Genomic DNA, 114,074 nt, shown 5'->3' with positions numbered 1-114,074 from the left:
AGCGTATCGTCTAGATCCGTCAGAAGGATCAGTCGACCCCGGGTCATGCCACTTGCTCCTGCTTGTCGTTAGCCTGCAAACGGTGGGCGGTTTCCAGCGCTTGGCTTAAATGAGGCAGACCGATGCCATCAAAGGCCAGCGGTACACGCTCTAGCGGTGCGTTGTAAAGGAAATGGGTTTTATTGCTATCGCCGGGCGCTGGGTGCTCAAGCCGATTGGCCACTTCATCGCCCAAGGCAATGGGTGAGCGTGTAGAGCTTTGAAACAACACATCCATTCCAGACCTTTCTAACGCCAGGGCAACACGGAAGGGGGTATCTAAGAACTCACCCATGCCATATACCACATGGGGTTTATTGACTTGCAGGTTTCGCGAGAGAAATTCGTCTTCCAGTAATGCCTCGTAGCTACCCAACAGCAGGCCATAAAGCCCTTGCCGCTCCAGTGGCAGCGGCGCTGACTGTGCCGATAGCGCGTCACAGAAATCGACATCGACATTATCGGGGAGGGTAGCCTGATACGCTGGGTCGGCAGCAAAGGAGAAGGTACCCGCCATCAGTTGCACGAAGTTAATCTCGAGATTTGACGGTAGCAGTGACAACAATTCCGCTCGTGCTGCTTCGTCTAGCCAGCTTACGATCGACACAATGTGCAGGCGCTTGACCCGTGAGAGTTCGGGCTGCCCCATTAGCGCATGGGCCAGCTGTGCCAAGGTGCGGCCCGTAGATATCTCATCATCAACGAGCACAAGATCCTCAGTCGTTTTGACGGCTTGTAGCGCATCGCCTTCCAGGCGCGCCATGTGCATCGTGTCAGCGTGTGAGTGTGCCTCGCGGATGCGCAACCAGGGATCAAGCACCAGGAAGCGGGTGGTGTGATGAAAAACGCTATGTTCATGCAGCTTGCCAAGATGGCGGGCAACGCCGGCGCCTAAACCGACCGCCGTTTCTGCCATGCCGACCACATAAGCGGTATTACCTCGTAACTGGATGGCATGCGCTAACTCGGCATGAATAGCGTCCATCTTAGAAGGCCGCACCGGTATATGCTTGCCTAGCACGCGGGAAACGAACAGGTAGCCGCGACGCGGGTTTAGCCGTGACGCAAAGGCGATTAATTCGTCAAGGCGGTGGCCATTTTCGGTCAATGTAAGCGTCAGCCGTCCGGCCTGGATGTCTTTAATCAATCTTGGCGTGCTCATAGAACAGTATTCCAATCAGTATATAGGCTCTGAAAAACCGATTAATCGCGCCAGAAACAGCTTTTCAGAACAAACATCGCCCAACATCAAAAGCCATTGCTATTAAAAAATCGCGTTAGAGTAAGTTGCTTATATGAGTGGGAGCCGTCGCCCCCACTCTTACGCTCAATTAAGAGGCGCTTAAACCATACTTAGAGGCGAGATCGCCCAGGCCACCGCTAAAGCCTTGACCGATGGCGCGGAACTTCCATTCGCCGTTGTTACGGTAAAGCTCACAGAAGATCATGGCATCTTCAATCGAGTAATCTTCTGACAGGTCGTAACGAACGACTTCTTGATTATTGTCTTCGTTGATAACGCGTGCAAAGGCGTTCTCAACTTGGCCGAAGTTCTGGCCGCGGGCTGCAGAGTCATGGATAGTTACGGTTACAGCAATTTTGTCGACATCGGCAGGAACCTTGGATAGATCAACCTTGATGACTTCATCATCGCCGTCGCCTTCACCGGTTTGGTTATCGCCTGTGTGCTCAACTGAACCATCGGCAGACTTCAAGTTGTTGTAGAAAATGAAGTCTTTATCACTGCGGCACTTGCCATCGCTATTGACCAGGAAGACGCTGGCATCAAGATCAAAGTCCTGACCGGTGGTCACACGAGCATCCCAGCCCAAACCGATACGAATCTGTTTGATACCCGGTGATTCTTTGCTCAGCGAAATGTTGCCGCCTTTGGAGAGAGAAATAGACATGCGTTCACACCTCATCGTTAGTTGATAGATATAAAAAGGCCAAGCCATTGCTTGGCCATAGGAAGACCTTATTGCAGGCCGTAACCGGTCAGGAATGCCGCCAAACCACCCGCAAAGCCATCGCCTTTGGCCGCAAAGCGCCATTCGCCATCTTTCTGGTAAAGCTCACCAAAGATCACAGCCGTTTCGGTAGAGTAGTCCTCAGTGAGGTCGTAGCGTGCAACTGGATCGGTGCTGCCGTCTTTCAAGACACGGACGAAGGCGTTGTTGACCATACCGAAGTTCTGGCCGCGCGTCTCAGCCTCGTGAATGGTGACGACAAGAACGATTTTGGCAATATCGGCACTCAGTTTCTCGAGGTCAACGGTGATGGTTTCGTCGTCGCCTTCGCCTTCCCCGGTAAGATTGTCACCAGATGACACGACACCACCACACGGTGAAGAAAGCTGGCTATAGAACACCAAGGCGCTGGTACCACCGACTGGCTTGTCATTAGCATCCAGCAACAGAGCAGACGCGTCTAGATCGAAGTTTGCACCATCGGTAATACGGGTATCCCAGCCCATACCTAGGGTGAATTTCGTGGCGCCTGGGGCTTCCTTAGATAGGTTAATGCGGCTGCCTTTGCTCAGGTCGATCATGCAACACTCCTTATTACGTCATATGGGGTAGTACCCGATAGTAGGCACTGGCAAACGTCCCTGAGGCGCTTGCCAGTATCTCCTCAGTGGGAAACACCAGACGACTCGACTTTGTTCCTGGATTCATAGAATACCCCCAGTACTCAGGGCCATCCGGTAGAATCATTAGGGCCTGTGCCGGAACCTCTCTGTTTTAAGACCAACATGAAGCAGAGTATGGGATGCCGACAACTGATCCAAACCCAACGATACCAGATTCACGCTTGTATTGGGGTAGGTTTGAGCCAGCGGTAAGCCGCCAAGCGCCTTGATTTCATGACAGCAAAATACGTCGTGAGTTGCGTTGTAATGCGACGAATGATGGTTGTGGTCTTAAGCTGGATTAGCGTCGTGGCAATGGCCAGCGGCGTAAAGCCAGGAAACACACAGATAAATAAATTGTCTGAATTTGAGGGTTATTGTTGGCTAAAGCGAAAGTTGATGAGATCGGGCAACTAATCAGAACTTTCCTGCTACGTTCAACCTTACGTTAAGTTGAATTTTGAAACACCTGAGGCATCGTAAGGTGTAAGGTATTTTTAGTACGCCCTTATCTAATAGAATAAAGGGTGGGTCGATTAGGCTTGTAAGTGGCTTAGGTGGTGCAGTAACTCAACGGAAATTAAAAATTAAATCAATCACCCGATAACACTTAATTAGACGGTTATCGACGCTGTAAGGGAAGAATAATTGATGGCTACCAAATTGATTGCAGGGCAGAACGCCAAACTTAATGACTCACAGCTGACATTTAGTCTCGCTGTGGGCAACGACCATGGTGCTGGCTTAGACGCCTCAGCCATTCTGCTGGCTAACACAGGTAAGGTGTCGAGCGATGATGACTTCATCTTCTTCAACCAACCCAAGCACCCCTCAGGCGCCGTAGAACAAACAGATGGATCAACATTTTCGGTCGATCTTAGCAAAGTGCCTGAGCACCTTGAGCGAATAGCGTTTGTCCTCACTGTTGAGCCTGGACTGTCAGCGTTGTCGAGCGGCTACCGTTTTGACCTTAAGGGAGCCGGTGAACAGTTTGAGTTCAGTGGGCAAGGCGCTGGCCGCCAGGAGAAGTCGCTCATTGTGTGCGAGTTGTATCGTCGCAATGGTGATTGGAAAGTGAAAGTCGTTGACCAGGGCTTTGCCGGTGGCATGGCGCCGCTTGCCGAGCATTTTGGCGTCGATGTCGACAATGATTCCAAGCCAGCCCCTACGCCAACACCGGCTCCAGCCTCTCCTAAGCCCCAAGAGAAACCATCGATTAATCTCAGCAAGATCACCCTTGATAAAAAGGGCGACACTATTTCGCTTGAGAAAAAATCAGCCACCTTCGGCAAAATTCATGTGAACCTCAACTGGGATCAAACTGCGGGAGCGGGCGCCAGCAAAAAAGGCTTATTCGGATCGTTACTGGGCGGCAAGCAGGGGGGAGTCGATCTGGATCTTGGCTGTATGTTCGAGTTTAAAGACGGCACCAAAGGGATTGTTCAAGCCCTTGGCAATCACTTCGGCAGCCTTGAAAAAGCGCCCTACATCTTCCTTGATGGCGACGATCGCACGGGGTCAGTGAATCAAGGCGAGAACTTATACCTGAATGGCAAGCATTGGGGTGACATCAAGCGTGTGATGATCTTTGCCTTCATTTATGAAGGCGTTGCGAACTGGGCGCAGACCAACGGACGCGTTTCGATCAAAGCGCCTGATCAGCCTGAAATCGAAATCCGCATGGATGCCAGCGGTAAAAACGAGAATTTCTGTGTGATTGCGATGCTGGAGAATCAAAACGGCACCCTGAATATCTCTAAAGAGGTGAACTATTTCGGCAGTCACAAGCCAGCGGATAACCATTATGGTTTTGGCTTCCAGTGGAAAGCTGGCTCTAAGTAACGGCATAGCGTTGCGCCAGCCCTTTTTGGTAGTGTCGACCTACTACGGCACTGCTTCTCAAGACGTTTGATAATGCATTGAGGAAACCATGCGCCGACTCCCCGTATACCTAGTGCTTGATAAATCCTACTCCATGACCGGAGAGCCGATTAATGCGGTGAACCAAGGCTTGCAGGCCTTAGTCGACATGCTGCGCCAAGATCCTTTCGCGCTTGAGACTGTTTACCTGTCAGTGATCGAATTTAGTTCAGAAGCTCGCCACACTGTGCCCTTGTGCGACCTGATGACCTTTCAGCCTCCCACGCTGAAGCCTGATGGTATGACGGCACTGGGAGCGGCACTCAAACTTACCGCTGAACGTATCCGTGAGGAAGTGCAGTCCTCCTCCAGCAGTGCTAAGGGCGACTGGCGTCCCTTGGTGTTTGTCTTCACCGATGGTGTAGCCAACGACGATCTAGACGTAGGCATCCAAGCTATGAAGGGTGTCAGTGTGGCTAAGTTGGTCGGCTGTGCCGCTGGCGCCGACGCGGATACGGCCGACCTGCAGCGCTTTGCCACCGACGTTGTGCGGTTGAACAGTAATGACGCCGAGTCTATCCGTGCCTTCTTTGCCTGGGTCTCTGCCAGTGTATCAATGACCAGCCAGTCGGTTGAATCCGGCGGCAGCGATGGCAGTGCCGATTTGCCACCTCCGCCCAATGAAATCAGTGTCATCAATCTGAGCAAAAACTGAGCAAGGAGCTACCATGGATCGTCGTTTACCTATCTATCTTCTCATCGACTCGTCGGGTTCAATGCGCGGCGAGCCCATACAGTCAGTGAACGTCGGCTTGGCGGCCATGCTATCGGCGCTGCGCCAAGACCCTTATGCTCTCGAAACGGTTTACCTATCAATCATCACCTTTGATCACGAAGTGAAAGAGCTGCTTCCCCTGCAAGCCTTGGAAAGCGCCCAGGTCAACGACATCGAACTACCACGCTCCGGTGCAACGCATATGGGCGAAGGCCTCAATAAGGTCTGTGACTGCGTAGAGCGGGATATCCTAACGTCCACCTCCGACCAGAAGGGTGACTTTCGGCCGATGCTATTCGTGATGACCGATGGCTCGCCCTCGGATTTGATGGAGTTTGACGCGGCGGTAGCGCGCATCAAAAATATGAAATTTTCCGAGATCATTGCCTGCGCGGCAGGCCCCAAGGCGAAACAAGAGCATCTGAAAAAGTTCGCGACCAAAACGGTCAGTCTGGAAAACATGGACAGCGCGGGCTTTGCGAATTACTTCCAATGGGTCTCGGCGTCTATTGCGGCTAACGCCAGCGGCCAACAAAACGGGGCGGGTGACGATATCACGCTGCCACCACCACCCGATGAAGTGCAGGTCGTCCTGTAGCCGAGGTATTAATGAGACGCTTACCCATTTTCTTCGTGCTCGATGTATCGGAATCCATGGCCGGTGAGCCCCATGCACAACTGCAGCGGGCGATGGAATCTATCGTTGAGCAGCTTCGCCAGGATCCAAGCGCCTTGGAGACCGTGCATATTTCGGTGATCGCCTTTGCCGGGCAGGTGGGTACCGTCGTGCCTATGGTGGATCTGATGAGTTTTTATCCACCGCGCTTACCCCTTGGCGGCGGGACGGCTCTGGGGGAAGCCCTGGATGAGCTGATGACCCGCATTGAGGTAGACGTTAAAAAAACCACGCCCAATCAGCGAGGAGACTGGGAGCCGGTCATTTACCTATTAACCGATGGTCGCCCGACTGATCGCACCGATGCTGCTATCAAACGCTGGCGCCAGCACTACGCCAGCCGCGCGCATTTGATTGCCGTTACCCTCGGGGGGGCTGCGGATACTCAAGTGCTCAAGCAGTTGACCGATGACGTGGTGTCGCTGGATAACGGTACCGGCGAAGATTTGAGCCGCTTTGCCCGCTGGGTTTCCGCGTCGGTCGCCGCCCAGAGCCAGGCACTGGATGTGGGCAAAAACGCGCCAGGAATATCACTTTCCAAAGCGAGCGATGTAGGAATTAGCTTGGTAAAGGACAGTGACGCGGCACCTATCGACGACCAGGTTGTGGTATTCACCGGCCGCTGCCATCGCCACAAAAAGCCGTACTTGCTCAAATACAACGCCGTTCCAATGCCGGGCAATTTTGGAGCGTCAGCCGCCCAGGGTATTTATGGGCTTGAAGGTGTCTATCCACTTGGCGAGGAGTATTTCGAGTGGTCTTCGGAGAGCAGCTCAAAGGCATCGGTTAGCAGTGACCAATTGGAAGGGGTGCCGCCTTGTCCTCACTGTGGCGCGGTCACCACATTTGCATTATGCAGCTGCGGCAAACTGATGTGCTGTAACGGGCCCGGCCAGCAAACGTGCCCTTGGTGTGACGCTAACGTCGCGTTCGGTCAAGGTAGCGGAGGCGCCGGTTTTGATGTGGGCAGGGGGCAAGGGTGAAGCATTCACAAGACTACTACCATCGTGTCATTAGCAGTTTGTTTGAAAAGCCTGGGCAACGGCTTCCCGATCAGCTTATCGAGCGAGTTATACAGGAGACAAACGGCCCCACTTTAATTGATGAATTTCGCGAGCAGTTTAAAACCACCATGTCTGAGCATTACAAACAGTCAAAAGAGAACGGTACGAAAGCAGAGGAAGCGGGCTCCGCCTTTACCCCAGGCCTCCCCATCAGCGACAGCGAGGAAAGCGCAGTGTCCGAACATCACAATGCCAACACTGGTAATGCTCCCCAAGATCGGTCAGCGGACGTGCCTCTCCAGCCGGGCGATATCCCCTCTGAGGCGCCTGCAGAAGCGTCGGTGCCGGTCGTCGCGACTCGTACCGAGAGCCTCCCCAACGGCCGTTCGGGACAACCCTATGACGTTTGCCTTGATGAGTTGCTGGATGAGTTGCCCGCGAAGCTGCAGCTTGAAGATGACGGTGGCAGTAACCTGTCATTGTCCGATGACCACAGACTGCAGGGCACACCGACTGCCCAGGGGTCTCTCCAATTGAAAGTGCAGGGTCTTGATGAGCAGGGCGAGACGGTACTAGAGCTCACGCTCAAGCTGGCGCTGATCCCCAGCTCTCGTGACCTATGGCAGAATCTGCCGTCAGATCCTGATGCCCCCTATGCCAAGCCCGATGAAGAGGTTGATCGTCTAAGTGGTGGCGATGGTTGGCAAATGGCCATGGGCTCCCAGCGCGGTCGGTCTCATGCCCACCGAGGAGGGCAACGTGATGATCATGGCACTATCGCCCGGGCAACGTCAGGCTGGAATGTGTTGATCGTGGGGGATGGCGCGGGATCGTGTGAATACGCTCGCCAGGGAAGCCTGTTAGCAACGACCGTGGCCCGCGATGAGCTGCTGAACTCATTGGCGGCAAACGAGGGGGCCGCTTTGGAAGCCGCTGCGCTTGCGTGGTGGAAAGGGGGAGACCGTTCTCGCATGTCGCAGGCGTTACTGGTACCCCTGCAGCAGACGATGATTACCGCGGTGCATGCGGGTCATCGAGCGATTACCGAGGAAGCCAAAGCCTCGGGGCACCCGGCGAAAGCTTTTTCGACGACCTTGCTGCTCGCGCTGCATAAAGAAACGCCTGATGGTCACATCGTCGTGACTTTTGGGATTGGCGACGGTGCGGTGGCGGCGCTTTACGAGGGCCGACAAGCCCAGATGTTAACTACAGCCGATTCAGGCCAACATGCCGGGCAAACCCGTTTTCTTGACGCGCCTCTTTTCCAAGAGGCTGAGGGGCTTTATCAACGGGTGAAGATTAACGTTTTCTCTTCGCTGGAGGCTCTCATTGTCGCCACCGATGGCTTGACCGATCCAAAATTCACGTCTGATAACGATATGCACGACGGTGAAAGCTGGTGGGCGCTCTATGATGAGCTGGCGCCAGCCCTGGCAGCCCCCAACGATGATTCTGAGCGCGACCCGCTACAAGACTATCTGAGCTTTTTTGTTGAGCGCCATCACGACGATCGGACGTTGGCAGTGCTTTATCGTGACAGCGTTATGCCAGCCGATATGGGCGACTCGGAGGCCTTGGTATGAGCGTACCCATTATTACGCTAACAGCCTCCAACGGTGAGCAAGTTCAGTTTCGAGACAAAATCATCGCCACGGGCGGTATGAAAGACGTCTACGCCAGCCCAGACAAGCGCTATGTGGTTGCCTTCTACCGTGCCCAGCTTGATGATGCTGCCCGTCAGCGCCTGGAGATGATTACCGGAGCCTACCGTGAGCGCATCTTCGACAATGAGCAGGGCGCCTACTGGGATCAACTGTATTGTTGGCCCACGGCAACGGTAGAGCACAATGGCCGTACCGGCGTCGTGGCACCGTTCTATCGTGACCATTTCTTCTTTGAGCATGGTTCATTTAACAACGACATGCTCAAAATTCAGGGTAAGGATAAGGAAGGCAAGTGGTTTGCATCGCCCAACAACCAATTCAAGTTCTTAGACGAAAGAGAGCGCGGCAACTGGCTTAATTATCTGCAGCTCTGCTTACGGCTGTCTCGCGCCGTCCGCCGGCTACACGCGGCAGGTCTCGCCCACAGTGATTTGAGCTACAAGAATGTATTGTTAGCACCGACGACCGGCAACGTCTGTATCATCGATATGGATGGCCTGGTTGTGCCCGACCGGTTCCCCCCGGAAGTAGTGGGCACCCCTGACTTTATTGCGCCTGAATGCGTGGCAACGAGCCACCTGCCGAAAACGGATCCGCAGCGGGTTTTACCCAGTATTTTCACCGATCGGCACGCGCTGGCCGTTATGGTCTATTCACTGCTGCTGTTACGCCATCCCCTGCGCGGACAAAAAGTGCATGCTGTTGATCCCAGTGAGGATGAGCGACTCACGATGGGTGAGCAGGCGCTGTTCGTAGAGCATCCCAGCGACAACAGCAATCGGCTGAGCCCAACAGACGCAACGAAGCCGACCGAGTTGCCCTGGAAAGATCCTCAAAAACTTCCCTACACCGTCACCGGGCCCTATCTAGCCGCGTTGTTTGATCGTGCCTTTATCGATGGGCTGCATGATCCCCGCAGTCGTCCCAGTGCGGATGAGTGGGAGGTTGCCCTGGTGAAGACGGTAGACCTGATTCAGCCCTGCCAGAATAGCGCCTGCCCACAAGCCTGGTTTGTGTTTGATAACACCACGGCGCCGCGCTGCCCCTTCTGCCAAACCCGGTACCAGGGAAAGCTGCCGGTGATTAACCTCTATTCATCGCGGGGAGACCGTTATCGGCCGGATAACCATCGCTTGATGGTGTATTCAAACCAGAGCGTTTTCCCCTGGCATGTAGATCGCACGATTATGCCGAACGAGCGGCTTGGCGATGAACATAAATCGCGGGTGGGCTACTTCGTGCTGCACCAGCAGCGGTGGTTCTTGGTCAACGAAAATATGCCTGATTTGAAGAATGCCCAGACCGGTGAGGCCGTACCAATCGGTGGCAAGATTGAACTGGAGGACGGGCTACAGCTGCTCACCGGCAAGTCACCCGCTAGCCGGTTGTTCTATCTGCAGATGGTGTAGAGGTGCCTTGCAAAATTATCGGTATTTGTGGGCTTTCATGCTTATTTAGATAAAACTGCTTTTCAGCATTTAGGGTTTGTCTTGAGAAGAACTAAACATACAGGGGTAGATATGGGGTATGTAATCGCCATAGTGCTTGTAATGAACGCTTACTCACAGAAACTGGTCAGCTATTAATAGTAAAGCGATTATAATCATGGCAGCACCAGAAAATAGACTAACCCGGCGTGCTACGTGAGGCCGCGTGCCTATAAAGCTCCTCGCAGCAATACCAACGAGAAAATAAACGACAGCACAGTTAACTATCTGAACAAAGCCCATCGCAGTTATCTGCATTGAAATTGACCATTCGCTTTCACGGTTTGTAAACTGCGGTAATAAAATTAAAAACAGCACCAATGCATCGGGGTTCATACCACTGATGATGAATCCACGAACGCCCCATCCTAACCCTGTATTTGATGTATGTTTTTTATCTGCTGTGGGTTGAGAGAGGGGAGTAATAATATTAATGCCAAGCCACAGTAAATAACCTGCCCCCAGTACCGTCAGAACGGAAAGCACTGTAGGGATGCTGGCGATTAGCGCACCCACTCCAGCGGCAAATACAAAGGTTATCACCAAATAGCCACATAGCATGCCGACAACTGCAGGTACCAATGCCCGCTCCCGCAGGCCCGCTGTAATCGCATAGGCCCAGTCTGCTCCTGGTGCCATAATTAGCGAAATTGAAAGCGCCCAGAATGCCATTAAGTTGCTGATTGACATAGGCTTTCCTTGATGTCTGTTGATTTTTACAAGGTATATTAGCGGTTAACTTATGGCAGGTCTTCTCAAATTAGTTAATATAAATATTACTCGAGGCTAGAACTTCGGTGGCTCTATCTGCAGATTGTTTAGAGGTGTCTCGCAGGACTATTGGTATTGGCGGGCTTTTACCCAGATGGCACTGCCCTTGGCAAGCGACAGTGCATCTGATTGGCTCATTTCAAAATCTAACGATACGGTAAATTAGAAAGTAACGGCCAGGACGCTGTCTGCCACCGTGTACTGCGCGATGATAAAGGCGATATAGCACGCTGCCATAATCCCGCCTGCTATGCGGCCGATCTTGCCTACGAAGAGCAGGAAGGCCGCAAAGACGAGGGTTACAAGCACGACTACGTAGATGTCGAAAGATGCAAAACGTGGATCAATCAACAAAGGCTTGGCGACGGCAGAAAGTGCCAATACTGAGAGAATATTGAAGATGTTACTGCCAATGATTCCTCCTACGATCATATCGTTCTGGCCCTTGCGAGCGGCAGCTATACAGGCGGTCAATTCAGGCAGCGAGGTGCCGAAGGCAATAAGGGTCATGCCGATCACGGCTTCAGGCACGCCGAGTGCAATCCCTCCAGCAACCGCTCCCTGAACCAGAATCTCAGACCCTACCAGTAGGGTTAAGATGCCGACAAGCAGCATAAGTCCTGGAAAACGGCTGCCGGTATCGTGCTCTTCCACTTCGTCTACGTCGAGCTTGCTAGCCTTGTACTGGTAGAACACGTAGCCAGCAAGCGCGATGACCATCACCAGGCCTCCCCAGGCTGGCAGGGTGCCAGCGACTACCGCCACCGTCATGCCTGCCGTGGCGACCAGCATTACGATAGTGTCTAGACCTACATCTGCACGTCTAAAGACGACAGGTGCGATCAGGGCTGATACCGCAATTACCATTAATATGTTGGCAATATTTGAGCCAATAACGTTGCCGACCGAAATGCCGGGAAAACCAGATAGGTTGGCGTTGACAGAGGTGAAAAGTTCCGGCGCAGAGGTGCCGAACGCTAGAACGGTGGCGGCAATGAAAAGCTTTGATAATCCTGACCGTCCGGCGACTGTCACGGCGTTATCGACCGTCCAGTCCCCTCCCTTGATCAGCAGCCAAACGCCAAACGCGATTGCGCCAAATGCAATCAGGGAAAGTTGGTAGGTGCTGAGTTCGTGCATGTTTGTTCCAGAAAAAAAACGGCGAAAAGAGAGGATAGTTTGTGTGGTTGAAAGTGTTACAGATCGAATTCTTCAGGCTTGAGGCCAAGCTCCTTCGCGATATCTCGCACCACGGCTTTTTCGTCTGCATCGAAATCCCCATCGGCCGCACCGATGGCGCACACGACACGAACAATGACCCGGGCTTGATCTTCCTTGCCGCGTACCTTTCCGACGGTCTGCAGTGCATTGGCCTTACCGATTTCATGGTCAAATTCGAAATCGCCAACGGCTTTATTGAACACCTCAATCACCTGTCGGATGTCGAAATGCTTCAGCTCGTCCGAGCGCTCTAAAAACGCTGCCATTTTTTGTTTTTCTGAGGCATCGACTGAACCGTCAGCAGCGGCTACCAGAGCGCAGCCAGAGACTATTGCTTCCATAAAGGTACGGTTTTTGAACTTCGCTACCTCAGCCGTCAGGTTTTCACGTGCCTTAGTAACGTTTTCTTTTAGCCAATTAAGAGCCATCTTGCTTCTCCAGTCTGATAATGAATCATTGAAATTTAGGGGGCTAAATCAGATAGCCTATCCAATGCCTTAAGTAAGGTTCGCGAGGTGTATGCTTCGAACGGCTTGTGGTGGCCATTGATGCTATAACACGACCCCGAGTGAAGGCATCGATCAGTCAGAATATAATGACACAATTCATCATCTTTCGTCTTGTCGACCAAATGACAGATGACGTTGGCTAGGTCTATTTTTGGGTTGGTATTGCTGCCAATAAGTACTTCCCTGCATCTGACGACTGCAGCCACTCCTTGTCAGACATCACATAATAGGAACAGCAGCGACCTTGTATGGTTGACTCAAGAAGAGAAAAAATTTGCAGTCCCGGCGCTACGCAATCTGAAAAAACTCACCGGGAGCCCAGAGGCGCTTAACGTTGATTTCCAATATTAAGTGCCTGCACTCAGGTGATGCTGCATTACGATCGTTCGTTGTCGTCCTGATGCCCGGAGCTGCCATTGTCCGACAGGAATTTATCGCGCGCGCGTTGGCTGTCATCGTTGTTGCGGCTGGCGAGGCGTGCTTGCTCTGCTTGAGCTTCACGTTCGGCGCGCGCTGCCTCGCGACGGGCATGCAGTTGCCGGGCAGCACGACGAACCCGCCAGGCGACATAAGTGCCCCCCAACGCCAGCAAGGTCAGGACAACGATATTGAACAGCGGAAAGTGTCGGTAGCCTGGTTCGACCTGCCAGACCTTCACGGCGTTCGGAAACATTGAGAAGATCGGAATACGCCAACCGTAATGCCGAACGGCCACCAAGTTACTTTCGTTCTGAGAAATCGAGCGGGCACGAGTGTTCAAGTTGGAGCTATCGAATTTTCCGTACAAAACGGCATCTTCATTGCGATAATTGCGCGGATTACCTTCCGCGCTTTCTGCAAGGATGAAGTACACGTCCATGGTGCTTACGGCGCTTTTGGACTCACTGTCCTGATTATTATGCTGGGTATCTACCCGCTTAACATCGGTACCGATCAGTCGCACGACATCAACCTGCGGTAGGGTGTAGTGCAAAGCGGCTCCGGATGCGATTAGAGTGATGCCAACCAGGGCGTATCCTAGGCGTTTCATTGATTATTTCCCTGAAGGTCATTTTTTAGCAATATGTGCTGATACTGGCACCCACCTAGCGCGATGCCTATCGGGCTGGATGCCAAGCCGTTGGCAAGTTGCACCTGAACGTCACAAAGATAGGCGTTTATTTGTTAATGATAAGCGACATCACGCTTCATCAACATTGATGATGCCATTCGTGAGTATCATCGGCAACTCTGACCTAACCCATTCTCACAGCATAGAGAGCTGTTTCTTGATTGATGCTTTTTTGAAGGCTGCCTGATGTGAGCGCCTAGCCAAATACAGTGAATGCGAGATGTTAGAGTGAAATTATATGGACATGTCAGAAAGTTCCTTTTGCCACTAGGCGGCATTCCCTGCATATTAATCGGCTAGGTAATGTAGAACGATCTCATTGAATGCATGACTTAACCCGATAGCGAGGAACCTAATGTCGCAGCAAGTTATCCTTACTACCTCGTCGCACCTTGAAGGCTACCGAGTAATCGAACATATCGACATTGTTTCGTCTGAGTGTGTGTTTGGCATGAACGTGTTTAAGGATATATTCGCAAACTTTCGCGATTTTTTTGGTGGGCGCAATAAATCATCCCAGAACGCATTGCGTGATGCGCGTGTTGCTTGCCTTGATGAGTTGCGTGCAGAAGCGGCGCAAATGGGCGCTAACGCTGTGATTGGCATTGATCTTGATTACAGCGAGATTTCAGGAGGCGGCAAGTCGATGCTGTTCTTGGTTGCTACAGGTACAGCGGTGAAGGTGGCGAGAGCGTAATACAGCTCAGTTTTTCTGAGTGCTCTCACCGAGCTCCAGGCAATAAAAAAAGGCAGACCAGTATGTAACTGATCTGCCTTTCAAAATATTGGTAGCGGGGACCGGATTTGAACCGATGACCTTCGGGTTATGAGCCCGACGAGCTACCAGACTGCTCCACCCCGCATCAACGTGTGGCGTATTCTACAGAAGTTTTATGTGAAGTCAATAGGGGGATTAACACGTTCGGCTTATAGCGGTTGAGCGCAACCTGCTGCAACATGGAGAGAGTACAGCTATGCTTTAAGTAGCCATAACAAAAATCTTACGCTGGTGCATTCCTTAAGCAAATCATGCACTAGGGTAATACAGGCGCAGTCGCGCTTTTTCACAATGGCTTGTGGCGCAACTTACATGTTTTAGGCTCAAGTCATTTGTCATTTCAGGGAGGTAGTCAATGGCCAATCAAGCCCCCGTCGCCTGGGTAACTGGTGGAACTGGTGGTATCGGTACGGCAATTTGTCGTTCGTTGGCAGATGCGGGATATTTAGTCGTGGCGGGTTATCGCAACCCCGACAAGGCCAAATCCTGGTTAGAAACGCAGCACGCCGACGGCTATAAAAATATCGAGTTGTCGGGTGTCGATCTTGCTGACCACAACGCCTGCCTGGAAGGCGCTCGCGAAATCCACGATAAGTATGGCTCTATTAGTGTACTGGTGAACTGTGCGGGGATTACCCGTGATGGCACCATGAAAAAAATGTCTTACGAGCAGTGGTACGAAGTGCTCGACACCAACCTCAATAGCGTTTTTAACACCTGCCGTAGCGTCATTGAGATGATGCTTGAGAGTGGCTATGGCCGGATTATCAATATTTCATCCATCAATGGCCGTAAAGGCCAGTTTGGCCAAGTTAACTACGCGGCGGCGAAAGCCGGTATGCATGGTTTGACCATGTCGTTGGCACAGGAAACAGCGACCAAGGGAATTACCGTCAATACCGTATCGCCTGGCTATATCGCCACCGATATGATTATGAATATTCCAGAAAAAGTGCGCGAAGCGATACGGGAAACAATCCCAGTGAAGCGCTATGGCACGCCAGAGGAGATCGGCCGATTGGTCACCTTCTTAGCCGATAAGGAGTCAGGATTTATCACCGGTGCCAACATTGATATCAACGGTGGTCAGTTCATGGGCTAGTCGTTAGCTCAATAGGAGAACGCAAACGGGAGGCTATAAGCCTCCCGTTTTCTTGCTAACGCTACGGCAACGGAACTCGAGCCAGTCGGCTAAGCAGGTTATCCAACTCTTCCACTTCAGCGCCCCATAACGTGGCGGGCATCGGCCCTAGCGCCAATAGCGCAACCAAAATATCGGTAACGTCTTGATCACGGCTGCGCGCTTGATTGAAGCCTTCATTTAAACGCTCTACCTGAATCGCCAAGCGCAGTGGCTCATCGCTTTGCCGCACGCTACCCACGGCCATCATCGAAAGATGCACTCTTAGCCTAGCGAGGGATTCGGCTATGCGGGCGTGATCCGCGTCTGATAACGGCGCTGCCACGTTATGGCGCTGTTGATTGCGCGCAGCATGCGCCTCATTAAAGGCGGGGGGGAGCGAAGCGCTAAGCACCGTTTGGGTATCCACATCGCTGGGAGTTCCTTCACTGAGATAGCGCTGGTCGGCAGCCAAGTGAGCATTCACTAACGGCATGAGCGCGTGCCATTGCTGAACCGTATCGGCAACCGCCAGACGGTTTAAGCGTTCGCGGCGCGCCCGCACAATCCCGCTCATCCTTCGCTGCATGCCTTCACTGCGCCGATTGCGTGGCAGCGGCTCAAGCTGGCTGGCCTGTTCGATAAAGCGATCCAGTGTGGCCGCCTCGCTGGCCTCAACAGGCTGCCAGCTATCCATTTCGTCGATCAGGGTCTGCATTTCATCCAGCTGCTGTTGCTGGCGCGCCGCCTGCTCATTTTTATGCGCATCGCGCAGGGCAAAGAGTTGGTCGCACTCTTGGCGAAAGGTTTTCCACAGCGTTTGCTCTTCGCCTTTGGGGGCTCGGCCTAATGCTCGCCACTGCTGCTGTAGCTGTTTGGTCAACTGAATACGCTGGGCTAACGCTTGGCTGTCGTCGTTGCGCAGCGCGCTCACTTGGCTAATCAGTTCGCGTTTTTGTGAGGCGATAGTCTCAGCGCGTTGATCAATTAAGGTCTGCAAACGGTGACGAATAGTGCCGAAACGACGCCCAACGGTTTCAGAGCGCTCGCGTGGCACGGGGCTATAGTGCCGCCATTGGTGGCGTGCTTTGTCGCGAATTTGCCGCAGCACATCAGGGTCTGCGTCTTCAGCGGGCTGGGCCAGTAGGCTTTCAAGCTGGTCGCACAGCGCCTCGCGGGCTTGAAGGTTGCTCTCACGCTCTTGGCTGAGCTGATCCCGCCAAGGGGCGAGGCGCTCATGGATACGATCCGAAGCGCTGCGAAAACGCGCGGACTGTTCGCGGTTGGCCGCGGCATCGCCCAGTGATTTCCACTCTTTGACCAGTTGGCGATGGTGGCGGTCAAGCGCTTCTTCCGCCATATGGATATCGTTCGCCAGTGCTTCGATGCTGGCACATAGCTGCTCGCGCTTTGGCCCGGCGACAAACCCCCGCCAGTCACGTAGTTCTGCCAACCGGGCGGCTAAGTGCTTTAAGCGCGTTTTGAGCGGTTGAGCAGCGGGGCTTTCCAGCGCTTCGATGCGTGGTTTTAGCCGCTGATGCAGGCGGCTGGCGCTTTTAAAGGCGCCGCGCTCTAGCAAATGCTCAAAGGTGTCGAGTTCCGCGTCATGGGCCTCCAGTGTGGTGTTGTCTTCTGCAGGCTGCGAGGGCGCGGTGTTTTCAATGTGGAGAGCCGCTTGGGCACGGCCGAGCAGCGCGGGGGGCGTCAAGGCGTCCGGCCATTGGCATTCGCTAATCAGCGTGGCCAGAGTCGCGTGGTCGCCGCTGGCTAGGGCTGTTTCGATGGAGGCGCTTACCGCGCACCAGCGCTGCCATGCCTCTAAACACTGATCGTAGTGCTGAATCGCCAGCGTGTAGCGCTGGCGTAGTGTCTCGCTGGGTGGGTGGATGTCGGAAAGCGCCTGCCAGCGTTGGCCGAGCAACTGGCGCTGGGCGCGCAGGCTATCGATATCTTGAACGGTCATAACGGAAGCGTGGCGCAAGCCGTCGAGGGTTTCTTCGATGCCTTCAAGCAGCTGTTCGCGGGTGTTTTCGGCCTCTTCACGGCGCTCATCGCTCTGCTGGCGCGCCTGCTCTTGGGTTTCATGGTCGTGTAGTGTTTTGCGGCAAGTGAGCAGGGCTTGATGAAAGCGCTGCTCCTGCTCCACGCTCGGCGGCTGTGTCAACTGCTCCCATTGGCGTTCAAGGTGGCGAAAGCGTCCGCCATAGAGCGGCTCCCAAGGCGCGCGGGCGTGCTGCTCTAGTTGGCTTAGAAGCGTTTCGCGCTGCTGCACCTCGGCTTCCAGCCACTGGGCGTCGCTGCGCAAGCGGTTGAGGCGTTCCCGCCCCAGGCGCACCACCTGACGATCGCGGCGTGCCTCTTTCACTAACCGCTTAAGCCCTTCTTCGTCCTCGATGCGCTCGGCCGCTTGATGGCGAACGGCGGCCACACCGTTATGGCAGGCTTGGCGAATCAAATCATCTTCAGCGTTAAGCTTGCCCAGTGCGACCAGGCGCAGATTGAGATTGTCACCTTGCATGGCTACCGCACTAAGCACCCGAGGATCTTCGATCTGTTCGACCAGTGATTGGCGTTGGTGTAGGTCGCTATGGCCCTCACTCCCGCTTAGCCGTTGGCAAATGGCATTGAACCAGGCTTCCTCCTGCTGATAATGGGGATAAGCGTTGACCAGTCCCTCACAGTCATCCAGGGTCAGCAGCGCGGCAAGGCGAATCTGGCTGTCGCTATCTTGAGTGAGTGACTGCAGCGCTTGGCGCTGTTCTGCTTGTTCGGGGTTGAGTCGTTGGAGGGCCTGACGGCGCACCTCGGGGTCAGGGTGCTGCCACCGAGGTGCGAACAGGCGTCTTAACAGTCCGTGCATGGATCATCCTGCTAATTATGAAATGCGTAGCATGAAAAAAACGGCTCGGTGGTTGCAGTCACCGACGCTGTCGCTTAGCTTGGCCTTACTATCTTGTAATAAGCATGGTGTGACAAACAGCTATTTTCTAGGCCACACTGCTTCTAGACCACACTGTTTTTAGACTACAGTGTTTCTAGACGACGAAATGCGTGATAGTACGCTACCTTAATCTTATATGAACATGACGGGGAGTTCGGCCATGAGCCTTAACGTGGATAGTGCCGCAGTGGCCTTTACCTTCAAAGGCGGCATGCTGCCGATGACCGTCATGGAGTTAAGTAGTGCTGATCCGGAGCAAATCCGGCAGCAGTTGGCTGGAAAATTCTCCCAGTCGCCCGCTTTCTTTCAGCATACACCGGTTGTGCTCAGCGTGGAAAAACTCGATGAACCCCACTTAGCTCTTGAACGCATCTGTGCCGTATGCCGTGACCATAAACTGCTGCCGGTGGCCGTGCGCGGTGGCACCGAGCCGGTACGCCAGTCGGCCTGGGCGCTGGGATTGGGTTGGTTTCCACCGGTGGCAGAAGGCCGTGCCCGAGTGCTTGAAAGCGTCAGTAACTCGCCAGTGCAAGAAGTCGCCCGTGAGGAAGAGCTGAGCGAGGCGGAAGCGCCATCGCTTGCCACCCGGCTTTATCGCGGTACCGTTCGTTCTGGGCAGCAAGTCAGCGCCGCTGATGGCGATTTGGTCGTGATCGGGGCGGTGAATGCCGGGGCAGAAGTGTTGGCAGCCGGCAGTATTCATGTTTATGGCGCGCTACGTGGCCGTGCGCTGGCAGGCATTCATGGTAATACCCAAGCGGGCATTTACTGCCGTGAATTGGAGGCTGAATTGCTCTCAGTGGCAGGCAATTACAAACGTTCGGAAGATATCGATGCACAGCTTCTGGGGACGCCCGCAGAAGTTCACTTTACAAAAGAACAGCTTGAAATTAAGCCACTGAGCTAAGGTATTTGTATGAGGCTGCGTTGGTGCTTCATGCCTAGCGACGCCGAAGACGCTATCCGTTACAGTATGGCATGTTGATGACATTGACGTTCCCGTTATGCGCAGAGCGCCAACGACTCGCGCTCGCGTCGAACGACTTCAAGAAGGAAGTGACTTTTGGCCAAGATAATTGTAGTGACCTCTGGTAAAGGAGGGGTCGGTAAAACCACCAGTGCGGCGGCAATTTCCACTGGACTTGCGCTGCGCGGTAAAAAAACCGTTGTAATCGATTTTGATGTGGGCTTGCGTAACCTCGACCTGATCATGGGCTGCGAACGCCGCGTGGTGTATGACTTAGTCAATGTGATTCAAGGTGAAGCGGGGCTCAACCAGGCGCTGATTCGTGATAAACGCGTCGAGAATTTATTTATTTTGCCAGCTTCCCAGACCCGCGATAAAGATGCTCTGACCCAAGAGGGTGTCGCGGAGATTTTGGAGAAGTTGAAAGAAGATTTCGATTTCATTCTATGTGATTCACCCGCCGGTATTGAGCGTGGTGCCCAGTTGGCCATGTACTTTGCTGACGAAGCGATTGTAGTCACCAACCCTGAAGTATCGTCAGTACGAGACTCCGACCGTATTTTGGGGCTGCTGGCCTCGAAAACCCGGCGTGCAGAGCAGGGCGATGACCCTATCAAGGAGCATTTGCTGGTGACTCGCTATAACCCCGAGCGAGTGACCTCCGGCGATATGCTGACGCTGGACGATATACGTGAAATTTTGGCAATTAACTTGCTGGGCTTAATTCCTGAGTCGGAAGCCGTGCTGCGTGCTTCTAACCAGGGTGTGCCGGTAACCCACGATATCTCCAGCGATGCGGGGCAAGCGTATAGCGATACGGTATCGCGTTTGCTCGGTGAAGACATGCCGCTGCGTTTTCACGAAGTGCAGCGTAAGGGCCTGCTGAGCCGTATGTTTGGGGGGGCGCGCCGATGAAATTACTGGAGTTCTTGAAGCGTGAGCGCAGGAAATCTGCCTCTGTAGCCAAAGAACGTTTGCAAATTATTGTAGCGCATCAGCGTAGCCAGCGCGGCCAGCCTGATTATATGCCGATGCTTGAGCGCGAACTGCTTGAGGTGATCCGTCGTTACGTTCACGTGGACGATGACGCTATTCAAATTTCCCTGGACAGCGAAGACAACTGCTCTGTGCTAGAGCTTAACGTTACGCTTCCAAAGAGCTAAGCCCCTTACCAACGTCACAGAGCTGAAGACGGGGCGAAAGGGGTGGCGGGTGTGCTAGGCTTGGGCTTTTCATTGCCCAGCGGAGTGTTTATTCATGGCATCACCCAATGCTGCCCCTGCCAGTTTTCTCTGGCATGACTATGAAACCTTCGGGGCGGATCCGCGCCGTGATCGGCCGGCACAGTTCGCAGCCCTGCGCACTGATGCCGATTTGAACGAGATCGGCGAGCCGATTGAGCTCTACTGCAAACCCGCCGATGACTATCTGCCTCATCCTGCCGCCTGTTTGATTACCGGTATTACCCCTCAAAAAGCCCAACGTCATGGTCTCCCTGAAGCAGTGTTTGCGGGTGAGATTCAGCGCCAGATGAGCGAGCCGGGTACCTGCGTAGTAGGCTACAACAGCCTGCGCTTTGATGACGAAGTCTCCCGTCACCTGTTTTACCGCAATTTGCTCGACCCTTATTCCCGCGAGTGGCAAAACGGCAATTCGCGCTGGGATTTGATCGATATTGTGCGCGCCTTTTATGCGCTGCGTCCTGATGGCATTGAGTGGCCGCTGCGCGAAGACGGTGCGCCCAGCTTTAAGCTTGAGCACTTAACTGCAGCCAACGGTATTGCCCATGAGGGGGCCCACGATGCGGTAGCGGATGTACGCGCCACTATCGCTTTGGCGCGTTTGCTCAAAGCGCGCAATGCCAAGCTGTTCGACTATCTACTCGGTCTGCGCGGAAAGCGCGCGGTGGCTAAGCAGCTCGACTTGCCCAACGCCAAACCGCTGCTGCATATTTCCCGCCGTTATCCCGCCAGCCGGGGCTGTAGTGCCCTGGTGATGCCATTGGCCGAACACCCGACTAACCCTAACGGGGTGATCGTTTACGATTTGAGCGTTGATCCCAACGATATGCTGAGCATGTCGGCGGAGCAGATTCGTGAGCGGGTGTTTGTCAGTCAGCAGGATCTTGCCGAAGGTGAGGCGCGTATTCCGTTGAAAGTGATTCATATCAACCGTTGCCCGGTGGTGTTCCCCGCCAGTGCTTTGAAAGACGTTGAGGGGCCTCATCAGGGCGAGTACGGCACCATCGTCGAGCGCTTAGGCTTGGATGTGACGGCCTGTCGGCAGCACTGGAAAACCCTGCGCGATGCCAGCGGTGTCGCTGCGAAGGTCGCGGAGGTGTTTAGTGCAGGTTACGACGATGCGCCCCAAGACCCTGATCTGATGCTCTATTCCGGCAGTTTTTTCTCCGCTGCCGACCGTCAGCAGATGGAACGGGTGCGCGAGATGGAGCCGTGGGATTTGGTAGGGCAGCGCTTTGCGTTTCAGGATCCGCGTTTGGAAGAGATGCTATTTCGCTTTCGTGCGCGCAGTTACCCCGATACCTTGGAGGGCGAAGAACGCGAGCAGTGGGAAGCGTTTCGCTGGATGCGCATCAATGACCCAGCTTTGGCGGGCTTTACGCTCAAGGCGTTTGCGCGGGAAATCGCTCAGTACAATCAGCAAACGCTCACTGATCGTGAGCGGCAGATTCTGGAAGAGCTAGTGATGTTCGTGGAAGCCATGATGCCGGCCCAGGCGTTTGACGCCTGAGCCGGTGCCGATGGTCTAACGGCGCTGTTTATTCGCGCACTTTAGGCAGCGCTGAGCGTGCTTCGCGGTAATCGCTTACATCGCTAGGTTCGTCGCCTGGATTAAAGCGTATATCCAGAGTGTGCTCGCGCAGCGATGGCCAGAGAGCCTTAATATCCTCAAGGCTAACGTTAAGCACTAGTTCGGCCAACTGATCACGGCGGTCGAAGCGAACGTCTTCAAGCGCCGTGGCTTGCCAATAGCGATTGGCCATGCCTGCAAGGCTGGTATCGCGCTGGCGCAACTGGTCGTGAACCGCTTGACGATAAGGCACTAAGTCCTCGTCGCTAAGTTGTTCAAGACGCTGGTTAGCCTCGTCAAGAAACGCCTCCATGCGTTCGGCAATGGTGCCGCTGTCTACGTCAGGGGATTGCACTATGAGCGCAATGCCCGGTGCTTCGAGCAGCGGTGAATAGCCTGCGTTGACGATGTAGCCGAGCTGCTGCTCGGTGCGTAGCTGTTGGTAGAACGGCGTTTCCAGCCACTGCGCGATCACAGCGGTGGTGGCTTGTTCCTCTGGCGTCTGGTCGCGGCCTTGTAAGTAGCGCAGTACCAAGGACTCATCCCGCGTGCTATGAGGGTGCAACACGCTGTGCTCCTCACTCGCCGCAAGCGGCGTTAAGTTAGCAATGGCGTCGCGGTTTAGTCGTGGCTTGAGCTTGGCGCGCATCAGCTGTGTCTGTTCACGGGCCAGGTCCGCATCCAGGTTACCCACCGCCATGGCGTCGACGTACAGGTCGTTTAAGAAGCGTTTCCGGAAATCTTCCAGGTGACCACGCTCAAAGCGCTCGCTGGCGGCGAGAAGCTCGGCGGTAGACCACTGTGGTGTGAGCAAGGCTTCGCCAAGCGTGCGGCTGGCTTGACCGGTGAGCGAGGCCTGCGGCGCGTTGCGCCACTCCCGCTGCAGCTGATAACGCACGCGCTCAAAGGCGCTGCCGGTGATTTCTGCGTGTGCTAATTGCTCAAGGGCTTGTTCAATCAGCGGGGTTTGGCCATCCCGCCAGCCCGAGAACGACAGCGTCATCCCCCGGGCGTGAGGGTAGGCGCTAAACGACTGCCCCGCTAGCCACGCTGGGTAGAGAGATTCATTCAAGCTGTCGTTGAGCCAGCTGGCGAGCAGCCGGGTGAGTACGGCTTCTTCTGCAGAGTAGCTGGCGGAGGGATTTTGCAGGCTAACGCGCCACTCAACTGTCGGGGTGTCAAAGCGTGCGTCCTGCATATGCCAAGCAGTAAACGAGGGCGTGTCGACTAACAGGCTGGGGTGTTCATCCTGGCCCTCTAGTAACGTTAAATCACTGGCAATAAAGGGGTTGGGGCCAGGGAGCTCCAAGCCACTCAGTACCTGACCTGGCTGGTCGGGCACTTGTTCTTTCCACTGAGTATTAAACCACGGTGAGACGGTTTCGCTTTCGACATCCGGCGCCGAGTAAAAGCGCAGCATGTTATCCGGCGTTAGGGCATCCAGGTAAGTCTGCTGGCGCTGAGCGTCTGGGCCATCCATGCGGTAGGCCGCATACTGCACGTCTTCTACCGGGTAGCGCGATAGGCTCATGGAGAGGCGCGTGGCTTCTTGCTGCGGGGCACCATGTTGCTGGAAGCGGAAGGCTTGCTCGCTGAGCTTGGCCTGCTCGTCATAGCGCCATTCGGACAGGCCGTCGTTGCGCAGTTGCTCAATGGCCGCAAACAGGGTGGCTTCAATATCGTCCAAGCGCTCGGCGCCAGCGGGTGTCAGGCTGATGGAGATAGTGAAGAGTGCTTCGTTACCATCACCGCGGCCAACGCCGGCGGAAAGCCCGTCGGCCAGTCCAGCATCGCGCAGTACGGCGAGCAGGCTGCCTTCACCCTCATCACCAAGCAGGTGAGCGATTACCTGGGTGGGTTTTGTGCGGTAGTCGTCGGTGGGGTCGGGTACCGGGAAGTAGAAGCGTAATTGACGGCGATCCTGCAGCGACTGACGCTCGATATAGTGGGGGAGCGTGTCTGAATCAACCAGTGGCGCGTCAATCGTCGGCACGCTTAAGTCGTTGTCGGGAATATCGGCAAAACGTTCGGCGACCAGCTCTTCCAACTGATCCAGCGGCTGCGGCGCCACAATCGCCAAGTTCATCACATTGGCGTCGTAATGTTGGTGATAAAAATCGATCACCCGCTCACGCAGCGTGGCTTCGCCTTCAGGCGGGCTGGCGAGTGTTTCCCGGCTACCCACAGCAAAGCCGGTGGTGGGGTTGTCAGGGTTGAGTAACTGATTGAGCACATCGTTTTCACGTCGGGATTCGTCGCGAATCCGCGCCATGTACTCCGAATGAACGATATTGCGCTCGCTTTCCAGGTGGTCGGCGTTAAACAGCGGTGAGAGAAAAAATTCGCTGAAACGGTCAAGCGCTCCCGGTAGCGCTGACGGCTCAATATCAAAGAAGTAATTGGTGTCCTGCTGCGCCGTAAAGGCGTTGTGGGAACCCGCATTATTGGAAATGTAGCGCTGGTAACCGTCGGATTCTGGGTAGGGTTCGGTACCTAAAAACAGCATGTGCTCAAGAAAGTGCGCTAATCCCTGAAGGTCATCGGGGTCTTGGGCGCTGCCGACCCGGACATTCATCGACGCTGCCGCTTTGTCAGCCTCCGGGTCGCTGACCAATAACACATTGAGGCCATTTTCAAGCGTCAAAACTCGGTAGTCGCGGCTGTCATAAGGGCTAATGATTGGGGTGACCGTATCCGCAATGGCGTCGGCAACAGCGTCATCATTCGCGGCGAAGGCGAGTGGCATCATTGCGATGCTGGCAATAACGCCAAGCAGTGCGCGCTGGGGAAAAAGCCGCCGGCGGGTTAAGCAAGTGGATTGCAACATTACAGCTCCTGTGACACAGCCCAGCGCAGCATCGACCCGGTGGGATGGGCACAAGCCGGTGACTGGTAGGCGGGATTATTGACATGTTTAGATACCGGAAAAGCGCCCAACAGTTCCAATGGCGCGGGGGTTAATAGCGAATTAAGCGTCGCTAAATCCGTATCCGGGTTGAGCCAAGCGGATAGCGCGTGGCTGGGAATAGTGACCGGTAAACGGTCGGTTAGCGGCGATAGAAGCAAATTAGCTGGCACGGTGATCAGTGCAGTGGAGTCAGTGAACGCCGTTAACGTGGTGTGATAGCGGCACCAAAGTGCGCCCAATAGCAGCGGTGCCCGGGATACTTGGGTGACTAAATAGGGCTGTTTGCTACGCGGCTGGGTTTTCCAGACATAGAAACCACTCACCGGAATTACGCAGCGTCGGGCGCTAAAGGCATCGCGAAACATAGCGCGTGACTCAAGGGTTTCGGCCCGGGCGCAGTGGGGGGCGTGATCCAGTACCTCCAGCCAGGGGGGGGTTAGCCCCCAGAAAATTGACGAGAGTTGATACTGCCCCTGCTCAAGGCGAATCGCCGAGATGGGCCTTCTAGGCGCTAAGTTGGGCGATTCAACCAGCGGTTCAGGAGTGGCTAGCGTCGGTATTAAACGGGTCAGCGGTAAATGTTGCACATGCAGTCGCCCCGTCATAGCTATCTCCTACTCATTAAGATCTTCCCGGGAATTAAGCAAAATCGTCGAGGAAGTGTACCTGCATAGCGGGGGACTTCGCGCAATAAAGCACGAAATGGTGTGTTTTAGTGTCGAAAACAGTGTTCGATGTAAGGTATCCTATCGTATCCCTTGCTCCCGCTAAAGCGCAGTGAGGCTTCCTTCTTGTTTGCCGTTGACCTTAAGAGATCGCCATGGCCCGTCCTAGACAGCATGCGCCCGATGCCCTCCACGCGCAGGTCATGCACGCTTGTGATGAGTGGTTGGCTGAGCAGCCAGTCCATGGTCTCTCACTGCGTGCTTTGGCCAGAGAGGTCGGCTGCGCCCCCAGCACCCTACTGAAGCTCTATGGCAGCTTCAATAACTTATTGCAGCACGTCAACGTGGAAACCCTGGCGCGCCTGCAGCACACCATTACCAGCCTGGCCGATGATGATCCCGAGCCATGGTTGCGCTCTCTGGCGCGTGCTTACTGGCGGTTCGCCGAGCAGGACTGTTACCGCTGGCAACTGCTGTTCGATTACCCGCTGGCCCAAGAGGGTGAACTCGATCAGCGCCAAAGCGATTTGATCGAAGCGCTATTTACCCAAGTGGAGACCTCGATCAAAGCTTACCAGCCAGCGCTGGATGATCTCGAAGCCCGCCGTTTGGGGCGCACGCTGTGGGGTAGCGTTCATGGGCTAGTCCAGCTTGGGCTTAATGAGCGATTGGGCTACTGGCAGGGGCAGCAGTTGAAGGTGGATGAGTTGCTGGATCAGTTGATGAGTACTATTTTGGCCGGCTTGCGCCATCGTGAGGCGTCGACGTGACGGGGTGGGTCAATGCGGCCCGCCAGGCACTGCGCTGGCTGATTTTTGTCTCAATGCGGCTCTGCTACCGGCTACAGGTGCATGGGCGTGAGCATATCCCCAAGCAGGGGGGCGCGCTGGTGGTGTGTAACCACGTTAGTTTTATGGATGCCTTGGTGCTCGGTGGTGCTAGCCCCCGGCCGCTGCGCTTTGTCATGGATCAACCGATTTTTGATTCTCCCTGGCTTAAGTGGTGGTTTCAGTTGGTCGGTGCTATTCCCATTGAGTCTGAACGGCGTAGCCCTGGCGCCCTCAGGCGCGCGCTGGATGACGTCAGCGCAGCGCTACGCGAGGGGCAGGTCGTGATGGTCTTCCCTGAAGGGCGACTGACCCCGGATGGCGAGATTCACGCCTTCCGGCGCGGCTTAGAGGCGATTCTAGCCCGGGACGATGTGCCGGTGATTCCGGCAGGGCTGGCAGGCTTGTGGGGGTCGTGGACATCCCATCATAACGGCAAAGCGCTAAAGAAATGCCCTAAGCGCTTTCGGGCGCCAGTGAGTTTGCACTTTGGGCCGCCGCTCAACCGCCTGGACGCCGATGATATAGCGCTGCGACGGTTTCTTGAAGCACGGGTTAGGGCGTTGAAGGCGGCGGCGGATCAAGATCTTGCCAACCGCCGTTAGCTTGCTTATCCCTCACTAGCGGCGTGGCGCCCGCAGCTTTTGCCAGCAGCGTGCCGAGGTGATGAGATTATCGCGAATCTCCAAAATCTCCATGCGCATATTGCCAATCTGCAGGCACGCTGGGCCTTCTGGAAAGGCTTCGAGGTGCTCAAGAATGAGCCCGTTGAGCGTTTTGGGTCCGTCGGTAGGTAGCTGCCAGCCAAGCATCTTATTAATTTCACGGATATTGGCGGTGCCTTCAATCACATGGCTACCGTCGTCCTGCTGATGGATCTCTTCATCCTCAGAGACATCGGTGGTGAACTCGCCCACAATCTCTTCCAGAATATCTTCCAGTGTGACTAAGCCTTCCACGTCGCCGTACTCATCCACCACAATGCCGATACGCCGCTTCTGCTTTTGAAAGTTGAGCAACTGTGTATGAAGCGGCGTGGATTCAGGAATAAAGTAGGGCTCGCGAGCCTCCTGCACAATCGATGCTTTGGTGACTTCGTCACGGGACAGAAAGCGGGCTGCGTTGCGCAGATGCAGCATGCCGATAATATTATTGATATCGCCTTTATAGACCGGTAGCCGGGTGTGCTGACTGGTACGGATCTGGGTCAAAATATCTTCTAGCGAATCATCCAGGTCGATGCCCAGTACCTCATGTCGCGGCACCATAATGTCATTCACGGTGACGTTCTCAAGGTCGAGAATCGATAGCAGCATCGCCCGGTGACGATAGGGGATCAGCGTGCCTGCCTCGTGAACCACCGTGCGCAGCTCGTCGCGGGTTAGGCTATCGCCACCGTTATCAACGCTTTTCACACCCACCAGCCGGAGCAAGCCGTTAGACATGACGTTGACCAGCCAGACCAGCGGGTAAAGCAGCTTTAACAGCGGCTCAAGCGCGTAGGAGGTGGGATAGGCGATACGCTCAGGCTTAATCGCGGCGTAGGTCTTCGGCGTTACTTCGGCAAAAATCAGAATCGTGATGGTCAGCAGGGCAGTAGAGATGGCAGGCCCTGATACGTCACCAAAAAAGTGAATGGCGATGATGGTGGCAATTGATGCCGCTAGGTTATTGACGAAGTTGTTGCCGATCAGGATAACGCCAATCAGGCGGTCAGGTCGGGTGAGCAGGCGCATAACCCGTTTGGCTCTGCGGTCACCGCTGTTAGCTTGATGGCTCAAGCGGTAGCGGTTAATCGACATCATGCCGGTTTCAGAGCTGGAGAAAAACGCAGAAAGCAGTATCAGTAAGGCTAGCAGGCCGAACAGTAACCCCAGGGGGAAGTCGTCGCTCAAGTCGAAAAGTCCTTTGTGGCGAATTAGGCTCGATTTGTAGAAGGTAGCGAGTGGTGTGTCAAGACAACCAAAGACGTGGTGGTGCCCCCGTCAGCAGTTGAGTGGCTATCGATTGAGTACAATCTCAAGTACGAACTTACTGCCAAAGTAGGCTAATACCAGCAGGCCACAGCCGCCCAATGTCCAACGCACTGCCCGCATGCCCCGCCAGCCAAAGCGGTAGCGGCCGATCAAAAGCGTGGTGAAGATTATCCAGGCGAGCAGTGACAACACCGTTTTATGCGCCAAATGTTGGGCAAAGAAGTTGTCCAGAAAAATAAGCCCGCTGGCGATGGAGAGCGTCAATAGAATAATGCCCGCCCAGACCAGTTCGAACAGCACCCGTTCCATGGTGGTTAGCGGAGGCAGCGACTGCACAATGCCGCGAATATGGTGGTGGCGCAGCGCCTGGTTCTGCAGGCCGACCAGCACGGCTTGAACGGCGGCAATCGCCAATACGGCAAAGGCCAGCGCTGAGCTTATCGCGTGCAATAAAATGCCTGGCGTCAGGCCGGTGTGGCCGCCTTGATTAGGCAGCCAAGTGGCGGCGAGTAGCGCAATGCCCGCTAGCGGAAACAGCGCAATGCCAGCGTTAAGCACTGGTTTAAACAGGCTGGCTACCAGCACCACGTTAACCGCCACCGCCATCAACAGCGTAGCGCTGGTGGTAAAGCCTGGCAGCAGGCCTGGTGATTGCCCCATTAGCTTGATCACGACAGGAATGTGTAGCAGTAAACCCAGTACGGCAAGCAGACGCACCATGCCCTGGCGGGGCGGTACACGCCGGAACAGCGTCATGCCCTGCCAGATGGCAGCGGCAACATAAATAATAAAAGCCATCGTGGCGAAAGGGAGCGCCTGCATGATGCTATCCGTGCGCCTTGCAGCGCGTTGCGGTGAATAAATAAACAAATTAAGTGTGGTTACGACGAAAATCTATTCAACTACTATAACTAATCCAAGCGGCGTCGCCCAGCGGGGCAATCGTATGAAAATGGGTAAGCACTCAGAGTAAGTATTTAGGAGTGCCAAGGTCTGTAAGCAAGGCTCTTTTGTCATGGTCGGAAAAATGTTCCCGACAACTCCAGCATTTCCGCCATCCTTGGTGATCAGATGACGGCTTGCCTTGGTTGTTTGAAGCAGGGTTGTTTGAAGCAGAGTTGTTTGAAGCAGGGTTGCTTGAAGTAGGGTCGCGAGTACTCTCCCATGGAGACTCACCGCATGAGCGCGTATAATCTTTTCACTAATTAGTCCAGGGCGTGCGCGCCGACGGCAGTGACGGAGGCAGAGAGGCCCCATGTTCCAGAATCTAAGCGAGCGTCTTTCCCAGACGTTAAAGTCGATTAAGGGTCAGGCCCGCCTGACCGACGACAATATTAAAGATACCCTGCGCGAAGTACGCCGCGCGCTGCTTGAGGCCGACGTAGCGCTGCCGGTCATCAAGGAATTTATTGAGCGCGTGCGCGAGCGGGCGGTCGGGCAGGAAGTCTCTAAAAGCCTGTCGCCAGGCCAGCAATTCGTCAAAATCGTCCAGCAAGAGCTGGAAGCGATTATGGGCGAAGCCAACGACGGCTTTGTGCTTAAGGGCTCCCCCGCCGTTGTATTGATGGCCGGTCTACAGGGCGCGGGTAAGACCACCTCTGTGGCCAAGCTGGCCCGCTACCTGCGCGAGCGTGAGAAGAAGAAAGTATTGGTCGTATCTGCCGACGTTTACCGTCCGGCGGCCATCGACCAGCTTGAAACCCTGGCCAAAGAGGTCGAGGTTGATTTCTTCCCCTCGCGCTCTGACCAGCAGCCGGTAGCGATAGCCGAAGCGGCCATTAAGCACGCCAAGATTCAGTTCCACGATGTGGTGTTGATCGATACCGCCGGTCGCCTGGCGATCGATGAAGCCATGATGGCGGAAATCCAGGCGCTGCATAAAGCGGTCTCGCCCCAGGAAACGCTGTTTGTCGTCGACGCCATGACCGGCCAGGATGCCGCCAATACCGCCAAGGCATTTAGCGAAGCGCTACCGCTAACCGGGGTGATCCTGACTAAAGCCGACGGTGATGCCCGCGGTGGTGCGGCGCTGTCGGTACGCCACATTACCGGCAAACCGATCAAGTTCATGGGCATGGGCGAAAAAGTCGACGCTCTGGAGCCGTTCCACCCCGACCGGGTCGCCTCGCGCATCTTGGGTATGGGCGACATGTTGTCGCTGATTGAGGAAGCCGAACGTACTGTCGATAAATCCAAAGCCGACAAACTGGCCAAGAAGGTCAAAAAAGGCGATGGCTTTGATCTGGAAGATTTCCGTGACCAGCTTCAGCAACTCAAGAAAATGGGTGGTATGGGCGGTCTGATAGGTAAATTACCCGGCATGGGGCAGATGGCCGAAATGGCTCAAGGCCCTGGCCCCGAGAAAGAGCTGGGCAAGCTGGAAGCGCTGATTAACTCAATGACGCCTAAGGAGCGCCGCAAGCCTGACATTATCAATGGCTCGCGCAAGCGCCGCATCGCTGCTGGCGCAGGCCTGCAAGTGCCCGACTTGAATCGTCTGCTCAAGCAGCATAAGCAAATGCAGAAAATGATGAAGAAAGCAGGTCAGAAAGGCGGTATGCAGAAAATGATGCGTGGTATGTCAGGCATGATGGGCGGCGGTGGCCCAGGTGGGCCTGGCGGAATGGGTGGCCCCGGCGGTATGGGCGGTATGGGTGGCCCAGGCGGATTGCCGCGGCGTTAAGCTACTGTGAACTCAGGGAGTCTGAGCTCAAGTCACATGACGCAAGTGTACAATCACGCTGCCATCTGGCTTGCAGTCGTGCAATGGATAGCAATATGGCACCTCACAGGGGGTCGGCACAGTAACGCTGCCGGGTGCTAAATTGTATTGGAACGCCGGGCTCCCGGCGATTCCACCGTAATGACCGCCCCAGTAGGTATGAAAGGGTTGGTGGATGTGCCCGCATAAAATGCGTTTTGGTGAGCCGCTAATGATTTTCATAAAGCGCTCCCCACCGTCTATCAGGCTGTAAGGATCCCAATGCGGATTCCCTGTCATAAAGGGCGGATGATGCAGTACCAGAAAAGTGACTGGTTGGGTGTGCTGAAGCTGCTTTTCTAGCCACGCCAATCGCGTATTGCACAGCGCCCCCCGCGCTTCCCCCTCTACTACCGAATCCAGGCCCAGCAGGGTGATGCCATGGGTGTCGATTCTGGATTGCATAAACTCGCCTACTTCAAGTCCCGCCAGCTGATTGCCCAGCACTCGCCGCATTGCCTCGCGCCTATCGTGATTGCCAGGCACTGCCAGAATGGGCATGGGGAGTGGCGCAAGCAGGTGGCGTATCAACTGATAGTCTTCCTCACTGCCGCCGTCGGCCAAATCGCCACTGATAGCCACAATATCCGGTAAGGGGTTCAGTGTGAGCAGGTCCGCGATGATGCTTTCGACAACCTGAGCGATGTCGGCGCGGGCTTCACCCGTTTCGGAGCGCTCAGTGAAAAGATGTAAATCAGATAAGTGGGCAATCAACATTTAGGTGAAACCTAGCAAAAAGTTTGTTCAGAAAAGTTCGTTAACAGATCGTCAACGGCTAGCGGCCAATGCGGGCCAATACATCGGCTTTCAAAAAACGCTCGATAACCAGCATGAAGCCGACAGAGGGAATTAGCAGTATTAGCGCGGTAATGGCGGCCACCTGATAGTTGCCGCCCATAGAGGCGTTGAACATGAGTAGCGGTAGTGTGGTGATCTCCGGTGCACCGACAAAAAACGTACCGGTGAATTCATCGATACTGTCGAGAAATACAAAGATTGAGGCTGCTAGCAACCCAGGTAGGGCTTGGGGCAAAGTGATGTCGTTGAAACAGCGCAGCGGTGAGGCGCCGAGGTTGCGTGCGGCCTCCTCCAGCGAACGATCCACGGTGGCAAAGGAAGCGGTCGCAATCCAAACGGCATAAACCAGTCCAGGCAGTGAGTGCACCAGCACCACGCCGACCAGCGTGCCGTTAAGCCCCCACTGGTAGAAAATGGCAGCGATGTTGACGAAGATTGGTAAGTTGGGAAACGCCTGAGGTAAAAGGAAAAGCAGCATGATGAGGTTGCGCATAGGTAGTGCCTGACGTGCCAACGCATAACCCGCAGGTATCGCCAACGACATCGAAACTAATACCGCCAGCAGTGCCACAATCACTGTATTAAATAGCGATTCCCAGGCCCCTGCGCGAGGTCGGAATACGCGCTCCCAGAAAGCGAAGCCCCAATCGGTAGGAAAACGATTAGGGTAAAACCATTGCTCGGCAAATGCCCACATGGCAAGGTTCAGTAGGGGGCCAAAGACAATAAAAGCCACCAAGCCCAGCATCAAACCAAGCCCGATCTGCGAAAGTCGTTTAGATAATGTCATGCAGTTGCCTCCCGGCGTAGCGTCAGGCGCAAATATACCCAGGCGGTAAAGGCGGTCAGTGCATAGGAGAATAGCCCTAGGGCGTTGGCAATGCCGTAATCACCGTAGTAAGTAATCCGGTGGGCCATCATCGAAGTCATCATGGTGGGGTTGCCTGCGATCAGCATTAGCGGCACGGATAGCACCGAGAGCATTGCCACCAGCGAGAGAATCAACCCTACCCAGAGTGTGGGTGCTGCTTGGGGCAGTAGAATATTGAAAAGGCAGCGTAGTCTGCCCGCGCCCATATTACGGGCGGCTTCGATATGGCTGCGGTCGATAGCCGCCATGGCGCCTGCGAGTAGTAGCGTGACGAACGGTATCTGCTTCCAGGCAAATGTCAGCACCAGTCCTCGCCAGTCCAAAAAGCTCTGGGCGTTGGCTGCCGTCAACAACCCCGTTTCGACCAGTACGCCGTTCATCATGCCGTTAGTGGACAGAAAAGATCGCGCTAACTGACCTGACACCACGAAAGGAATAAAGAGTGGCCAGCGATAGAGCCAACGCAGCATACGTACTGCCCAGGGCGTAGTACCTAGTACTAGGTAGCCCGCAATGGCGATGGATATCACCGTGATCAACGCAAGGGAGGCCGACACAACGCCAATGGAGAACAGAATGTCACGGCCATAGAGCGAAAATGCTCGGGCAATATGCTCCGTTGTCCAGGCGCCGTTACTGTCACGAAATGCTGTGACGAGCGAACGGGCCAAAGGCAGCGCATAAAGCAACGCTATTGCCGTCAGTGCGGGCAAAACGAGCAGCGTGCCCAGCGCTGATTGTATAAAAGGTTTTCGCGCGGCAATGGGTGGATATGTCCTAGAGGATAAAGTGGTCATATAGCGTTCTACGAAGAAGGGGGCAAACGCCCCCTATGGTGGCAAGTAAAACGTTAGCGGCTAACGTGGCTTTCGTAGGCTTCCAGAATGGCGCGAAAGTAGTCAGCCTGGGGCATCGAGAAGCCTCGGGTGGCAAGGGTCTCAGGTGACACGTCTGCATAGAGCTGTTCCCATTGAGCGTCGCTGAGCTCGCTGCGAACATGCTTAGCGTCAATGCCCGGGAACCAGTTGAACTGGCCAACAATGCCTTCGGCCTGTATCTCCGGGCTGGTCGCTAGGGCAATGAATTCGGCGGCTAGGTCAGGTTCAGCGGCGCGTTCGGGGATGGTGTAGTACATCGGTTGGCCGGGCATTCCGGGTTCGAGCAGCAGCAAGCGAAAGTTGGGGTTGAGACGACCATCAGCTTTCCATGTGTAGTACATATCCATCCACACCGGCCCCATGGCGATTTCGCCGCGGTTCATGGCGTCCAGGGTGCCCGCATTACCTGGTGTCATGGTGACGTGCTGATTGAACGTGCTCAGCTGGTTAAGCGCTGACTCCCAACGAGCTGGTGCATCCTCTTCCCAAGGACCGTTTTGCAGGGTGCCAGCCATGTCGGTAAAGGCGTACATCCAGCCGAACACAAAGCCGACCCCCGCCATGCCACCGGTGATGCCGTTATAGCCGAATTCGCCTGGGTGCTCCTCAACCCAGTCAGCAAGCGCGGCGTAGCTTTCCGGCGGCTGTGCTAGAAGATCAGGATTATAGGCGATGGCGATCTGGCTCTGGAACATCGGCATCACGTAGCCTTCTACATCGACGCCCAGCGCATTGCTTGCGCTTTGGGCGCTGACTAAAGCGCCAGTGGAAATGCTGTCAACGTAATCGGCGAGCAGATATTCTTTAACCATTTGCCCCGCCATACGCTGGTGCACGACTGCAACGTCGACGCCCCAGGTTGCTTGGTTGCGCTGGGCGCTGAGGGTTTCATAAATAGCTTGGCTGCCTGCATCGCCAGGGCCGGTGCCTAGGGCGCGCACCGTAACGTCAGGGTGCGTGGCTTCGAATCGCGGGGAGAGATACTCGTTGATGTACTCAACCATATTGTCGTCACCCGCGGTAAACACATTAAGCGTTGTAGCCGCCATGGCGGGGGCAGCAAGGGTAGCGGTTAAAAAGCCGAGCGTAAGCGTCAAGGGTTTCATGCGATGTCCTCATGTCGATCAAGTGGCGGCATATGCCGGTCATCCGGCCCGAAAGAAATCAGAGCCGACTCAGGCACCTGAAGCGTCGCGAAAGTGCCTAAAGCAATAGGGGAAGCGGTCGTGGCGCAGAGCTCTTCGCCATCGGTAGACAGTGAGACCTGATAGCCATTGCCGGTGTATAGACAGTCGGTCACGCGGCCTTTACGGGTCAGGGCCGCCGCGTTAAGCGGCATATTGATCACCGCATCCTGGGTTCGGAAGCCGAACTTGGTGGCGCCTCTGGCGCTGGGCGGATCATGCTCTTCGCAGCTAACCGTATTGTCCACGCCAAGAAAACGTGCGGCGGCGATGTCGGCGGGGTGATGGTAGAGATGTTGCGGCGAGGCAACCTGGACAATCTCACCTGCTCGCATTAGCACGATCTGGTCAGCCATCTGTAGGGCTTCCTCCTGATCGTGAGTCACCATGATGGTGGTGATACCTAGCGACTTTTGCAGGCGACGTAACTCGCCGCGTAAGTTGCGACGGATGGCGGCATCCAGATTGGATAGCGGCTCGTCAAGAAGCAGCAGCGGTGGATCGATGATCAGCGCTCTACCAAGGGCGACACGTTGCCGCTGCCCGCCGGAAAGCTGTGTTACCGCACGGTTTTCGAAGCCGCTTAATTCTAGCCTCGCTAATATCTTTGCCACTCGCTGCTGGCGCTCCGCGCGGGATATTCCGCGCAGCTTTAGTGGGTAACCCAGGTTGTCGCCGACGCTCATGTGGGGCCATAGCGCATAGGATTGAAATACCATCGCGGTCTGGCGTTTTTCGGGCGGCAAATGGGCAATCGACTTTGAACCGAGACGGATATCGCCGCGACTCAGGGGCGTAAAACCAGCAATAGCACGCAATAGCGTTGTCTTGCCGCAGCCGGAGGGGCCTAGCAAGCAGGTGAAGCTGCCTGGTTCCACATCCAGATGGATGCTTTCCAGAATACGCTGTTGTCTGAGGTCAATCGTTACGTCATTGAGTGCAAGTGCTTCGGTGCGCATTGGTCGGCCTCCAGTGTTAACAAGTGATTTTGAAAAGCAACGTTGGGGATTTTTGAACGCGCGTGCAAAATTTCAATAAAGCAAAATTACCGCGCGTCTGTGACGTTTTGATGTAGCTTTTAAAACACTCCAGAGACGGCTCAAAAATGTTAAAATGGCCCGTGTTATCTAATGGATAGAGCGGTAAAAGCGTGCTTGAAATTGTTAAATACGGTCGGTTATCTCGGTGCGTGTAACCGCAGATGATGTCGCCAAAGCGGCCGGTGTATCCCGGGCAATGGTGTCGCGGGCGTTTACCCCAGGAGCGTCGGTAGCCGTCCGGAAGCGCGAGCACGTACTGCGCGTTGCCAAGGCTCTGGGCTATCGTCCTAATTTGATTGCCCGCGGGCTAACAGGCCAGCGTACTGGCCTAGTGGCCGTAGTGGCGGGTGAAATATCGCGACCCTACGAGGCTTGGTTGCTGGAACATCTCGTTCGAGTGCTGAGTACTAATGGTTATCAACCGTTGCTTTTGCCAGCGTTTCGAGACGCCAACATGACCGAGATGATTGATCATGCGCTGGCCTACCAGGTGGATGGAGCAATTGTCGCCGCGGGATCGGTCAGCCGTGATATCGCTGATCGCTGCCAGGCATCGGGGGCCCCACTGGTGCTGATCGGTCGAGTGCTGGAAAAAAACGGCGCTGATGCGGTATGTTGCGACAATATAAAGGGCATGTGGCAGCTGGTGGAGCGCCTTGTCAAACAGGGGCGGCAACGCATTGCTTGGTTGGGGGGCACGGCAGATACCTTCTCAGATCAAGAGCGCAGTCAGGGCGTTGAGGAGGCATTAGCACATTACGGCCTGTCACTACAGGCGCAGCGCCGGGGAAATTTCTCACTATCGAGCGGGGTAAGTGAAGGGCTGGCGCTACTGGATTCCCGTTTGTCGCTTGATGCCATTATATGTGCTAACGACGCCATGGCTCTGGGGGTTGTTGAAGCCGCAGCGCAACGCGGTATCCGGGTGCCGGACGATGTGGCTATCACTGGGTTCGACGATGTACCTGGCGCCGCCTGGGGGCGCTGTCCATTGACCACAGTGCGTAATCCGGTAAATGAGACGGCGCTGGAGGCACTGCGCCTGCTCGAAACGAGGGTTCAGGATCCAACCTGCGACAACCAGGTCATCAGGGTTGGCGTCACCCTTGTCCCGCGCAGCAGTGGCTAATGCAGTGGTTGACGCGTTGTGAGTTTTCTGGCTGTCAGGCTTTCCAAGTCGTGCGCATTTGCGTAGAATGCGGCCTCTTCATGCGTGGGTGTTGCCCAAATACGTCAAAACGTAGCGGTAGCAGCGCTCAGTGAAGGCCTTAATGGCACTAAGCGAGTTTCTTTATGGGGCATGCTTAGCACCAAGAAAACAGCACGACGAGTGTTCCGATAGCGATTTTCGCTATAACCACACTCTCGTAACCTCAACCGAAGGATAGTTATCGTATGGTTACCATTCGTTTGGCCCGTGGTGGCGCCAAGAAGCGTCCCTTTTACCACCTGACCGTTACCGACTCGCGTAACGCTCGCGACGGTCGCTTCATCGAGCGTATTGGCTTCTTCAACCCGGTTGCCCGTGGTCAGGAAGAGCGTCTGCGTGTTGATTTAGACCGTGTTACTCATTGGCAGAGCCAAGGCGCCCAGCTGTCTGGTCGCGTTGCTGAGCTGGTCAAAGAAGCACGCAAACAGGCCTAAGCCTGTTTAAAGTAGAGTCTGATGTTGTAAGTAGAGGTCGTCGATGACGCGTTTTGAAACAAGCCATACTGACGACACGCATGTGGTGTTAGGCAAACTGACTAGCCCTCACGGGATAAAAGGTTGGCTCAAGGTGTACTCATACACCAGCCCCATGGACAACATTCTGGACTACCCCGAATGGTGGGTGCGCAAGGGGAAAACCCTGATGCCTGTGACCATTGTTCAGGGACATCGGCAGGGCAAAGGGCTTGTGGTGCAGCTTAAAGGCGTGGATGACCGGGATGCGGCAGAAGCATTAGCCCAAACGGACATCGTACTGCCCAAGGACGCACTGCCTGAGCTACCGGCCGATGAGTATTATTGGCATGAGCTTGAAGGCATGGCGGTCTTCACTCAGGCCGGCGAACGGCTAGGGCGGGTGAGCTACCTGTTTGAAACCGGCGCTAACGATGTCATGGTGGTTCGCGGCGATTCTGAGTCAATCGACAAACGCGAGCGACTGCTGCCATTTTTGCCAGACGATGTCATTATCGAAATCAGTTCCCAAGAGGGCCGTATGGTCGTTGATTGGGATCCGGAATTTTGACCAAACTCATGGGCAGTTTGAGTAGTGATGTACCTACTGACTCAACTGAGTTTGAAAGTGACAGCGCGCCGGAAACGGAGAGCAAAGCAGCAGCGCCTGCAATGTGGATTGGTGTCGTGTCGTTGTTTCCCGAGATGTTCGACGCGCTAACGCAACAAGGCGTGGTCGGCAGAGCGGTGGAGAAACAGCGCATTGCACTGGAATTTTGGAATCCGCGGGATTACGCCACTGATCGCCACCGCAGCGTCGATGACCGCCCTTATGGTGGTGGTCCAGGCATGTTGATGAAAGTCGACACCCTGCGCGCAGCGATCTTTGATGCCCGGGAACGGGCGCAGCAAGCCACCGGTCTAGTGCCGACGGTGATCTACCTCTCGCCCCAGGGGCGTAAGTTGGATCAGCAGGGCGTTCAAGCACTGGCTTCCGCCGGGCCCTTAGTGGTCGTGGCAGGGCGCTATGAAGGCATTGATGAACGCGTGGTGGAGAGTGACATTGATGAAGAGTGGTCGATTGGTGACTATGTGCTGAGCGGCGGTGAGTTGCCAGCAATGGTGCTGATTGACGCAGCGGCAAGGCTGATTCCCGGCGTGCTGGGCCATCAGGACTCCGCTGTCGAAGACTCGTTTAATGACGGTCTGTTAGACTGCCCGCACTATACCCGTCCAGAAGTCATTGACGGGCGCCAAGTGCCGGATGTGCTGCTAAGCGGAAATCATGCAGCCATCAAGCGCTGGCGGTTAAAGCAGTCACTGGGCCGTACATGGCAACGTCGACCCGATCTTTTGCAAGGGCGAACATTAGACGCCGAACAGCGCAAGCTGTTGAACGAGTTTATCGAGGAACACGCTCTGTCCACTGAGTAGTTGGTTTTAAGCTACGCTGTTTTTAACGACGTTGCTTTTCAACTACTTGGCACAGAGCGGCGGTGCAGGGCGAAAAAGCGCACCTGTGTCACCCATAACGACTCCCGCGTAGCTCGTTTCGAGCGCCGGGATCACGGCTTCCGCCACCCATGATTGAGCGGTCAAGCCAACACGTTATTCAGGAGTATGATGATGAGCAGCAAAAGCAAAGTGATCCAGGCGATCGAATCTGAGCAAATGGGCAAGGAAATTCCTGCCTTTTCTCCCGGCGACACTATTGTCGTTCAGGTAAAAGTAAAAGAAGGTACTCGCGAGCGTCTGCAGGCGTTTGAAGGTGTGGTCATCGGTAAGCGTAACCGTGGCCTGAACTCCGCTTTCACCGTGCGTAAAATTTCTCACGGCGTTGGCGTAGAGCGTACTTTCCAGACCTACAGCCCGCTGGTTGACTCGATCGAAGTCAAGCGTCGCGGTGACGTGCGTCAAGCCAAGCTTTACTACCTGCGCGAGCGCAGCGGTCGTTCTGCACGTATCAAGGAAAAGCTGGCTTAAACGCCGCTGCTCCGCGGGCGCACGCTGCTCTTTTGCACGCGTTGCGCCCGGATACCAAAACCCCGTCACCGCTTTGCGGGGCGGGGTTTTGTTTTATATAGCGGCTTGATAACAAACAGCTGGAGACTGCTGACGTATGAGCGTTATCGATGCATTTTTAGATGCCCTGTGGTTAGAGCAGGGTGCCAGCGATCATACGTTAGCCGCCTATCGACGCGATTTAACCGCCTGGCAAGCCCACTTGGAGAGCCACGGCGATGCGCTCTTGGCGCCGCCGCCGGAGCGTCTTAGTGAGTGGCTGGTCAGTCGCCGGGAGGAAGGCTATCAACTGCGTAGCAATGCCCGGCTGCTGTCGACGCTGCGCAGCTTCTACCGCTGGGGGCGTTTAAATAACCAGGTGGAAACCGACCCACTCACCGATATCAAGCTACCCCGCGTGATCCCCGGTTTGCCGAATGCCTTGGAAGAGGACGAGGTGGAGCGCCTGCTATTAGCGCCCGATACTGATACGCCGTTGGGCGTTCGTGACCGCGCCATGCTGGAATTGCTTTACGCCTGTGGCTTGCGGGTCTCTGAACTGGTAGGGCTCACCGGCGACGCGGTCAACCTGCGTCAAAACGTGGTGCGGGTGCGCGGTAAGGGCGATAAAGACCGTCTGGTACCCATGGGTGAAGAGGCGGCGGATTGGCTGGCCCACTATATGCAGACCGCACGGCTTTCGCTGATGAGCGACCCAACACGCCCCGCGCTATTTCCCGGCCGGGGCGATAAAGCCATGACCCGGCAAACTTTTTGGCACCGGATTAAGGTGCATGCGATAACGGCAGGCATCACCCGGCCACTGTCACCGCATACGCTTCGCCATGCTTTTGCGACCCATTTATTGAATCATGGGGCCAATTTGCGGGTCGTACAGCTGCTGCTGGGTCATAGCGATCTGTCGACGACCCAAATTTATACTCATGTGGCCCAGGCGCGCTTGGAAAACCTGCATGCAGAACATCACCCACGAGGTTGAATTGATAATGCGTCAACGCCGTTTTGTAGCACACCCTTTACTGACACCTTTCTCAATGCTGGCGTGTTTGTTAACCGTCAGCCTGTTACCTGCCGCTGCCCAGGCCGATAACGTGGCAGATCAACTGGCTGGATCGCTGAGCGTCAATGGCCAGTCGATGCCCGTGGAAGCGGTCACCGAAACGCCTATGAAGGGCGTTTATCATGTGCGGCTGGAGAGCGGTGAATCTTTTTACTCTAACGCTGACGGTAGCCACTTCCTGGTCGGCGACCTGTATGAAAATGGCGATCAAGGGCTGGTCAATTTGACCGAACAAGAGCAAAACCGGGCGCGTGCCGATGCGCTGGCAGCCGTGCCTGACGGTGAGTTGGTGATCTTTCGTGGCGCCGATGAGCCCAAAGCCACTATAACGGTGTTTACTGACCCTACTTGCCCCTATTGTGCGCGGTTACACGACACTATTCCGGAGTTGAATGAACGCGGTATCGCCGTTCACTATATGGCGTTTCCCCGTGCGGGCATGAGTAGCCAGGCTGCCACAACGCTGCAGCAAGTGTGGTGCTCGGATAACCGCAGCGAAGCGATGACCCAAGCCAAGGAAGGCCAGACTATTTCCAGCGCTGCGAACTGCGACAATCCCGTAGCAGGGCAGTATGATCTGGGCAAAGCATTGGGCGTAAAGGGCACACCAGCAATTATTTTACCCAATGGGCAGCTAGTGCCGGGATTTGTGCCCCCCGAGCGGCTCTCTGCCATGTTAGGCTTGGATGATCAATAACCTCACATTGCAAGTGAATATAAAACGTTGAGACACGGTCTTTAAGATCGACATCAAAACCGTAATTAAGGCCAGCACCACCAGGTGCACAACACGAAAGGGGAAGTATTTTGAAACCGGTAAGAGTAGGTATCTGTGGTTTAGGCACTGTCGGTGGCGGCACCTTTAACGTATTGACCCGCAACGCCGACGATATTGCGCGTCGCGCTGGCCGCCCTATTGTGATTGAACAGGTGGCTCACCGCAGTATTCATCCTGACTGCGATATTACCGGCATCAATGCCACCTCTGATGTATTTGAAGTGGCGACCAACCCCAACGTAGACGTCCTGGTGGAGCTGATTGGCGGTTACGATATCGCCCGTGAGCTGGTGCTCACCGCGATTGAAAATGGCAAGCACGTGGTCACCGCCAACAAAGCGTTGATCGCGGTGCACGGTAACGAAATCTTTAAGGCCGCGCATGAGAAGGGCGTGATCGTGGCGTTTGAAGCCGCGGTGGCCGGTGGTATCCCGGTGATTAAATCGCTACGCGAAGGCCTGGGTGCCAACCGTATCGAGTGGGTGGCGGGCATTATCAACGGCACCGGCAACTACATTCTTACCCATATGCGCGACGAAGGCCGTGCCTTTGAAGACGTGCTCGCGGAAGCCCAGGCGCTGGGTTACGCCGAATCCGACCCGACCTTTGATGTGGAAGGTATCGACGCGGCGCACAAACTCACTATCCTCGCTTCGATTGCCTACGGCGTACCGCTGCAGTTCGAGAAAGCCTTCACCGAAGGCATCTCGCGGATCACCGCCGAAGACGTCGAACAGGCAGACAATCTGGGCTACGTGATCAAGCACTTGGGTATCTCCAAGCGCACCGATCAAGGGTTGGAGCTGCGTGTTCACCCCACGCTGATTCCTAAAGAGCGCCTGCTGGCCAATGTGCACGGCGTCAAAAATGCCATTGCGGTCATGGGCGACGCCGTTGGGCCGACGCTCTACTACGGAGCCGGAGCGGGCGCCGAGCCGACTGCTTCAGCGGTGGTTGCCGATTTGCTAGACGTGGCGCGCGATATCTCTACTGATCACCACTACCGGGTTCCCTACTTGGCGTTTAGCGGTATCGACGAAGACGTCAGCCAACTGCCCATCATGCCGATGGAAGAGATCATTACCGCCTACTACCTGCGTCTATTGGCGGTGGATCGTCCCGGTGTGCTGGCGCGGGTGGCCACTATCTTGGCCGAACAGGGCATTTCTATCGAAGCGCTGATTCAGAAAGAGGCCACCGAAGGTGAATTAGTGCCGATCATTCTGCTTACTCACCGCACCAAAGAGAAGCAGATGAACGCAGCGATCCGTGAAATCGAATCCATGGCGGATATCGCCGGGCCTGTTACACGCATCCGCGTGGAAGGCCTGGACGAAGGGGAGTAGATCAAGATGCGCTATATCAGCACGCGCGGGCAGGCGCCCGCGCTCTCCTTTGAGGAAGTGGTGCTCACCGGTATGGCCAGCGACGGCGGGCTATATGTGCCGGAAGTCCTACCTGAGTTCTCTAAGGAAGAGCTGGCTAATATGGCCGGACTCTCCTACGCGGAGATTGCTTTCCGAGTGATGAAGCCGTTTGTGAACGGTGAGATCGACGACGAGACTTTCCGCAGTATCGTTACCGAGGCCTACGCGACCTTTAATCACGATGCAGTCGTGCCCCTCAAACAGCTAGATGCTAACCATTTTCTGCTTGAGCAGTTCCACGGCCCGACCCTGGCATTTAAGGATGTGGCGCTACAGCTGCTCGGCCGCCTGTTGGATCACTTTTTGAAAAAGCGCGGCGAACGTGCGGTGATCATGGGGGCGACTTCCGGAGATACCGGTTCGGCAGCGATTGAAGGCTGCCGCCACTGCGACAATCTGGACATCTTTATCCTGCACCCACACAACCGGGTCTCGGAAGTTCAACGTCGTCAAATGACCTCGGTATTGGCAAATAACGTCTTCAATGTTGCCATTGAAGGCAATTTCGACGATGCCCAGGCAATGGTTAAAGCGAGCTTTGCTGACCAGACGTTCCTTAAAGGTACGCGTTTGGTGGCGGTGAACTCGATCAACTGGGCGCGCATTATGGCGCAGATCGTATACTACATCGCCTCAGGCGTTGCTCTGGGAGCGCCGCACCGTGAAGTGAGCTTCTGCGTGCCGTCGGCTAACTTTGGCAATGTGTTTGCAGGCTATATGGCCTACAAAATGGGCCTGCCGGTGAAGCAGTTCATCATTGCCACTAACGCCAACGACATTCTGCACCGCACGCTGGCCGCTAATGATTTTTCCAAAAAAGAATTGGCGGCAACGCTGGCTCCTTCCATGGATATCGTGGTGTCGTCAAACTTTGAGCGTCTGCTGTTTGACGCTTACGACCGCGACGGTTTAGCTGTATCCGAGCTGCTTGATCGCTTCCAGAATGAGCCCACGGCCCTGGCCGATGCGCCGCTAGCGAAACTGCGTGAGAAGTTCACCAGCTACAGCGTGGACGATGCGACCATCCTTGAGGTGATTCGCGAGGCGCATAAGCGCACGGGTGAAATGCTCGATCCGCATACCGCCACAGGCTACCGTGCCGCCGAGCGTGCCCGGGCAGATCAGTCAACGCCGATGATAACGCTGGCCACCGCGCACCCGGCCAAGTTTGCCGAGGCGGTAGTAAAAGCGGGGTTCCTGGGCGTACCCCTGCCGCCGCATATGGAAGACCTGATTGAGCGCGAAGAGCGTTACACGGTACTTCCCAACGAGCTTGCCGCCGTGCAGCAGTTCGTCGTGGAAAATCGGCGTTGAGACCTACCCTTTGAGACATCGATGACCGCAGTGACAGATTTACCCCAAAGCACGCTCTCTTCTAGCACAACCAGACCACGCTTAGAGCCTCGTCCCGTGGACGAGGCGCTCTATGCCCGTGCCCAGGCGGAAGGCTTAAGCGAGCTGCAGGCGCGCCTACTAGCTTCGCGGTTGCCGGGCTACAGCGGTGAGCTTGCGCCGTTAATTGCGCCCAGCCTGCGCTATCTGGCCCACCCGGAGAAACTTGCCGACGGCCGTCGTGCCGCCGAGCGTATTGCCCAGGCGGTAGCGGAAGGCGAAGCGATTGGTATCCTCACCGACTACGATGTGGATGGCATCACCTCTCACGTGGTGATCCGGCGCACGCTGGTGGAATTGTTTGGGGTGCCGGAAGGCAAGCTGCACAGTTTGATTGGCCATCGTATTCACGACGGCTACGGGATTAGCCTGCCGCTGGTAGAGCGCACCCTGGCGCAAAAGCCGTTTCCCACCCTGGTGATTACCGCCGATTGTGGCAGCTCCGATGAGCCGCGTATCGCGCGCCTAAAAGCGGCAGGTATCGATGTGGTGGTGAGTGACCACCATGCGCTGCCTATCGAGGGGCCGCCAAGCTCAGCATTTGCATGTGTTAATCCTACCCGTGATGACTGCGAGTATCCCGACAAAACCATCGCTGGCTGTATGGTGGCGTGGCTATTGATGTCACTGGCTCGCGGTGTGCTGATCGAGTGGGGGGCGCTGTCTGAATCCACGCCCAAGCTGTCGCCCTGGCTCTCTTACGTGGCCTTGGGTACGGTTGCCGATTGTGTTTCATTGGGCGGCAGCCCGGCAAACCGCGCGGTGGTCAATCAAGGCTTAAAGCTTATCAATCGCATGGATGCGGCCTGCTGGCGGGCGATGGCCACACGTTTAGGCGCCGACAGCGTGCCGTTTAACGCCGAGACACTAGCGTTTCAGATGGGGCCGCGTATCAACGCCCGCTCGAGGCTGGACGACCCCTACGCAGCGCTGCACTTTATGCTCGCCGAAAACGATGGCGTCGCCAATCGTCAGCTCGACGTGCTGGATCAGGATAATCAGTCCCGTAAAGCCATTGAGGCCGATATGGCCGCCGAGGCGCGTACGCTCGCCACAGTGGCTCTGAACGCCGATGAGCCCGCCGTGGTGGTGCTGCTGGAAGATGGCCACCCAGGCGTGCAGGGCATTGTTGCCTCACGTTTGGTGCAGGCCTACGGGCGTCCAGCGCTGGTGCTTACCCAAGCGTCTGCACCGGGCATGCTTACCGGTTCCGGCCGCTCGATTGACGGGCTGCATATGCGCGATGCCCTACAGCGCACCTTTGAGCTCGCTCCCCAGGCGCTACCACGCTTTGGCGGCCACAGTGGCGCGGCAGGGGTGGGTGTGCCACGGGATCAGCTTGAGGCTTTTAAGACGGCCTTCCTGCAGGCAGTAGGCGAGCAGTTGCAGGGGCGAACGCTCTACCCGCGACTTTGGACGGATGGTGAACTCTCCACGGCGCAGCTTTCGCTGACCACCTTGCAAGAGATCGAAACCCTTGGCCCCTATGGGCGGGAGTTTGACCCGCCATTGTTTGAGGGTCGCTTTATTGTCGAGGCGCTGCGCCCGGTGGGCGCTGAAGGCTCGCACCTGATGCTGGAGCTCTCCACCGGCCCGGTAACTTGCAAAGCGATCTGGTTTCGCGCCCTAACGCCGGGGGAGCTGCCTGGGTTCAGCGTTGGCGATACGCTGCACTGCGCTTATAAGCTCAACCGCAATCGCTGGCGCGGCCGTGAAACCCTCCAACTGATGGTCGAGCACGCCAGCGCCATTTAATTAATTACGTTATAACCTCAATAAGCCAAGTAAGGACGCCCCATGCGCGTGGAAGATTTACCAACGGATCAGCATCGCCCCTATGAAGATGTCATGGCGATGCTGCTGGGGACGTTCTTCGTCGCGCTGGGGGTGACCTTTTATACCCATGCAGTGCTACTGACCGGCAGTACGGCAGGCTTGGCGCTGCTGTTGAGCTATATGACCAGCAGCGTTACCGGTTGGGGCTTTGGGGTGTACTTTTTTGCCATTAACCTACCGTTCTACTACTTGGCAGTAAAGCGGATGGGCTGGAGTTTTACCCTGCGCACCTTCGCCGCCATCGGCTTGGTATCGCTATTTTCGGAGCTGACCCAGGGCTGGGTGCAGTTTGCCAACGTGCCATCGCTCTATGCTGCTTTGATGGGCGGCGCGCTGATGGGCATTGGCATGTTAATGCTATTTCGCCACCGTACTAGCCTGGGCGGCATCAATATCCTCGCGCTCTATTTGCAGGATAAACACGGCCTGCGCGCAGGCTACGTTCAACTGGCCATCGATGGCGTTATTCTGTTGATTGCGCTAACGCAGCTACCGCTTGATCGCGTGGGCTATTCAGTGCTGGGCGCGTTGACCCTCAATCTGATTATCGCCCTGAACCATAAGCCAGGGCGCTATATTGGCGATAGTTAGAAAGGCTACGATAGTTAGAAAGGCTACGCGAGCCAGAACCACCATACGATAGCGGCGATAAGCCCTAGCCCCGCCAAGTTGATCAATAAGCTCATGCGGCGTTCTCCTGGCTGGGCGATTTCCAGAGTCGTAATCGATTGGCGTTACTCACCACGGTGATGGAAGAGAGCGACATGGCAGCGCCCGCGATCATCGGTGAGAGCAGCGTGCCGGTGAGCGGGTAGAGCACCCCCGCGGCGATGGGAATGCACAGCAGGTTATAACCAAACGCGCCCACCAGGTTTTGCTTGATATTGCGCAGCGTGGCGCGGCTGATCTCGATCGCAGACGCCACACCGTGCAGCGAGCCGCGCATTAGCGTGATACCGGCGCTCTCAATCGCCACATCGGTGCCTTGGCCAATCGCAAAGCCGACATTCGCCCTGGCTAGCGCGGGGGCGTCGTTGATACCGTCGCCGACCATGCCAACGATTTCACCTGCTTGCTGACGGCGCTCAATTTCAGCGTGTTTATCCTCAGGCAGCAAACCTGCCCGGAACTCGTCAATACCCACTTCCTGGGCAATAGCTTTGGCGGTGTGCTCGTTATCCCCGGTTAACATCACGATGGTTAAACCATCTTTTTGCAGGCGTTTGATCGCGGCCACGGTGTCGTGGCGAAGCGGGTCGCTGATGCCAAACAGGGCGGCCAGCTTGCCGTCCACCGCCAGGTACACTAGCGTGCGCGCCTGCTCCTCAAGCGACCGTGCCTGCTCTTCGCCTGCTGCAAGATCCACCCCCGCTTCTTTAAGCAGTCGCGCATTGCCCAGTAGTAGTGTTTTGCCGCCGGGCATTTGGGCTTTGACCCCGCCTCCGGTGACGCTGTCAAAAGCGTGAATCTCAGCAGGTTTAGCATTTTGTTCATCCGCGTAGCTCATGAGCGCCGCCGCCAGCGGGTGCTCGGAGCCGCGCTCCAGCGCGTGCACCCACCCCAACGCAGTGGATTGCTCGACGCCAAACAGCTGCGCATCGGTCACGCTAGGCTTGCCCTGGGTAAGCGTGCCGGTCTTATCGACTACCAGCGTGGTCAGCTTGCTGGCGGTTTGCAGTGCCTCGCCGCTGCGTACCAGTACCCCTTGCTCTGCCGCTTTACCGACGCCGATCATGGTAGAGATCGGCGTCGCCAAGCCCAATGCGCAGGGGCAAGCAATGATCAGCACGGTGGTCGCTGTGACCAGCATATGAATCACTTGGGGCGCTGGGCCCAGGTTGAACCATATCAGCGCCGTCAGTACGGCAATGATCATGACTGAGGGTACAAATACACTGGAGACCTGGTCGGCCAGCTCGCCAATCGGTGGGCGCGAGTTTTGGGCACTCGCTACCTGTTCGGTAATTTGCCCCAAGCGGGTATCCGCGCCCACCCGTGTGGCGCGATAGATCAAGCTGCCTTTGCCATTCACCGTGCCCGCGCTGACCTCATCTCCCACGCGCTTGGCGATCGGCAGCGGCTCGCCGGTGAGCATCGACTCGTCGATATTGCTTTGGCCTTCAACGACGTCGCCATCTACTGGCAAGCGCTCGCCGGGGCGCACCCGTATCTGGTCGCCTGCACGCACCGCGTCAATCTCAATCTCCTGCTCGTGGCCGTCGCGAATCACCCGCGCCGTTCGGCTCTGCAGGTCAAGCAATCGTTTTAGCGCGTCGCTAGTGCGTCCCCGGGCGCGCAGCTCCATGGCATTGCCGAGAAGTATTAGTCCGATCACCATCGCTGAGGCTTCAAAGTAGATGCCCTGGGCAACCTCGGGCAACCATGGCGCAAATAGCACAACGGCCATGGAATACAGCCAGGCGGCACCAGTGCCCATGGCGACCAAGGTATCCATATTGGCCTGATGATGCTTAAACTGCTTCCAGGCGTTGACGAAAAAGTGGCGTCCTGGGAAGGCCAAAATACCCAAGGTTAACAAGCCGATTACCAGCCAGTAGAGGCGCCCCATGCCCATCGGGTGGGGGTGGAAAAACAACATGCTCATCATTAGCGGAATCGCCAATGCCAACGAGATCGCACTGCCGCGCAGTCGCCGTTGGTAGGTCTTGGCGTCCTGTTCAGCACGCGTGCGCTCGGCCTCACGCATATCCACGATGGGCTCTGCTCCATAGCCCACCGCCTCCACGGCAGCGATCAGTGTCTGGGTTTCAGCACTGCCGAATACCTGAGCAGAGTGGCTGCCGAAATTGACGCTGGCGGTGTCGACCCCTTCCGTGCGCTCAAGCGCTTTCTGCACGCTCTTAACGCAGCTGGCGCAGGTCATCCCACTAATCGCCAGTCGCTGCTTTTTGCCTTGTCCTTGGACATGGGCATTTGCGGCTTTTGTAGCTTCAGCATCAGAAGCTGCTGCGGTATCTGACTGCGTATCAGCTGTGTCTTGGGCTGTTGCGTCCAGAGCTGCGGTTGGTGGATAACCCGCCTCGGTTAAGTACTGATCCAGCTCAGCGTCAGTTAAGGATGAAACCACCTCAAGGCGTTTTTCGCTGGGCGTGCCGGTTACGTCGGCGCTAGGGTCACCGTTTTGCACTGCCTCGCGCATACGCTTTACGCAGCCTTGGCAGTTCATGCCGGGGATGGTGCGAATAGTGACGACATTACTAGAGTCACTCATGGTGTTTCCTTAGCAGGTGCTGTCTCGGGGAAGTTCTCAATTAAACGGCAAACGCTGTGTCCATTGGGCGAGCCGTCGGGCATATGCTGCCAACTGTCCATAGCCTGTTCCATTCGCTCTGCCAGCGCTTCAAGCTCAGCAATACGTGCGCGGATTTGTGGCAGGCGGCTGGCGAGTAAGTCGCGTACTAAGGGGCAGGGGGAGTCGCCTTGGTCGGCGTGGGTCAGGATGTCGCGGATCTCCGCCACGCTAAAACCGAGCTTGCGGGCGCGCTGAATAAAGCGCAGCCGCTCTAAGTCGGTATCTGAAAATAGCTGATAGCCATTATCCGGATGGCGCTGCGGGGCAAGTAGCCGCTCACGCGCGTAGTGGCGTACGGTCTCGGCGGTAACACCGCCCCGTTTGGCAAGCTCATTAACTTTCATGGCCTGTTCTCCCGACCGGTTAAATAGTGTCTGTTAAGTGTAGAACCTATGGGTTACCCATAGGTCAAGGCGACCTTTGTGGAAGACGTTAAAATGACTAAAACACTGATTTAAAACGACCGTGCGACTAATGTATAAGTCAAAAATAAAATAAAACGAACGTTTGCCCTTGAACCTTTGGCCCAGTTGCGAGAAAACAGTCATGTAAAGAATAACGAGAGTGGATTGTCGGTATCCACTGGATCATCGGGAAGAGAGGCCCACTATGAATAATAAATTTAATAAGCTCACCCTGGCCGCTGCTATTACAGCAACTGCCTTCGCCAGCCAAGCCCACGCGGGCGGATATCAGGTCAACGAGCAGAGCGTGAGTGGGCAGGGCTACGGCCATGCCGGGCGCAGCTCTAATATTCATGATGCAACCATTGTGTACGGTAACCCGGCGGGCATGTCGTTTTTAGACCGAGCCCAGGTTACCGTTGGTGCTACGTATCTAAATGTGAATACTGACATCTCTAATGTCGAGGCTTCTCGCTATATTGACTCTGGGGTCGCGCTTGGTGGTGCGCCAAATGGTAATCAGATTCCCGTCGGTAGCATTCCAGGGGGGAACGCCGGCGATATGGTGCCAGGAACGCCTGTACCCTTTGCTTTCTATGCGCAGCCAGTGACTGATCGGCTAGCGTTCGGGTTTGGGGTGTATGCACCCTTTGGCTCAAAAACCGATTACGAAGATGACTTCCAGGGTCGTTATTTTGGCGACTACACCGAAGTCAAGGTGGTTAGTGCGCAGCCGACAGTTTCTTACCGCTTTAATGACCAGTTGTCAGTAGGTGCGGGCGTTACTTACAACCGAGTAGAAGGTGAGCTACGTCGCCAGCTTCCCTCTGAGCCAACCTTTAATGCTGAGAACGACATCGACTCGCGCGTTGACGGTGAAGACGAAGCGTGGGGCTACAACCTAGGCGTAATCTATCGCCCGGTACCCGAAACCACCTTGGGGCTAACCTACCGTTCAAAAGTGGACTACACATTAGAAGGGGATTTTAGCGCTACCGACCCTCTGGGTAATGTCCTTCGCTCAGATACCGCGAGCCTGGATTTAACCACCCCAGAGACGGTTAACTTCTCAGTAACTCAACAGATGAGCGATCGTCTCAAGCTGATGTTTGGGGCATCCTGGGTGCGTTGGAGCCACTTTGATCAAATTCTGGTTACCGGTAGCCAAGGCAATACGATTACTCAAGAACTTCAAAACTACTCAAACGCATGGGCATTTGCCACTGGCGGCGAATATCAGTTAACGAAGACACTAGCGCTTCGTGCTGGGGTGACGCTGGACTTTACACCCACCAATGATGAAGACCGCAGCGTTCGTATTCCTTCCGATGATCGGCGGATTTTCTCGCTGGGGGCAGGGTGGAGCCCAACGCCTGATATGACTATTGACGTGGCGTACTCCTACCTCACCGAACGCGGGACTTTTGTTGATCAGGAGCGTAGCGACCTGCTGGCCAGCCAGGCCACGGGTGGCCAGCCGGTAGGCGGCGCCTCCTACTCAGCCGACTACAAAAACGAAGCCCACGGTTTTGGTGCGCAGTTGACCTATCGCTTTTAAGCTTTAGAGAGCCAAACCCCAATGAAACCCGGCGCACGCCGGGTTTTTTATTGCTGGGTGGCTGCCATTGGATGCGGGGTGTGCCGGCTTTCGTTACACTATGCGCTTTTCTGATCGATACACCTCTTTCGATCCGAGTAGACCAAGCTAGGGCGATCCCATGTTGGAAACCAATCCGATTCACAACCAGCTCAAGGACCTGTCTGAGCGGACAGCTGTTCTTAGGGGGTATCTTTGACTATGCCGAGAAGAAAGATCGGCTAGAAGAGGTTACCCGCGAACTGGAAGACCCCAATGTCTGGAACGATCCAGACTATGCGCAGAAGCTAGGCAAAGAGCGCGCCTCCCTCGAAGCCATTGTGGCAACCATTGACGAGCTTGAGCAGGGCCTGGGCGATAGCCGGGATCTACTTGAGCTTGCCGAAATGGAAGAGGACGAAGGCACCGTCGAAGAAGTATGCAAAGAGCTGGATAGCATGCAGGCAGCGCTTGAGAAGCTTGAGTTTCGGCGCATGTTCTCCGGCGATATGGATCAGAATAACGCCTACCTGGATATTCAGTCCGGCTCCGGCGGCACTGAAGCCCAGGATTGGGCCAATATTTTGCTGCGCATGTACCTGCGCTGGGCAGAAAGCCACGGCTTTAAAGCCGATATCACCGAAATCTCCGCGGGCGAAGTGGCAGGCATTAAGTCGGCCACGGTGCATATCCAGGGTGACTACGCTTTCGGCTGGCTGCGCACCGAAACGGGCGTACACCGCCTGGTACGTAAGAGCCCGTTTGACTCGGGCGGCCGCCGGCATACCTCTTTTGCTTCCGTGTTTTTGTCGCCGGAAATCGATGACAGTTTCGAGGTGGAAATTAATCCCTCGGACTTGCGCGTTGATACCTACCGCTCTAGCGGCGCGGGCGGTCAGCACGTTAACACCACCGATTCGGCGGTACGGATTACCCACGAGCCCAGCGGTATTGTGGTCGCCTGCCAGGGGCAGCGCAGCCAGCACGCCAACCGCGACTTCGCCATGAAACAGTTGAAAGCGCGGCTGTGGGAACACGAGATGCAAAAGCGCAATGCCGCCAAGCAGGAGGCCGAAGACTCAAAATCCGATATCGGCTGGGGCAGTCAGATCCGCTCTTACGTGCTTGACGACCAGCGTATTAAGGATTTGCGCACCAGCGTGCAGTCCAGCAACTGCGATAAAGTGCTCGACGGGGATATTGATCAATTTATCGTCGCTAGCTTGAAGCAAGGTTTGTAATCTTTTTAGCGTTTGAACATAAATAGGGTGCCCCATGGCTAACCAAGACGCGTCTCCTGCAGACAACGAAAACCACCTGATCGCCGAGCGACGAGCCAAGCTGACCGCTCGCCGCGAACGCGCCGCTGAGCAGGGAAAGAGTGCGTTTCCCAATGATTTTCGTCGCGATAGCTTAACCGTTGAGCTGCAAAACGCCTTCGGCGATAAAGACAAGGCCGAGCTTGAAGCGTTGGATCACCATGCTTCGGTGGCCGGCCGTGTGATGCGTCAACGTGGCCCCTTCATCGTCATTCAGGATGTGGCTGGGCAAATTCAGCTTTACGTGGATAAAAAAGGCCTGCCCGCCGACGTGCTTGAAGACGTTAAAAGTTGGGATATTGGCGACATCGTCGCCGCCCACGGGCCGGTGCATAAATCCGGCAAGGGCGATCTGTACGTGATGATGAAAGAGGCGCAGTTGCTCACCAAGAGCCTGCGCCCGCTGCCGGATAAGTTTCACGGCCTCACCGATATGGAAGCCCGCTATCGCCAGCGCTATGTGGATCTGATCATGAACCCGCAGTCGCGCAAGGTGTTTGAAACCCGTGCCGCGGTGATCAGCTCCATGCGTCGTTTCTTTGAAGCGCGCGGCTTTATGGAAGTGGAAACGCCCATGCTGCAGCCGATTCCTGGCGGTGCGGCGGCGCGCCCCTTCATTACTCACCACAATGCGCTGGATATCGATATGTATCTGCGTATCGCGCCGGAGCTTTACCTCAAGCGCTTGGTGGTGGGCGGCTTCGAAAAAGTCTTCGAGATTAACCGCAACTTCCGCAATGAAGGCTTATCCACGCGCCACAATCCAGAGTTCACCATGGTGGAGTTCTACTGGGCCTACGCGGATTACCGTGATCTGCTCGATATGACCGAAGCCATGCTGCGCACGGCGGCCGAAGAGGTGCTGGGTAGCACCATTATTGAGTACCAGGGTGCCAGCTACGATTTCGGCAAGCCGTTCGCCCGCTTAACCTTGCGACAGGCGATTCTCGACCACGGTGACGGCATTGCCGACAGTGATCTGGATTCGCTGGAAGCGGCGCGGGCCACTGCTGAAAAGCTCGGCATCAAGGTCAAAGAGAGCTGGGGCCTGGGCAAGGTGCAAACGGAGATCTTTGAAGAAGTGGCCGAGCATAAGCTCGATCAACCGACCTTTATCACCGAATACCCGGCAGAAGTTAGCCCGTTGGCACGGCGTAACGATGCCAACCCCTTCGTCACTGACCGCTTTGAGTTCTTTGTTGGTGGTCGCGAAATCGCCAACGGTTTCTCGGAGCTCAATGACGCCGAAGACCAGGCGGAGCGCTTCCGCGCTCAGTCAGCGGAAAAAGATGCTGGCGACCTGGAGGCGATGTATTACGACGCGGATTACGTGCGTGCCTTGGAGTACGGCATGCCGCCCACCGCCGGTGAAGGCATCGGTATTGACCGGCTAGTGATGCTGTTCACCGATAGCGCCTCGATTCGGGATGTACTGCTGTTCCCGGCGATGCGCCCTGAAGTGGACTAACACGCTAAGATAACGGATGAAAAGTTGGTAAGGGCGCGTTATAGCGCCCATAATGATCAACGTTTCGACGGCGAGGAGAATCCCATGAAACTGCTTAACCGCTCCGCACTGAGCGTCAGGCCGACCCAGCCCTTTGTGGACTGGATCAACGCGCTCGAACCCACCATGGGAGACGATGACCTGACCCTGGACGACGTCGAGCGCGAAAGTACCATTTACCTAATTCCCGAGATGGATACCCCGGAAGCACTGGAAACCTTTGTACGCGACCGCTACGTGGAAATTCTCGAAACTGAGCTGCGCGCTTGGGAAGAGGACGAACGGCAGTGGCCGGGCAAACTTGACTGGGCTCTGTTTCAAGAGTTTGTGCGCGTTGAGCACAGCTACCTCGCGATTGACTTGGACGACGAAACGCCGCTGGAAATCTCAGAAGTGGATGACGCGCTGTTGCTCGACAGTGAGCAGGACTAGCGATTAGCGTGCTAATATTGGGTTCTGCCTGGCGCTTGCTAGCTGACTATCCAAGTAACACCTAGCGCAAGTGTATCGAAAAACCGGCTTAGGCCGGTTTTCTGCTTTTAGCTGTTTCGCTTAGGAACGCCACTCATGCGACTATTTGAAACCCGCCCGGGAGATGATGGTTTACCCGGTCCTGAACGCGCCCTTGCTGTACTGGCGTTGGTAACCGGTACCTTGATGGCGGTGGTCGACACCACCATGATCAATCTGGCGCTGCCTACCATTGCTGCCGATTTGGATGTGTCGGCATCCCGAGCCGTATGGATTACCAACCTCTTCCAGGTTGTTTGCGCGGCTTTCTTGCTCGTGTTTGCGGGTATTAGCGAGTTGATTACGCGTCGCAGACTCTACTTATTTGGGCTCGCAACGTTTGTTGTTGCCGCGCTAGGGGCCGCGCTGTCGCGCAATCTGGAAACGCTGCTGGTGTTTCGAGCCTTCCAGGGGCTAGGCGCTGCGGCCACGCTGTCGATCGGTCCCTCGCTTTATCGGGCCATTTTTCCCTCACGGCTTTTGGGCAGTGCCCTTGGCTTGAGTGCATTGGTGGTGGCCGGAGGCTATGCAGCAGGGCCCACGCTAAGCGGTGTGATCCTGTCGTTTGCAGACTGGCCCTGGCTATTTGCGTTAAATGCGCCGCTGGGTCTCTGCTCGCTGTGGTTGGCCAAACGGGCCTTGCCCAGGGAAGAGCCACGCAAAGGCAGCTTTGATGTGGCGGGTGCGCTGCTCTCCATCGTAATGCTGGCCAGTTTCTTTATCGCCATGGACGCCGTGAGCCACGCCGCCCCGCTTTGGCAAAGCGGAGGCTGGGCGCTGTTGGCCGTGCTTGCCTTTAGCGGATTTGTTCATCGCCAACGGCGTGCACCTTACCCGCTGTTGCCGCTGAGTGTGTTTGCTGAGAAACGCTTTACCTTGGCCGTCTCTGCCTCGGGGCTTGCCTTTATCGGCCAGGGGCTTACTTTTGTAGCACTGTCGTTTTTCTACCAGGAGCAGATGGGCTTTTCGCCACTGGAAACCGCCTGGCTGTTCACTCCCTGGCCACTGGCGATTATGCTAGTGGGGCCAGTCGCGGGACGCTTAGCTGATCGTATCAACCCCAGCGTGTTTTCAAGTACCGGTCTTGGTCTGCTCATCATAGGTTTGATTGCGCTGGCGCTTGTCGATGAGTCGACCGGGGTCGTAGGCAGCCTATGGCGTACCGCACTATGCGGCATTGGTTTCGGGCTGTTCCAGCCACCCAATAATCGCGAAATGATGGGCAGCCTGCCAGCGGAGCGCAGCTCGAATGTTTCTGGGGTAATGAGTACCACACGCACGGTGGGGCAGTCGTTTGGCGTGGCTCTGGTAGGGGCTGCGTTGGCCCTGGGTTGGCCGGTGCAAGTGACGCTTTGGCTGGGCGCCGCGACCACGCTGCTGGCATTGTTGGCCAGTTTGGCACGCATGCCGCTGGCAAGACGCGCGTTACACGCCCGTAGGGCATCGTCTGCGAAGCAGTAAGCGCGTACAATAAAGTGGTTTCTGATCCTTAAGGAGAACTCCATGACGCTGCAGACACAGATTGAGCAGAAGTTAGCGGCGCTCGCGCCCGACGTGCTGCAGGTTGAAAATGAAAGCCATATGCACAATGTGCCCGCGAACTCGGAAACCCATTTCAAGGTGACCCTGGTGAGCGAAGCCTTCGACGGTATGATGCCGGTTAAGCGTCATCAACAAATCTATGCGCTGTTGGCCGACGAGCTCTCGGGCCCGGTGCATGCGTTGGCACTGCATCTTTATACGCCTAATGAGTGGCAGGCGCGGGGCGGGGAACGGCCGAATTCTCCCAACTGTCGCGGCGGCGGTCAGTGAACCAGGAAGTCACTCGGCGTCACTATTTAGACGCCATGGGTATTACCGCCTGGGCCGCTAAATACCAGTTACCTAACGCACTACCTACTGAGTCCTGTGAGTGGGAGGACGCGACGCCTGCCCCGACGCCGCCGCGGGAGCGGCTGCAGGCGTTGCTAGACGACGCCCCCGCGCCCAGACGTCAAACGTCCAAACCGCAAGCGCCCGAACCCCAGACCCCAAGCGAAGCCATTACTTCTCCCACTGCGGTGCGAGCACTGCTGGGTCAAGACAAGCCAGCACAAAAGAAACCGGCGATTGCCAGCCCAGAAGCGGCGACGCCTAGCGTCGAAGTGGCGCCTGCCACGCCAGCCAAACCCCTTAAGTTTGAACTCTCCTGTGTGTGTCTTGAGGGCCGCTGGCTGGTGCTGCAGGCGGGTGAAATGAGTGTGCTTGAACAGCAGCTGCTGGCTAATCTGTTACAGGCAGTGGGCATTCAGCGGGGCACAATGCCTGAAGCGACGCGCTTCACCTGGCCACAAATGGCCAATGCCTTTGTAGTTGAAGATCCATTGGATGAAGCCCGCGAAGGTCTGGCGGCTTTCATCGCTGGCGGTGTGAGTCGCCAGGGGTGGCAGTTGGAGAGACTGCTCTGGTGGGGTGAGCTGGAAGCCGAGCCCGATACCGAATCAAGGGCTGAGCAAGCGCCGCTGGATCGCATACTGAACGTGGCGGATGGTCAGAGCCAAACGCTCTCGCTGCCCCTATGGCAGGGGCCCACGCTTGCGTCGCTGCTCGACGGTAGCCAAAGCAAGCGCGATCTTTGGCCCGCGCTTCAAGCACTAGGCCAGCTATGGGCGGCTGATGCTAAGCAGGCAACGGATGATCACTGAACTCAACGTTGAGCACCTGGCCCTGCTAATTGCGCTTGAACGTCACGCGCAGAGCGGGACTTCCGACGCGCAAATGCTCGCCGCATTGGGCAGCCAGGACAGCTGTGTGTTGGGCTGGTGGCAGGATGAACTGCTGTTAGGGTACGCCATCGTAGCGCGACTACCGTTTGAAGCGGAGCTGCAAGCGATCGGCGTGCATCCCGAGCAGCGCCGGAGCGGAGCCGGTCGTGCACTGATGGACGCTGTACTGGCCACCGCACGCGGCTGGTTGAGTGAGCGGCTGCTGCTAGAGGTGCGCGTGGGTAACCTTAGCGCTATCCGGCTTTATCAGCGCTGTGGGTTTAGCGAAGATGGGCGGCGCAAAGGGTACTATCCACCTCAAGGTTCTTTATCGGCAACGCCGCAAGGCGCCGTCGGGCGTGAGGACGCGCTGCTGATGTCCCAATTACTTTAGGGTAGCAGCGCCTCAAGCCATTGGTTAGGACGTGCTGGAAGTGTCGAGACTGTCAAATTTGCTGAGTAGACTGTTGAGGCGACGCTCCCACTCTTCACGCTCCTCTTTCAGTTTGGCGTTTTCGCCGCTTAGCTCTTCATTTTCCAGCTTCATCATCTCCAGTGCGTCAACGGTATCGGTGACTTTCTGTTCAAGCTGATTAAATAGCTCCAGACTCATGTATCTCTCCCTAGCGTAAAAACGAAAACCCAAAATTAGGTCATAAAAAGTCACCCAAAAGAACAAGCGCACAGCTTGTCAGTAGGGACGAATGAGGCGAGCGTAACGCCACCGCCGCGTGGCGGCAAGCGCTGTTTACGGCACTTGGCGTAGATAGAGTCGCGCGGTGCTTTCGCCAGCCTTGGTTTCGCGGTGCAATAGCCAGTTGGCGGGCACGTTGGGGGCCAGCGATGTCTCGGTTTCCAGATAAATCATCGCCTCCTCCGATAACCAGCCGCCGATTTCTAGCGCCGCACAGCAGGGCGCGGCTAGCTGCTGATGGAAAGGCGGGTCGAGAAAGACCAGCGCATAGGGCTTGGCAGGGCGCGTCAGGTAGCTCTGAACATCGTTAACATGCACCGCGCTTGCGGTAATATTGAGCGTTGCCAGATTGGTCGACAGCTGCGCCGCTACCCGCGGGTCGCGCTCGATAAAATCGACCCACGCCGCGCCGCGGGAAAAGGCTTCAATACCCAGCGCGCCGCTACCCGCGAATAGATCGAGCACCTGCTGGCCGTAAAGTTGCTGTCCCAGCCAGTTGAACAGCGTTTCGCGCACGCGGTCGGGGGTTGGTCGTAGGCCGGGGCTATCCAGCACCGGCAACTGGCGGCGGCGGAATTCGCCGCCGATAATGCGAAGCTTCCCAACTGGCTTACCGAGGGGCTTACCAGATGATTTGCCCGCCCGCTGAGCAGGCGTGCGGCGAGACGTAGAGGATCGAGGGGGGCGTTGTCGTGTCATAAGGCGGATTGTAGCGGGCGGTTTATCCAAAGTCTTGGGTTACGGTGTTAGCATAACCTTAATGTTCACTATTTATGTCGGGTAACACTCATGTTTGGTTTTTTTAAGCGTAAGAATAAGCAAGATCAGCAGCAGGCGACTCAAGACCCGCAGCAGGCGCAGGAAGAGCCGTTAGACGAGCAGCCTCAAGAGCAAACCGTTGAGCCGGATAGTGCAACGCCCGACGCTTCCGATAAAGCGGTTGAAGAGAGCTTAAAGGCACCGGAAACTTTGCCAGAGCCAGAGCCAGAGCCAGAGCCAACACCCGCGCCTGCGTTGCAAGACAAACCGGTGGCCAAAAGCGACCAAAAAGGTTGGTTTGCGCGTATCAAGTCAGGCTTGGGAAAAACCCGCGCCAATTTAACCGACGGTATTGCCGATCTGTTTCTAGGTAAAAAACAGATCGATGACGAGTTGCTGGAAGATCTGGAAACGCAGCTATTGATGGCCGATGTGGGGATTGACGCCACTAGCGAGATTATTGGCCGCCTGGAGGCGCGCGTCTCGCGCAAGGAGTTGAACAACCCTGAGGCACTCTACCGTGGCCTGCAAGAGGAGTTATCTACCATGCTGGCGCCGGTGGCCAAGCCGCTTGTGCTTGAGAAGGCAGGCACAGGGCCCTTTGTTATTTTAGTCGTGGGCGTTAACGGGGTGGGTAAAACCACCACCATCGGCAAGCTCACCCAGCGTTTTCAGCGCGAAGGCAAAAGCGTCATGTTAGCGGCCGGTGACACCTTCCGTGCCGCGGCTGTCGAACAGCTCAAAGTATGGGGCGAGCGCAACAAGGTGCCGGTGATCGCCCAGCACACCGGCGCCGATAGCGCCTCGGTGATTTACGATGCGGTAGCGGCCGCCACCGCCCGGGGTATTGATGTGCTGATCGCCGATACCGCCGGGCGGCTGCATAACAAAAGCCACCTGATGGAAGAGCTGAAAAAAGTCCATCGAGTGATGCAGAAGCTCGACGATACGGCGCCTCACGAAGTGATGCTGGTGCTGGATGCGGGCACCGGCCAAAACGCTATCTCCCAGGCCAGCACCTTTAATGACGCCGTACCGGTCAGCGGGATCACGCTGACCAAGCTGGACGGCACTGCCAAAGGCGGGATTATTTTCGCGCTGGCCAAACAGCTGGAAACACCGATTCGCTTTATTGGCGTAGGGGAGGGTATCGACGATCTGCGCCCCTTCGAGGCCAATGATTTTGTCCAGGCGCTGTTTGACCGCCAAGGGGATGATGCCAGCGCATGATCGCTTTTGAGCATGTGGGAAAACGCTACGGCGGACGCTTTGAAGCGCTAGCGCATCTTAACTTTCGGGTTGCCCGGGGCGAGATGGTGTTTCTGACCGGCCACTCCGGCGCAGGGAAGAGCTCGCTGCTACGCCTAGTGATGCGTCTTGAGAAGCCTAGTCGCGGTCGCGTTGTCGTGGCGGGCCACGATATTGCCCAACTGCATGCCAGCCAAGTGCCGTTCTATCGGCGTCAAATTGGCGTGGTCTTCCAGGATCACCAGCTGTTATTTGATCGCAGTATTTTTCACAATGTCGCCCTGCCATTGGAAATCCAGGGCATTGAGCCACGTGAGGCTGCACGACGCGTGCGTGCCGCGTTAGACAAAGTGGGGTTGTTGCATCGTGAAAAAGCGCTGCCCATAGAACTATCAGGTGGTGAGCAGCAGCGGGTGGGCATTGCCCGGGCAGTGGTCAATAAGCCCGCGCTGCTGCTGGCCGATGAGCCAACGGGCAATCTGGATCCCCAACTCTCGGCGGACATCATGGGGCTGTTTGAGGATTTTAACCGGATTGGTACCACGGTGATGATCGCCAGTCACGACTTGGCCCTGATTGCTCGACTTCGCCACCGCATCCTGCGTTTAAGCGATGGTCGTTTGGTCGCCGATGAGGGGGCGGTATGAAACCGTCGATGACGCCAAAGCGCCGACAAGGCGCGGCATTAAAAACGCCGCGCAAAGCGGCTGCTAAACCAGCGGTCGATAAAGCCCCCCAGCGGGGCGCCAGATCGCAGCAGACGCGTTTTTCCAGCCGCTTACGGGGTTGGGGGCGCCACCACCGCAGCATGGCGTGGGACAGCTTTCAGCGCTTGGTACGCTACCCGCTGGGTAATCTGCTGACCATGCTGGCGATTGCTATTGCGCTGGTGCTGCCAGCCGCGCTGTGGTTAACCCTGGATAGCGCGCGCCTGTTGGATGCGGAGCTTGATGAGAGCGCTACGCTAACGGTTTATCTTGAATTGACTGCCGACGATGCCCAAGCGCTACGTATCGAAGAGGCGGTCAATGCGGAAGCCAACGTGCTCGAAACCCAGTTAATTAGCGCCGAGCAGGGCATGGCGGAGTTTCAACAGTCGCTGGGGCTCGATGATGCCTTAGCGGGGTTGGAGAGTAACCCGTTACCTATCAGTATGGTGGTACGCCCTGAAAGCGTTGAGCCGGTTGCCATGCAACAGTTGGCCAGCCGCCTTGAAGCGCTCGCAGGAGTCGATGAGGTGCGCCTCGATCTGGCCTGGGTGGAGCGGCTAAGAAACTTAGCCGAACTAGGCCGCCGTGTGGCGCTGGCACTGGGAGCGCTGTTTGGGCTGGGCGTACTGCTGGTGGTCGGCAATACCATTCGTCTCTCGGTGGAGAGTCGCCGCCGGGAGATTGAAGTGGTGATGCTAATTGGCGCTACCCATGCGTTTGTCAGGCGGCCTTTTCTGTATAGCGGTGCCTGGTACGGATTGGGCGGTGGGCTGTTAGCGCTGGGGTTGTTAGGCCTGGGTAATCACTGGTTGTCATTGCCAGTAGCTGCACTGGCGGCGAGCTACGGGGCGAGCTTCTCGTTACCCCAACTCGACGTGACAGGCTCTACAATTCTGCTATCTTGCAGTACACTACTAGGCTGGCTGGGTGCCTGGTTGGCGGTGACACGCCATCTCTCAAGCATTCGGCCAAGATGATGGATGGGTTTTTGGATGGGTTTTAGGCAAATAATGCGATACGGCTAAATTACTTAACGTGCGAACTTTATTTTTACGTTAAGGTCTTAGGATTACAGGCGTCGTATCACTGAATTAGTATCACGATTTTGTAATAGGTTATTGATAACGTGCTACGTCAACCACGATGGGTTACAGGGGAGACCACCTGCACATGAGCACTAGTCTTCTACCGGTGGGGCAGCTTTCGCCCGGCGGCGACCTCGGCGGGTATATCCGCGCGGTCAATGGAATTTCGGTATTAACGGCCGATGAAGAGCGCGAACTTGCTTATCGCCTCTACGATGAAGGCGATCTGGAAGCCGCTCGTCGTTTGGTGCTGTCGCATTTGCGCTTTGTGGTGCATATCGCGCGTAGCTATTCGGGCTATGGTCTGCCGCAGGCAGATTTGATTCAAGAAGGTAACGTTGGCTTGATGAAAGCCGTCAAGCGCTTCGACCCGAACCAGGGCGTTCGTCTGGTCTCGTTTGCCGTGCACTGGATCAAAGCGGAAATTCACGAATTCGTGCTGCGCAATTGGCGAATCGTTAAAATCGCGACAACGAAGGCGCAACGTAAGCTGTTCTTTAACCTGCGTGGAGCTAAGAAGCGTCTGGCTTGGTTAAATAACGACGAAGTTGATGCCATTGCTAAAGATCTCGATGTCAAACCCGAGGTTGTGCGCGACATGGAAGGGCGGCTCTCTTCTTACGATGCGGGTTACGACGCCCCGGCAGGCGATGATGAAGAGAGCACCTACCAAGCGCCAGTTCACTTCTTGGACGATGCTGCTTCCGACCCTGCCACGCAGTTGGAAGATAGCAACTTCGAGGAAGACTCGACCCGGCGTTTACAGCTTGCCCTCGAGGAGCTAGATGAGCGCTCGCGGGATATTCTGCAGCGCCGCTGGTTGGCTGATAGCAAAGAAACGCTGCATGATCTGGCCGACGTTTACGGGGTCAGTGCAGAGCGTATCCGTCAGCTGGAAAAAAATGCCATGAAAAAGCTGCGTCAGAAAATGGGCGAGGCAATGGTTGCCTAAGATCGCACTAGTCGTGCGGTTTGTGGCTTTTCAGCAGTAAAAAACCGGCCCCTTTAAAAGGGAGCCGGTTTTTTAATGTGGTCAGTGCTTCAGCCTAAGCGGGCTGTGCTGTGGCGCGCAGTAAGTGGGCTGACAGCAGCGACCACTGATCTTCCCAGTGTTCGGTGGGCAGTCGCTTAAAGTCGCTACGCACATACTGAGAAATTCGTCCCTCTGCCTGGGCCGCTAGCAAATTGGCAGCGGCAGAGGCGGGAATCGTGGGGCGCAGGCCCTCACGCAGTTCGGCTTCGCGCAGAATCTGCTTCAACTGCATCTCCAGGCGCTCAAATAGCTGGTTAACCCGCTGGCGTAGTCGGGCGGTTTCGCCAGTGAGCACGTCACCGCCCATTACTCGGGCTAGGCCAGGGTTTTTTTCAGCAAAACCCAGTAGCAGCGCCAGTATGGTACCGCAGCGGTTGGTGGCGTCGGGAACGTCCTCCAGAATGCGCGTGATGCGGGCAAAAATGCTCTCTTCAATAAAGTCGATCAGCCCCTCAAACATACGTGCTTTGCTAGGGAAGTGGCGGTAGAGCGCCGCTTCTGAAACGCCGACCTGTCGGGCGAGGGCAGCTGTCGTGATGCGCTTGCCGCTATCTTCCTCAAGCATTAATGCCAGGGCTTGGAGAATCTGCTCGCGGCGGCGAGGTTTTTGATCTTCGCTCATGATGTGGCCTCCGTCGCGGTTAGCTCGCGTCCTTGATTTGAGTACCTACCCCAGCGTTGGTGAAAATTTCCAGCAACACCGCGTGGGGGACACGGCCATCAATAATGTGCGAACTGTTTACCCCGCCCTTCACCGCGTCCAGTGCGCAACGGATTTTAGGCAGCATGCCGCCATAAATCGTGCCATCGGCGATTAGGTCATCCACCTGAGCAGTGCTTAAACCGGTGAGGACTTCGCCTTCGGTGTTCATTAATCCGGCGACATTGGTCAGCAGCATCAGCTTTTCTGCATTGAGCGCTTCGGCGATTTTGCCTGCGACTAGGTCGGCATTGATATTGTAACTGTGGCCGGCGGCGTCGACGCCAATCGGGGCTATCACCGGGATAAAGTCACGCGCCGCCAACATCTCAATAAGCTCGGTTGAGATCGACTCAACTTCGCCTACATGGCCAATATCGATAATCTCAGGGGCGGTCATTTCGGGGCTTTGGTGTTCCACCTTGAGCTGGCGGGCGCGAATTTGTGAACCGTCTTTACCGGTCAGGCCGATCGCCTTGCCACCGCTCTGGTTGATCAGGTTGACGATGCTTTTGTTGACTAAGCCGCCCAGCACCATCTCGACAACGTCCATGGTTTGCGAGTCGGTAACCCGCATGCCGTTGACGAAGCGCGACTCAATATTGAGCTTTTTGAGGAGTTCGCCGATCTGCGGCCCGCCACCGTGCACCACTACCGGGTTGATACCGACTTCCTTCATTAACACGATATCGCGGGCAAAGGAGTCAATCAGGGTGCTTTCGGTCATGGCGTTACCGCCGTATTTGACCACCACGGTTTTACCCGAGAACTGCTGAATGTAGGGGAGGGCTTCGGAAAGCACCTCCACAACGACTTGGGGGTCGCGACTGGCTGAACTCATGAGGTTGTCCCTTGCGAACGTTTATTGTGCTGCTAACGTTTATGTTGATTCAGTGATGAGGGTCACGCTTTCTAGGTGGTCGTGATCCCTTCAGCGCCTAGCTGTTTTAAGTACGATTTTAAGAGCTATTTGAAGATTGAAGAACTATCTGCTGAGCTTGCCTGGTCAGTGGGGCAGCTCGATGTCTGGTGCGACGCGCCGAAGCGCATCATTAAAAACGGCCTTGATGCGTGCTAGCGCGGTATCATTTTTGCCTTCAAAACGCATTACCAGTGCAGGCGTGGTGTTGGAAGCGCGACACAGCCCCCAGCCATCCCGGTAGTCAACGCGGATACCGTCCAACGTTGTTTTGATACCTTCGCCGAAGTCGCCCTCACGAGCAAGCTTATCCATCAGAGAAAATTTGTCAGCGTCGCTAACCGCAATATTAATTTCCGGGGTCGCAACGTCTTGAGGGAAGTGGGCAAAAAACGTATCCGCATCGTCGGCTTGGTTGGCAAAAATCTCCACCAGCCGAGCAGCGGCATAGATGCCATCGTCGAAGCCGTACCAGCGCTCTTGGAAAAAAATGTGCCCGCTCATCTCCCCACCTAGTTGGGCGCCGGTCGCCTTCATGCGCGCCTTGATCATCGAGTGCCCGGTGCGCCACATTTCAGGTTCGCCGCCGGCCTCGCTGATTACTTTGACCAAATTGCCGGTGCACTTGATATCAAAAATAACCTTGGCACCAGGCTTACGCGCGAGCATATCGGTGGCAAACACCATCAGCAGGTGGTCGGGGTAAATCAGCTTGCCGGAGGGCGTAACAACGCCCAGGCGGTCGCCATCCCCGTCGAAGGCCAGGCCAATATCGGCGCCAGTCTCTCGTACCTTGTGCATCAAATCCTGCATGTTTTCCGGCTTGCCAGGATCAGGGTGGTGGTTGGGGAAATGGCCATCAATCTCGGCGAACAGTGGGATGGTATCAATGCCCAGACGAGCCAACAGCTGCGGGCCGAGCTCGCCAGCTACGCCATTGCCACAATCGACGACGGCCTTGATTGGCCGATTGATCTTAACGTCGCCTAAAATACGCGTTAAATAGCGTTCGCGGATATCCTGCCGGGTAATGCTGCCCTGTCCCGTTTCCAGCGCATCTGACTGAATGCGCTCAAACAGAGCGGTGATGGCATCGCCGGAGAGCGTTTCGCCACCCAGCACGATTTTAAAGCCGTTGTAGTCAGGAGGGTTATGGCTACCGGTGACCATCACCCCCGATTGGGTGCCATCCAGTACATGAGTGGCGAAGTAGAGCACCGGGGTGGGCACCATGCCGATGTCTATCACGTCGCACCCTGCGGCGTTGAGGCCTCGCATCAGCGCTGCTTGCAGCCGAGCGCCTGAAAGGCGACCGTCGCGGGCGACTACCACGCTGGATTCGCCCCGCGCGGCGGCTTCAGAGCCGACAGCACGCCCGATCATTTCGACCGTCTCTTCAGTGAGCGTGTCGTCAACGATACCGCGAATATCGTAGGCGCGGAAAATCGAAGCGGGTACAGAGTGTGCGTTCATAGGGCTTCCCAGCTAAACGGACGTTTCCTTAAAGGCTTCCTAAAGCAGGCGTGATGACTCGCTACTGACTGCCCGTACTGCCAAACCCGCCGCTGCCCCGGGAGGAGTCTTCAAAAGCGTCCACCAAGGAGAGCTCGGCTTGTACGACAGGCACAAGCACGTACTGGGCCAGTCGATCAAAAGGGTTTAGCGTAAACGTACTTTGACCACGGTTCCAGACCGAAATCATCAGTTCGCCCTGGTAATCTGAGTCGATTAAACCCACTAAATTACCCAGCACAATGCCATGTTTATGCCCCAGACCGGAGCGTGGCAGGATCATACCCGCCAAGCCTGGATCTTCAATATAGATGGCAATGCCGGTACGTACGAGCTGACAATCGCCGGGCGCTAATAGTAACGGCTCATCCAGCAGGGCGCGCAGATCCATTCCCGCCGAACCAGCCGTCGCGTAGGCAGGGAGGTAGTCGTGCAAACGCTCATCTAATACTTTGCACTGCAGGCGGGGGCGGGCACTCATTGAGACTCTCCAGATGTTTTCGTAGGGGCTGTTGTGGGTAGCAGGGCGAGCGCCTGACGGATAATGGTGGTAGCCAGTTGGGTCTTCGGCTGCGCTGCTTCTGAACGGCTCTCGACGCCGTGGGGCGTGCGCCAGAGTAACCAGGCGGCGTTCTGGTCGCTGCCAAAGCCTAGACCGGCCTGGGAAACATCGTTGGCGACGATCATATCCAGTCCTTTGCGCTGTAATTTATCCTGGGCGTAGCGCTCAACCTCCTGGGTTTCGGCGGCAAAGCCGATCACCAGCGGACGCTGTTTGGCGGGTAGTGCCGCGACGCTGGCGATAATATCGGGATTTTTAACCAGCGTCAGGGTGAGTGTATCGCTATCGTCCTGCTTTTTGAGCTTATGCTCGGCAGGTGCCGCCGCGCGGTAGTCGGCAACCGCCGCGCAGCCGATAAACAGCTCCGCTTGGGGCGCTAGTCGCTGCGCCTCGGCGTGCATCTGCTCGGCTGACTCAACGTCAATCCGCGTTACGCCCTGGGGTGTGGGTAGGTTAACTGGCCCGCTGATCAGCGTGACATTGGCGCCCTGTTCTGCTGCCGCTGCGGCCAAGGCAAAGCCCATTTTCCCCGAGCTGTGATTGGAAATATAGCGCACCGGATCCAGCGGTTCCCGGGTGGGGCCAGCGGTAATCACCACATGGGGGGCATCGCTGTGTGGCGCAGTGGTGAGAGGAGCTGCAAATAGCGCCGTTACCGCGTTGAATATCTCTTCAGGTTCGCTCATGCGGCCAGGCCCCACATCGCCACAGGCTTGATCACCGGCGTCGGGGCCTATGGGCTGCCAACCGTCACGCTCCAGCTGCACGACGTTGCGCTGGGTAGCAGGGTGGCGCCACATGGCCTGGTTCATCGCCGGGGCAATCAGTTTGGGCGCTTCAGAGGCCAGGCAGAGCGTGGTGAGCAGGTCGTCGGCCATACCGTGCACCAAGCGAGCGATAAGGTCGGCAGTCGCTGGAGCGATCAGCACTACATCTGCCCAGCGGGCCAGCTCAATATGACCCATGCCCGCCTCGGCTTCGGGGTCGAGTAGGGAGGTGCGCACGGGCTCGCCGGAGAGTGCCTGCAGCGTGAGCGGGGTAATAAAGGCCTGAGCCCCGTCGGTCATCACCACGCGCACCTCGCCGCCCGCCTGCTTGAGCAGGCGCACAATCAGCGCGCTTTTATAGGCAGCGATACCCGCACTCACGCCAAGCAGTATGCGTTTGCCTGCGAGCGTCGAGGCGCTTGTCGAGTTAACAGCAGAGGCCATGGTCAGTGATCCATATCCACGTTCGTAAGGGGACTTACCATACCACTGGCACCAACAATTTGGCATATTGGTCGTAAACAAGGTTAAGCTAGGTTTAATGAGCTTCTTGTTGTGAGGCTAAGTGTGGTGATGTTGACTTTTATTAATAAGGACGGGCAACGCAGGTAAGGTGCGATGGGAATCAATCACTGGCCGGAAGGTGAGCGGCCCCGGGAAAAACTATTAAATGCTGGAGCTCAGGCGCTTTCAGACGCTGAGTTGCTGGCCATTTTTTTGCGTGTTGGCGTGCAGGGACGCTCGGCGGTCGATTTAGCGCGTGATTTACTAACTAGTTTCGGTGGTTTGCGTCAACTGCTTGAGGCCGATCAAGAAAGCTTCTGCACTGCCCGAGGGTTAGGTAGCGCCAAGTACGCTCAGCTCCAGGCGACGCTGGAGCTATCGCGACGCCATTTAGCCAGCCAGTTGGCGCGAGGCAATGCGCTGACATCGCCTGCCTTGGTGCGCCACTATCTGAGTTCGCAGCTACGCCATTTAGGGCATGAAGAGTTTGCGGTACTTTTTTTGGATACCCAGCACCGAATTATTCGCTATGAATCGCTGTTTCGCGGTACCCTAGACAGCGCATCTGTTTACCCCCGCGAAGTTGCCAAGCGCGCGTTAGAACTTAGCGCTGGCGCTGTTATCCTGGCGCATAACCACCCTTCCGGTGTGGCAGAGCCAAGCGATGCTGATCGACGTATCACGGAACGCCTAAAGGACGCGCTGGCACTTTTTGACGTGCGCGTGCTGGATCATTTCGTGGTGGGGGATGGAGAAGTGATATCTTTTGCCGAGCGCGGCTGGCTATAAGCAGCGTCAGTATGCAGTGCTCCATGCAATGTTAACTAAGTAGAATGAGCAAAAAAGTGCTTTTTCAGCCTTTTTTGTGGGTTTTGCTTGCTGTAAGTCGGGTGCTCTGGTATAAAGTGCCACCTTTAAACTTGGGTTGAATAACGGATTTGGATAAAGCTTGGCGGTTAACGGCGCCGATACCTTCCCTGCTCCGGTTTGCCCGACAGTTTTGAACACTCAGGTAATATATCCTGGCCAAGCAGTTGGAGGCTCTAATGTCCAAAGTATGTCAGGTTACCGGCAAGCGTCCGGTAACTGGAAATAACGTTTCACACTCCCAGCGTAAGACACGTCGTCGTTTCTTGCCAAACCTGCACACTCACCGTTTTTGGGTTGAGTCTGAAAACCGCTTCGTCAAGCTGCGTGTTTCCACTAAAGGAATGCGCATTATTGACAAGAAAGGTATCGACACGGTTTTGGTTGAAATCCGTAAGCGTGGCGACGCAATCTAAGCCAGCTTGTTGGCCGAGCCTTTTAGGCTAACTACTTTGGGAGAGCAAAAACATGCGCGATAAAATCAAGTTGGTGTCTAGTGCCGGTACGGGTCACTTTTACACCACTGATAAAAACAAGCGGAACACCCCGGATAAGTTCGAATTCAAGAAATTCGACCCGGTCGTCCGTAAGCACGTGATCTACAAGGAAGCTAAGATCAAGTAATCGCTTTTGCGATAATGATCGGCTTCCATTACAGGCGAGCGCCTGTTCAAAAACCCGGCCCCAAGCCGGGTTTTTGCATGCATACCTTTTACCCGTAGCATGCTTCGCGGACTTACCTTCATTAAGCTGTCATTGCAGGCCGCTACTGTCCCCAAAACTGTGCGAAGAACGATGCCAAGAACCATTTCCAGAGCCATTTCCAGAGCCATTTCCAGAACCATCTCAAGAACCACTTCCACAACCATTTCAAGAACGGTGCCAGGAACCATGCCCAAATATGCCTGAACTGCCCGAAGTTGAAACCACCCGCCGTGGGATTGCACCCTATATTGAAGGTCAGGAAGTCACCGAAGTGCTGGTGCGTCAGCCACGGCTGCGTGTGCCCGTGCCCGACGACCTGGCCGAGCGGTTGGTGGGGGCGCGCATTGGGGTATTAAAGCGACGTGCTAAATACCTGCAGATTCCCCTCCACAGTACCGGTGCGCTAGAAGGCGACGCTAACGCGACGCTGTTATGGCATTTGGGCATGTCGGGAAGCCTTCGGATTGCGCGGGTGGGGGATTTGCCTAAAAAGCACGATCATGTGGATGTGGTCACTGCCAGTGGCTATGTACTGCGCTATCACGATCCCCGACGGTTTGGCTTTGTGGATTGGCAGGCCACAGACGAAGCGCAGGATAAACGGCTCGCTCACCTGGGCCCTGAGCCGCTTTCTGATGCGTTTAATGGCAAATGGCTTTACACGCTTTCGCGCAACAAGCGTGTGGCGGTAAAGCCGTTTCTGATGGATAACCAGGTGGTTGTCGGCGCCGGGAATATCTACGCGGCGGAAGCGCTGTTTATGGCCGGTATTGATCCGCGCCGAGCAGCGGGGAGAATTTCCCGTGCTCGCTATGATGCTTTAGCGCTAGCAGTGAAAGAGGTGCTGGCGGCGGCCATTACTCAAGGCGGTACTACGCTGCGGGATTTTGTCAGTGGCCAGGGCGAGCCCGGGTATTTCGCCCAGCGCCTAAATGTTTACGGTCGCCATGGGCAGCCCTGTTTGCGCTGCGGCGCAGAGCTTCGCCGCATTACGCTTGGTCAGCGTGCCAGCGTATTCTGTCCTGGCTGCCAGCGCTGATGACGGTTTATGCAACACGCCCTATTGATACGAATTGAATCGCCTAAGATTTTGAGACTGAGGTTTGTGAGACCAGGGCTTGTGAGAACAAGCTTTTTAAGGCCAAGGTTTTGAAAATACGGGTTTTTAAGACAAAGTTTTTTGGAGATTGCTGTGACCCAACGCCTGCGCCTAAATAAAAATGCTGACCGCCGCCTGAAAGCGGGGCATCTCTGGATCTACTCCAATGAGGTAGATATTAAGGAGACGCCGCTAAAAAACTTTGCCGCAGGCGAAACCGCCCTGGTAGAGGCCTCCAATGGCAAAGTGATGGCCGTTGCGTATGTGAATCCCCATTCGTTGATTGCCGCACGGGTTATGTCTCGAGACCCCGAGATGCGCTTGGATCGTTCGCTGTTTGTGCACCGCTTTAATCAAGCGTTGGCACTGCGCGAGCGTCTTTATGCGCAGCCGTTCTATCGCTTGATCCACGGCGAAGGCGATTTGCTGCCAGGCTTGGTAATTGATCGTTTTGGCGATGTCCTCGTCGTGCAGCTCAATACCGCCGGTATGCAGGCGCTGGCGGATGAGATTGTTGACGCGCTGGAAAAAGTCATCAAGCCGGAAGTGATCGTTTTTCGTAACGATACCGGTGGACGTCGTCAGGAAGGTCTTGAGGCGCACGTTGATGTCATCAAAGGCACACTGCCTGACGAAGTGGTGCTTGAAGAGAACGGCGCTCGCTTTGTGGTGCCAGTGCTTAATGGTCAGAAAACCGGCTGGTTCTTTGATCACCGCGTTAATCGCGAATGGATCAATCGCCATGTGGAAGGTAAGCGCGTGCTGGATGTATTCAGCTACGTAGGCGGTTGGGGTGTGCAGGCGGCCGTTCATGGCGCCAAACAGGTGCTGTGCCTGGACTCATCGGGCCCGGCGCTGGATCAAGTTGCCCGCAACGCCGAGCTGAACGGCGTGCAGGAAAGTGTAGCGGTGAGTGAGGGTGATGCGTTTGAAGCCCTTGCGGCGCTAAAGGCGGACGGTGAAGAGTTCGACGTGATCATTCTTGACCCGCCGGCGTTTATTAAAAAGCGCAAGGACATTCCCAACGGCGAGCGCGCCTATGCCCGCTTGAACCGCGAAGCCATGCGTTTGCTGGGTCGCGATGGCCTGTTAATGTCGGCTTCCTGCTCAATGCACTTAGCGCCCGAGCGTTTAATGGATGTCGTGCGTGGTGCTGTTCGCCACCAGGATCGTCACGGTCAGGTGATTTTCCAAGGTCACCAAGGGCCTGATCACCCGGTGCATCCGGCTATCCCTGAAACGTCTTACCTGAAGGCGCTGGGTGTGCGGGTATTCCGCGACTAATCAAGCTTTCAGCCATCGGTGGAGGAGCCAACGCAATGGAGTGGGCGCTACCCGAGCCTTTTGTTATCGATATCCGCGTGGCTGATGAGGCGATTGATGCTTATCAGCACGTTAACAACAGCGAGTACCTGCGTTGGGTCGAGCAGATTAGCTGGGCACACTCGGTCGCGCTGGGTCTCTCGCTTGAGCGTTATCAAGCGCTTGATCGTGCCATGGTGGTTCACCGCCACGAGCTGGATTACTTAGCACCGGCTTTTGCAGGTGACGAGCTAAAGTTAGCCACTTGGATTGTCGCTTGTGATGAGCGCTTCAGTTTGACCCGCCGCTTTCAGCTGGTGCGCGTCAAAGACGCTAAAACGCTGCTGAATGCCCGCACGCGATTTGCCTGCGTGGCGCTCTCAACGGGGCGGCCCAAACGGCTGCCAGAGGAGTATCGGCGTATCTACGGCGGCGCGGTTATTATGGAGTGACGTAGATCGAAGTGGATTTTTTCGTGCAGAACCGGCAATCGCTAGATTTTTCTCCTAAAAAACGCCTTAACCGGCGTTTTTTTTGTTTTGCATTCCTGGGGTGGTGGTCAACGTTAGCTGTGCTGTAATTTGTTTAACAAGTCCACTGACCTTTAAAAACACAGGAATACGCCAATGAAAATCGCCGTCCCCAAAGAGATCAAAAATCACGAATATCGTGTGGCCTTAACACCGACTGGTGCTCGGGAGCTAACCGGGCGCGGCCATCAGGTGAGCGTTCAAACCGGGGCTGGCGAAGGTGCCGGCTTTGCGGATACCGACTACCAGGCTGCCGGCGCACAAATAGAAGCGGATGTGGACGCTTTGTGGCGTAATGCCGAGCTGATCCTCAAGGTAAAAGAGCCGCAGCCGGACGAGGTAGCGCGCCTCACAGCGCAGCATACGCTGTTCACCTATCTGCACCTGGCCGCTGAAGAACCGCTTACCCGCGGGCTTATGGAGAGTGGTGCCACCTGTATCGCCTATGAAACGATTACCGATGCCCGAGGCGGCTTGCCGCTGCTGGCGCCGATGAGCACCGTAGCAGGCCGGATGGCGGTGCAGGCCGGTGCCCATAGCCTGGAAAAGGCCCAGGGCGGCGCAGGCGTGCTACTGCCCGGCGTGCCCGGTGTGGCGCCGGGTAAGGTCACCGTGATTGGTGGCGGTGTGGTGGGTGAGAACGCTGCTCGCATGGCGCTGGGGTTGGGTGCCGAAGTGACGATTCTGGACAAATCATTAGCGCGATTGGAAGTGCTGGACGACCGTTATCAGGGCCGCATTAAAACGGTTTACTCCACCGCTGACGCGCTGGAAACGGCCACCCGTGAGTCGGATATGATAATTGGCGCCGTGCTGGTGCCCGGCGCCGCTGCGCCCAAGTTGATCACTCGCGCCATGCTGGCTGATATGAAGCCAGGCAGTGTACTGGTCGATGTCGCCATTGATCAGGGCGGCTGTTTTGAAACCAGCAAGCCTACCACCCATGCCGAGCCGACCTATATCGTCGATGGGGTGGTGCACTACTGCGTGGCCAATATGCCTGGCGCGGTGGCGCGAACGTCTACCCAGGGACTGACCAACGCTACGCTGCCCTTTGTGCTCGCTCTGGCGGATAAAGGCTGGCAGCAGGCGCTACGCGACGACCCGCACTTCCTGCCGGGCCTCAATGTCCACGCTGGCAAGGTCACCTATCCTGCCGTGGCCGACGCCTTTGGGCTAGAGAGTAGCGATCCTGCTAGCGTTGTTGGCAGCTAAGGGTTTAGGAGTTAGTCACTGGCGGCTAGTTAATTAGTCGTATCTGGGGCTGTCGGTCAGGGCCAACGATAGCTCAGTAGTGGGGCGGCACATCATCCTCGGGGCGCTGGCCGCCCTGAGGCTCGTTTGATTGCAGTGCCTGGTGCTGTTCGCGCAGACGTTCGCGCATCAGCCCGCTGAGTTGCTCCAGTTTTTCCAGGCGCCGTTCCTGCTGAGCCACTGCTTGATCGAGGGTGTCCAGCCAGTGCTCCTGGTGGGCTGAGCGGCTCTCTAAAGATTCAAGACGTTGAGCTAGGTCAACAGGCGATAATTCGTGGGTCATGATATCATTGCAACCTTATGTAGTAGTATGCCGGTGCTATTGGGAATGGGCCTAATAGCGTTGGTATTGTCCTTCGTCTGTTACCCATACAACAAGAGAGCTTTTTTTTTCTATGAATCCAAAAGTTGTGTTTCGCTGTTTCTTAATCAGTGTATTACTAGCCGCCCCCACGCCACTTCTGTTGGCGGGGATTGTTCATTTAACCGATAGTGCCCTCGCCGAGCTGTGGATGGCCGAGTTGGCAATCAGTGGAGCTAGCAGTGTCTATGTTGCTGTTGCTATAGGGTGTTTTATAGTTCTGTGGGTTGGCACATTAGCATCAGCTGCTTTTGCGCCATCGATTGTGGTGGCGTCTGATGTGGTGGCCCGTCCTAAGCCAGCAGCGCGTCAGCCCCAAGCGGCTGCGCCTATGGACGATGATGAAGAAGAAGACATCATTGATCCTAACGATGGCCGTGAAGAGGGTGAAGTGAAGTGGTTCAATACCAACAAAGGCTACGGCTTTATAACCCGCGATAATGGCGAAGATGTGTTTGTACACTTCCGTGCCATTCGGGGTCGTGGCCCGCGTATGCTGGCAGAAGGTCAAATTGTGCGTTACCACGTGATAAAAAATGAACGTGGTCTGCAGGCCGACGATGTTAGTATTATTGAGTAAACCAAGTGTATAGATAGACAGTTGCCGACTGCGTATTGATAGATGGTATGCGTCGCTGGATAGTAAACGACCCCGCCTCGGCGGGGTCGTTTACGTTGGAGGAAAGGCAAGGTGAGATAGCTTGTTAGCGCCCTGAGTCAGGCCACTCTATGGCGCCTTCCTTGCCGCCGGGCAGTACTTGCCAGAAACGGTCAGGATCATCACCGGGGTGCCAGCCGCCCAATGAGCAGCGCACTTCGGTTTGCAAGGCTTCTGCGGCCTGCTGGGCACACTCCTGGTCGGTCATCCAGGGGGTATGGCTGCTATCGAACCATAGACTGGCAAAACCGTCGGCGGCTTTATCGACTAATAGCACGGGTACGCAGTCGCCCTGGTATTGGCCGCGGGTTTTCCATTGACCTTTTCCTGCAGGGCTAAGAGGCGGTGCTATTAACGCGCTTTTTAGCCACTCATTGAGCGCATCAAGCGACACGCTGGCCAGGTAAATCTCTATATCGGGGTAACGCTCCATCATCGGTTTACCTCGCCGGAGTTGAGCAGCGCCTGTAGCGTTGCTTCATATATCCGGCTTAAGTCGTCTAGGTCACTGGCGCGAACACGCTCATTGACCTTGTGGATGGTGTCGTTGAGTGGGCCTAATTCAACCACCTGAGCACCTAGCGTGGCAATAAAGCGGCCATCCGAGGTGCCGCCGCTGGTGGAAAGTGCCGGACGCTGGCCGGTCACCGCTTCAACGCCTTTAATAGCGGCGTCCACCAGTGCGCCTTCCGCGGTTAAAAACGGCTCACCGTTGAGCGTCCAGTCTACCTGGTACTCCAAACCATGCTGGTCGAGAAGGGCCTCCGTGCGCGCTTTGAGCTCGTCAGAGGTCACTTCGGTGGAGAAGCGAAAGTTAAACACCACTTCCACATCGCCAGGGATCACGTTAGTGGCGCCTGTGCCCGCGCGCAGATTGGAGATTTGAAAACTGGTGGCGGGGAAAAAGTTGTTACCCGCATCCCAATGCTCGTTGACCAATGCATCCAGCGCTGGCATCGCCTGGTGAATAGGATTGCGGGCTAAATGCGGATAGGCCACGTGGCCTTGCACGCCTTTAATGTGAAGGGTGGCCCCTAGCGAGCCGCGGCGGCCATTTTTAATCACATCTCCCAGGCGTTCGGTAGACGAAGGCTCGCCGACAATGCAGTAGTCAAGGCGCTCGTTACGCTCGCGCAGGTGTTCTACCACTGCGCGAGTGCCATCCACCGCCGGGCCCTCTTCATCGGAGGTGATCAGAAAGGCGATGCGCCCATCGTGATCAGGGTGATTGGTCACAAAGCGCTCAACGGCGGTGAGCATTGATGCCAGACTGCCTTTCATATCCGCCGCGCCGCGCCCGCATAGCATGCCCTCATCATCAATGCAGGGCTCAAACGGTGGGTACTGCCAGTTGGTATAGGGGCCGCTGGGTACCACGTCGGTGTGACCGGCAAAGGCCACCACCGGGCCGTGATGGCCGCGCACCGCCCAGAAATTCTTTACGTCGCCAAACGGTAGCCGCTCAATATGAAAACCGAGCGCTGCTAAGCGCTCGATCATGAGTTCCTGGCAGCCTTCGTCATCCGGCGTTACCGACGCTCTACTAAGCAAATCAAAGGCAAGCGTGAGCGTCGGCGACAGTGTTTCTGGCTCAGTTGTGGGCATGCAGCGCCTCGTTCAGGGCGATAGCACTTTTATTGGTCAAGCACTCAATGCGGCCACTCTGCGAGTTGCGGCGCCATAGCTGGTCGTCTTGGCTAGCCAGTTCGCGTGCAGCGACGGTCTTCACTACTTGGCCTTGATCATCCAGCAGCGCGACTTTGGAACCCGCAGTGATGTAAAGGCCGGCTTCCACCGTGCAGCGGTCACCCAAGGGTATGCCGATGCCCGCGTTGGCACCGATCAGGCAGCCTTCGCCCACTTTAATCACGATATTGCCGCCACCGGAGAGCGTGCCCATGGTGGAGCAGCCGCCGCCCAAGTCTGAGCCTTTGCCGACCATCACGCCCGCCGAGATGCGGCCTTCAACCATGCCGGGGCCTTCAGCGCCCGCATTGAAGTTGACGAAGCCTTCGTGCATCACGGTCGTGCCTTCGCCCAAGTAAGCACCCAGGCGAACGCGGGCGGTGTCGGCAATGCGAATACCGGTGGGCACTACGTAGTCTGTCATTTTGGGGAATTTATCGACACAGTCGACTGACAACGCGCGGCCCGCCATACGCGCTTTCAGGCGCCGGGTAGGCAGTTCCTCAATATCGATGGCGCCTTCGTTAGTCCAGGCAATATTGCGCAGCAGGCCGAACATGCCGGTGAGATCAAGGCCGTGGGGCTTGACCAGTCGGTGTGACAGCAGGTGCAGTTTTAGATACACCTCGGGGGCCGTTTGCGGTGGTTGGTCGGTGTCCAGGAACATGGCGACCAGGGGGCGCTGGCTGGCAGACAGCGTTTCGGCAAGCTCGGCCTGAGCGGAGTGCCCTGCGGCTTCCAGAGCTTTGGCCAAGCGGGTGCAGTCTTCGGGCAAAAAGCTGATGGCGGCGTTGCCTTGGGGGGCGTCCAGGGCCTGTTTAGCGGCGTCCACCAAGGTGGCTGGTGGGTTGAACAGCGGTGCCGGGTAGTAGATTTCCAGCCAGTCGCCCTGGGTATTTTGAGTGCCAATTCCAAGCGCAAAGCTCAGCATAAGAGAGAGTCCTGTTGTGATGGGGAGTGAGTGTTAGACAGCGAGTGTTAGAAAGTGATTGTGAGAAACAAGAGCCTGACTGCTTAGCCGCTGAGCTTGTCGTAATCGCCGTCGCGGTAGCCAACTAAGATAGTTGAGTCGTCTACTTCCAGCAGTGGTCGTTTAAGCAGCGTGGGGTGTTTGATTAGCAGTTGGCGGGCCGAGTTGGCGTCGTAATCCTTTTCGTCATCGGAAAGCTCGCGCCAGGTTTTGCTGCGTTTGTTAATGACCTCTACCAGCGGTACGCGATGTAAAATATGCTCCAGCAGCGCAGCGGAGAGACCATCTTTGCGCAGATCGTGGGTTTTATACAGCAGCGCTTTTTCATCCAACGCTTTGCGCGCTTTTCGGCAGGTATCGCAGTTATCGATGATGTACAGCGTCAGCATATGGCCTCCCTGAAAGGTTAAATCTCGCGGTTAGCCGCGCTCTATAAGATGGCGAATGCGCTGGGCGGCTTCCAGCGTGGGTGCCAGCTCAGCCACTAGTGCTAAGCGTAAACGGCCTGCGCCGGGGTTAACGCCGTTTGTACCCGTGCGGCCCATTAGACTGCCGGGTAGTACGCTAACGTGCTGCTCGGCAAACAGGCGCTGGGTAAAGGCGATATCGTCGTCACCGGGTACCGCAGGCCATAGGTAAAAGCTAGCTTGCGGCGCAGGAAAATCCATTACCGGGGCAAGTACATCGGTCACCGCGCTAAACTTTTCGCGGTAGGCATCGCGATTGGCGCGCACATGCTTTTCATCCTGCCAGGCGGCGATAGAGGCGTGCTGCAGCGGCAGCGACATGGCGCAGCCGTGGTAGGTGCGGTAGCGCTTAAATGGCGTGAGCAGTGACGCATCCCCCGCGACAAAGCCTGAGCGCAGACCGGGCAGGTTGGAGCGCTTGGAGAGCGAGTGAAAGACCACGCAGCGGCGGTAATCATCGCGGCCCAACTCGGCGCAGGCTTGCAGCAGTCCCGGCGGCGGGGCTGCTTCGTCGAGGTAGAGCTCCGAGTAGCACTCGTCCGAGGCGATAATAAAGTCGTGCTCGTCGGCCAGCGCAATCAGTTGCTTAAATTCATCAAGGGGCGTGACTGCACCGGTAGGGTTGCCCGGCGAGCAGATAAACACGATCTGTACATCGCGCCACGTCGCGGCGGGCACGGCGCTAACATCTGGGCGGAAATTATTCTCGGCGGTGCAGTTTAAATAGAGCGGCTCGCCGCCTGCCAGCAGCGTCGCGCCTTCGTAAATTTGATAAAACGGGTTGGGCACGGCGACTTTCGCCGGGCGGGTGCGATCCAGGGCTGCCTGTACAAAGGCAAAAATGGCCTCCCGGGTGCCGTTCACTGGCACGACATGCTGTTCGCTGTCGAGATCGCGCAGCTGAAAGCGTTGGCTTGCCCAACTGGCGATGGCTTGGCGCAGCGCGGGCAAGCCGTTAGTCGCCGGGTAGCGGGCCATTTCCAGCTGGTGCGCCATCAGGGCTTCAAGCGCCGCGGGGTAGGGCGCGTGCTGGGGCTCGCCAATGGTCAATGAAATCGGGGAGATCTCGGCTGGTGGGGTAAGCGCTGCCTTAAGCGCGGCCAGCTTTTCAAACGGGTAGGGATGCAGGGCGTCAAGGTCGGCGTTCATGAAGTGTCCGTTGATGGCTGGCGGCGTAAACCGTCGATTATAGGCAAGCACCGGTGCAGGCTCAAACCTAACCGAGCGATCATCGTTCGTGAGCAGGCTTGCCGGTGCCGAGGGCAGGTTTCCGCGAGGGCGCTGTGAACCCGTCCCTGGGCGCTACTTTCGACATCCATGTCGAAAGACCCTCGCTACAACCTGCCCTCGGCACCTAGTTACCTGCACGCTTAACTGCAGTTGTTTCTTAAACCCCCAGCACCTCAATTAAGCGTTCGCGCAACTGCTGCTGGCGCTCGGGGTCGGTGAGCGGTTCGCCTGCCTTAGTGGTGATGAAAAAGACGTCCTCTACTCGCTCGCCCAGGGTAGCGATTTTTGCCGCCGAGAGGGAGATATCCTGCTCCATAAAGATGCGTCCTACCCGGGCCAGCAGGCCGGGGCGGTCAGGAGCCGTGAGTTCCAGCAGAGTGCGCTCATTGGCTGGATCCTGCTCAATCAGCACCTCTGTGGGCACCTTGAAATGCTTGAGCTGGCGTGGCGTATGGCGCGTGACGATATTGGGGTAGTCGTCCGGGTCATCAAGCTCTTCGACCAAATGCTGGCGCATCTCTTCGATATGCGCTGGATCGCGGATGGGCTGACCGTGGCTGTCGAGAACGATAAAGGTGTTAAGCGTCCAGTCGTTGTGGGAGGTGGCGATGCGCGCATCGTGAATTGAGAGCCCCAATTGCTCCATGGCAGCGGCGGTGGCAGCAAATAAGTCGTCTACTGAACGGGTGTGAATAAATACCTTGGTACCGCCTTCAGACATATCCGCCGTCGGCGCGCTGATCAGCACTAGCGGCAGCGGCGACTGGTTGTGGTTAAGAATGCCCTGGGTCTGCCAAACGATTTCACTCGGCGCGTACTGTAGAAAGTAGTCCTCGCCCAGAGATTCCCACAGCTGATCAATCTGCTCACGATTAACGCCAATGGTTTGTAGCAAAGAGCGCGCTTCGGTGCGGGTTTCCCGCACCCAGTCTTCGCGGTCGGGCGGGTTATTCAGGCCACGGCGCAGGGCACGCTTGGTTTCAGCGTGAAGCTGGCGCAGTAGCGACGCCCGCCAGCCGTTCCACAGTGTGGGGTTGGTGGCATTAATGTCCGCAACGGTAAGCACATACAGGTAGTCCAGCCGGGTCTCGTTACGTACGATTAGGGCAAAATCACGAATCACATCGGGGTCGCTGATATCACGCTTTTGCGCCGTCATCGACATCAACAGATGGTGCTCAACCAGCCAGCTAACCAGGTTGGTATCGTGCACCGAGACGTTGTGACGCTGGCAGAACTGCTCAACGTCGCGGGCGCCGATTTCCGAGTGATCGCCGCCGCGGCCCTTGCCGATATCGTGAAATAGCCCGGCGATCCAGAGTAGGTCCAGTTTGGGCAGTTGCTGCATGAGCGCCGCCGCCACCGGGAAGTCGCCTTTGGCTTCCGGTTTGCGGAAACCGTGCAGAAACTTCAGCAGCCGCAGGGTGTGGGCATCGACCGTGTAAATATGAAACAGGTCGTGCTGCATCAGCCCGACAGCACGGCCAAATTCGGGCAGATACTTGCCCAGAATGCCGTAGCGGTTCATGCGGCGCAGCTGGCGCGGTACGTTGCCAGGGGCGCGCATAATGGCCATAAACAGCCGCTGGTGGCGTGGGTCTTCCCGGTAGTGGTCGTCAATCTGATGGCGATGATCGCGAATTAGTCGGATGGTGTCGGCGCGTACCCCTTCGATTTCGGAGTGCTTGGCCATCAGCAGAAACAGCTCGAGCATCGCCGCTGGCCGCTCGCGAAACAGGCTGCGCGAACGTACTTGGATGTAGCCGCCCTTGGTCTCGAAACGCTCGTTGAGTTTAACGGTCTCTAGCGCCTCTTTGCCGCGCAGGATCACTTCGTCGAAATGTTGCAGCAACATATCGTTAAGGCCCGCCAGCGCGGTGACATGGCGGTAGTAGCGTTTCATAAACTGCTCAACCGCCAGGCGCTCCGGGGTGTCGCGAAAGCCAAACATCTCGGCAATGGTATTCTGATGGTCAAACAATAGCCGGTCTTCGGCACGGTCGGTGAGCATGTGCAGGGCGTAGCGCACCTGCCACAGGAACGCTTGCCCCTGGCTTAAAATGCGCAGTTCGGCGTCGTTCATAAAGCCGTTGGCAACAATGTCGGTATACTGCTCGGTGCCAAAGTGGCGTTTGGCGACCCAGCCGATCATCTGGATATCGCGCAGCCCGCCAGGGGAGCTTTTGAGGTTCGGCTCTAAGTGATACTCAGAGTTGTTGTAGCGGTAGTGGCGGGAGATCTGCTCCTGCCACTTGGCTTCAAAGAAGCGGTCGGCGGGCCAAATGTGTTCGGCGCTGAGGCGTTCGCGCATCGCTTCGCGCAGGCTTTCGGGCCCGGCGATCAAGCGTGATTCGAGCAGGTTGGTAATCACCGTGACATCCGCTTCGGCTTCACGCTCGCAGTCGCTGAGCGAACGCACGCTATGGCCAATCTCCAGGCCAATATCCCACAAAAAGGTGATAAAAGCGGTGAGTGGTTCGCGGTAGGGCGTGTCGTCGTCCTGCTCTAGCAGTAGCAGCAGGTCGATGTCCGAGTGGGGGTGCAGTTCGCCTCGGCCATAACCTCCTACCGCGACTAAGGCAATGCCCTCGTCGGGCCATGCGTGCTGTTCCCAGGCAATCGCCAGCAACTGATCCAGGTACCAGGCGCGACCGCGCACAAGGTCGCGAATGTCTGCACCGGCGCGAAACTGCTCATCCAGGCGCGCCTGTAGCTCGCGCAGGGCGGCCTTGAAGGGTGCCACCGGGGAACGCGAACCGGCAAGCTCAGTGCGGAAAAGATCCAGGTCGTAAAGCGAGGTGTCCGGCTCAAACCGGTGGTGGTGAAGGAGCATCAGTTGGTCAGAAAACTGAAGTCTTCATCGCCACGCGCGGTCAGCACTTCGACGCCGCTCTCGGTAACCAGCAGCGTGTGCTCCCACTGGGCGGAGAGGCTGCGGTCTTTGGTGACGGCGGTCCAACCATCGCGCAGCACCTTGGTTTTATAGCCGCCGACATTGATCATTGGCTCGATAGTAAAGCACATGCCTGCGGCGAGTTTGATATCGGCGTCCGGTGCATAGCCGTCGTAGTGCAAAAACTGAGGCTCTTCGTGAAAATCGGCGCCGATGCCGTGGCCGCAGAAGTCGCGCACTACGGAGTAGCCGTGCTCTTCAGCGTGTTTTTGAATGACTCTAGCCAGTTCAGAAAGGCGCACGCCGGGTTTGACCAGTTCAATGCTTTTATACAGGCACTCCTGGGTGATTCGGCACAGCCTTTCGCCCTGGATCGTTTCACCCACCACGAACATCACGCTGGAGTCGCCGTGGTAGCCGTCGATGGTCTTAACGGTGATATCCAAGTTCATAATATCGCCATTTTTGAGCTTCTTGGCGTCGTCGGGGATGCCGTGGCACACCACATGGTTGATCGACGTGCAGGTCGCTTTGGGAAAACCATGGTAGTTCAGCGGGGCAGGCGTCGAGCCGAGCTCGTTAACAATATACTCGTGACAGAGGCGGTCAATTTCCCCCGTGCTAATGCCTGCCTGGATATAGGGAGTGATCATTTCGATCACGCTAGCCGCTTGGCGCCCGGCTTCGCGCATATGTTCGATTTCAGAAGGCGTCTTGATAGGAACGTTCATGAATGCTCGATATGAATGCAGAATGGAAAATTGAATGGCGCAATTAAAGACCGTCAAACGGGGTGCGACTTCATCTTGGCAATGATCTATGGTATAAAGCCGCGCGCTTTCCTGCAATCGTGATTCCGAGCTTCTTTGTTGGCTGGGTAGCACGCCAAAGGGCGGGGCGATGAATCTGTAGTGTGCCACTAAGGGGCGTACTACTTAACGACCAAGCCTTAAAAACACACATGCACCGGCACATGGTCCCGGGTGCCGCTGGCAGCGTCTAACGTCGTCAACGGTCGGATCCATGGGGTGCGTGGAGGCCTAACCCGAGTTTTAGGAGTTTTACCATGTCTCACGTTAATATGCGTGACCTGCTTAAAGCAGGCGCTCACTTCGGTCACCAGACCAAGTACTGGAACCCGAAGATGAGCAAATTTATCTTCGGCGCGCGCAACAAGATTCACATCATCAACCTTGAACACACCCTTCCGGCGCTGAACGAAGCGATCGATGTGGTCGAGAAGATGGCGGCATCCAACAACAAAATTTTGTTTGTTGGCACCAAGCGCAGCGCTAGCAAGGTAATTAAAGAAGAAGCTAACCGTGCCGGTCAGCATTTCGTCAACCACCGCTGGTTGGGCGGCATGTTGACTAACTTCAAGACCATCCGTCAGTCCATTAAGCGTCTGCGTGATCTTGAAACCATGCGCGAAGACGGCACGTTCGAGAAGCTGACCAAGAAAGAAGTCTTGATGGCGACTCGTGAGCAGGACAAGCTTGAGCGTTCTATCGGCGGTATCAAGAACATGGGCGGCCTACCGGACGCACTGTTCGTGATCGACGTTGACCATGAGCGCATCGCGATCAACGAAGCCAACAAACTGGGTATCCCGGTTATCGGCGTGGTGGATACTAACTCCAACCCCGATGGCGTTGACTACGTAATCCCCGGCAACGATGACTCTATCCGCGCCATCCAGATCTACGTAAAAGCGATTGCGGATGCCTGTGGTCGTGCGAAAGAAGCCAACGCTGAAGAGTTCGTTGAAGTGACCGAAGAGGCCGCTGCAGCTGAAGATAACACTGCCGCCGAGTAATCACAGCAGTGGGTGCGGTGAGTAGGTGTGCCGCATCAAGATAAAGGGGGCTATGCCCCCTTTTTCCCGCTACAGATGAACTGTCTGAGCGGACGAATTTGCCGGCACTCAGTACCGGCCCCGTAATACAGAGAGACATAGTGCAGCGTGATACATGATGGTCATTTATCATGCCTATACTCTGTGTTGCGTCTAACTCTCATAGAACCATTTCAGAGGTGAATTCTTATGGCAGCTATCAGCGCCTCTCAGGTCAAGGAACTTCGCGAACGTACCGGTCTCGGCATGATGGAGTGTAAAAAAGCACTCACCGAAACCGACGGTGATATCGAAGTTGCGATTGAAAACCTGCGTAAAAGCTCCGGCCTAAAAGCGGCGAAGAAAGCCGATCGTATCGCCGCAGAAGGTGTAGTAGTTACGCGTGTAGCAGAAGATGGCAGCTACGGCGTAATGGTTGAAATCAACTCCGAGACCGATTTTGTTGCTCGTGACGACAACTTTATCGCTTTCGCCGACAAAATCGCCGGTGCTTTCTTTGCCGCGAAAAGTGAAGATGTCGCCGCTGTGATGGCCGGTGAGCTGGAGACTGCCCGCGAGCAGTTGGTTCAGAAAATCGGTGAGAATATCGGCGTGCGTCGTGCCGTTGTAGTTAATGCTGCTGACGGCGGTTTGGTTGGTGAATACGTACACGGTGGCCGTATTGGCGTTCTGACCGTACTGAAGGGCGGCACTTCAGAAGCCGCGAAAGACGTAGCCATGCACGTGGCGGCAATTAATCCTGCTGTCGCTCATCCTGCCGATATGCCCCAAGAGCAGTTGGATCAGGAAAAAGCGATTATTCTGGCGCAGCCGGATATGGCCGGTAAGCCAGAGCAGATCGCGGAGAAAATGGTTCAGGGCCGCTTGAAAAAGTATTTGGCAGAAAACAGCCTGACCGAGCAGCCGTTTGTTAAAGACCCCAACCAGACGGTCGCTGAGTTCGTCAAAGCAGCAGGCGGCGAAGTGGTGGGCTTTACGCGTTTTGAAGTTGGCGAAGGTATCGAGAAAGAAGAAGTCGACTTTGCTAAAGAAGTTATGGAACAGGCTGGCCGTCGCTGAGGTCAGAGGTTTCAGAAAAAAGATGGCGTGCGCGCGAGCGCACGCCTTCGCGTATCCGGCCCCTGTATAAATAATGCTAGTATAATCGGCCCTAATGTAGCCGGTTTACACACTGGTTTTATACCAAGGGGCTGCCCCGCCTGCCTGTTTTCAGGTCTGCCTCAGGAGAGATGCCATGTCGAGTGATGTTCAAGAGCCTACCCCCCATGTAGCACCCAGCAAAGCCACGGGTACCAAGTCAAAATACAAACGTATTTTGCTCAAGCTGTCTGGCGAAGCGTTAATGGGGGAGCACGATTTTGGTATTGATCCTAAGGTACTTGACCGTATGGCGCTGGAGATCGGCCAGCTCGTTGGTATTGGGGTGCAAATTGGCATCGTAATTGGTGGGGGTAATCTGTTCCGCGGTGCGGCGCTTAATGAGGCTGGCATGGATCGTGTCACCGGTGACCATATGGGCATGCTGGCCACCGTGATGAATGCACTCGCCATGCGTGACGCTCTGGAGCGTTCCAATATCCGCTCGCGGGTGATGTCGGCCATTCCGATGAGCGGCGTAGTAGAGCATTATGACCGACGTACCGCCATTCGCTACTTAACTTCAGGGGATGTTGTGCTGTTCTCAGCGGGCACAGGCAACCCCTTCTTCACCACTGATTCAGCCGCTTGTTTACGCGGAATTGAAGTAGACGCCGACGTGGTGATTAAAGCGACCAAAGTTGATGGCGTCTACAATAAAGACCCGGTAAAACATCCAGATGCGGTGAAGTACGACCAACTCTCTTATGACGACGCTCTGGATCAAAAATTGGGCGTTATGGATTTGACCGCTATCTGCCTGGTACGTGACCATAATATGCCAGTGCGGGTATTTGATATGAATAAGCCTGGTGCCCTACTGAATATGGTCGTAGGGGGCAAGGAAGGCACGCTGATATACAGAGGGTAATGACGTGATCAACGATATTAAGAAAGATGCCGATTCGCGCATGAATAAAAGCGTTGAGGCGCTGCATAGCAACTTCAATAAAATTCGTACCGGTCGTGCTCACCCGAGCATTTTAGACGCCGTTACCGTGGACTATTACGGCAGCCAGGTACCGCTTAGCCAAGTGGCATCAGTCAACGTTGAGGACGCCCGCACGCTGACGATTGCGCCGTGGGAGCAAGGCATGGTGCAGAAAATTGAAAAGGCCATCATGACCTCTGATCTTGGATTGAACCCGGCCAGTGCAGGCAACGTGATCCGAGTGCCGATGCCGATGCTCACCGAAGAGACCCGCAAAGGCTACATCAAACAGGCGCGTAGCGAAGCTGAAAATGCCCGCGTTGCTGTGCGCAATGTTCGCCGCGATGCTAATGGTGATTTCAAGTCATTATTGAAAGATAAAGCGATCACTGAAGACGATCAGCGTGAAGGCGAAGATGCGATTCAAAAGCTGACCGATAAGTACATCGCTGAGATCGATAAAGCGCTGACAGCAAAAGAGCAGGATCTCATGCAGGTATAAACCTGTGCTTTATGCAGCCGCGGGCAGCTTTGGCTGCCCGTTTTGCCACACTCTGGCTGGTTTTTTTATGACTGATCTTTGGTGCGAGAATCCATGACGTCTCCGCAGCTCCCTGAACAACAGCCGGACGACGCCTGTGCGCTTTCACTGGCCGGGGAGGCCCCGCCGTCTCATGTTGCCATTATTATGGATGGCAATAATCGCTGGGCGCGCGCGCGTGGGCTCTCAGGTGTGCGCGGGCACCGGGCCGGAGTGGAAACTGTGCGTGCGGTAATTCAGCGGGCCGCCGAGCGTGAGGTGCAAACGCTCAGCCTGTTCGCCTTCTCCAGCGAAAACTGGAAACGTCCAGCCGCAGAGGTCAACGCGCTGATGGAGCTGTTTTTGATGGCGCTTAAGCGTGAAGTCAAAAAGCTCAATGAACGAAATGTACGTCTCTCGATCATTGGCGAGCAGCGGGGCTTTTCCCATGCCATCCAAAAGCATATTCAGCGTGCTGAAGCGTTAACGGCAGGCAATACCGGTATGCACCTGGTGATTGCTGCCAACTACGGTGGACAATGGGATATCGCACGGGCGGCGCGCAGCTTAGCCGAGCAGGTAGCCGCGGGGGAGTTGGCCCCTGATGCCATCGATGAAGTCTGCTTCGATCAAGCGATGGGGATTGATGACGTGCCACCGGTGGATCTGTGTATACGTACTAGCGGTGAACAGCGGTTGTCCAACTTTATGCTTTGGCAGTTGGCCTATGCCGAGCTGCATTTTTCCCCACTGCTGTGGCCCGATTTCGGTGCGGAAGCTTTTGACGCGGCATTAAACGACTTTTGTCAGCGCCGTCGTCGCTTTGGCATGACGGACGAACAAATAGAGGCGCAGGGTGCTTAAACAGCGGATTATCACCGCAGCCTGGCTAGCACCCCTGGTGTTAGTTGGCCTGTTTGGTTTAGACGGCGGCGCTTTTGCGTTATTTACAGCGCTGATGGTGCTGCTTGCTACCTGGGAGTGGGCTAATCTGGCGGGTGTTTCCCGCACGGTGCAGCGTGCCCAGCTAGTGGCCGTGATGGCCGCACTGATGCTGGCGATGTGGCTAACTGGCGCTGCCACGGCGATATGGCCGCTTTGGCTGGCCGCCGCTGGCTGGCTGATGAATCTCTACTGGGTAACCCGTTACCCCGCTGCTGGTGAGCAGTGGCAGGCCACTGGGCGGCGCTTGGCGATGGGCCTGTGGGTGCTGTTGCCCTGCTGGGTGGGGTTTAACGTTCTGCGTGATATTGGTATGGCGTGGCTGCTGTTTGTGCTGCTGCTGGTCTGGAGTGCGGATATTGGCGCCTACTTTGTGGGGCGTAACTGGGGTAAGCGCAAATTGGCCCCCCACGTGAGCCCAGGCAAATCATGGGAGGGCGTGTTCGGTGGCTTAGTGGCGACGGCTATCCTGGCTATCCTGTTTGCGCTGTGGCTACCGCTGGATCTGGTTGGCGGTATCACCCTGATACTGATCACCGCCGTGGTTACCTTGGCCTCTGTGCTAGGGGATCTGCTGGAAAGCATGCTCAAGCGCTACCGTAATATCAAAGACTCAAGCCAACTGCTTCCTGGCCACGGTGGGGTGATGGATCGCATTGACAGTCTTACCGCAGCGATCCCGCTATTTGCGCTGTTCTATGTGGAAGTGCTTGTTGAGCTATTTGCCAAGGTGCCGCCGCTATGAGCCAATCATCACTACAACGTGTGACGGTACTGGGGTCGACAGGCTCCGTCGGCACTAGCACGCTGGACGTGATTGGTCGCCACCCCGACCGCTATAGCGTCCATGCGTTGACTGCGCACACCTCTAAAGAGGCCTTGTTGGCGCAGTGCTTAGCGCATCGGCCTGCGGTTGCGGTACTTGATGGTGAAGCCGATGCCGCTTGGCTACGCCAAGCGCTTAAGCGGGCTGGCCAGGCAACCGAAGTGAGCGCAGGCCCGCAGGCACTGTGTGAGGTTGCCCGGGACGCGAGTGTCGACTGCGTGATGGCGGCGATTGTCGGCGCAGCGGGCTTGCTGCCTGCGCTAGCGGCTGCTGAAGCGGGTAAGCGCGTACTACTGGCCAATAAAGAAGCATTGGTGATGAGTGGCGCACTCTTTATGGAGGCTGTTTCCCGGTCGGGGGCGATATTACTGCCGATTGATTCCGAACATAATGCTATTTACCAGTGTCTACCTGCGGAGCATCGCGGCGGACTTGCCAAGCACGGCGTCCGTCAGCTGCTGCTAACAGCCTCTGGGGGGCCGTTTCGTACCTGGAGCCAAGCTGATATCAACAATGTCACTCCCGAGCAGGCCTGTGCTCACCCCAACTGGTCAATGGGGCGTAAAATATCGGTGGATAGCGCCACGCTGATGAATAAAGGACTCGAGCTTATTGAAGCCTGCTGGCTGTTTGATGCTACGCCCGAACAGATCCAGGTGGTGGTGCACCCGCAAAGCGTGATTCACTCCATGGCGGCGTATCAAGATGGTTCGGTGATTGCACAGTTAGGCAATCCTGATATGCGCATCCCCATCGCCTACGGGCTAGCGTGGCCAGAGCGAATTGACGCCGGGGTTGAAACACTGGATCTTTTTCAGGTGGCACGGCTTGATTTTGAAGCGCCCGATGAAATCCGCTTTCCCTGTTTAGGGCTGGCTCGTGAAGCGATGCGGCAGGGCGGCATGGCACCTGTTGTGCTTAACGCAGCCAATGAAGTCGCGGTAGACGCCTTTCTACAGCGTCAGCTTGGTTTTACCGCAATTGGGCAGCTGGTGGCCGACGTTCTATCGCGGCCCTATCAGGGCCAGGTAGACAGCCTGGACAGCGTATTGGCAACCGATCAATGGGCGCGGCAGCAGGCGTTTGAACTGATAACAAGGTGATCCGCTTAAGCATTCGCTGAGCTGGTCGCGAGTGCGGGGCGTTAAGGAGTGAGTGTGGGCCTAATACAGAACATTTTAGCGGTCATTGTGGTGTTGGGCCTGTTAGTTACGTTCCATGAGTTTGGTCACTTTTGGGTGGCAAGGCGCTGTGGCGTCAAAGTGCTGCGCTTTTCGGTGGGCTTTGGCAAGCCGCTATGGTCGCGGGTTGATCGCCAGGGCACTGAGTTTGCCATAGCCGCTATTCCCCTGGGCGGCTATGTCAAAATGCTCGATGAGCGTGAGGCACCGGTGCCGGAAGAGCAGCTTGACCAGGCGTTTAACCGCAAGACCGTTTGGCAACGCATTGCGATTGTAGCAGCGGGCCCTATCGCCAACTTCTTACTGGCAATAGTGGCTTACTGGGCGCTGTTTGTGGCGGGTACCACGGTGGTGTCGCCGATGGTGGGCAGCGTTGCACCTGACTCTCCAGCTGCCGAGGCCGGACTTGCCAATGGTGATGAAATTGTCGCCATTCAAGGCGATGAGATGCGCTCTTGGGAAGATGTTAATCTAAAGCTGGTGTCGATTATTGGCTTCAGCGGAGAGTTGGATATCGACGCCCGCCCTGAAGGCGCGAGCGACCCGCAGCGATTTGGGTTATCGGTGACGGATTATTTGGTTCGTCAAGACCCACCACAGCCGCTGCAAACACTAGGCATTACCCCATGGCAGCCGGAATTCCCGGCTGTTTTAGGCCAAGTAGTGAATGGGGAGGCTGCAGAACAAGCAGGCCTAGAAGCTGGTGATAGGATGGTGGCGGTTAATGGCGAACCAGTGGATGATTGGATGCACTTCGTCAACATGGTGCGAAGTAGTCCAGGTGAAACGCTGCAGCTCACCTATGAACGTAACGGCGAGCAGACAAGTGTTGATTTAACCCCTGGGCGTAACCGCTTGGAAACTGGGGTTGAAATTGGCTATATCGGCGCTGGGGCAGAACAAATTGAATGGCCGGAAGAGTTTCAGCGTGAAATTCGCTATGGTCCGATCGAAGCGATAGGCCAAGCTGTTTCGCGCACTGGGGCGATGACGCTTTTAACCTTAGATGCCATACGCAAAATGTTTGTGGGGCTTATCTCGCCTTCCAATTTGTCTGGGCCGATTACCATTGCGCAAGTTTCTGGTGATTCAGCCCGTGCTGGGATGGAAGCGTTTATTGGTTTTCTAGCGTATCTTTCTATCAGCCTTGGGGTGCTGAACTTACTACCTATCCCGGTGCTCGATGGTGGCCACTTGCTCTATTATTTTATGGAGGTCGTGCGTGGACGACCAGTATCTGAGAAAACCCAAGCTGTAGGATTACGCATTGGGCTTGCCATGGTCGGCACCCTGATGTTGATGGCCCTCTATTTTGATCTGATGCGCCTGTGGTAATGACGCGTGTAGCGCGCAGGATGCCTTGTCATCTGCCTGCACAAATGTATATGGTGCCTTTCTGGAATGATAGGCAGACCAACGCGAGCGAATTGACTGCATGAAAATCAAGACCCTTGGAATGGCGGCACTCTTGCTGGCAGGCGCCAGCGGCGCCCAAGCACAATCCTTTGATGTTTCTGACATTCGAGTGGAAGGACTGCAGCGGGTATCTGCCGCCTCGGTCTTCAATGCATTTCCGGTGAGTGCCAATGAGCGCGTCAGCGAGGCGCAGTTGGCCGCCGCTGCCCGTGACTTATTTGCCACAGGGCTCTTTGACGATGTCTCCCTGGCACGCGAAGGTGATGTACTGGTTATTCAGGTCGTCGAGCGTCCCACCATTGCGCGGCTACAGATCAGTGGCAACGATCAGATATCCGAAGAAGATTTGCGCAATGGTTTGCGGGAATCAGGGCTCTCAGAAGGCCAGGTACTGGAACTCTCCACGCTGGAAGAAATTCAGCGTGAACTGGAAGGCGTTTATCAGTCCCAGGGCCGCTACAGCGCCAGTATCAATACCGAAGTTGAAGAGGTTGATGAGGGCCGGGTGCAGGTCAATATCAATATTAACGAAGGTGAAGTGGCTAAGATTCGCCAGATCAATATCGTTGGTAACGAAGCCTTCGATGATGAAACGCTGCGAGGTGTGTTTGAGCTAAATGATCGGCCTGGGCGGATTTTTGGCTGGTTCTCTAGCGACGAGTACTCCCGTGAAGCACTGTCAGGCGATATTGAGCGGCTGCGCTCGTTCTACTTGGATCGCGGCTACGTCAACTTCGATGTGACGTCGACCCAGGTGTCAATCGGCCCGGAAAAATCCGAGATCTTTATTACCCTCAATGTCGATGAGGGTACCCAGTATCGGGTTGGCAATATTCGTTTCGCGGGTGATTTACAGATCAGTGAAAATGAAGCCCGCCAACTGCTCACCGTCAAAGAGGGGGAGATTTTCTCTCGCGGTGATGTCAATAACTCTACGGAAGCGCTACGCCAACGTTTAGGTGCTGAGGGTTTCGCCTTTGCTGATATTCAGGGCGTACCTGAAATGGCAGAAGATGGCGAAACGGTCGATCTGGTCATTGCTGTCAATCCTGGTGAACGCGCCTACGTACGTCGTATCGAGTTCTACGGTAATACGACAACTCAAGATGAAGTACTACGTCGTGAAATGATCCAGTTGGAGGGCGCACCGGCTTCCACCGAAGCTATTACTCAATCGCGTCAGCGTCTTGAACGACTAGGCTTCTTTAGCCAAGTAGAGGTAGATACCCAGCCTGTGCCTGGCGAACCAGATTTACTCGACGTTACTTATAATGTCGAAGAGCAGCCCTCTGGTTCAGTCTCTGCGAGCGTTGGTTTCTCCCAGAGTGCCGGTGTTATTTACGGCGTTGGCTTGTCGCAAAACAACTTCTTGGGTACGGGTAACCGGGTCAATGTGGGTGCTCAGCGCAGCGACACCTTTACCAGTGTGAACTTTGGCTTCACTGACCCCTACTGGACGCTGGATGGGATTTCTCGCGGTTATAATCTGTTCTACCGCGAAACTGACTATGCCGATTCGGATATTTCGACCTTCTCGACGGACGCCTACGGTGCCGGTATCAACTTCGGTTACCCCGTCAGTGAGCTGTCGCGGCTTAACTTCGGTGCCAGCGTTGAAGACCTGACGGTGAAAACCTACTTCGACACGGCCTCAGAAATTCGTCGCTATGTGGAAGATCAAGGCGAAGATGCGCAAAGTTTGAAGCTGACCGCTAGCTGGACACGCAATAATCTTAACCGCGGTATTATGCCGACCGATGGCAACTATCAGCGCTTATCACTGGAAACTGGCGTGCCGGGCAGTGATTCGGAGTACTACAAGCTGCGCGCGCGAGCTCAACAACTCTTCCCGATTAACGATGACGAGTCCTGGGCGTTCAAATTTACGGGCAACGTCGGCTATGCCGATACGCTGGGCGGCAGCGATCCATTCCCCTTCTATGAAAACTTCTATGCGGGCGGTCTTGGCTCAGTGCGTGGTTTCACCTCCAATACGCTTGGGCAGCGCACTACGCCAGCAACAGAGGGCGGTCGTGACCGTACCCTGGGAGGTAACGTTTCAATAGAAGGTAGCGCCGAGATCATCTTCCCGCTGCCCTTTGTTGAAGATCAGCGCGCGCTGCAAACATCGCTGTTTCTGGATGGTGGTAATACCTTCCTGACCTCTTGCTACGATGTGCTCGCGGAAGACGCAGGGCGCCAGCAGTGTAACTCCGGCGTTGATCTAGGCGATTTGCGCTACAGTGCCGGTATCGGCCTTTCTTGGCTAACACCGGTGGGCCCGCTGACCTTCAGCGTTGCTGAACCATTGAACGATGAGAGCGGTGACGACACCCAGTTCTTCCAGTTCTCACTCGGCCAATCGTTCTAATTTTGCTAGACCGCGTGCCATGGCGGCGCGCGCTAGCGTGACCTAAGGAGATAATAGGATGCGTAGACTAACAGCGGTGGTATGCCTGTTGGGCGCGATGATTTTGCCCGCTCACGCGGCAGAAGTAGCCGTGTTGGACTGGCGAGCAGCATTGATGAATACCCAATCCGCCCAGGCCTCAATGAGCAGCCTGGAAGGACAGATCGGCAATCAGCAGCGTGAAGCGCAGAACCTGGGTAATGAGTTACAGCAATTACAGCAGCGCTTGCAGAACGAAGGCGAGACCATGGCCCAGTCTCAGCGTGAGACGCTGATTAGCGAACTACAAGAAAAGGGCGGTCGTTTTGAGCAGCTCCGCCGGGAAGTTATTCAGGCCCAGCAGCGCTCTGAGCAACAGTTTTTAGAAAGCGCTGAACCAAAATTGGAACAAGCCGTCGCACAGGTGCTGGAACGTCACGGTATTGATGTACTGGTTGAGCCCCAGGGCGTACTGCACTCCGGGGTGGATCTGCCTAATGTGACCGACGAAGTCACACAGATTTTTGATACCTTGAACTAAATTTAAACGATGAATGGTGTGGCCTGGTCACACCAAAGCTTCCCTGGGCTCCCATGACGCACGCTTCTCATCACCTAACCCTCGCAGACATTGCGCGCCAATTGGGCATTGCCGTTAGCGGTAATGCCCAGCAGCCGATACGTGGCTTGGCGACGCTAAAAGAGGCGCGGCCGGATCAAGTCGCTTTCCTGGCCAATCGCGCCTATCTGAAAGATTTGGCGTCGACCAAGGCTGCAGCGGTATTGTTGCATCCTGAGCATGGTAAACACTGCCCGGTAGCGCGTCTGGAAATCGATAACCCTTACTTGGGCTATGCCAAGTTATCGCAGCTGTTTGACCCATTGCCTGCCCGCGACGTCGTCGGTATTCATCCCACGGCGGTAGTGGCGGAAGACGCTAAGCTAGGCGCCGATGTCTGCATTCAAGCGCATGCTGTGATTGAAGCGGGTGTGGTGCTGGGTGACCGCGTAGTGATTGGAGCAGGGAGTGTGGTGGGGGCCGATAGCATTATTGGTGATGCAACGCGTCTGCATGCCAATGTCACTGTGTGTCACGGCGTGGTGGTTGGCAAACGGGCAGTTCTGCAAAGCGGCTGTGTGATTGGCGGCGACGGCTTTGGCTTTGCCCACGACGGTGCTGGGTGGCATAAAATTGCCCAGTTAGGTGGCGTTGTATTGGGTGATGACGTGGAAGTGGGCAGTTGCTCCAGCATTGATCGTGGCGCGCTGGGCGATACGGTGATTGGAGATGACGTCAAAATTGATAGTCAGGTACAAATTGCCCATAACGTCATCATTGGCGACCACAGCGCCTTAGCGGGCTGTGTGGGTATTGCAGGCTCTACCAAAGTAGGCAAGCACTGCATGCTGGGTGGCGGCGTGGGTTTGTCTGGCCATCTGACCATCTGCGATGGTGTTCAGGTAACGGGTATGAGCTTAGTGACTAACTCAATCCATGAGCCGGGGGTCTATTCCTCTGGTACTGGCGCCATGGCCAATACCCAATGGCGTAAAAACGCGGTGCGTTTTAAACAGCTTGATGATATCGCTAAGCGATTGGCACGGTTGGAAAAGAAGCAACGTGATTAATAAGTGCTGAATGAAATTTACCCGCTGCTGTTTTGAGCTTAGATGGCCGCGGGGTATAATCCCAGCCTTTTAATCAGCGGACGTGCTGGTATTTGCCTGACGCTCTTCAGGAGTACATCAGGTGTTTTGTTATTTTAGAGGTCGCTACGATGGTTATGGATATCAATGAAATTCGCGAGTACTTGCCCCACCGCTACCCTTTTTTGCTGGTGGATCGAGTAACGGAACTAGCCATCGGTGAATCCATCGTTGCGTACAAGAATGTCAGCATCAATGAGCCGTTTTTTAACGGCCATTTTCCGCATCACCCGATTATGCCCGGCGTGCTGGTGATTGAGGCATTGGCCCAGGTATGCGGTATTCTCGGCTTTAAAACGGTCAATAAACTACCGGCTGATGGCTATGTCTACTACCTGGTCGGCAGTGACAAAGTGCGTTTTAAACGCCCGGTAATGCCGGGTGACAAGCTCACTTTACAGGCCGACGTGATTAAAGGTAAGCGCGGTATTTGGAAATTTGCATGCCGAGCCACGGTTGACGGTGAGCTGGCCTGCGAAGCGGAAATTATTTGTGCCGAGAGGAAGGTGGCTTGATACATCCTACTGCACTGGTCGACCCGACGGCGCACCTTGCCGACGACGTTGAGGTTGGCCCTTTTAGCATCATTGGTCGCGACGTCACGATCGGCGCAGGCTCAGTGATTGGCCCTCATGTGGTGGTTAAAGGCCCCACCACACTGGGTGAGCGCACGCGTATCTTTCAGTTTGCCTCGGTAGGCGAAGATTGCCAGGATAAAAAATACGCAGGCGAACCTACGCGTTTAGTCATGGGCGACGATAACGTCATCCGCGAAGGCGCCACCATTCACCGCGGCACCGTTCAGGATCGCAGTGAAACCACCATTGGTTCGCGCAACCTGTTTATGGCCTATGTGCATGTTGGTCATGACTGCGTAATTGGTAACGACTGTATTCTGGCCAATCAGGTCACCCTGGCGGGTCATGTGACGGTTGGCGATCATGCCATTCTGGGCGGCTTGGCGGCGGTCCATCAGTTCTGCCATTTTGGCGACCACGCCATGGCCGGTGGTGGCTCGATTATCACCAAAGACACGCCCGCCTATATCATGATTAATGGCAACCCTGCCGAAGCGCGTGGCCTGAATCTAGTGGGCTTAAAGCGACGAGGCTTTAGCCGTGAAGCGATTAATGCTTTAACCGCCGCCTATAAGATGGTCTATCGCCAAGGGCTGACCACTGAACAGGCGCTTGCCGAAATGCGTAGCCGCTTTGAACTACCCGAAGTCGAACATTTTGCCGCCTCCATTGAGCGTTCGACCCGCGGCATCACCCGCTAACCCATGTTAAGCCATCTGTGACCCTGCAATGATGACCCTGCACCGCGTCTACCTCGTGGCCGGAGAACTCTCCGGCGATATTCTTGGCGCTGGGCTGATGCGTGAACTCAAAGCACGCCACCCCGACGTCGAATTTCGTGGTATCGGCGGGCCACGCATGCAGGCGGAGGGCATGGAGAGTCGCTTTCCGTTAGAGACCCTCGCGGTAATGGGGCTGGTTGAAGTGCTCAAGCACCTCCCCGAACTGATCCGCGTGCGGCGCACCCTAAAAGCCGAAGCGTTGGCCTGGCAGCCGGATATTATGCTGGGTATCGATGCGCCGGACTTCAATTTAGGCTTGGAGCGCCAGCTCCGCGAAGCGGGCATTACCACCGCCCACTACGTGAGTCCTTCTGTATGGGCGTGGCGCCAGGGGCGGGTGAAGGGCATCGCCAAGTCGGTCGACGGTATACTGACACTGCTGCCGTTTGAAGCTGCCTTCTATCGTGAACACCGGGTGCCTGTCGCCTTTGTGGGCCATCCCCTGGCCGACGAAATGGCGCTGGAAAATGACCGTGTTGCCACGCGCCAAGCGCTGGAACTGGCACCTGATCGCCAGGTGTTGGCGCTGTTGCCCGGTTCCCGGGCCAATGAAATTCGTTTTTTGGGCGACACCTTTCTTGCTGCCGCCCAACAGCTCTGCCAGCTTCACCCCGCGCTCCACGTGGTTATTCCTGCGGCCACCGCTGATCGCCGCCATGAAATTAACGCGCTGCTGGCCAACTACCCGCAATTGGCCGAGTGCACGACGCTGCTCGATGGTCAGGCCCGTGAGGCGATGGTAGCCAGCGATATCGTACTGCTGGCCTCTGGCACCGCCGCGCTGGAAGCCATGCTGTGCCATCGCAGCATGCTGGTGGCTTACAAGATGGCCCCGGCCACCCACTGGCTGGCCAAGCGAATGGTGAAAACCCAGTGGGTCTCATTGCCAAACTTGATTGCCCAAGAAACGCTGGTGCCCGAACTGATCCAAGACGCCGCCTCACCGGAGGCAATTACTGACCTGCTCAGCGCCATGCTGGCGGACGAGACAAGCCGCCATGCCTTGGAAACCCGCTTTGCCGAGATGCACGCTTCGCTCCAGCGTAACGCCAGCCATCGCGCCGCCGAGGCGATTAGCCTGTTGGCCGCGGGTCAGCCGTTGGAGGAAGTGTATGTCGATTGAGCATTGGGCGAGTAAGCAATGGTCTATTGGGCATAAGGATTTTCCTAGCCTTGAGGTTGCCTATAGCGGCGAGCGACTGGCAGGAGTTGATGAGGTAGGGCGTGGGCCGCTGATCGGCAGCGTGGTAGCCGCGGCGGTGATTCTTGACCCCGCTCAGCCCATTGTCGGTCTTACCGACTCTAAAAAACTCACTGCACGCAAGCGAGAAGCGCTGGATAGTCAGATTCGTGAGCGGGCGTTAGCCTTTGCTGTGGCAGAAGCCAGCGCGGCCGAAGTGGATGCGCTGAATATTTACCACGCCACCCATTTAGCCATGCGTCGGGCGGTTGATGCGCTGGCACCGGCGGCGGAATATCTACTCGTCGATGGCAATAAATTACCTGGGCATCCATTGCCCGGTCAGGCCGTTGTAAAGGGGGATTCACGTCACTGCGCTATTGCCGCCGCCTCAATTTTAGCTAAAGTCGCTCGCGATGCTCAGATGGTTGCCCTGGATGAGTGCTATCCTGAGTATGGTTTTGCGCGCCATAAGGGCTACCCAACCAAAGAGCATTTGGCGGCGCTTGCAGCTCACGGGCCACTGGCCGAACATCGGCGTAGCTTTGCGCCAGTGCAGCGTCAGCTGGCGCTGCTTTAACGTACTTTTTCTTCTTCTAGCGTTTTGCTGAGAGTCCCATGACGGTTCCGTTCGTTCATTTACGTTTGCACAGTGAATACTCCCTGGTCGATGGCTTAGTGAAGCTAAAATCGCTGGTCAGCACCACGGCTGAACGGGCGATGCCGGCGCTGGCCTTGACCGATGAAACCAACCTGTTTGGCCTGGTAAAGTTTTACAAGGCTGCCCAGGGGGCGGGGTTGAAACCGATTATTGGCAGCGATTTATGGCTGCAAAATCCCCATGATGAGTCCCACCCTTACCGGCTAACGCTGCTGGCGATGAACGATATTGGCTATCGCAACCTGACCGAGTTGATCTCGAAAGGCTGGACGCATGGTCAACGTCAGGGGCGTGCGATTCTCGATAAACAGTGGGTGCTGGAACAGAGCGAAGGCTTGATTGCGCTTTCCGGCGCGCGGGAAGGTGAGATTGGCCGCCATTTACTGTCGGATCACGAACAGGACGCCCGGGTGCTGCTGCAAGAGTGGCAGGCGGCATTCCCCGAACGCTTCTACCTGGAGCTGATTCGTACCGGGCGCCCGCTGGAAGAGGCCTGCGTTCACGCCAGCGTCAAGCTGGCCATTGAGACAGGCACGCCTGTGGTGGCGACCAACGACGTGCGCTTTCTTGAGCGCGAAGATTATTGGGCCCACGAAACCCGCGTGGCCATTGGCGAAGGCAAAGCGCTGGATGACCCTCGCCGTGAGCGCCGCTATACCGAAGAGCAGTACCTAAAAAGCCCCGACGAGATGGCGGCACTGTTCGCCGATATTCCCGAAGCGCTGGAAAACAGCGTGATGATCGCCGAGCGCTGCAGCGTCGATGTGCGCCTGGGCGAGATTTTCCTGCCCGAGTTCGGCATTCCTGAAGGTATGACCCAGGACGAGTTCTTCCGCAAGGTCTCCCACGACGGTTTAACCGAGCGGCTGGATTTTCTGTTTCCCGCAGAGCGCTACCCCCGTGACAGCGAAGAGTATCAGGCAATCGACCAGCGCTACCGCGACCGGCTGGAGTTCGAGCTCAACGTTATTATCCAGATGGGGTTCCCTGGCTACTTTCTTATCGTGATGGACTTTATCCAGTGGGCCAAGGACAACAGTGTTCCAGTGGGCCCCGGGCGCGGTTCCGGTGCCGGTTCACTGGTGGCCTACGCGCAAAAAATCACCGATCTGGATCCGATTGGCTACGACCTGCTGTTCGAGCGCTTTCTTAACCCTGAACGTGTCTCGATGCCCGACTTTGACGTCGACTTCTGTATGGAGAAGCGCGATAAAGTCATTGAATACGTGGCCGAGCGCTACGGGCGTAATGCGGTCTCCCAGATCGTTACGTTTGGCACCATGGCCGCTAAAGCCGTAGTGCGTGACGTCGCTCGCGCACAGGGGCGGCCCTACTCGCTGGGCGACAAGCTCTCCAAGCTGATCCCTTTTGAAGTGGGCATGACCCTGGCCAAGGCGATTGAGCAGGAGCCAGCGCTCAAAGAGTTTATCGGCAACGATGAAGAGGCCGAAGAGATCTGGGAGATGGCGCTCAAGCTAGAGGGCACCACTCGCGGCACCGGTAAGCACGCGGGTGGTGTTGTTATTGCGCCGACTAAACTGACTGACTTCTCGCCATTGCTGTGTGATGAAGATGGCTCAGGTCTGGTGGTTCAGTTCGATAAAAATGACATCGAAGAGGCGGGCCTGGTCAAATTTGACTTTCTGGGTCTGAGGACGCTGACGATTATCGACTGGGCGCTGGAGATGGTCGATAAAGTGCGCAGTGTTAACGGCCAGGGGCCGCTCGAAATTGAGAGCATTCCGCTGGATGATGCACCGACCTTTGAGATGCTCAAGCGCGCTGAAACCACGGCGGTCTTCCAGCTCGAATCCCGCGGCATGAAAGAGCTAATCAAGCGCCTGCTGCCCGATTCCCTGGACGACATGATCGCTCTGGTGGCGCTGTTCCGCCCAGGCCCCTTGCAGTCGGGTATGGTCGATGACTTTATCAACCGTAAGCATGGCCGGGCCGAAGTCTCTTACCCCCACCCGGATTACCAGCATGAGCTGCTGAAACCGGTACTGGCGCCTACCTACGGCATTATTCTCTACCAAGAGCAGGTCATGCAGATCGCTCAGGTCATGGCAGGTTACAGTCTCGGCCAAGCGGATATGCTGCGCCGTGCCATGGGTAAGAAAAAACCCGAAGAGATGGCCAAGCAGCGCGATGGCTTTATGGAGGGGTGTGCCGCCAACGGGATCGATAAAGACCTGGCCGGTAACATCTTCGACCTGGTAGAAAAATTCGCCGGTTACGGTTTTAACAAATCGCACTCGGCCGCCTACGCGCTGGTCTCTTACCAAACCGCGTGGCTGAAAGCCCACTATCCGGGGCCCTTTATGGCCGCGGTTATGTCCACCGAAATGGACAACCTGGATAAAGTGGTGCCGCTGATTGAGGAGTGTCGCAACCTCAAACTCACCGTGACGCCACCGAACGTCAACGTTGGTGGCTACAAATTCACCGTCGATACCGATGCTCGAGTGGTCTACGGGCTAGGCGCGATTCGTGGCGTGGGCGAAGGCCCGATTGGCGCCATTGTTGAAGCCCGAGAGGCCGACGGCCCGTTCAAGGATATCTTCGATTTCTGCCGCCGTATCGATCCCAAGCGGATGAATAAGCGCACCCTTGAAGCGCTGATTCGCTCCGGCGCGCTGGATACCATCGGTCCCAATCGCGCGGTGCTGTTTGCCGCAATGGAAGACGCTCTAAAAGCCGCTGCGCAGAATCATGCCAATCAGAATCTAGGCATGCTGGATATGTTTGGTGATGCGTTTGCCGAAGCCGAAGAGGGAGACAGCAACGTTTACGCTGAGTACCTTGGCGCCCGTGAATGGACTGATCGCGAACGGCTCTCGGGAGAGAAAGATACCCTGGGGCTTTATCTTACCGGTCATCCGATTGATGAATACGAGCGGGAGTTAAAGCGTTTTGTGTCGACCCGGATCAGCGATCTGAAACCTTCGCGCGACCCCCAACGGGTGGCCGGGCTGGTGGTCGGCGTGCGCACCATGAAGTCCAAGCGCGGCGATACCATGGCGTTTATCACCCTGGATGACCGCACCGGACGTATTGAGGCCTCGCTGTTTGGGGAGTTATTTGAGCAGTTGCGCGGTCAGATTGAGGCCGATCAGGTGTTGATCGTCGAGGGCGAGGTCTCCAGCGACGAATTTTCCGGCGGCCTGCGTCTGCGCGGCAAAGACGTCACGCCGATGGTGACGGCGCGCATTCGCTATGGTCAGGCAGTGGAGCTGGCGCTGGATGCGGGGCAGATCAATGGCCGCTTAATTGAAACCCTGCGCGACAGCCTGACGCCGTACCGAGACGAGGAAGGTTTGCCGGTACGCCTGCAGTACCGCCACCCAGCAGCGGTTGCTTGGCTCGAACTTGCCGATGAGTGGAAAGTGGCGCCTAGTGACGATTTACTGCTGGCACTGCGAGATGTCCAGGGCCAGGCAGGTGTGCAACTCCGTTATCGTTAAAGGCAGCCCAACTTGCGTGGCTGGGTCAGGGTGCGATAATGCGCTTATTCTCTAATTACTTATCAATGCTCATTTTGATCAGGCTATTTTTTATAGGCAACGCCGATGAATCCTAATTATCTCGATTTTGAACAGCCGATTGCCGAACTTCAGGCAAAAATTGAGGAGCTGCGCTTAGTTAGCTCCGATAGCCAAGTGAACCTTTCTGACGAGATTGCTCGGCTGGAAGAGAAAAGCCGCAAGCTGACGGAATCGATCTTCAAGGATTTGACTCCCTGGCAGGTTTCGCAGATTTCACGGCACCCCCAGCGGCCCTACACGCTGGATTACCTCGAATACATCTTCACCGACTTTGACGAGCTTCACGGCGATCGCAACTTCGCCGATGATGCTGCGCTTGTCGGTGGCATCGCAAGGTTGAACGATGCACCGGTGATGGTCATTGGCCACCAAAAAGGCCGCGATGTAAAAGAGAAAGTACGCCGTAACTTCGGCATGCCGCGCCCAGAAGGCTACCGCAAAGCGTGCCGCCTGATGGAAATGGCCGAACGCTTTAAAATGCCGATTCTGACCTTTATCGACACCCCCGGCGCTTACCCCGGCATCGACGCGGAAGAGCGCGGACAGTCTGAAGCTATCGCTTACAACCTGGCTGTTATGTCACGGCTCAAAACACCGATTATCTCGACGGTAGTGGGCGAGGGCGGCTCCGGCGGCGCGCTGGCCATTGGCGTCTGCGACGAGCTACAAATGCTGCAGTACTCCACCTACTCGGTGATCTCGCCAGAAGGCTGCGCCTCGATTCTGTGGAAGAGCGCCACCAAAGCCTCTGACGCCGCTCAGGCCATGGGCATTACCGCCGAGCGACTGAAAGAGCTGGGTTTCGTCGACTCGCTGATCAAAGAACCGCTGGGTGGCTCTCACCGCCACCCGCTGACCACCGCAGAACGGGTCAAGGAGGCGCTTACCGCTAGCCTGGAACGGTTGCAGGCGATGGACACCGACGCGCTGTTAGAGCGTCGCTACAAGCGTTTAATGAGCTATGGCGCCCCAGCCGCGTAATTTACTGCAAGGCTTGCTTGAAGACGCCCTGGCGGAAACCCCGCCGGGGCGCTCTATTTGGGTGGCACTCTCCGGCGGTCTGGACTCCTGCCTGCTACTCGCGTCAGCCGCACAGGTCTGCGAACAAACAGACCGCCCTTTGCGGGCCATCCACATTAACCACGGCCTCCAGGCGGCGGCAGAGACATTCGAAAAGCAATGTAAAACGCTCTGCGAGCGATTAAACGTTCCGCTAACGGTGGTTAATGTGGCGGTGGATGCCCAAGGCGAGGGCGTCGAAGGTGCTGCCCGTAACGCCCGCTACGCCGCGCTTCATGCCACCCTTCCTGCCGGTGATACGCTGTGGCTGGCCCAACATCAAGACGATCAGGCAGAAACCTTTCTACTTGCCGCCCTGCGCGGCAGCGGACTACGTGGCCTAGCAGGCATGCCTTTTCGGCGCGAGGCCCAGGGCATTACCTTGGTGCGTCCATGGCTCACCGTGCGTCGAGCTGAACTTGAAGCCGCGGCCGGTCTGTTTGAGTTGAGTTGGTGTGAAGATCCCACCAATCAAGATATTCGCTTTGATCGTAATCGGCTGCGTCACCGGATATTGCCTGCGCTGCGCGAGCGCTGGCCCGCCGCCGACGTTGCTTTCGCGAACAGCGCTGTCCACGCCAGTGAAGCAGATGCTGTACTTAGCGAGTACTTACAAGCCGAGTTAGTAGCGCTTGCCACCGGTGGAGGGCAGCTAGATGCGAGCGCGCTTAGGCAGCGATCCCGCTCGCGACAGCGGTTGCTGGTGCGCACCCTTTGTCAGCAGCAGGGCTTACCTACTCCCCCGCAGAAGCGCCTAGAGAGCCTGTTGGATCAACTGACGGTGAAAGCGGATGCTGAGGTGTGCGTTGAGTGGCCGGGCGCTCAGGCGCGCCTTTGGCGCCAACGGCTTTATCTGATGGCTCCGTTTGAACCGCTACCGCTTTGGGAGGCGAGCTGGGATGGTCAAGCGCCGCTGGAGACACCCATCGGGCCGCTAGGTTGGCAAGTGGCGTCATTGCAAAAGCCGTCTCATCAGCACTCTCATCAGCACTCCCAAGTGCTCAGGGCCACCTGGCGACAAGGCGGGGAAGTGATTCAACTGCCCAAACGAGGGCGGCGCGATCTCAAGCGGCTGTTACAAGAGATTGATATGCCGCCCTGGGAGCGCGAGCGGCTGGTGGTCATCATGCAGGCTGAGGCGTGCATTGGGGTGGTTCGCCCGCCTGCACAACTGCTATGGCAAGCAGCGGGCGTCCTTTTTACCCGCCTGACGCCGCCTGCTTAATCACCAACTTAAAACCGGCAGCTTCCATAAACGCCTGCTCCTGCTCCAAGTCAGTACCCAGCAGGGTGGGTTCATCACTAGCTGGCAGCGTGATCGTTAAGCTGTCGCTGTCAGCACTTATTGCCGGTGGTGGCGGGGCGGTTTCTGGACGCGAATGGTTGAGCAGTACGGCTAAACGCAGCAGCCTGGCAAGCTTCTGGGTGGTCGCATGCTGCGCGTTGGGCAGAGCCTGCCACTCCTTGATCGGGAATTTGCGCCGATGGGCGCGTACTAAAAACGCCAGCTGGCGCTGTTCGGGGCGTGAAAAACCGGCAAGGTCGGAATGCTCCAGCAAGTAGGCACCGTGGCGGTGAAACTGGCTGTGGGAGATCGCCAGGCCGATTTCGTGCACGTGGCTAGCCCATTGCAAATAGCGCCCTTGATCAAGGTTTAGCGACCAGGCATGGCGTACCTGATTAAACAAATGTTCGGCGGTGTCGGCGACGTTAAAGCCTTGGCGGGTATCAACATCATAGGTACGCTGCAGCGATTTCAGGCTTTTCGAGCGGGAGTCTTCTGCGGTATTGCGCCCAGCCATATCGTAGAGAACGCCTTCGCGCAGAGCGCCATCGGCAAAGCGCATCTGGGTTAAATCAAAGGCTTCGAAAATTGCGCCAAGAATGGCAATGCCCGCCGGGAACACTTTGGCGCGGTCAGCTTTTAAGCCATTCAGCGCGACTTTATCCAACTGTTTGCACTTTAGCAGCCGTTCGCGCAGCTTTTTCAAACCGTCACGCGTGATAACGCCCTCGTGGGGCGTATCGCCATGAGCATGCAGCACGCTAGCGGCGGCCTTGATTGTGCCGCTTGAACCGACCGGGTCGTCCCAGCCTAGGCGCTGGTAAGAACGCTGAATATTGGCAAGCTCCGAAAGGGCGGCAAGCTCGGCGCGGCGCATGCGTTTCTCGTTTAATTCGCCGTCGGGGAAGAAGCGTCGAGAAAAGGTCACGCAGCCCATGCGCAGGCTTTCCAGCGCTTTGGGCTCAAAGGCTTCGCCAATGATAAATTCTGTCGAACCGCCACCAATATCGATAATTAATCGGCGGCCATTTTCGGCAAGCGCATGGGCGGCACCTAAATAAATCAGTCGGGCTTCTTCGCGGCCAGCAATAATTTCGATAGCGTGACCTAGCTGTGCCTCAGCACGCTCGATAAACGCTTGGCTATTATCGGCATCGCGCAGCGCGTTAGTGCCCACAATGCGCAAATTGGCATCGGTAATGTCGTTTAAAAACGGCGCAAAGCGGCCCAGGCAGTCCAACGCACGCTGCATCGCCTCTTCGCTGAGCATGCCGTCATCGTCTAAACCCGCGGCGAGCTGCACCTTTTCACCCAGACGAGCCACCACCTGTAGGCGTTCATGTTGGTAGTTGGCCACCAGTAGGTGAAAGCTGTTTGAGCCCAGGTCTATAGCGGCGAAGCGCTGCGGTGCACCGCTGTCTGCCTCAGTGGCAGAGGTGGCAATGGGGAGCGAAATATCCGTGGGCATGAGCATTCCTTCGTGTTGGCTGTGCCAAGGTTGCGGTGACCTTTATCTATTGTCAATTGCCAAAGGCTTGCGTTTGTCGCGGCGCTTGACTACCATCCAACTACTGGCCTGATCCGACCTGGTTAGTTAGTGTGTCCACAAGTGCTTCGCTGTTGAGATGACTGACGTTTAAGTTGCTAGTCTTAGATAGCTGCCGTTTAGATAAAAAATCTTGCATGCGTTGTTCAAGTACGGCACCTTGGTCGCCCCAGACGTTATTTATTGTTGTGCCTTTAGCATCAGCCAGAATTCCAAGTCGTCAGATAGCCCATTGGTTTAGCCACTCTCCTGTGGAAACCAGATTAAGCAACTGTTAGCACCCTCGAGTTGAGTCTTAATGATGACAAGTACTAGTGTTGTATGTACTAAGGTTGTTAGCTAAGCCCAACCCAGTTCCTTTCATCTTCGAGCGCGTGCCTTTACCGGGGTCTGAACGCATCACACGGCGTCAATTTCACGCCTCCTGTCTTACTCCCGGCGCCTGGCGCCCAGCTTCCATGAGCAACTTTCTAACACACCGATGAATCTCACTGAACTCAAGCAAAAAACCGTTCCCGAGCTCCTCGATATCGCCCGTGAAATGGGTATTGATAACTTGGCCCGTTCGCGCAAGCAGGACATCATTTTCGCCATCCTCAAAAAACACGCCAAAAGTGGCGAGGATATCTATGGCGACGGTGTGCTGGAAATTCTTCAGGATGGCTTCGGCTTCCTGCGTAGCGCTGACAGCTCCTATCTCGCCGGTCCCGACGATATCTATATATCGCCTTCGCAGATCCGCCGTTTCAATCTGCGCAAGGGTGACTCCATTTCCGGCAAAATCCGCCCGCCGAAGGAGGGAGAGCGCTACTTCGCCCTGCTGAAGGTCAGTCAAATCAACTTTGACCGTCCGGAAAATGCCAAGCATAAGATCCTGTTTGAGAACTTAACACCGTTGTTCCCAGACGATCGCATGCGTATGGAGATCGGTAACGGCTCCACGGAAGACCTTACCGCGCGGATCATCGATCTAACCGCGCCGATTGGTAAAGGCCAACGTGGTCTGCTGGTATCGCCGCCCAAGGCGGGTAAAACGCTGATGTTGCAGAACATCGCGACCTCCATCACGCGCAACAACCCAGAGTGCCACCTGATCGTACTGCTGATCGATGAGCGCCCTGAGGAAGTGACAGAAATGTCGCGCACTGTGCGTGGCGAAGTAGTGGCATCGACCTTTGATGAGCCGCCTGCGCGCCACGTGCAAGTGGCTGAAATGGTCATCGAGAAAGCCAAACGCTTAGTTGAGCACAAGAAAGACGTGGTCATCCTGCTTGACTCGATTACTCGTCTTGCGCGTGCTTACAACACGGTTGTGCCGAGCTCCGGCAAAGTGCTTACCGGTGGTGTCGATGCCCACGCCCTTGAAAAGCCGAAACGCTTCTTTGGTGCGGCGCGTAACATCGAAGAGGGCGGCAGCCTGACGATTATCGCCACGGCGCTGGTCGATACTGGCTCCAAGATGGACGAAGTCATCTTCGAAGAGTTCAAGGGTACCGGCAATATGGAAGCCCACCTGGATCGCAAACTGGCAGAGCGTCGCGTCTTCCCAGCGATCAATATCCGTCGCAGTGGCACCCGTCGTGAAGACCTGCTGGCGTCTGAAGATGAAATGCAGCGTATGTGGATTCTGCGCAAGCTGCTCAATCCGATGGAAGACACCGCCGCCACCGAATTCCTGATTGACCGTCTGAAAGATACCAAGACCAATCTTGAGTTCTTTGAAGCGATGAAGCGCCGCTAGCTTGTCGTCAAAAAGAGCGCCGCTCGTTTTAAGTCAATATTAGCGGCGCACTCGCCAGCCAGGGAGCGTGCCTTGAAGTATAAAGACTTGCGTGAGTTCATCGCGGCGCTTGAAGCCCAGGGTGAACTCAAGCGTATTTCCGTCGAAGTCGATCCTTACCTAGAAATTACTGAAATCTGCGACCGTACCCTGCGTGCCGGTGGCCCGGCGTTGCTATTTGAAAACGTCAAAGGCCACGACATGCCGCTGCTCGGTAACTTGTTTGGCACCCCCAAGCGGGTTGCGCTAGGCATGGGCCAAGATTCGGTAGAAGCGCTCAGAGAAGTGGGTAAGCTGTTGGCGTTTCTCAAAGAGCCTGACCCGCCCAAAGGCTTGAAAGACGCCTGGGATAAGCTGCCGATTTTCAAGCAAGTGCTTAGCATGGGGCCAAAAAACGTCAAGCATGCACCGGTGCAAGAAGTGGTGTATGAAGACGACGAGGTCGATCTTGGTCTGCTGCCGATTCAGCACTGCTGGCCGGGCGATGCGGCACCGCTGGTCACCTGGCCCCTGGTAATTACCAAAGGGCCGCACAAGAAGCGCCAGAATCTGGGTATCTATCGCCAGCAGAAAATCGGCAAAAATCGCCTGATCATGCGCTGGCTCTCCCATCGTGGCGGCGCGCTGGATTTTCTGGAGTTCCAAAAAGCCCATCCTGGTGAGCCTTTTCCGGTCGCAGTGGCGCTTGGCGCCGACCCGGCGACGATTCTGGGCGCCGTAACCCCAGTGCCTGATTCGCTCTCAGAATATGCCTTTGCGGGCCTGCTGCGTGGTTCGCGTACTGAGCTGGTCAAGTGCGGCCACGCTGACCTTGATGTGCCCGCGTCGAGCGAAATTATTCTCGAAGGCTTTATCTATCCGGATGATATGGCCGCGGAAGGCCCCTTTGGTGACCATACCGGTTACTACAATGAGGTCGATCACTTCCCGGTATTTACCATTACGCGTATGACCATGCGCCGTGATGCGATTTACCATTCGACCTATACTGGGCGTCCCCCGGATGAACCGGCGATTCTCGGCGTGGCGTTGAACGAAGTGTTTGTGCCCATCCTGTGCAAGCAGTTCCCTGAAATTGTCGACTTCTACTTGCCGCCGGAAGGCTGTTCTTACCGCATGGCGGTGGTGACCATGAAAAAGCAGTACCCCGGCCACGCCAAGCGCGTGATGATGGGGGTGTGGAGCTTCCTGCGCCAGTTTATGTACACCAAATTTGTGATCGTGCTGGATGACGACGTGGACGCGCGCAATTGGGAAGACGTGATCTGGGCGATCACTACCCGAATGGATCCCGCCCGAGATACCGTGATGGTCGAAAATACGCCGATTGATTATCTGGATTTCGCTTCGCCTGTCTCAGGCCTCGGCTCGAAAATGGGCCTAGATGCCACCAATAAATGGCCAGGCGAGACTGATCGTGAGTGGGGCACACCCATTGTGATGGACGATGCCGTTAAGACACGCGTGGATGAACGCTGGGAAGCGCTGGGTATTGGCCTTGAGCTTCCGCCACCTCGTCGTTGAATGCGACGCATCGCTGACCGAATTTGTTAAAAGAGGCTTTCATGAGTGCAAGGACGTTGACGTGCCAAGTCACCGAGGTTGAGAATTTAACCCCTGATGTGTTTGGTGTGACGCTTACCGGCCGCGCCGAAGCCATGCAGCATGCGCCGGGGCAATATTTAGAGCTTAAGCTGGACGACACAACCTGGGTGCCGTTTTCGATTGCTAGTGCCGATCGCAGCGATGGCGTCATTGAGCTGCATATTCAGCACTGGCCGGAGCGGGATAACTCAGCGCGGCTGCGTGAACTGCTACAGGTCGCCAATCAGCTTACGCTGCGTTTGCCCGGTGGTGAGTGCGTGCTTGATAGCGAGAGTGAAAGGCCGCTGCTACTGGTTGCTGCAGGCACGGGTTTTTCGCAGATGAAAGCTATTGTCGAGGCCGTTCTTGCACACCAGCCGACGCGCCCCGTTGACCTTTGGTGGGCAGCCCGCGAACACCGCGATCTTTATCTGGAACAACTGGCCAGCCAGTGGGCACAAACCCACGCCAATATCTGCTTTCATGCGGTAACCGAATCGCCCTTGGAAGAGCCCATGGCTGTGGGGGAGCGGATTAGCCATCATCTGGGCCGTATTGATCAGGTTTTGAAAAGCGCTGATATCACCCCAGACACCCACGACGTTTATCTCTCTGGGTCGCCCAACATGGTGTACGCCTGCCTGGATGTGCTCGACATGAAAGGCATGAAGCTTGAGCGGGTGTTTTCGGATGTGTTTGCCTACGCGCCGCGATCTACTTAATATGGCGTTAGATTTTTGACATTCCCCCCTGATAAAGCGTTGATAAAAAAGGAGGCCAACATGGCCCATCACGACGAAAACTTTAAAGACGATTCTGGATTTCTGTCCATCTTTCTAGGCTTGGTAGTGTTGGTTAGCATGAGCGCGTTGCCTGCGACCATTGGCTGGGTACAAGCTTTTAGCGGTTGAGTGTTGCCATTTGCAACGCTTGCAGGCAGGATAAACCACAATGCCATGGCGGCAACCTGTCAGACCATTGACTGGTTTAGCTATTGCCAGCGGAACTAACAGAATCTAACGGAAGATGGGCATGCAGCGACTAACCAACCCACATACAGTGAACCCGCAGCCAGAATTGGCCAGCGGCTTCGCGTTTTATGGGTATTGGTTTAGCCACGGTGTGCCCCTGGCCGACGCCTAACGTCGCGCCAACAGGCACACCATCCGGTTGCCTGCCGCAAGCACAGAAGCCCCGGTCGGTAACCCCGCCGGGGCTTTTGGCGTTTTGGGACCTAGTTATTGTGAAACATGGCTACTGTTGGGCTTAGAGAATTATTCATCATTTTTTCATTAAGGAGCAGCATCATGATCTATCGCGCACTGACTAACGCATTCGCTACCGCCTTTGTGGGTTATGGCTATAGCTGGCGATTTAGCGACGCGCGGTCGGTGCTAGCTGCCACCTCCGACCGTGTTCACTTGGGTGGTCACACAGCCATACGATGTCACACGATTGCGGAGAGTTAATCATGAATGCACCTATCAGCCCTGTTATTAACACAACCATTGTATCCACTGCCCACGCGACTGCCCGACTAACGCCTTCAGCGTCTGAGTCCACTGCAAAGCGGCTGCCTACCCCCGCCGAGCTGCGTCAACGTGTCTCGTTAAGCGACTCGCTTAGCGACCAAATTGCCCACCAGCGCCACGCTGTTCAACAGATTTTGAGTGGACACGATGACCGTCTCCTCGTGGTGGTCGGCCCCTGTTCCGTACATGACCCCGATGCAGCGCTTGAGTACGCCGACCGCCTGTCTGCGCTAAGTGATGAAGTGAGCGAGCATATTTTGCCGGTCATGCGCGTCTACGTTGAAAAACCGCGCACCACCGTGGGCTGGAAAGGGCTGGCCTACGACCCAGGCCTAGATGGCAGCGGTGATATGCCCCGCGGCTTGGCGCTCTCCCGTGAGCTGATGCACGCAGTAGCCGCCCGCGGCCTGCCCGTCGCCACCGAGCTTTTACAGCCGATGCTGGCGCCCTACCTAGACGATTTACTAAGCTGGGTTGCGATAGGCGCACGCACCACGGAGTCGCAACTGCACCGTGAGCTGGCCAGTGATCTGTTGGCAGCGGTGGGGTTCAAAAATGCCACCAGTGGCGACGTACAGGTGGCGATTGATGCCATGAGTGCGGCGGCCCACCCGCACCAACGTTTCGCGGTAGATGCTCACGGCCACCCGGTCGTTCAGCAAACCGCGGGCAACCCGCATACCCATGTGGTACTCCGCGGGGGGCACGGAGAGCCCAACTACCAGAGCCAGCACGTGCGCGCGGCGACCACTGCGTTGCGTAATGCCGGACAAAATCCACGGCTGATGGTGGATTGTAGCCACGCGAACGCACGTAAAGATCACCGCCGCCAGAGTGAAGTGATGCTGGATGTACTGGCGCAGCGTCAGGCGGGTGAAGCCAATCTGGTTGCGTTAATGCTGGAAAGCCACCTGTTTGAGGGCAAGCAGCCGCTCAAACCTGGCGCCATGCGCTACGGCGTTTCGGTCACCGACGCCTGTGTCGGTTGGGAAACAACTGAACATCTGCTTAAAACAGCGGCGGAGCGCTTGGCGTAATTGCATTTGTAACGCTATTACTTGTTTGCCCTGGTCAGCCCCGTATCATAAGGCTTTTGCAGAAATGATGAGGCTGGCCATGGTATTTACCTTAGAACATCACGACCCCGAGACCTACCGCCGTAAAGCCCGCATGATCAGCTTCGCGATGGCGGGGCAATTGATTATTTTTGGCCTGCTATTCTCAATGCTGCTTACCTCCACCTTTGGCAGCAGCCTATGGCTCAATGCCCTCGGCGTGCTGCTTGGGCTGCTGGCCACGAGTGCGCTATTCGCCGTGCTGCGTGAGCGCCCCTGGATGACGGAAGTGCGCTACGTCTGGCAGCTAAAACATCACCTATCGCAAGTCAGTGGCTACCTTTCGCAACTGCGCAAAGCGGTGGAAGAGAACAACCGCACGGCGCTGGATCTACTCACTTTCTATCATCAGGGAATGGCGCAGCTGGCGGAGCTTAATGGGCGCACCACCGACGATGACGCCGAACGGCTAGCGGAAAAAATGCAGGTTAAAATCAAACGAGAAGAGTTGGGATTGCCCCCGCAGGTAGAGAGTATCGATACGCATGACCTGCAGGCGTTCAAACGTGGGTAAGCCGATCAGTATGCAATAGCAGCCGTTTTACAGGGAGCACGATGTATGAATACGTTAAAAACATGGGGTGGTGCCATCGCCGCTGCCGGTGTGGTGGCGGTGCTCGGAGGCTGCGCCGCAACCCCCTCCGCAGAAACGGCACTTTCCACAGAAACTATAGCCTCTAAAGAAACTGCCGCTGCTAACCAAGCAACGCTGGATAACCGAGCGCCTTTTCTGCCCTCGGCACTATTTCCCGGCTCAGCTTCACACTTTACCGCTTGGCAATGTGAGCCTGCACAACAGAACCTAGTAACCGCGACCAATGCCAACGACCTGCGCCTATGGTCGTTGCACGGCGCATGGCGCCTACCCCAGGCAATCGTGGCCAGCGGCGCGCGCTATCAAGACGGAGAGATTAGCTTCTGGAACCGGGGTGACAAGGCGCTAGTAGAAACGCCTCGGGGGCAACTGAAGTGTTCTCAGGCCGAGCAGCGTGATGCCTTAACGCGCACCGAAAAGCCCGGTGTTATGTTCTTTGGCCAGGGCAACGAGCCAGGTTGGACGGTTGCGCTAGCGAATGATACGCCCACGCTGACGATGGAGACGAACTATGGTGAAGAGCGCCTTCAGCTGCCCTATATGGTTAGCGTTATGGACAATGAGGCAGGCCGAGTTGTGATTGAAAACGCCGACGTGGAGCCCTTTTTCCGCGTGCGTATTGAAGCCGGTGCCTGCTTTGACAATATGAGCGGCAAGCCCTTTCCCGCCCGCGTTACGCTGACCTATGGCGGAGTGCAATATAGCGGCTGTGGCCAAGGTATTGCTCCCTAATCAAATCTAATAAATAGGCAGCTCAGCAACGGTAGACAACATGCTCGGCTCGCCACTCTGGCGGCACAAAGTCGCTGGCGCACAGGGCTGAGGTGTTGCCAGTGGCGCGAGAGGCAAGTCGCGATAGCGTTTCCAACTGAATAGCGCGAGTGCTCTCCACTTGTTCGCTCACCGCCAGAGGGCGCCAGCGATCATTTTCTAGCGTTGCCAGGGTAAAGCCAAACGGATGAAAACCAGGGAAGCCGAGTCGAATATCGGTGGCGATCAGCGTCTCTTTCCCGTCCAAAAGCTGTGTTTCATAGCGCAGGAAAGGCCCTGTAAACCACGTTAAGCGCTGTCCTTGCTGGCTGCTCAGAGCGAACTCCTCTAATTCAGTGTTACGCACTAACGGCTCAAAACGCGGTTGATGGTCGCCATCAAACACACTGATTAGGCTTTCATAATAGCGATCCCCATCGATCACCGTGGCACGCCATAGCACGATATTGAACGGCGTTGGCTGTATCAGTAGGGGCGCCTCCTGCAGACCCTGTTCCGCCAGGGCCGGGGCAAGCCGTTGTTCTACCAATAACTTCGCACCCGCTGCCATCACTAGGTAAACACTCGTGATGGCCAGCCCCCATGTGCAGGCTTTACGTACCCGCTGAGAGATTAATGCGATCCCTAAGGTGAGTAACAACGGCAGCGTATAGAGCGGATCGATAATAAAAATAATCGGCCACGCGGCGGGGGAGAGGTCAATCGGCCAAAGTAGCTGGGTACCGTAAGTGGTCAGCGCATCAAGTAGAGGATGGGTGATCAGAATAAGCGTAAAAAAGCACCACCAACGGGGCAGGCTAATATCCTTTGCGGGAGCA

At 56.1% G+C, this 114,074-nt stretch carries 110 protein-coding genes and 1 tRNA gene (2 of these 111 cut by a window edge); 72 read left to right on the top strand and 39 right to left on the bottom strand.

The window, feature by feature from the left end; translation table 11 throughout:
- The 4 genes from A6R74_RS19175 to A6R74_RS19160 all read right to left on the bottom strand — a co-directional run.
- Positions 1–47, bottom strand: the 5' portion of a protein-coding gene (locus A6R74_RS19175; RefSeq protein ID WP_064236061.1) for a hypothetical protein. It extends 712 nt beyond the left edge of the window; 47 of the gene's 759 nt are visible here — the first part of the coding sequence; the start codon lies at positions 45–47; the stop codon falls past the left edge of the window.
- Positions 44–1,201 carry a phosphoribosyltransferase domain-containing protein gene (locus tag A6R74_RS19170; protein ID WP_064236060.1) on the bottom strand — a complete coding sequence of 386 codons (1,158 nt, stop codon included), beginning with the start codon at positions 1,199–1,201 and terminating at the stop codon, positions 44–46. Before A6R74_RS19170 ends, A6R74_RS19175 begins: the two co-directional genes overlap by 4 nt.
- A 169-nt stretch (positions 1,202–1,370) precedes the next feature.
- Positions 1,371–1,949, bottom strand: coding sequence for a TerD family protein (locus A6R74_RS19165; protein ID WP_064236059.1), 579 nt, complete (start codon positions 1,947–1,949; stop codon positions 1,371–1,373).
- Between the two features lie 68 nt (positions 1,950–2,017).
- The gene (locus tag A6R74_RS19160; RefSeq protein WP_064236058.1) at positions 2,018–2,590 is read right to left on the bottom strand and encodes a TerD family protein; all 573 of its coding nucleotides are present in this window, start codon (positions 2,588–2,590) and stop codon (positions 2,018–2,020) included.
- Positions 2,591–3,322: 732 nt separating this feature from the next.
- Between A6R74_RS19160 and A6R74_RS19155 the strand changes: the two genes are divergently transcribed.
- The 6 genes from A6R74_RS19155 (at position 3,323) to A6R74_RS19130 (ending at position 10,059) form a co-directional block, all read left to right on the top strand.
- Entirely contained in the window at positions 3,323–4,513 is a 1,191-nt protein-coding gene (locus A6R74_RS19155; RefSeq protein WP_064236057.1) for a TerD family protein, read from the top strand.
- 88 nt (positions 4,514–4,601) lie between these two features.
- Positions 4,602–5,246: a vWA domain-containing protein gene (locus A6R74_RS19150; RefSeq protein WP_064236056.1), complete on the top strand. Its 645-nt coding sequence runs from the start codon at positions 4,602–4,604 to the stop codon at positions 5,244–5,246.
- Between the two features lie 13 nt (positions 5,247–5,259).
- Positions 5,260–5,904, top strand: a complete 645-nt coding sequence (locus tag A6R74_RS19145; RefSeq protein WP_064236055.1) for a vWA domain-containing protein — start codon at positions 5,260–5,262, stop codon at positions 5,902–5,904.
- An 11-nt stretch (positions 5,905–5,915) separates the two neighbouring features.
- A complete protein-coding gene (locus A6R74_RS19140) occupies positions 5,916–6,965 on the top strand; it encodes a TerY-C metal binding domain-containing protein (protein WP_064236054.1) in 1,050 nt (349 codons plus the stop codon).
- Positions 6,962–8,569 carry a PP2C family serine/threonine-protein phosphatase gene (locus A6R74_RS19135; RefSeq protein ID WP_064236053.1) on the top strand — a complete coding sequence of 536 codons (1,608 nt, stop codon included), beginning with the start codon at positions 6,962–6,964 and terminating at the stop codon, positions 8,567–8,569. Before A6R74_RS19140 ends, A6R74_RS19135 begins: the two co-directional genes overlap by 4 nt.
- Positions 8,566–10,059, top strand: coding sequence for a helix-hairpin-helix domain-containing protein (locus A6R74_RS19130; protein ID WP_064236052.1), 1,494 nt, complete (start codon positions 8,566–8,568; stop codon positions 10,057–10,059). Before A6R74_RS19135 ends, A6R74_RS19130 begins: the two co-directional genes overlap by 4 nt.
- A gap of 153 nt (positions 10,060–10,212) precedes the next feature.
- Here the strand turns inward: A6R74_RS19130 and A6R74_RS19125 are convergent, their stop codons facing one another.
- From A6R74_RS19125 to A6R74_RS19110, 4 genes are all read right to left on the bottom strand, one after another.
- Entirely contained in the window at positions 10,213–10,827 is a 615-nt protein-coding gene (locus A6R74_RS19125) for a LysE family translocator (protein ID WP_064236051.1), read from the bottom strand.
- Between the two features lie 243 nt (positions 10,828–11,070).
- On the bottom strand, positions 11,071–12,048 hold the full coding sequence (locus A6R74_RS19120; RefSeq protein ID WP_064236050.1) for a calcium/sodium antiporter: 978 nt from the start codon (positions 12,046–12,048) through the stop codon (positions 11,071–11,073).
- Between the two features lie 56 nt (positions 12,049–12,104).
- On the bottom strand, positions 12,105–12,557 hold the full coding sequence (locus tag A6R74_RS19115) for a tellurite resistance TerB family protein (protein WP_064236049.1): 453 nt from the start codon (positions 12,555–12,557) through the stop codon (positions 12,105–12,107).
- A 457-nt stretch (positions 12,558–13,014) separates the two neighbouring features.
- Positions 13,015–13,668 carry a DUF1523 family protein gene (locus tag A6R74_RS19110; protein ID WP_064236048.1) on the bottom strand — a complete coding sequence of 218 codons (654 nt, stop codon included), beginning with the start codon at positions 13,666–13,668 and terminating at the stop codon, positions 13,015–13,017.
- A 436-nt stretch (positions 13,669–14,104) separates the two neighbouring features.
- Here A6R74_RS19110 and A6R74_RS19105 point away from each other — a divergent pair, with 436 nt between their 5' ends.
- A complete protein-coding gene (locus A6R74_RS19105; protein WP_064236047.1) occupies positions 14,105–14,446 on the top strand; it encodes a YbjQ family protein in 342 nt (113 codons plus the stop codon).
- Positions 14,447–14,535: 89 nt separating this feature from the next.
- Here the strand turns inward: A6R74_RS19105 and A6R74_RS19100 are convergent.
- Positions 14,536–14,612 (bottom strand) — tRNA-Met (locus A6R74_RS19100).
- A gap of 270 nt (positions 14,613–14,882) precedes the next feature.
- On the opposite strand from A6R74_RS19100, the gene phbB reads away from it, so the two are divergent.
- Entirely contained in the window at positions 14,883–15,629 is a 747-nt protein-coding gene (phbB, locus tag A6R74_RS19095; protein WP_064236046.1) for an acetoacetyl-CoA reductase, read from the top strand.
- Positions 15,630–15,690: 61 nt separating this feature from the next.
- Here the strand turns inward: phbB and A6R74_RS19090 are convergent, their stop codons facing one another.
- Positions 15,691–18,507, bottom strand: a complete 2,817-nt coding sequence (locus A6R74_RS19090; protein ID WP_064236045.1) for a DUF349 domain-containing protein — start codon at positions 18,505–18,507, stop codon at positions 15,691–15,693.
- Positions 18,508–18,748: 241 nt separating this feature from the next.
- Here A6R74_RS19090 and minC point away from each other — a divergent pair, with 241 nt between their 5' ends.
- The 4 genes from minC to sbcB all read left to right on the top strand — a co-directional run bounded on the left by minC (position 18,749) and on the right by sbcB (position 22,306).
- The gene (gene minC / locus A6R74_RS19085) at positions 18,749–19,495 is read left to right on the top strand and encodes a septum site-determining protein MinC (RefSeq protein WP_064236044.1); all 747 of its coding nucleotides are present in this window, start codon (positions 18,749–18,751) and stop codon (positions 19,493–19,495) included.
- Positions 19,496–19,651: 156 nt separating this feature from the next.
- Positions 19,652–20,470, top strand: coding sequence for a septum site-determining protein MinD (gene minD / locus A6R74_RS19080; RefSeq protein WP_064236043.1), 819 nt, complete (start codon positions 19,652–19,654; stop codon positions 20,468–20,470).
- Positions 20,467–20,718: a cell division topological specificity factor MinE gene (gene minE, locus A6R74_RS19075; protein ID WP_007111776.1), complete on the top strand. Its 252-nt coding sequence runs from the start codon at positions 20,467–20,469 to the stop codon at positions 20,716–20,718. Before minD ends, minE begins: the two co-directional genes overlap by 4 nt.
- A gap of 94 nt (positions 20,719–20,812) precedes the next feature.
- The gene (gene sbcB / locus A6R74_RS19070; protein ID WP_064236042.1) at positions 20,813–22,306 is read left to right on the top strand and encodes an exodeoxyribonuclease I; all 1,494 of its coding nucleotides are present in this window, start codon (positions 20,813–20,815) and stop codon (positions 22,304–22,306) included.
- 28 nt (positions 22,307–22,334) lie between these two features.
- Here sbcB and A6R74_RS19065 read toward each other — a convergent pair whose 3' ends face one another.
- Entirely contained in the window at positions 22,335–25,193 is a 2,859-nt protein-coding gene (locus tag A6R74_RS19065; protein WP_064236041.1) for an insulinase family protein, read from the bottom strand.
- Positions 25,193–25,879: an SOS response-associated peptidase gene (locus A6R74_RS19060; RefSeq protein WP_064236040.1), complete on the bottom strand. Its 687-nt coding sequence runs from the start codon at positions 25,877–25,879 to the stop codon at positions 25,193–25,195. The genes A6R74_RS19065 and A6R74_RS19060 overlap by 1 nt, the downstream gene beginning before the upstream one ends.
- Before the next feature lie 215 nt (positions 25,880–26,094).
- On the opposite strand from A6R74_RS19060, the gene A6R74_RS19055 reads away from it, so the two are divergent.
- Positions 26,095–26,709 (top strand): TetR/AcrR family transcriptional regulator, encoded by a 615-nt coding sequence (locus A6R74_RS19055; RefSeq protein WP_064236039.1) that lies wholly within the window; start codon positions 26,095–26,097, stop codon positions 26,707–26,709.
- On the top strand, positions 26,706–27,371 hold the full coding sequence (locus A6R74_RS19050) for a 1-acyl-sn-glycerol-3-phosphate acyltransferase (protein WP_064236038.1): 666 nt from the start codon (positions 26,706–26,708) through the stop codon (positions 27,369–27,371). Before A6R74_RS19055 ends, A6R74_RS19050 begins: the two co-directional genes overlap by 4 nt.
- Positions 27,372–27,386: 15 nt before the next feature.
- Here the strand turns inward: A6R74_RS19050 and A6R74_RS19045 are convergent, their stop codons facing one another.
- The gene (locus tag A6R74_RS19045) at positions 27,387–28,661 is read right to left on the bottom strand and encodes an HlyC/CorC family transporter (protein WP_009288263.1); all 1,275 of its coding nucleotides are present in this window, start codon (positions 28,659–28,661) and stop codon (positions 27,387–27,389) included.
- A gap of 105 nt (positions 28,662–28,766) precedes the next feature.
- The gene (locus tag A6R74_RS19040) at positions 28,767–29,564 is read right to left on the bottom strand and encodes a cytochrome C assembly family protein (RefSeq protein WP_064236037.1); all 798 of its coding nucleotides are present in this window, start codon (positions 29,562–29,564) and stop codon (positions 28,767–28,769) included.
- A gap of 433 nt (positions 29,565–29,997) precedes the next feature.
- Between A6R74_RS19040 and ffh the strand changes: the two genes are divergently transcribed.
- Positions 29,998–31,425 (top strand): signal recognition particle protein, encoded by a 1,428-nt coding sequence (gene ffh, locus A6R74_RS19035; RefSeq protein ID WP_064236036.1) that lies wholly within the window; start codon positions 29,998–30,000, stop codon positions 31,423–31,425.
- Between the two features lie 27 nt (positions 31,426–31,452).
- Here ffh and A6R74_RS19030 read toward each other — a convergent pair whose 3' ends face one another.
- The 5 genes from A6R74_RS19030 to A6R74_RS19010 are packed head-to-tail and all read right to left on the bottom strand — an operon-like array spanning position 31,453 to position 36,193.
- The gene (locus A6R74_RS19030) at positions 31,453–32,220 is read right to left on the bottom strand and encodes a metallophosphoesterase (protein ID WP_064236035.1); all 768 of its coding nucleotides are present in this window, start codon (positions 32,218–32,220) and stop codon (positions 31,453–31,455) included.
- Positions 32,221–32,278: 58 nt separating this feature from the next.
- A complete protein-coding gene (locus tag A6R74_RS19025; protein ID WP_064236034.1) occupies positions 32,279–33,091 on the bottom strand; it encodes an ABC transporter permease in 813 nt (270 codons plus the stop codon).
- Positions 33,088–33,969 carry an ABC transporter permease gene (locus A6R74_RS19020; RefSeq protein ID WP_082906748.1) on the bottom strand — a complete coding sequence of 294 codons (882 nt, stop codon included), beginning with the start codon at positions 33,967–33,969 and terminating at the stop codon, positions 33,088–33,090. Before A6R74_RS19020 ends, A6R74_RS19025 begins: the two co-directional genes overlap by 4 nt.
- A gap of 53 nt (positions 33,970–34,022) precedes the next feature.
- Complete coding sequence (locus A6R74_RS19015) at positions 34,023–35,156, bottom strand: extracellular solute-binding protein (RefSeq protein ID WP_064236033.1); 1,134 nt, start codon at positions 35,154–35,156, stop codon at positions 34,023–34,025.
- Entirely contained in the window at positions 35,153–36,193 is a 1,041-nt protein-coding gene (locus A6R74_RS19010; RefSeq protein ID WP_064236032.1) for an ABC transporter ATP-binding protein, read from the bottom strand. The genes A6R74_RS19015 and A6R74_RS19010 overlap by 4 nt, the downstream gene beginning before the upstream one ends.
- Positions 36,194–36,419: 226 nt before the next feature.
- On the opposite strand from A6R74_RS19010, the gene A6R74_RS19005 reads away from it, so the two are divergent.
- The 11 genes from A6R74_RS19005 (at position 36,420) to A6R74_RS18955 (ending at position 47,042) form a co-directional block, all read left to right on the top strand.
- Positions 36,420–37,403: a LacI family DNA-binding transcriptional regulator gene (locus A6R74_RS19005; protein ID WP_240488271.1), complete on the top strand. Its 984-nt coding sequence runs from the start codon at positions 36,420–36,422 to the stop codon at positions 37,401–37,403.
- A gap of 266 nt (positions 37,404–37,669) precedes the next feature.
- Positions 37,670–37,918 (top strand): 30S ribosomal protein S16, encoded by a 249-nt coding sequence (rpsP, locus tag A6R74_RS19000; protein ID WP_009098555.1) that lies wholly within the window; start codon positions 37,670–37,672, stop codon positions 37,916–37,918.
- 43 nt (positions 37,919–37,961) lie between these two features.
- On the top strand, positions 37,962–38,507 hold the full coding sequence (gene rimM / locus A6R74_RS18995; RefSeq protein ID WP_064236030.1) for a ribosome maturation factor RimM: 546 nt from the start codon (positions 37,962–37,964) through the stop codon (positions 38,505–38,507).
- Between the two features lie 101 nt (positions 38,508–38,608).
- Positions 38,609–39,370, top strand: coding sequence for a tRNA (guanosine(37)-N1)-methyltransferase TrmD (gene trmD, locus A6R74_RS18990; RefSeq protein WP_064236095.1), 762 nt, complete (start codon positions 38,609–38,611; stop codon positions 39,368–39,370).
- Positions 39,371–39,562: 192 nt separating this feature from the next.
- Positions 39,563–39,919 carry a 50S ribosomal protein L19 gene (gene rplS, locus A6R74_RS18985; protein WP_035576506.1) on the top strand — a complete coding sequence of 119 codons (357 nt, stop codon included), beginning with the start codon at positions 39,563–39,565 and terminating at the stop codon, positions 39,917–39,919.
- Positions 39,920–40,055: 136 nt separating this feature from the next.
- On the top strand, positions 40,056–40,937 hold the full coding sequence (xerD, locus tag A6R74_RS18980) for a site-specific tyrosine recombinase XerD (RefSeq protein WP_064236029.1): 882 nt from the start codon (positions 40,056–40,058) through the stop codon (positions 40,935–40,937).
- On the top strand, positions 40,912–41,715 hold the full coding sequence (locus tag A6R74_RS18975) for a DsbC family protein (RefSeq protein WP_064236028.1): 804 nt from the start codon (positions 40,912–40,914) through the stop codon (positions 41,713–41,715). Before xerD ends, A6R74_RS18975 begins: the two co-directional genes overlap by 26 nt.
- Positions 41,716–41,825: 110 nt before the next feature.
- Positions 41,826–43,142 (top strand): homoserine dehydrogenase, encoded by a 1,317-nt coding sequence (locus tag A6R74_RS18970; RefSeq protein WP_064236027.1) that lies wholly within the window; start codon positions 41,826–41,828, stop codon positions 43,140–43,142.
- A 6-nt stretch (positions 43,143–43,148) separates the two neighbouring features.
- A complete protein-coding gene (gene thrC, locus A6R74_RS18965) occupies positions 43,149–44,537 on the top strand; it encodes a threonine synthase (RefSeq protein WP_064236026.1) in 1,389 nt (462 codons plus the stop codon).
- Between the two features lie 21 nt (positions 44,538–44,558).
- Positions 44,559–46,370 (top strand): single-stranded-DNA-specific exonuclease RecJ, encoded by a 1,812-nt coding sequence (locus tag A6R74_RS18960; protein WP_064236025.1) that lies wholly within the window; start codon positions 44,559–44,561, stop codon positions 46,368–46,370.
- Between the two features lie 42 nt (positions 46,371–46,412).
- On the top strand, positions 46,413–47,042 hold the full coding sequence (locus tag A6R74_RS18955) for a YitT family protein (RefSeq protein ID WP_064236024.1): 630 nt from the start codon (positions 46,413–46,415) through the stop codon (positions 47,040–47,042).
- A gap of 91 nt (positions 47,043–47,133) precedes the next feature.
- Here the strand turns inward: A6R74_RS18955 and A6R74_RS18950 are convergent, their stop codons facing one another.
- Positions 47,134–49,683 (bottom strand): heavy metal translocating P-type ATPase, encoded by a 2,550-nt coding sequence (locus A6R74_RS18950; RefSeq protein WP_240488270.1) that lies wholly within the window; start codon positions 49,681–49,683, stop codon positions 47,134–47,136.
- Positions 49,680–50,108 carry a MerR family transcriptional regulator gene (locus tag A6R74_RS18945; protein ID WP_064236023.1) on the bottom strand — a complete coding sequence of 143 codons (429 nt, stop codon included), beginning with the start codon at positions 50,106–50,108 and terminating at the stop codon, positions 49,680–49,682. The genes A6R74_RS18950 and A6R74_RS18945 overlap by 4 nt, the downstream gene beginning before the upstream one ends.
- A gap of 265 nt (positions 50,109–50,373) precedes the next feature.
- On the opposite strand from A6R74_RS18945, the gene A6R74_RS18940 reads away from it, so the two are divergent.
- The 8 genes from A6R74_RS18940 (at position 50,374) to A6R74_RS18905 (ending at position 58,218) form a co-directional block, all read left to right on the top strand.
- Positions 50,374–51,726: an OmpP1/FadL family transporter gene (locus A6R74_RS18940; protein WP_064236022.1), complete on the top strand. Its 1,353-nt coding sequence runs from the start codon at positions 50,374–50,376 to the stop codon at positions 51,724–51,726.
- A 160-nt stretch (positions 51,727–51,886) separates the two neighbouring features.
- Positions 51,887–52,985, top strand: a protein-coding gene (gene prfB, locus A6R74_RS18935; RefSeq protein WP_121499426.1) for a peptide chain release factor 2 whose coding sequence is annotated in 2 segments (ribosomal slippage) — positions 51,887–51,961 and positions 51,963–52,985 — 1,098 coding nt in all. Because the reading frame shifts where the segments join, the coding sequence is not laid out codon by codon here.
- A gap of 34 nt (positions 52,986–53,019) precedes the next feature.
- Positions 53,020–54,531 (top strand): lysine--tRNA ligase, encoded by a 1,512-nt coding sequence (gene lysS / locus A6R74_RS18930; protein WP_064236021.1) that lies wholly within the window; start codon positions 53,020–53,022, stop codon positions 54,529–54,531.
- An 84-nt stretch (positions 54,532–54,615) separates the two neighbouring features.
- Positions 54,616–55,002 carry a hypothetical protein gene (locus A6R74_RS18925; RefSeq protein ID WP_064236020.1) on the top strand — a complete coding sequence of 129 codons (387 nt, stop codon included), beginning with the start codon at positions 54,616–54,618 and terminating at the stop codon, positions 55,000–55,002.
- A gap of 135 nt (positions 55,003–55,137) precedes the next feature.
- The gene (locus A6R74_RS18920) at positions 55,138–56,541 is read left to right on the top strand and encodes an MFS transporter (RefSeq protein WP_064236019.1); all 1,404 of its coding nucleotides are present in this window, start codon (positions 55,138–55,140) and stop codon (positions 56,539–56,541) included.
- A 42-nt stretch (positions 56,542–56,583) separates the two neighbouring features.
- Positions 56,584–56,892, top strand: a complete 309-nt coding sequence (locus A6R74_RS18915) for a BolA family protein (RefSeq protein WP_064236018.1) — start codon at positions 56,584–56,586, stop codon at positions 56,890–56,892.
- A complete protein-coding gene (locus A6R74_RS18910) occupies positions 56,889–57,764 on the top strand; it encodes a hypothetical protein (protein WP_064236017.1) in 876 nt (291 codons plus the stop codon). Before A6R74_RS18915 ends, A6R74_RS18910 begins: the two co-directional genes overlap by 4 nt.
- On the top strand, positions 57,754–58,218 hold the full coding sequence (locus A6R74_RS18905) for a GNAT family N-acetyltransferase (protein WP_064236016.1): 465 nt from the start codon (positions 57,754–57,756) through the stop codon (positions 58,216–58,218). Before A6R74_RS18910 ends, A6R74_RS18905 begins: the two co-directional genes overlap by 11 nt.
- A 24-nt stretch (positions 58,219–58,242) precedes the next feature.
- On the opposite strand, the gene zapB is transcribed toward A6R74_RS18905, so the two are convergent.
- Together zapB and rsmD are read right to left on the bottom strand one after the other, a co-directional pair.
- A complete protein-coding gene (gene zapB, locus A6R74_RS18900; RefSeq protein WP_064236015.1) occupies positions 58,243–58,437 on the bottom strand; it encodes a cell division protein ZapB in 195 nt (64 codons plus the stop codon).
- 135 nt (positions 58,438–58,572) lie between these two features.
- Positions 58,573–59,217: a 16S rRNA (guanine(966)-N(2))-methyltransferase RsmD gene (rsmD, locus tag A6R74_RS18895; protein ID WP_064236014.1), complete on the bottom strand. Its 645-nt coding sequence runs from the start codon at positions 59,215–59,217 to the stop codon at positions 58,573–58,575.
- A gap of 90 nt (positions 59,218–59,307) precedes the next feature.
- On the opposite strand from rsmD, the gene ftsY reads away from it, so the two are divergent.
- The 4 genes from ftsY to rpoH all read left to right on the top strand — a co-directional run bounded on the left by ftsY (position 59,308) and on the right by rpoH (position 63,272).
- Positions 59,308–60,507: a signal recognition particle-docking protein FtsY gene (gene ftsY, locus A6R74_RS18890; RefSeq protein ID WP_064236013.1), complete on the top strand. Its 1,200-nt coding sequence runs from the start codon at positions 59,308–59,310 to the stop codon at positions 60,505–60,507.
- Positions 60,504–61,172: a cell division ATP-binding protein FtsE gene (gene ftsE, locus A6R74_RS18885; RefSeq protein ID WP_064236012.1), complete on the top strand. Its 669-nt coding sequence runs from the start codon at positions 60,504–60,506 to the stop codon at positions 61,170–61,172. Before ftsY ends, ftsE begins: the two co-directional genes overlap by 4 nt.
- Positions 61,169–62,212: a permease-like cell division protein FtsX gene (ftsX, locus tag A6R74_RS18880; protein WP_064236011.1), complete on the top strand. Its 1,044-nt coding sequence runs from the start codon at positions 61,169–61,171 to the stop codon at positions 62,210–62,212. The genes ftsE and ftsX overlap by 4 nt, the downstream gene beginning before the upstream one ends.
- Before the next feature lie 193 nt (positions 62,213–62,405).
- Positions 62,406–63,272 (top strand): RNA polymerase sigma factor RpoH, encoded by an 867-nt coding sequence (gene rpoH, locus A6R74_RS18875; protein ID WP_064236010.1) that lies wholly within the window; start codon positions 62,406–62,408, stop codon positions 63,270–63,272.
- 94 nt (positions 63,273–63,366) lie between these two features.
- Here the strand turns inward: rpoH and slmA are convergent, their stop codons facing one another.
- From slmA to coaBC, 5 genes are all read right to left on the bottom strand, one after another.
- Complete coding sequence (gene slmA / locus A6R74_RS18870) at positions 63,367–63,975, bottom strand: nucleoid occlusion factor SlmA (protein WP_064236009.1); 609 nt, start codon at positions 63,973–63,975, stop codon at positions 63,367–63,369.
- A gap of 19 nt (positions 63,976–63,994) precedes the next feature.
- On the bottom strand, positions 63,995–64,894 hold the full coding sequence (argB, locus tag A6R74_RS18865; protein ID WP_064236008.1) for an acetylglutamate kinase: 900 nt from the start codon (positions 64,892–64,894) through the stop codon (positions 63,995–63,997).
- 165 nt (positions 64,895–65,059) lie between these two features.
- A complete protein-coding gene (locus A6R74_RS18860; RefSeq protein ID WP_064236007.1) occupies positions 65,060–66,445 on the bottom strand; it encodes a phosphomannomutase/phosphoglucomutase in 1,386 nt (461 codons plus the stop codon).
- 61 nt (positions 66,446–66,506) lie between these two features.
- Positions 66,507–66,965, bottom strand: a complete 459-nt coding sequence (gene dut, locus A6R74_RS18855) for a dUTP diphosphatase (protein ID WP_064236006.1) — start codon at positions 66,963–66,965, stop codon at positions 66,507–66,509.
- Positions 66,962–68,257, bottom strand: coding sequence for a bifunctional phosphopantothenoylcysteine decarboxylase/phosphopantothenate--cysteine ligase CoaBC (gene coaBC, locus A6R74_RS18850; RefSeq protein WP_064236005.1), 1,296 nt, complete (start codon positions 68,255–68,257; stop codon positions 66,962–66,964). Before coaBC ends, dut begins: the two co-directional genes overlap by 4 nt.
- A gap of 174 nt (positions 68,258–68,431) precedes the next feature.
- Here coaBC and radC point away from each other — a divergent pair, with 174 nt between their 5' ends.
- The 3 genes from radC (at position 68,432) to rpmG (ending at position 69,808) form a co-directional block, all read left to right on the top strand.
- Complete coding sequence (radC, locus tag A6R74_RS18845; protein WP_064236004.1) at positions 68,432–69,106, top strand: RadC family protein; 675 nt, start codon at positions 68,432–68,434, stop codon at positions 69,104–69,106.
- A gap of 257 nt (positions 69,107–69,363) precedes the next feature.
- Positions 69,364–69,600 carry a 50S ribosomal protein L28 gene (rpmB, locus tag A6R74_RS18840; protein ID WP_064236003.1) on the top strand — a complete coding sequence of 79 codons (237 nt, stop codon included), beginning with the start codon at positions 69,364–69,366 and terminating at the stop codon, positions 69,598–69,600.
- A 52-nt stretch (positions 69,601–69,652) separates the two neighbouring features.
- Entirely contained in the window at positions 69,653–69,808 is a 156-nt protein-coding gene (gene rpmG / locus A6R74_RS18835) for a 50S ribosomal protein L33 (protein ID WP_007111734.1), read from the top strand.
- Here rpmG and A6R74_RS18830 read toward each other — a convergent pair.
- On the bottom strand, positions 69,784–70,077 hold the full coding sequence (locus A6R74_RS18830) for a hypothetical protein (protein WP_064236002.1): 294 nt from the start codon (positions 70,075–70,077) through the stop codon (positions 69,784–69,786). The genes rpmG and A6R74_RS18830 overlap by 25 nt on opposite strands.
- Positions 70,078–70,085: 8 nt before the next feature.
- On the opposite strand from A6R74_RS18830, the gene mutM reads away from it, so the two are divergent.
- The 4 genes from mutM to ald all read left to right on the top strand — a co-directional run bounded on the left by mutM (position 70,086) and on the right by ald (position 74,035).
- The gene (gene mutM, locus A6R74_RS18825) at positions 70,086–70,928 is read left to right on the top strand and encodes a bifunctional DNA-formamidopyrimidine glycosylase/DNA-(apurinic or apyrimidinic site) lyase (protein WP_064236001.1); all 843 of its coding nucleotides are present in this window, start codon (positions 70,086–70,088) and stop codon (positions 70,926–70,928) included.
- A 153-nt stretch (positions 70,929–71,081) separates the two neighbouring features.
- Positions 71,082–72,272, top strand: a complete 1,191-nt coding sequence (locus A6R74_RS18820; protein WP_007111732.1) for a class I SAM-dependent rRNA methyltransferase — start codon at positions 71,082–71,084, stop codon at positions 72,270–72,272.
- A gap of 35 nt (positions 72,273–72,307) precedes the next feature.
- Entirely contained in the window at positions 72,308–72,742 is a 435-nt protein-coding gene (locus A6R74_RS18815) for an acyl-CoA thioesterase (protein ID WP_064236000.1), read from the top strand.
- 174 nt (positions 72,743–72,916) lie between these two features.
- Complete coding sequence (gene ald / locus A6R74_RS18810) at positions 72,917–74,035, top strand: alanine dehydrogenase (protein ID WP_064235999.1); 1,119 nt, start codon at positions 72,917–72,919, stop codon at positions 74,033–74,035.
- Positions 74,036–74,108: 73 nt separating this feature from the next.
- Here ald and A6R74_RS18805 read toward each other — a convergent pair whose 3' ends face one another.
- Entirely contained in the window at positions 74,109–74,357 is a 249-nt protein-coding gene (locus A6R74_RS18805) for a SlyX family protein (RefSeq protein ID WP_064235998.1), read from the bottom strand.
- A 112-nt stretch (positions 74,358–74,469) separates the two neighbouring features.
- On the opposite strand from A6R74_RS18805, the gene A6R74_RS23275 reads away from it, so the two are divergent.
- A complete protein-coding gene (locus A6R74_RS23275; RefSeq protein WP_064235997.1) occupies positions 74,470–75,015 on the top strand; it encodes a cold-shock protein in 546 nt (181 codons plus the stop codon).
- 124 nt (positions 75,016–75,139) lie between these two features.
- Here the strand turns inward: A6R74_RS23275 and A6R74_RS18795 are convergent, their stop codons facing one another.
- The 7 genes from A6R74_RS18795 to map form a co-directional block, all read right to left on the bottom strand.
- Positions 75,140–75,529: a hypothetical protein gene (locus A6R74_RS18795; RefSeq protein WP_064235996.1), complete on the bottom strand. Its 390-nt coding sequence runs from the start codon at positions 75,527–75,529 to the stop codon at positions 75,140–75,142.
- Positions 75,526–76,698 carry a succinyl-diaminopimelate desuccinylase gene (gene dapE, locus A6R74_RS18790; protein WP_064235995.1) on the bottom strand — a complete coding sequence of 391 codons (1,173 nt, stop codon included), beginning with the start codon at positions 76,696–76,698 and terminating at the stop codon, positions 75,526–75,528. Before dapE ends, A6R74_RS18795 begins: the two co-directional genes overlap by 4 nt.
- Complete coding sequence (dapD, locus tag A6R74_RS18785; protein ID WP_064235994.1) at positions 76,685–77,710, bottom strand: 2,3,4,5-tetrahydropyridine-2,6-dicarboxylate N-succinyltransferase; 1,026 nt, start codon at positions 77,708–77,710, stop codon at positions 76,685–76,687. Before dapD ends, dapE begins: the two co-directional genes overlap by 14 nt.
- Before the next feature lie 83 nt (positions 77,711–77,793).
- On the bottom strand, positions 77,794–78,138 hold the full coding sequence (locus A6R74_RS18780) for a Spx/MgsR family RNA polymerase-binding regulatory protein (protein ID WP_064235993.1): 345 nt from the start codon (positions 78,136–78,138) through the stop codon (positions 77,794–77,796).
- Positions 78,139–78,168: 30 nt separating this feature from the next.
- Positions 78,169–79,365 carry a succinyldiaminopimelate transaminase gene (gene dapC / locus A6R74_RS18775; protein WP_064235992.1) on the bottom strand — a complete coding sequence of 399 codons (1,197 nt, stop codon included), beginning with the start codon at positions 79,363–79,365 and terminating at the stop codon, positions 78,169–78,171.
- A gap of 238 nt (positions 79,366–79,603) precedes the next feature.
- Positions 79,604–82,279, bottom strand: coding sequence for a [protein-PII] uridylyltransferase (locus A6R74_RS18770; protein ID WP_064235991.1), 2,676 nt, complete (start codon positions 82,277–82,279; stop codon positions 79,604–79,606).
- On the bottom strand, positions 82,279–83,070 hold the full coding sequence (map, locus tag A6R74_RS18765) for a type I methionyl aminopeptidase (RefSeq protein ID WP_064235990.1): 792 nt from the start codon (positions 83,068–83,070) through the stop codon (positions 82,279–82,281). Before map ends, A6R74_RS18770 begins: the two co-directional genes overlap by 1 nt.
- 335 nt (positions 83,071–83,405) lie before the next feature.
- On the opposite strand from map, the gene rpsB reads away from it, so the two are divergent.
- From rpsB to tilS, 18 genes are all read left to right on the top strand, one after another.
- Positions 83,406–84,155 (top strand): 30S ribosomal protein S2, encoded by a 750-nt coding sequence (gene rpsB / locus A6R74_RS18760; RefSeq protein WP_064235989.1) that lies wholly within the window; start codon positions 83,406–83,408, stop codon positions 84,153–84,155.
- A gap of 228 nt (positions 84,156–84,383) precedes the next feature.
- Positions 84,384–85,253 (top strand): translation elongation factor Ts, encoded by an 870-nt coding sequence (gene tsf / locus A6R74_RS18755; RefSeq protein WP_064235988.1) that lies wholly within the window; start codon positions 84,384–84,386, stop codon positions 85,251–85,253.
- Positions 85,254–85,428: 175 nt separating this feature from the next.
- A complete protein-coding gene (gene pyrH / locus A6R74_RS18750; protein WP_064235987.1) occupies positions 85,429–86,202 on the top strand; it encodes a UMP kinase in 774 nt (257 codons plus the stop codon).
- A gap of 4 nt (positions 86,203–86,206) precedes the next feature.
- Positions 86,207–86,764 (top strand): ribosome recycling factor, encoded by a 558-nt coding sequence (gene frr / locus A6R74_RS18745; RefSeq protein WP_064235986.1) that lies wholly within the window; start codon positions 86,207–86,209, stop codon positions 86,762–86,764.
- Positions 86,765–86,857: 93 nt separating this feature from the next.
- The gene (gene uppS, locus A6R74_RS18740) at positions 86,858–87,646 is read left to right on the top strand and encodes a polyprenyl diphosphate synthase (RefSeq protein ID WP_064235985.1); all 789 of its coding nucleotides are present in this window, start codon (positions 86,858–86,860) and stop codon (positions 87,644–87,646) included.
- A complete protein-coding gene (locus A6R74_RS18735) occupies positions 87,639–88,469 on the top strand; it encodes a phosphatidate cytidylyltransferase (RefSeq protein ID WP_064235984.1) in 831 nt (276 codons plus the stop codon). The genes uppS and A6R74_RS18735 overlap by 8 nt, the downstream gene beginning before the upstream one ends.
- The gene (gene ispC, locus A6R74_RS18730) at positions 88,466–89,653 is read left to right on the top strand and encodes a 1-deoxy-D-xylulose-5-phosphate reductoisomerase (RefSeq protein WP_064235983.1); all 1,188 of its coding nucleotides are present in this window, start codon (positions 88,466–88,468) and stop codon (positions 89,651–89,653) included. Before A6R74_RS18735 ends, ispC begins: the two co-directional genes overlap by 4 nt.
- Positions 89,654–89,707: 54 nt before the next feature.
- Complete coding sequence (gene rseP / locus A6R74_RS18725; protein ID WP_064235982.1) at positions 89,708–91,066, top strand: sigma E protease regulator RseP; 1,359 nt, start codon at positions 89,708–89,710, stop codon at positions 91,064–91,066.
- Between the two features lie 100 nt (positions 91,067–91,166).
- Entirely contained in the window at positions 91,167–93,518 is a 2,352-nt protein-coding gene (bamA, locus tag A6R74_RS18720; protein ID WP_373557066.1) for an outer membrane protein assembly factor BamA, read from the top strand.
- 58 nt (positions 93,519–93,576) lie between these two features.
- On the top strand, positions 93,577–94,077 hold the full coding sequence (locus tag A6R74_RS18715) for an OmpH family outer membrane protein (protein WP_064235981.1): 501 nt from the start codon (positions 93,577–93,579) through the stop codon (positions 94,075–94,077).
- A 53-nt stretch (positions 94,078–94,130) separates the two neighbouring features.
- On the top strand, positions 94,131–95,165 hold the full coding sequence (gene lpxD / locus A6R74_RS18710; protein ID WP_064235980.1) for a UDP-3-O-(3-hydroxymyristoyl)glucosamine N-acyltransferase: 1,035 nt from the start codon (positions 94,131–94,133) through the stop codon (positions 95,163–95,165).
- A 149-nt stretch (positions 95,166–95,314) separates the two neighbouring features.
- The gene (gene fabZ, locus A6R74_RS18705; RefSeq protein WP_064235979.1) at positions 95,315–95,758 is read left to right on the top strand and encodes a 3-hydroxyacyl-ACP dehydratase FabZ; all 444 of its coding nucleotides are present in this window, start codon (positions 95,315–95,317) and stop codon (positions 95,756–95,758) included.
- On the top strand, positions 95,755–96,522 hold the full coding sequence (lpxA, locus tag A6R74_RS18700) for an acyl-ACP--UDP-N-acetylglucosamine O-acyltransferase (protein ID WP_064235978.1): 768 nt from the start codon (positions 95,755–95,757) through the stop codon (positions 96,520–96,522). Before fabZ ends, lpxA begins: the two co-directional genes overlap by 4 nt.
- Positions 96,523–96,553: 31 nt before the next feature.
- Positions 96,554–97,726, top strand: a complete 1,173-nt coding sequence (lpxB, locus tag A6R74_RS18695; RefSeq protein ID WP_064236091.1) for a lipid-A-disaccharide synthase — start codon at positions 96,554–96,556, stop codon at positions 97,724–97,726.
- On the top strand, positions 97,716–98,363 hold the full coding sequence (gene rnhB / locus A6R74_RS18690; protein ID WP_064235977.1) for a ribonuclease HII: 648 nt from the start codon (positions 97,716–97,718) through the stop codon (positions 98,361–98,363). Before lpxB ends, rnhB begins: the two co-directional genes overlap by 11 nt.
- A 38-nt stretch (positions 98,364–98,401) precedes the next feature.
- The gene (gene dnaE, locus A6R74_RS18685) at positions 98,402–101,908 is read left to right on the top strand and encodes a DNA polymerase III subunit alpha (RefSeq protein WP_064235976.1); all 3,507 of its coding nucleotides are present in this window, start codon (positions 98,402–98,404) and stop codon (positions 101,906–101,908) included.
- 105 nt (positions 101,909–102,013) lie between these two features.
- Positions 102,014–102,970, top strand: coding sequence for an acetyl-CoA carboxylase carboxyltransferase subunit alpha (locus A6R74_RS18680; RefSeq protein WP_064235975.1), 957 nt, complete (start codon positions 102,014–102,016; stop codon positions 102,968–102,970).
- A complete protein-coding gene (gene tilS, locus A6R74_RS18675) occupies positions 102,951–104,273 on the top strand; it encodes a tRNA lysidine(34) synthetase TilS (RefSeq protein WP_064235974.1) in 1,323 nt (440 codons plus the stop codon). Before A6R74_RS18680 ends, tilS begins: the two co-directional genes overlap by 20 nt.
- On the opposite strand, the gene ppx is transcribed toward tilS, so the two are convergent.
- The gene (ppx, locus tag A6R74_RS18670; protein ID WP_064235973.1) at positions 104,248–105,801 is read right to left on the bottom strand and encodes an exopolyphosphatase; all 1,554 of its coding nucleotides are present in this window, start codon (positions 105,799–105,801) and stop codon (positions 104,248–104,250) included. The two genes, tilS and ppx, sit on opposite strands and share 26 nt — an antisense overlap.
- A 559-nt stretch (positions 105,802–106,360) precedes the next feature.
- Between ppx and rho the strand changes: the two genes are divergently transcribed.
- The 8 genes from rho (at position 106,361) to A6R74_RS18640 (ending at position 113,217) form a co-directional block, all read left to right on the top strand.
- Positions 106,361–107,620, top strand: coding sequence for a transcription termination factor Rho (rho, locus tag A6R74_RS18665; RefSeq protein WP_007111700.1), 1,260 nt, complete (start codon positions 106,361–106,363; stop codon positions 107,618–107,620).
- Between the two features lie 72 nt (positions 107,621–107,692).
- Positions 107,693–109,183 (top strand): 4-hydroxy-3-polyprenylbenzoate decarboxylase, encoded by a 1,491-nt coding sequence (gene ubiD, locus A6R74_RS18660; RefSeq protein WP_064235972.1) that lies wholly within the window; start codon positions 107,693–107,695, stop codon positions 109,181–109,183.
- Between the two features lie 41 nt (positions 109,184–109,224).
- On the top strand, positions 109,225–109,965 hold the full coding sequence (locus A6R74_RS18655) for an NAD(P)H-flavin reductase (protein WP_064235971.1): 741 nt from the start codon (positions 109,225–109,227) through the stop codon (positions 109,963–109,965).
- 60 nt (positions 109,966–110,025) lie between these two features.
- Positions 110,026–110,154 carry a hypothetical protein gene (locus tag A6R74_RS23270; protein WP_007111697.1) on the top strand — a complete coding sequence of 43 codons (129 nt, stop codon included), beginning with the start codon at positions 110,026–110,028 and terminating at the stop codon, positions 110,152–110,154.
- A 396-nt stretch (positions 110,155–110,550) separates the two neighbouring features.
- A complete protein-coding gene (locus tag A6R74_RS22830) occupies positions 110,551–110,712 on the top strand; it encodes a hypothetical protein (protein WP_165603400.1) in 162 nt (53 codons plus the stop codon).
- 2 nt (positions 110,713–110,714) lie between these two features.
- Complete coding sequence (locus tag A6R74_RS18650; protein ID WP_064235970.1) at positions 110,715–111,812, top strand: 3-deoxy-7-phosphoheptulonate synthase; 1,098 nt, start codon at positions 110,715–110,717, stop codon at positions 111,810–111,812.
- Positions 111,813–111,891: 79 nt separating this feature from the next.
- Positions 111,892–112,404, top strand: coding sequence for a DUF3087 family protein (locus tag A6R74_RS18645; protein WP_064236090.1), 513 nt, complete (start codon positions 111,892–111,894; stop codon positions 112,402–112,404).
- A 45-nt stretch (positions 112,405–112,449) separates the two neighbouring features.
- Complete coding sequence (locus tag A6R74_RS18640) at positions 112,450–113,217, top strand: MliC family protein (protein WP_064235969.1); 768 nt, start codon at positions 112,450–112,452, stop codon at positions 113,215–113,217.
- A 22-nt stretch (positions 113,218–113,239) separates the two neighbouring features.
- Here the strand turns inward: A6R74_RS18640 and A6R74_RS18635 are convergent, their stop codons facing one another.
- Positions 113,240–114,074: the 3' portion of a metal-dependent hydrolase gene (locus tag A6R74_RS18635; protein ID WP_064235968.1), read on the bottom strand. Its footprint extends 236 nt past the window's final position; the window shows 835 of its 1,071 coding nt (coding positions 237–1,071); its start codon lies beyond the right edge, outside the window; its stop codon occupies positions 113,240–113,242.

Origin of the sequence: Halomonas sp. ALS9, assembly GCF_001651035.1 — a bacterium.
Classification (GTDB): Bacteria; Pseudomonadota; Gammaproteobacteria; order Pseudomonadales; family Halomonadaceae; genus Vreelandella.
The sequence above is the reverse complement of the archived record's forward strand: the minus strand, read 5'-3'. Positions and strand labels throughout refer to the sequence as shown.

Coding starts and splice junctions, on each gene's coding strand:
- A6R74_RS18920 (WP_064236019.1), top strand. CDS start 55,138: ATGCGACTATTTGAAACCCGCCCGGGAGATGATGGTTTACCCGGTCCT.
- rnhB (WP_064235977.1), top strand. CDS start 97,716: ATGTCGATTGAGCATTGGGCGAGTAAGCAATGGTCTATTGGGCATAAG.
- A6R74_RS19120 (WP_064236050.1), bottom strand. CDS start 12,048: ATGCACGAACTCAGCACCTACCAACTTTCCCTGATTGCATTTGGCGCA.
- dapC (WP_064235992.1), bottom strand. CDS start 79,365: ATGAACGCCGACCTTGACGCCCTGCATCCCTACCCGTTTGAAAAGCTG.
- A6R74_RS19055 (WP_064236039.1), top strand. CDS start 26,095: ATGGCCCGTCCTAGACAGCATGCGCCCGATGCCCTCCACGCGCAGGTC.
- A6R74_RS19160 (WP_064236058.1), bottom strand. CDS start 2,590: ATGATCGACCTGAGCAAAGGCAGCCGCATTAACCTATCTAAGGAAGCC.
- rpsP (WP_009098555.1), top strand. CDS start 37,670: ATGGTTACCATTCGTTTGGCCCGTGGTGGCGCCAAGAAGCGTCCCTTT.
- argB (WP_064236008.1), bottom strand. CDS start 64,894: ATGAGTTCAGCCAGTCGCGACCCCCAAGTCGTTGTGGAGGTGCTTTCC.
- A6R74_RS19025 (WP_064236034.1), bottom strand. CDS start 33,091: ATGACATTATCTAAACGACTTTCGCAGATCGGGCTTGGTTTGATGCTG.
- A6R74_RS22830 (WP_165603400.1), top strand. CDS start 110,551: ATGATCTATCGCGCACTGACTAACGCATTCGCTACCGCCTTTGTGGGT.
- rimM (WP_064236030.1), top strand. CDS start 37,962: ATGACGCGTTTTGAAACAAGCCATACTGACGACACGCATGTGGTGTTA.
- coaBC (WP_064236005.1), bottom strand. CDS start 68,257: ATGGCCTCTGCTGTTAACTCGACAAGCGCCTCGACGCTCGCAGGCAAA.
- minE (WP_007111776.1), top strand. CDS start 20,467: ATGAAATTACTGGAGTTCTTGAAGCGTGAGCGCAGGAAATCTGCCTCT.
- A6R74_RS19170 (WP_064236060.1), bottom strand. CDS start 1,201: ATGAGCACGCCAAGATTGATTAAAGACATCCAGGCCGGACGGCTGACG.
- A6R74_RS18955 (WP_064236024.1), top strand. CDS start 46,413: ATGCGCGTGGAAGATTTACCAACGGATCAGCATCGCCCCTATGAAGAT.
- lpxB (WP_064236091.1), top strand. CDS start 96,554: ATGACCCTGCACCGCGTCTACCTCGTGGCCGGAGAACTCTCCGGCGAT.
- A6R74_RS19145 (WP_064236055.1), top strand. CDS start 5,260: ATGGATCGTCGTTTACCTATCTATCTTCTCATCGACTCGTCGGGTTCA.
- A6R74_RS19030 (WP_064236035.1), bottom strand. CDS start 32,220: ATGTTGATTGCCCACTTATCTGATTTACATCTTTTCACTGAGCGCTCC.
- A6R74_RS18905 (WP_064236016.1), top strand. CDS start 57,754: ATGATCACTGAACTCAACGTTGAGCACCTGGCCCTGCTAATTGCGCTT.
- tilS (WP_064235974.1), top strand. CDS start 102,951: ATGGCGCCCCAGCCGCGTAATTTACTGCAAGGCTTGCTTGAAGACGCC.
- A6R74_RS19090 (WP_064236045.1), bottom strand. CDS start 18,507: ATGCACGGACTGTTAAGACGCCTGTTCGCACCTCGGTGGCAGCACCCT.
- A6R74_RS23270 (WP_007111697.1), top strand. CDS start 110,026: ATGGCCCATCACGACGAAAACTTTAAAGACGATTCTGGATTTCTGTCC.
- A6R74_RS19110 (WP_064236048.1), bottom strand. CDS start 13,668: ATGAAACGCCTAGGATACGCCCTGGTTGGCATCACTCTAATCGCATCC.
- ffh (WP_064236036.1), top strand. CDS start 29,998: ATGTTCCAGAATCTAAGCGAGCGTCTTTCCCAGACGTTAAAGTCGATT.
- A6R74_RS18915 (WP_064236018.1), top strand. CDS start 56,584: ATGACGCTGCAGACACAGATTGAGCAGAAGTTAGCGGCGCTCGCGCCC.
- A6R74_RS18680 (WP_064235975.1), top strand. CDS start 102,014: ATGAATCCTAATTATCTCGATTTTGAACAGCCGATTGCCGAACTTCAG.
- dnaE (WP_064235976.1), top strand. CDS start 98,402: ATGACGGTTCCGTTCGTTCATTTACGTTTGCACAGTGAATACTCCCTG.
- A6R74_RS19020 (WP_082906748.1), bottom strand. CDS start 33,969: ATGACCACTTTATCCTCTAGGACATATCCACCCATTGCCGCGCGAAAA.
- slmA (WP_064236009.1), bottom strand. CDS start 63,975: ATGAGCGAAGATCAAAAACCTCGCCGCCGCGAGCAGATTCTCCAAGCC.
- mutM (WP_064236001.1), top strand. CDS start 70,086: ATGCCTGAACTGCCCGAAGTTGAAACCACCCGCCGTGGGATTGCACCC.
- A6R74_RS19165 (WP_064236059.1), bottom strand. CDS start 1,949: ATGTCTATTTCTCTCTCCAAAGGCGGCAACATTTCGCTGAGCAAAGAA.
- rpmG (WP_007111734.1), top strand. CDS start 69,653: ATGCGCGATAAAATCAAGTTGGTGTCTAGTGCCGGTACGGGTCACTTT.
- rsmD (WP_064236014.1), bottom strand. CDS start 59,217: ATGACACGACAACGCCCCCCTCGATCCTCTACGTCTCGCCGCACGCCT.
- rpmB (WP_064236003.1), top strand. CDS start 69,364: ATGTCCAAAGTATGTCAGGTTACCGGCAAGCGTCCGGTAACTGGAAAT.
- ftsX (WP_064236011.1), top strand. CDS start 61,169: ATGAAACCGTCGATGACGCCAAAGCGCCGACAAGGCGCGGCATTAAAA.
- rplS (WP_035576506.1), top strand. CDS start 39,563: ATGAGCAGCAAAAGCAAAGTGATCCAGGCGATCGAATCTGAGCAAATG.
- ftsY (WP_064236013.1), top strand. CDS start 59,308: ATGTTTGGTTTTTTTAAGCGTAAGAATAAGCAAGATCAGCAGCAGGCG.
- sbcB (WP_064236042.1), top strand. CDS start 20,813: ATGGCATCACCCAATGCTGCCCCTGCCAGTTTTCTCTGGCATGACTAT.
- fabZ (WP_064235979.1), top strand. CDS start 95,315: ATGGTTATGGATATCAATGAAATTCGCGAGTACTTGCCCCACCGCTAC.
- thrC (WP_064236026.1), top strand. CDS start 43,149: ATGCGCTATATCAGCACGCGCGGGCAGGCGCCCGCGCTCTCCTTTGAG.
- bamA (WP_373557066.1), top strand. CDS start 91,167: ATGAAAATCAAGACCCTTGGAATGGCGGCACTCTTGCTGGCAGGCGCC.
- ald (WP_064235999.1), top strand. CDS start 72,917: ATGAAAATCGCCGTCCCCAAAGAGATCAAAAATCACGAATATCGTGTG.
- A6R74_RS18950 (WP_240488270.1), bottom strand. CDS start 49,683: ATGAGTGACTCTAGTAATGTCGTCACTATTCGCACCATCCCCGGCATG.
- A6R74_RS19010 (WP_064236032.1), bottom strand. CDS start 36,193: ATGCGCACCGAAGCACTTGCACTCAATGACGTAACGATTGACCTCAGA.
- ppx (WP_064235973.1), bottom strand. CDS start 105,801: ATGCCCACGGATATTTCGCTCCCCATTGCCACCTCTGCCACTGAGGCA.
- phbB (WP_064236046.1), top strand. CDS start 14,883: ATGGCCAATCAAGCCCCCGTCGCCTGGGTAACTGGTGGAACTGGTGGT.
- uppS (WP_064235985.1), top strand. CDS start 86,858: ATGACGTCTCCGCAGCTCCCTGAACAACAGCCGGACGACGCCTGTGCG.
- A6R74_RS19115 (WP_064236049.1), bottom strand. CDS start 12,557: ATGGCTCTTAATTGGCTAAAAGAAAACGTTACTAAGGCACGTGAAAAC.
- dapE (WP_064235995.1), bottom strand. CDS start 76,698: ATGCCCACAACTGAGCCAGAAACACTGTCGCCGACGCTCACGCTTGCC.
- A6R74_RS18940 (WP_064236022.1), top strand. CDS start 50,374: ATGAATAATAAATTTAATAAGCTCACCCTGGCCGCTGCTATTACAGCA.
- A6R74_RS19125 (WP_064236051.1), bottom strand. CDS start 10,827: ATGTCAATCAGCAACTTAATGGCATTCTGGGCGCTTTCAATTTCGCTA.
- map (WP_064235990.1), bottom strand. CDS start 83,070: ATGAACGTTCCTATCAAGACGCCTTCTGAAATCGAACATATGCGCGAA.
- A6R74_RS18860 (WP_064236007.1), bottom strand. CDS start 66,445: ATGAACGCACACTCTGTACCCGCTTCGATTTTCCGCGCCTACGATATT.
- rpsB (WP_064235989.1), top strand. CDS start 83,406: ATGTCTCACGTTAATATGCGTGACCTGCTTAAAGCAGGCGCTCACTTC.
- A6R74_RS18960 (WP_064236025.1), top strand. CDS start 44,559: ATGACCGCAGTGACAGATTTACCCCAAAGCACGCTCTCTTCTAGCACA.
- A6R74_RS18795 (WP_064235996.1), bottom strand. CDS start 75,529: ATGATGGAGCGTTACCCCGATATAGAGATTTACCTGGCCAGCGTGTCG.
- A6R74_RS18815 (WP_064236000.1), top strand. CDS start 72,308: ATGGAGTGGGCGCTACCCGAGCCTTTTGTTATCGATATCCGCGTGGCT.
- A6R74_RS19015 (WP_064236033.1), bottom strand. CDS start 35,156: ATGAAACCCTTGACGCTTACGCTCGGCTTTTTAACCGCTACCCTTGCT.
- A6R74_RS19140 (WP_064236054.1), top strand. CDS start 5,916: ATGAGACGCTTACCCATTTTCTTCGTGCTCGATGTATCGGAATCCATG.
- ispC (WP_064235983.1), top strand. CDS start 88,466: ATGAGCCAATCATCACTACAACGTGTGACGGTACTGGGGTCGACAGGC.
- A6R74_RS18780 (WP_064235993.1), bottom strand. CDS start 78,138: ATGCTGACGCTGTACATCATCGATAACTGCGATACCTGCCGAAAAGCG.
- A6R74_RS19060 (WP_064236040.1), bottom strand. CDS start 25,879: ATGACGGGGCGACTGCATGTGCAACATTTACCGCTGACCCGTTTAATA.
- A6R74_RS23275 (WP_064235997.1), top strand. CDS start 74,470: ATGAATCCAAAAGTTGTGTTTCGCTGTTTCTTAATCAGTGTATTACTA.
- A6R74_RS19040 (WP_064236037.1), bottom strand. CDS start 29,564: ATGCAGGCGCTCCCTTTCGCCACGATGGCTTTTATTATTTATGTTGCC.
- A6R74_RS19065 (WP_064236041.1), bottom strand. CDS start 25,193: ATGTTGCAATCCACTTGCTTAACCCGCCGGCGGCTTTTTCCCCAGCGC.
- A6R74_RS18640 (WP_064235969.1), top strand. CDS start 112,450: ATGAATACGTTAAAAACATGGGGTGGTGCCATCGCCGCTGCCGGTGTG.
- A6R74_RS19155 (WP_064236057.1), top strand. CDS start 3,323: ATGGCTACCAAATTGATTGCAGGGCAGAACGCCAAACTTAATGACTCA.
- rpoH (WP_064236010.1), top strand. CDS start 62,406: ATGAGCACTAGTCTTCTACCGGTGGGGCAGCTTTCGCCCGGCGGCGAC.
- lpxD (WP_064235980.1), top strand. CDS start 94,131: ATGACGCACGCTTCTCATCACCTAACCCTCGCAGACATTGCGCGCCAA.
- A6R74_RS19130 (WP_064236052.1), top strand. CDS start 8,566: ATGAGCGTACCCATTATTACGCTAACAGCCTCCAACGGTGAGCAAGTT.
- dut (WP_064236006.1), bottom strand. CDS start 66,965: ATGAGTGCCCGCCCCCGCCTGCAGTGCAAAGTATTAGATGAGCGTTTG.
- xerD (WP_064236029.1), top strand. CDS start 40,056: ATGAGCGTTATCGATGCATTTTTAGATGCCCTGTGGTTAGAGCAGGGT.
- radC (WP_064236004.1), top strand. CDS start 68,432: ATGGGAATCAATCACTGGCCGGAAGGTGAGCGGCCCCGGGAAAAACTA.
- A6R74_RS18645 (WP_064236090.1), top strand. CDS start 111,892: ATGGTATTTACCTTAGAACATCACGACCCCGAGACCTACCGCCGTAAA.
- trmD (WP_064236095.1), top strand. CDS start 38,609: ATGTGGATTGGTGTCGTGTCGTTGTTTCCCGAGATGTTCGACGCGCTA.
- zapB (WP_064236015.1), bottom strand. CDS start 58,437: ATGAGTCTGGAGCTATTTAATCAGCTTGAACAGAAAGTCACCGATACC.
- dapD (WP_064235994.1), bottom strand. CDS start 77,710: ATGCTGAGCTTTGCGCTTGGAATTGGCACTCAAAATACCCAGGGCGAC.
- A6R74_RS18715 (WP_064235981.1), top strand. CDS start 93,577: ATGCGTAGACTAACAGCGGTGGTATGCCTGTTGGGCGCGATGATTTTG.
- A6R74_RS19150 (WP_064236056.1), top strand. CDS start 4,602: ATGCGCCGACTCCCCGTATACCTAGTGCTTGATAAATCCTACTCCATG.
- A6R74_RS19105 (WP_064236047.1), top strand. CDS start 14,105: ATGTCGCAGCAAGTTATCCTTACTACCTCGTCGCACCTTGAAGGCTAC.
- A6R74_RS18945 (WP_064236023.1), bottom strand. CDS start 50,108: ATGAAAGTTAATGAGCTTGCCAAACGGGGCGGTGTTACCGCCGAGACC.
- A6R74_RS18805 (WP_064235998.1), bottom strand. CDS start 74,357: ATGACCCACGAATTATCGCCTGTTGACCTAGCTCAACGTCTTGAATCT.
- rho (WP_007111700.1), top strand. CDS start 106,361: ATGAATCTCACTGAACTCAAGCAAAAAACCGTTCCCGAGCTCCTCGAT.
- lysS (WP_064236021.1), top strand. CDS start 53,020: ATGGCTAACCAAGACGCGTCTCCTGCAGACAACGAAAACCACCTGATC.
- minC (WP_064236044.1), top strand. CDS start 18,749: ATGAGCCTTAACGTGGATAGTGCCGCAGTGGCCTTTACCTTCAAAGGC.
- A6R74_RS18830 (WP_064236002.1), bottom strand. CDS start 70,077: ATGGTTCCTGGCACCGTTCTTGAAATGGTTGTGGAAGTGGTTCTTGAG.
- tsf (WP_064235988.1), top strand. CDS start 84,384: ATGGCAGCTATCAGCGCCTCTCAGGTCAAGGAACTTCGCGAACGTACC.
- A6R74_RS18770 (WP_064235991.1), bottom strand. CDS start 82,279: ATGCTCCTTCACCACCACCGGTTTGAGCCGGACACCTCGCTTTACGAC.
- A6R74_RS18925 (WP_064236020.1), top strand. CDS start 54,616: ATGAAACTGCTTAACCGCTCCGCACTGAGCGTCAGGCCGACCCAGCCC.
- A6R74_RS18650 (WP_064235970.1), top strand. CDS start 110,715: ATGAATGCACCTATCAGCCCTGTTATTAACACAACCATTGTATCCACT.
- pyrH (WP_064235987.1), top strand. CDS start 85,429: ATGTCGAGTGATGTTCAAGAGCCTACCCCCCATGTAGCACCCAGCAAA.
- A6R74_RS18975 (WP_064236028.1), top strand. CDS start 40,912: ATGCAGAACATCACCCACGAGGTTGAATTGATAATGCGTCAACGCCGT.
- A6R74_RS18655 (WP_064235971.1), top strand. CDS start 109,225: ATGAGTGCAAGGACGTTGACGTGCCAAGTCACCGAGGTTGAGAATTTA.
- ftsE (WP_064236012.1), top strand. CDS start 60,504: ATGATCGCTTTTGAGCATGTGGGAAAACGCTACGGCGGACGCTTTGAA.